Annotated in this window: 98 protein-coding genes (2 of these 98 cut by a window edge); 37 read left to right on the forward strand and 61 right to left on the reverse strand. The window is 43.6% G+C overall.

The window, feature by feature from the left end; genetic code table 11:
* The 11 genes from ABD036_RS12770 to ABD036_RS12820 all read right to left on the reverse strand — a co-directional run.
* Positions 1 to 316 carry the 5' portion of a PEP-CTERM sorting domain-containing protein gene (locus tag ABD036_RS12770; protein WP_343860500.1) on the reverse strand. 218 nt of this gene lie to the left of the window's left edge, so the window shows 316 of its 534 coding nt (coding positions 1–316); its start codon is at positions 314 to 316; the stop codon falls past the left edge of the window.
* 364 nt (positions 317 to 680) lie between these two features.
* Entirely contained in the window at positions 681 to 2,777 is a 2,097-nt protein-coding gene (locus tag ABD036_RS12775; RefSeq protein WP_343860502.1) for a TonB-dependent receptor, read from the reverse strand.
* 494 nt (positions 2,778 to 3,271) lie between these two features.
* Positions 3,272 to 3,760 (reverse strand): phosphatidylglycerophosphatase A family protein, encoded by a 489-nt coding sequence (locus ABD036_RS12780; RefSeq protein ID WP_343860504.1) that lies wholly within the window; start codon positions 3,758 to 3,760, stop codon positions 3,272 to 3,274.
* Positions 3,760 to 4,722 (reverse strand): thiamine-phosphate kinase, encoded by a 963-nt coding sequence (gene thiL, locus ABD036_RS12785; RefSeq protein ID WP_343860506.1) that lies wholly within the window; start codon positions 4,720 to 4,722, stop codon positions 3,760 to 3,762. Before thiL ends, ABD036_RS12780 begins: the two co-directional genes overlap by 1 nt.
* Position 4,723: 1 nt before the next feature.
* Positions 4,724 to 5,155 carry a transcription antitermination factor NusB gene (gene nusB / locus ABD036_RS12790; protein ID WP_343860508.1) on the reverse strand — a complete coding sequence of 144 codons (432 nt, stop codon included), beginning with the start codon at positions 5,153 to 5,155 and terminating at the stop codon, positions 4,724 to 4,726.
* Positions 5,156 to 5,158: 3 nt separating this feature from the next.
* Positions 5,159 to 5,632 (reverse strand): 6,7-dimethyl-8-ribityllumazine synthase, encoded by a 474-nt coding sequence (gene ribH, locus ABD036_RS12795; protein ID WP_343860510.1) that lies wholly within the window; start codon positions 5,630 to 5,632, stop codon positions 5,159 to 5,161.
* Positions 5,633 to 5,759: 127 nt separating this feature from the next.
* Entirely contained in the window at positions 5,760 to 6,857 is a 1,098-nt protein-coding gene (gene ribBA, locus ABD036_RS12800; protein WP_343860512.1) for a bifunctional 3,4-dihydroxy-2-butanone-4-phosphate synthase/GTP cyclohydrolase II, read from the reverse strand.
* A 50-nt stretch (positions 6,858 to 6,907) separates the two neighbouring features.
* Positions 6,908 to 7,570, reverse strand: a complete 663-nt coding sequence (locus ABD036_RS12805; protein WP_343860514.1) for a riboflavin synthase — start codon at positions 7,568 to 7,570, stop codon at positions 6,908 to 6,910.
* An 86-nt stretch (positions 7,571 to 7,656) separates the two neighbouring features.
* Entirely contained in the window at positions 7,657 to 8,790 is a 1,134-nt protein-coding gene (gene ribD, locus ABD036_RS12810; protein WP_343860516.1) for a bifunctional diaminohydroxyphosphoribosylaminopyrimidine deaminase/5-amino-6-(5-phosphoribosylamino)uracil reductase RibD, read from the reverse strand.
* A gap of 8 nt (positions 8,791 to 8,798) precedes the next feature.
* Positions 8,799 to 9,248: a transcriptional regulator NrdR gene (gene nrdR, locus ABD036_RS12815; protein ID WP_343860518.1), complete on the reverse strand. Its 450-nt coding sequence runs from the start codon at positions 9,246 to 9,248 to the stop codon at positions 8,799 to 8,801.
* Between the two features lie 179 nt (positions 9,249 to 9,427).
* Positions 9,428 to 9,823, reverse strand: coding sequence for a rhodanese-like domain-containing protein (locus ABD036_RS12820; protein ID WP_343860520.1), 396 nt, complete (start codon positions 9,821 to 9,823; stop codon positions 9,428 to 9,430).
* Between the two features lie 374 nt (positions 9,824 to 10,197).
* Here ABD036_RS12820 and ABD036_RS12825 point away from each other — a divergent pair, with 374 nt between their 5' ends.
* The gene (locus tag ABD036_RS12825; protein WP_343860522.1) at positions 10,198 to 10,755 is read left to right on the forward strand and encodes a PEP-CTERM sorting domain-containing protein; all 558 of its coding nucleotides are present in this window, start codon (positions 10,198 to 10,200) and stop codon (positions 10,753 to 10,755) included.
* A gap of 129 nt (positions 10,756 to 10,884) precedes the next feature.
* On the opposite strand, the gene ABD036_RS12830 is transcribed toward ABD036_RS12825, so the two are convergent.
* The 3 genes from ABD036_RS12830 to ABD036_RS12840 form a co-directional block, all read right to left on the reverse strand.
* Positions 10,885 to 11,655 carry a CPBP family intramembrane glutamic endopeptidase gene (locus ABD036_RS12830; RefSeq protein WP_343860524.1) on the reverse strand — a complete coding sequence of 257 codons (771 nt, stop codon included), beginning with the start codon at positions 11,653 to 11,655 and terminating at the stop codon, positions 10,885 to 10,887.
* A gap of 71 nt (positions 11,656 to 11,726) precedes the next feature.
* Complete coding sequence (glyA, locus tag ABD036_RS12835) at positions 11,727 to 12,983, reverse strand: serine hydroxymethyltransferase (protein ID WP_343860526.1); 1,257 nt, start codon at positions 12,981 to 12,983, stop codon at positions 11,727 to 11,729.
* Between the two features lie 168 nt (positions 12,984 to 13,151).
* Positions 13,152 to 14,138 (reverse strand): Gfo/Idh/MocA family protein, encoded by a 987-nt coding sequence (locus tag ABD036_RS12840; protein ID WP_343860528.1) that lies wholly within the window; start codon positions 14,136 to 14,138, stop codon positions 13,152 to 13,154.
* Positions 14,139 to 14,314: 176 nt separating this feature from the next.
* Here ABD036_RS12840 and ettA point away from each other — a divergent pair, with 176 nt between their 5' ends.
* Both ettA and ABD036_RS12850 read left to right on the forward strand, forming a co-directional pair.
* The gene (gene ettA, locus ABD036_RS12845) at positions 14,315 to 15,982 is read left to right on the forward strand and encodes an energy-dependent translational throttle protein EttA (protein ID WP_343860530.1); all 1,668 of its coding nucleotides are present in this window, start codon (positions 14,315 to 14,317) and stop codon (positions 15,980 to 15,982) included.
* A gap of 74 nt (positions 15,983 to 16,056) precedes the next feature.
* On the forward strand, positions 16,057 to 16,455 hold the full coding sequence (locus ABD036_RS12850) for a PilZ domain-containing protein (protein ID WP_343860532.1): 399 nt from the start codon (positions 16,057 to 16,059) through the stop codon (positions 16,453 to 16,455).
* A 16-nt stretch (positions 16,456 to 16,471) separates the two neighbouring features.
* Here ABD036_RS12850 and ABD036_RS12855 read toward each other — a convergent pair whose 3' ends face one another.
* Entirely contained in the window at positions 16,472 to 17,383 is a 912-nt protein-coding gene (locus ABD036_RS12855; protein WP_343860534.1) for a GGDEF domain-containing response regulator, read from the reverse strand.
* Between the two features lie 125 nt (positions 17,384 to 17,508).
* Complete coding sequence (gene radA / locus ABD036_RS12860) at positions 17,509 to 18,873, reverse strand: DNA repair protein RadA (RefSeq protein WP_343860535.1); 1,365 nt, start codon at positions 18,871 to 18,873, stop codon at positions 17,509 to 17,511.
* Between the two features lie 164 nt (positions 18,874 to 19,037).
* On the opposite strand from radA, the gene ABD036_RS12865 reads away from it, so the two are divergent.
* From ABD036_RS12865 to ABD036_RS12875, 3 genes are all read left to right on the forward strand, one after another.
* Complete coding sequence (locus tag ABD036_RS12865) at positions 19,038 to 21,545, forward strand: PilZ domain-containing protein (protein ID WP_343860536.1); 2,508 nt, start codon at positions 19,038 to 19,040, stop codon at positions 21,543 to 21,545.
* A 133-nt stretch (positions 21,546 to 21,678) separates the two neighbouring features.
* Positions 21,679 to 22,452: an inositol-1-monophosphatase gene (gene suhB / locus ABD036_RS12870; protein WP_343860537.1), complete on the forward strand. Its 774-nt coding sequence runs from the start codon at positions 21,679 to 21,681 to the stop codon at positions 22,450 to 22,452.
* Positions 22,453 to 22,849: 397 nt separating this feature from the next.
* On the forward strand, positions 22,850 to 23,182 hold the full coding sequence (locus ABD036_RS12875) for a hypothetical protein (RefSeq protein ID WP_343860538.1): 333 nt from the start codon (positions 22,850 to 22,852) through the stop codon (positions 23,180 to 23,182).
* 614 nt (positions 23,183 to 23,796) lie between these two features.
* Here ABD036_RS12875 and ABD036_RS12880 read toward each other — a convergent pair.
* From ABD036_RS12880 to ABD036_RS12920, 9 genes are all read right to left on the reverse strand, one after another.
* Positions 23,797 to 25,626, reverse strand: a complete 1,830-nt coding sequence (locus ABD036_RS12880) for a M14 family metallopeptidase (protein WP_343860539.1) — start codon at positions 25,624 to 25,626, stop codon at positions 23,797 to 23,799.
* Complete coding sequence (locus tag ABD036_RS12885) at positions 25,623 to 26,579, reverse strand: hypothetical protein (RefSeq protein ID WP_343860540.1); 957 nt, start codon at positions 26,577 to 26,579, stop codon at positions 25,623 to 25,625. The genes ABD036_RS12880 and ABD036_RS12885 overlap by 4 nt, the downstream gene beginning before the upstream one ends.
* Positions 26,580 to 26,769: 190 nt before the next feature.
* The gene (locus ABD036_RS12890) at positions 26,770 to 27,924 is read right to left on the reverse strand and encodes a GGDEF domain-containing protein (protein ID WP_343860542.1); all 1,155 of its coding nucleotides are present in this window, start codon (positions 27,922 to 27,924) and stop codon (positions 26,770 to 26,772) included.
* A 182-nt stretch (positions 27,925 to 28,106) separates the two neighbouring features.
* On the reverse strand, positions 28,107 to 29,048 hold the full coding sequence (secF, locus tag ABD036_RS12895) for a protein translocase subunit SecF (protein ID WP_343860544.1): 942 nt from the start codon (positions 29,046 to 29,048) through the stop codon (positions 28,107 to 28,109).
* Between the two features lie 9 nt (positions 29,049 to 29,057).
* A complete protein-coding gene (secD, locus tag ABD036_RS12900) occupies positions 29,058 to 30,902 on the reverse strand; it encodes a protein translocase subunit SecD (RefSeq protein ID WP_343860546.1) in 1,845 nt (614 codons plus the stop codon).
* Between the two features lie 60 nt (positions 30,903 to 30,962).
* Positions 30,963 to 31,298, reverse strand: a complete 336-nt coding sequence (gene yajC / locus ABD036_RS12905) for a preprotein translocase subunit YajC (protein WP_343860548.1) — start codon at positions 31,296 to 31,298, stop codon at positions 30,963 to 30,965.
* An 18-nt stretch (positions 31,299 to 31,316) separates the two neighbouring features.
* A complete protein-coding gene (gene tgt, locus ABD036_RS12910; RefSeq protein ID WP_343860550.1) occupies positions 31,317 to 32,429 on the reverse strand; it encodes a tRNA guanosine(34) transglycosylase Tgt in 1,113 nt (370 codons plus the stop codon).
* Between the two features lie 189 nt (positions 32,430 to 32,618).
* Entirely contained in the window at positions 32,619 to 33,662 is a 1,044-nt protein-coding gene (gene queA, locus ABD036_RS12915; RefSeq protein WP_343860552.1) for a tRNA preQ1(34) S-adenosylmethionine ribosyltransferase-isomerase QueA, read from the reverse strand.
* Between the two features lie 230 nt (positions 33,663 to 33,892).
* Positions 33,893 to 34,174 (reverse strand): DUF6471 domain-containing protein, encoded by a 282-nt coding sequence (locus tag ABD036_RS12920; protein ID WP_343860553.1) that lies wholly within the window; start codon positions 34,172 to 34,174, stop codon positions 33,893 to 33,895.
* Between the two features lie 214 nt (positions 34,175 to 34,388).
* Between ABD036_RS12920 and ABD036_RS12925 the strand changes: the two genes are divergently transcribed.
* The 13 genes from ABD036_RS12925 to ABD036_RS12985 all read left to right on the forward strand — a co-directional run bounded on the left by ABD036_RS12925 (position 34,389) and on the right by ABD036_RS12985 (position 45,228).
* Positions 34,389 to 34,778, forward strand: coding sequence for a DUF2170 family protein (locus tag ABD036_RS12925; RefSeq protein ID WP_343860555.1), 390 nt, complete (start codon positions 34,389 to 34,391; stop codon positions 34,776 to 34,778).
* A gap of 24 nt (positions 34,779 to 34,802) precedes the next feature.
* Positions 34,803 to 35,483, forward strand: coding sequence for a PspA/IM30 family protein (locus ABD036_RS12930; RefSeq protein WP_343860557.1), 681 nt, complete (start codon positions 34,803 to 34,805; stop codon positions 35,481 to 35,483).
* A gap of 17 nt (positions 35,484 to 35,500) precedes the next feature.
* Positions 35,501 to 36,556, forward strand: a complete 1,056-nt coding sequence (locus ABD036_RS12935) for a potassium channel family protein (RefSeq protein WP_343860559.1) — start codon at positions 35,501 to 35,503, stop codon at positions 36,554 to 36,556.
* 17 nt (positions 36,557 to 36,573) lie between these two features.
* Positions 36,574 to 37,221 (forward strand): YjfK family protein, encoded by a 648-nt coding sequence (locus ABD036_RS12940; RefSeq protein WP_343860561.1) that lies wholly within the window; start codon positions 36,574 to 36,576, stop codon positions 37,219 to 37,221.
* A 36-nt stretch (positions 37,222 to 37,257) separates the two neighbouring features.
* Positions 37,258 to 37,674: a DUF350 domain-containing protein gene (locus ABD036_RS12945; RefSeq protein WP_343860563.1), complete on the forward strand. Its 417-nt coding sequence runs from the start codon at positions 37,258 to 37,260 to the stop codon at positions 37,672 to 37,674.
* Positions 37,675 to 37,683: 9 nt separating this feature from the next.
* Positions 37,684 to 38,292 (forward strand): DUF1190 family protein, encoded by a 609-nt coding sequence (locus tag ABD036_RS12950; protein ID WP_343860565.1) that lies wholly within the window; start codon positions 37,684 to 37,686, stop codon positions 38,290 to 38,292.
* Positions 38,293 to 38,328: 36 nt separating this feature from the next.
* Complete coding sequence (locus ABD036_RS12955) at positions 38,329 to 39,495, forward strand: glutathionylspermidine synthase family protein (RefSeq protein ID WP_343860567.1); 1,167 nt, start codon at positions 38,329 to 38,331, stop codon at positions 39,493 to 39,495.
* Between the two features lie 4 nt (positions 39,496 to 39,499).
* The gene (locus tag ABD036_RS12960) at positions 39,500 to 40,054 is read left to right on the forward strand and encodes a rhomboid family intramembrane serine protease (RefSeq protein WP_343860569.1); all 555 of its coding nucleotides are present in this window, start codon (positions 39,500 to 39,502) and stop codon (positions 40,052 to 40,054) included.
* A gap of 181 nt (positions 40,055 to 40,235) precedes the next feature.
* Entirely contained in the window at positions 40,236 to 40,970 is a 735-nt protein-coding gene (locus ABD036_RS12965) for a VC0807 family protein (RefSeq protein ID WP_425542574.1), read from the forward strand.
* A gap of 29 nt (positions 40,971 to 40,999) precedes the next feature.
* Positions 41,000 to 41,665 carry an ABC transporter ATP-binding protein gene (locus ABD036_RS12970; protein ID WP_343860571.1) on the forward strand — a complete coding sequence of 222 codons (666 nt, stop codon included), beginning with the start codon at positions 41,000 to 41,002 and terminating at the stop codon, positions 41,663 to 41,665.
* A gap of 25 nt (positions 41,666 to 41,690) precedes the next feature.
* Entirely contained in the window at positions 41,691 to 42,458 is a 768-nt protein-coding gene (locus ABD036_RS12975; RefSeq protein ID WP_343860573.1) for a hypothetical protein, read from the forward strand.
* A 5-nt stretch (positions 42,459 to 42,463) separates the two neighbouring features.
* A complete protein-coding gene (locus tag ABD036_RS12980; protein ID WP_343860575.1) occupies positions 42,464 to 44,128 on the forward strand; it encodes an FtsX-like permease family protein in 1,665 nt (554 codons plus the stop codon).
* A complete protein-coding gene (locus tag ABD036_RS12985) occupies positions 44,125 to 45,228 on the forward strand; it encodes a lipocalin-like domain-containing protein (RefSeq protein ID WP_343860577.1) in 1,104 nt (367 codons plus the stop codon). The genes ABD036_RS12980 and ABD036_RS12985 overlap by 4 nt, the downstream gene beginning before the upstream one ends.
* Before the next feature lie 82 nt (positions 45,229 to 45,310).
* Here the strand turns inward: ABD036_RS12985 and ABD036_RS12990 are convergent, their stop codons facing one another.
* Positions 45,311 to 46,606, reverse strand: coding sequence for an alkaline phosphatase (locus ABD036_RS12990; protein WP_343860578.1), 1,296 nt, complete (start codon positions 46,604 to 46,606; stop codon positions 45,311 to 45,313).
* A gap of 138 nt (positions 46,607 to 46,744) precedes the next feature.
* Positions 46,745 to 47,695: a chemotaxis protein CheV gene (locus tag ABD036_RS12995; RefSeq protein WP_343860580.1), complete on the reverse strand. Its 951-nt coding sequence runs from the start codon at positions 47,693 to 47,695 to the stop codon at positions 46,745 to 46,747.
* A 508-nt stretch (positions 47,696 to 48,203) separates the two neighbouring features.
* Between ABD036_RS12995 and ABD036_RS13000 the strand changes: the two genes are divergently transcribed.
* The 3 genes from ABD036_RS13000 (at position 48,204) to ABD036_RS13010 (ending at position 53,194) form a co-directional block, all read left to right on the forward strand.
* A complete protein-coding gene (locus tag ABD036_RS13000) occupies positions 48,204 to 49,805 on the forward strand; it encodes an isocitrate lyase (protein WP_343860582.1) in 1,602 nt (533 codons plus the stop codon).
* A 154-nt stretch (positions 49,806 to 49,959) separates the two neighbouring features.
* Positions 49,960 to 50,904, forward strand: a complete 945-nt coding sequence (locus ABD036_RS13005; RefSeq protein ID WP_343860690.1) for a LysR family transcriptional regulator — start codon at positions 49,960 to 49,962, stop codon at positions 50,902 to 50,904.
* Positions 50,905 to 51,019: 115 nt separating this feature from the next.
* The gene (locus ABD036_RS13010) at positions 51,020 to 53,194 is read left to right on the forward strand and encodes a malate synthase G (RefSeq protein WP_343860584.1); all 2,175 of its coding nucleotides are present in this window, start codon (positions 51,020 to 51,022) and stop codon (positions 53,192 to 53,194) included.
* Positions 53,195 to 53,267: 73 nt separating this feature from the next.
* On the opposite strand, the gene ABD036_RS13015 is transcribed toward ABD036_RS13010, so the two are convergent.
* From ABD036_RS13015 to ABD036_RS13040, 6 genes are all read right to left on the reverse strand, one after another.
* Positions 53,268 to 54,284: an NAD-dependent epimerase gene (locus ABD036_RS13015; protein WP_343860586.1), complete on the reverse strand. Its 1,017-nt coding sequence runs from the start codon at positions 54,282 to 54,284 to the stop codon at positions 53,268 to 53,270.
* 9 nt (positions 54,285 to 54,293) lie between these two features.
* Entirely contained in the window at positions 54,294 to 55,574 is a 1,281-nt protein-coding gene (gene tviB, locus ABD036_RS13020) for a Vi polysaccharide biosynthesis UDP-N-acetylglucosamine C-6 dehydrogenase TviB (protein WP_343860588.1), read from the reverse strand.
* A 118-nt stretch (positions 55,575 to 55,692) separates the two neighbouring features.
* Positions 55,693 to 56,811, reverse strand: a complete 1,119-nt coding sequence (locus tag ABD036_RS13025; protein WP_343860590.1) for a nucleotidyltransferase domain-containing protein — start codon at positions 56,809 to 56,811, stop codon at positions 55,693 to 55,695.
* Positions 56,808 to 57,665, reverse strand: coding sequence for an HprK-related kinase A (locus tag ABD036_RS13030; RefSeq protein WP_343860592.1), 858 nt, complete (start codon positions 57,663 to 57,665; stop codon positions 56,808 to 56,810). The genes ABD036_RS13025 and ABD036_RS13030 overlap by 4 nt, the downstream gene beginning before the upstream one ends.
* 301 nt (positions 57,666 to 57,966) lie before the next feature.
* Complete coding sequence (locus ABD036_RS13035) at positions 57,967 to 58,635, reverse strand: hypothetical protein (RefSeq protein ID WP_343860594.1); 669 nt, start codon at positions 58,633 to 58,635, stop codon at positions 57,967 to 57,969.
* A gap of 146 nt (positions 58,636 to 58,781) precedes the next feature.
* A complete protein-coding gene (locus ABD036_RS13040) occupies positions 58,782 to 59,552 on the reverse strand; it encodes a S1 family peptidase (protein ID WP_343860595.1) in 771 nt (256 codons plus the stop codon).
* A gap of 100 nt (positions 59,553 to 59,652) precedes the next feature.
* Between ABD036_RS13040 and ABD036_RS13045 the strand changes: the two genes are divergently transcribed.
* Positions 59,653 to 60,492, forward strand: a complete 840-nt coding sequence (locus ABD036_RS13045; protein WP_343860596.1) for a patatin-like phospholipase family protein — start codon at positions 59,653 to 59,655, stop codon at positions 60,490 to 60,492.
* Positions 60,493 to 60,501: 9 nt separating this feature from the next.
* Here the strand turns inward: ABD036_RS13045 and ABD036_RS13050 are convergent, their stop codons facing one another.
* A complete protein-coding gene (locus ABD036_RS13050; protein WP_343860598.1) occupies positions 60,502 to 61,407 on the reverse strand; it encodes a hypothetical protein in 906 nt (301 codons plus the stop codon).
* Between the two features lie 463 nt (positions 61,408 to 61,870).
* Here ABD036_RS13050 and ABD036_RS13055 point away from each other — a divergent pair, with 463 nt between their 5' ends.
* Positions 61,871 to 62,608, forward strand: coding sequence for a PEP-CTERM/exosortase system-associated acyltransferase (locus tag ABD036_RS13055; protein WP_343860600.1), 738 nt, complete (start codon positions 61,871 to 61,873; stop codon positions 62,606 to 62,608).
* A gap of 638 nt (positions 62,609 to 63,246) precedes the next feature.
* Here the strand turns inward: ABD036_RS13055 and ABD036_RS13060 are convergent.
* The 5 genes from ABD036_RS13060 to ABD036_RS13080 form a co-directional block, all read right to left on the reverse strand.
* Positions 63,247 to 64,062, reverse strand: a complete 816-nt coding sequence (locus ABD036_RS13060) for a PEP-CTERM sorting domain-containing protein (protein WP_343860602.1) — start codon at positions 64,060 to 64,062, stop codon at positions 63,247 to 63,249.
* Between the two features lie 186 nt (positions 64,063 to 64,248).
* Complete coding sequence (gene prsT / locus ABD036_RS13065; RefSeq protein WP_343860604.1) at positions 64,249 to 66,915, reverse strand: XrtA/PEP-CTERM system TPR-repeat protein PrsT; 2,667 nt, start codon at positions 66,913 to 66,915, stop codon at positions 64,249 to 64,251.
* A gap of 114 nt (positions 66,916 to 67,029) precedes the next feature.
* Entirely contained in the window at positions 67,030 to 68,271 is a 1,242-nt protein-coding gene (wecC, locus tag ABD036_RS13070; protein WP_343860606.1) for a UDP-N-acetyl-D-mannosamine dehydrogenase, read from the reverse strand.
* A gap of 9 nt (positions 68,272 to 68,280) precedes the next feature.
* Entirely contained in the window at positions 68,281 to 69,405 is a 1,125-nt protein-coding gene (gene wecB / locus ABD036_RS13075) for a non-hydrolyzing UDP-N-acetylglucosamine 2-epimerase (protein WP_343860608.1), read from the reverse strand.
* A 20-nt stretch (positions 69,406 to 69,425) separates the two neighbouring features.
* Entirely contained in the window at positions 69,426 to 69,668 is a 243-nt protein-coding gene (locus ABD036_RS13080) for an acyl carrier protein (RefSeq protein ID WP_343860610.1), read from the reverse strand.
* 132 nt (positions 69,669 to 69,800) lie between these two features.
* Between ABD036_RS13080 and ABD036_RS13085 the strand changes: the two genes are divergently transcribed.
* Genes ABD036_RS13085 through ABD036_RS13100 form a run of 4 tightly spaced genes read left to right on the forward strand, consistent with a single transcriptional unit; the run spans position 69,801 to position 75,367 of the window.
* Positions 69,801 to 71,378 (forward strand): acyl-CoA ligase (AMP-forming), exosortase A system-associated, encoded by a 1,578-nt coding sequence (locus ABD036_RS13085; protein ID WP_343860612.1) that lies wholly within the window; start codon positions 69,801 to 69,803, stop codon positions 71,376 to 71,378.
* Complete coding sequence (locus ABD036_RS13090) at positions 71,371 to 72,606, forward strand: pyridoxal-dependent decarboxylase, exosortase A system-associated (RefSeq protein WP_343860614.1); 1,236 nt, start codon at positions 71,371 to 71,373, stop codon at positions 72,604 to 72,606. Before ABD036_RS13085 ends, ABD036_RS13090 begins: the two co-directional genes overlap by 8 nt.
* Before the next feature lie 41 nt (positions 72,607 to 72,647).
* The gene (locus ABD036_RS13095) at positions 72,648 to 73,901 is read left to right on the forward strand and encodes a chondroitinase-B domain-containing protein (RefSeq protein WP_343860616.1); all 1,254 of its coding nucleotides are present in this window, start codon (positions 72,648 to 72,650) and stop codon (positions 73,899 to 73,901) included.
* Positions 73,901 to 75,367 carry a polysaccharide lyase gene (locus tag ABD036_RS13100; protein ID WP_343860618.1) on the forward strand — a complete coding sequence of 489 codons (1,467 nt, stop codon included), beginning with the start codon at positions 73,901 to 73,903 and terminating at the stop codon, positions 75,365 to 75,367. The genes ABD036_RS13095 and ABD036_RS13100 overlap by 1 nt, the downstream gene beginning before the upstream one ends.
* A gap of 70 nt (positions 75,368 to 75,437) precedes the next feature.
* Here the strand turns inward: ABD036_RS13100 and ABD036_RS13105 are convergent, their stop codons facing one another.
* The 3 genes from ABD036_RS13105 to ABD036_RS13115 are packed head-to-tail and all read right to left on the reverse strand — an operon-like array spanning position 75,438 to position 79,723.
* A complete protein-coding gene (locus tag ABD036_RS13105) occupies positions 75,438 to 76,658 on the reverse strand; it encodes a hypothetical protein (RefSeq protein ID WP_343860620.1) in 1,221 nt (406 codons plus the stop codon).
* Positions 76,627 to 77,427: an outer membrane lipoprotein-sorting protein gene (locus ABD036_RS13110; protein ID WP_343860621.1), complete on the reverse strand. Its 801-nt coding sequence runs from the start codon at positions 77,425 to 77,427 to the stop codon at positions 76,627 to 76,629. Before ABD036_RS13110 ends, ABD036_RS13105 begins: the two co-directional genes overlap by 32 nt.
* Entirely contained in the window at positions 77,402 to 79,723 is a 2,322-nt protein-coding gene (locus ABD036_RS13115; protein WP_343860623.1) for an efflux RND transporter permease subunit, read from the reverse strand. Before ABD036_RS13115 ends, ABD036_RS13110 begins: the two co-directional genes overlap by 26 nt.
* Before the next feature lie 417 nt (positions 79,724 to 80,140).
* Between ABD036_RS13115 and ABD036_RS13120 the strand changes: the two genes are divergently transcribed.
* From ABD036_RS13120 to ABD036_RS13130, 3 genes are all read left to right on the forward strand, one after another.
* Complete coding sequence (locus ABD036_RS13120) at positions 80,141 to 82,444, forward strand: acyl-CoA dehydrogenase (protein ID WP_343860692.1); 2,304 nt, start codon at positions 80,141 to 80,143, stop codon at positions 82,442 to 82,444.
* Between the two features lie 307 nt (positions 82,445 to 82,751).
* Positions 82,752 to 83,690 carry a hypothetical protein gene (locus ABD036_RS13125; RefSeq protein WP_343860625.1) on the forward strand — a complete coding sequence of 313 codons (939 nt, stop codon included), beginning with the start codon at positions 82,752 to 82,754 and terminating at the stop codon, positions 83,688 to 83,690.
* 291 nt (positions 83,691 to 83,981) lie between these two features.
* Positions 83,982 to 84,734, forward strand: a complete 753-nt coding sequence (locus ABD036_RS13130; RefSeq protein WP_343860627.1) for a hypothetical protein — start codon at positions 83,982 to 83,984, stop codon at positions 84,732 to 84,734.
* A gap of 159 nt (positions 84,735 to 84,893) precedes the next feature.
* On the opposite strand, the gene ABD036_RS13135 is transcribed toward ABD036_RS13130, so the two are convergent.
* From ABD036_RS13135 to ABD036_RS13190, 12 genes are all read right to left on the reverse strand, one after another.
* The gene (locus ABD036_RS13135; RefSeq protein WP_343860629.1) at positions 84,894 to 85,367 is read right to left on the reverse strand and encodes a type IV pilin protein; all 474 of its coding nucleotides are present in this window, start codon (positions 85,365 to 85,367) and stop codon (positions 84,894 to 84,896) included.
* A gap of 12 nt (positions 85,368 to 85,379) precedes the next feature.
* Complete coding sequence (locus tag ABD036_RS13140) at positions 85,380 to 89,468, reverse strand: pilus assembly protein PilY (protein ID WP_343860631.1); 4,089 nt, start codon at positions 89,466 to 89,468, stop codon at positions 85,380 to 85,382.
* Positions 89,469 to 89,481: 13 nt separating this feature from the next.
* Entirely contained in the window at positions 89,482 to 90,048 is a 567-nt protein-coding gene (locus ABD036_RS13145) for a pilus assembly PilX family protein (protein ID WP_343860633.1), read from the reverse strand.
* Positions 90,045 to 90,914: a PilW family protein gene (locus tag ABD036_RS13150; protein ID WP_343860634.1), complete on the reverse strand. Its 870-nt coding sequence runs from the start codon at positions 90,912 to 90,914 to the stop codon at positions 90,045 to 90,047. Before ABD036_RS13150 ends, ABD036_RS13145 begins: the two co-directional genes overlap by 4 nt.
* Positions 90,911 to 91,549, reverse strand: a complete 639-nt coding sequence (gene pilV, locus ABD036_RS13155; RefSeq protein WP_425542575.1) for a type IV pilus modification protein PilV — start codon at positions 91,547 to 91,549, stop codon at positions 90,911 to 90,913. Before pilV ends, ABD036_RS13150 begins: the two co-directional genes overlap by 4 nt.
* 634 nt (positions 91,550 to 92,183) lie before the next feature.
* Positions 92,184 to 93,128, reverse strand: coding sequence for a 4-hydroxy-3-methylbut-2-enyl diphosphate reductase (ispH, locus tag ABD036_RS13160; RefSeq protein ID WP_343860638.1), 945 nt, complete (start codon positions 93,126 to 93,128; stop codon positions 92,184 to 92,186).
* 12 nt (positions 93,129 to 93,140) lie between these two features.
* Entirely contained in the window at positions 93,141 to 93,575 is a 435-nt protein-coding gene (fkpB, locus tag ABD036_RS13165) for an FKBP-type peptidyl-prolyl cis-trans isomerase (RefSeq protein WP_343860640.1), read from the reverse strand.
* Positions 93,565 to 94,071, reverse strand: a complete 507-nt coding sequence (gene lspA, locus ABD036_RS13170; protein WP_343860642.1) for a signal peptidase II — start codon at positions 94,069 to 94,071, stop codon at positions 93,565 to 93,567. Before lspA ends, fkpB begins: the two co-directional genes overlap by 11 nt.
* Entirely contained in the window at positions 94,064 to 96,895 is a 2,832-nt protein-coding gene (gene ileS, locus ABD036_RS13175) for an isoleucine--tRNA ligase (RefSeq protein ID WP_343860643.1), read from the reverse strand. Before ileS ends, lspA begins: the two co-directional genes overlap by 8 nt.
* Positions 96,896 to 96,928: 33 nt before the next feature.
* A complete protein-coding gene (gene ribF / locus ABD036_RS13180; RefSeq protein WP_343860645.1) occupies positions 96,929 to 97,855 on the reverse strand; it encodes a bifunctional riboflavin kinase/FAD synthetase in 927 nt (308 codons plus the stop codon).
* Between the two features lie 227 nt (positions 97,856 to 98,082).
* Positions 98,083 to 99,660, reverse strand: a complete 1,578-nt coding sequence (murJ, locus tag ABD036_RS13185) for a murein biosynthesis integral membrane protein MurJ (protein WP_343860647.1) — start codon at positions 99,658 to 99,660, stop codon at positions 98,083 to 98,085.
* Positions 99,661 to 99,735: 75 nt separating this feature from the next.
* A complete protein-coding gene (locus ABD036_RS13190; protein ID WP_343860649.1) occupies positions 99,736 to 100,176 on the reverse strand; it encodes a CBS domain-containing protein in 441 nt (146 codons plus the stop codon).
* Between the two features lie 263 nt (positions 100,177 to 100,439).
* On the opposite strand from ABD036_RS13190, the gene rpsT reads away from it, so the two are divergent.
* Positions 100,440 to 100,700 (forward strand): 30S ribosomal protein S20, encoded by a 261-nt coding sequence (gene rpsT, locus ABD036_RS13195; protein WP_343860651.1) that lies wholly within the window; start codon positions 100,440 to 100,442, stop codon positions 100,698 to 100,700.
* A gap of 508 nt (positions 100,701 to 101,208) precedes the next feature.
* Here rpsT and ABD036_RS13200 read toward each other — a convergent pair.
* Positions 101,209 to 101,571 carry a type IV pilin protein gene (locus ABD036_RS13200; protein WP_343860653.1) on the reverse strand — a complete coding sequence of 121 codons (363 nt, stop codon included), beginning with the start codon at positions 101,569 to 101,571 and terminating at the stop codon, positions 101,209 to 101,211.
* Positions 101,572 to 101,652: 81 nt separating this feature from the next.
* Here ABD036_RS13200 and ABD036_RS13205 point away from each other — a divergent pair, with 81 nt between their 5' ends.
* The 4 genes from ABD036_RS13205 to ABD036_RS13220 are packed head-to-tail and all read left to right on the forward strand — an operon-like array spanning position 101,653 to position 105,962.
* Positions 101,653 to 102,207 carry a GspH/FimT family pseudopilin gene (locus ABD036_RS13205; protein WP_343860655.1) on the forward strand — a complete coding sequence of 185 codons (555 nt, stop codon included), beginning with the start codon at positions 101,653 to 101,655 and terminating at the stop codon, positions 102,205 to 102,207.
* A complete protein-coding gene (locus ABD036_RS13210; protein WP_343860657.1) occupies positions 102,201 to 102,824 on the forward strand; it encodes a prepilin-type N-terminal cleavage/methylation domain-containing protein in 624 nt (207 codons plus the stop codon). The genes ABD036_RS13205 and ABD036_RS13210 overlap by 7 nt, the downstream gene beginning before the upstream one ends.
* Positions 102,814 to 103,938: a hypothetical protein gene (locus ABD036_RS13215; RefSeq protein WP_343860659.1), complete on the forward strand. Its 1,125-nt coding sequence runs from the start codon at positions 102,814 to 102,816 to the stop codon at positions 103,936 to 103,938. Before ABD036_RS13210 ends, ABD036_RS13215 begins: the two co-directional genes overlap by 11 nt.
* Positions 103,938 to 105,962, forward strand: coding sequence for a prepilin-type N-terminal cleavage/methylation domain-containing protein (locus ABD036_RS13220; protein ID WP_343860661.1), 2,025 nt, complete (start codon positions 103,938 to 103,940; stop codon positions 105,960 to 105,962). The genes ABD036_RS13215 and ABD036_RS13220 overlap by 1 nt, the downstream gene beginning before the upstream one ends.
* 246 nt (positions 105,963 to 106,208) lie before the next feature.
* Here ABD036_RS13220 and ABD036_RS13225 read toward each other — a convergent pair whose 3' ends face one another.
* The 6 genes from ABD036_RS13225 to tig form a co-directional block, all read right to left on the reverse strand.
* A complete protein-coding gene (locus ABD036_RS13225; RefSeq protein ID WP_343860663.1) occupies positions 106,209 to 108,104 on the reverse strand; it encodes a SurA N-terminal domain-containing protein in 1,896 nt (631 codons plus the stop codon).
* 317 nt (positions 108,105 to 108,421) lie between these two features.
* Positions 108,422 to 108,694 carry a nucleoid-associated protein HU-beta gene (hupB, locus tag ABD036_RS13230; protein ID WP_343860665.1) on the reverse strand — a complete coding sequence of 91 codons (273 nt, stop codon included), beginning with the start codon at positions 108,692 to 108,694 and terminating at the stop codon, positions 108,422 to 108,424.
* A 237-nt stretch (positions 108,695 to 108,931) separates the two neighbouring features.
* Positions 108,932 to 111,298, reverse strand: a complete 2,367-nt coding sequence (lon, locus tag ABD036_RS13235; RefSeq protein WP_343860667.1) for an endopeptidase La — start codon at positions 111,296 to 111,298, stop codon at positions 108,932 to 108,934.
* A 135-nt stretch (positions 111,299 to 111,433) separates the two neighbouring features.
* Entirely contained in the window at positions 111,434 to 112,711 is a 1,278-nt protein-coding gene (clpX, locus tag ABD036_RS13240; RefSeq protein WP_343860668.1) for an ATP-dependent protease ATP-binding subunit ClpX, read from the reverse strand.
* Positions 112,712 to 112,796: 85 nt separating this feature from the next.
* Positions 112,797 to 113,429, reverse strand: coding sequence for an ATP-dependent Clp endopeptidase proteolytic subunit ClpP (gene clpP / locus ABD036_RS13245; RefSeq protein WP_343860670.1), 633 nt, complete (start codon positions 113,427 to 113,429; stop codon positions 112,797 to 112,799).
* A 90-nt stretch (positions 113,430 to 113,519) separates the two neighbouring features.
* The gene (tig, locus tag ABD036_RS13250) at positions 113,520 to 114,830 is read right to left on the reverse strand and encodes a trigger factor (protein ID WP_343860672.1); all 1,311 of its coding nucleotides are present in this window, start codon (positions 114,828 to 114,830) and stop codon (positions 113,520 to 113,522) included.
* A gap of 444 nt (positions 114,831 to 115,274) precedes the next feature.
* On the opposite strand from tig, the gene ABD036_RS13255 reads away from it, so the two are divergent.
* Positions 115,275 to 115,343, forward strand: the start of a protein-coding gene (locus ABD036_RS13255) for a sigma 54-interacting transcriptional regulator (RefSeq protein WP_343860674.1). It continues 2,859 nt past the right edge of the window; 69 of the gene's 2,928 nt are visible here — the first part of the coding sequence; the start codon lies at positions 115,275 to 115,277; its stop codon lies beyond the right edge, outside the window.

A 115,343-nucleotide genomic window follows, 5' to 3' on the forward strand; every position in this document is an offset into this window, starting at 1 on the left:
CATCCATGACATCGGCAAAGGAGTCGAGAACCACAGACATCGTAAATCCTGGTCCAAAGTCAGCTCCACCGAAATTTGGTATGAGGACATCGCCCAATCCGTCAAATTCGGCAAATACGGTTAAATGGACGGAATGTGGCAAGTTGTCCGTTCCAGCGAAACTAACGATTACGGATTGATAAGGTGGGGAAGGCACCATACTTGTAAAGTCAACGTTCAAAAAGAAAGCGTCATCCGCACTAATGCTCACAAGGCCAGCATGTGCTGGAAAGCATGAAAACGCAGCCCAAAATACAAAAGTTTTAAACTTGTCCATGGGTGGCTCCAACTGTTAAGTATTTGCATTTAAAAAGTCTAGTACACCCTCCTAATCTCTGCAACAGACGATATTTTTATCAAGTTTGAACTTGCTAACTGGCGCGCATTGAATCATCACTAATACTTTCCCAACCGTTCTATCTAAACAGTAACTAAGAAATCAATTGCAATTAACAGCAGCAATTCAAAAAGTCGCTTGATATTAACAAGCCATACTCAGATAACCCTATCATAACTGACAGTTTGTGATTGTCGCCTTCTGTCAAATTATATACATTGAATTGCCTATTTTGCTTTTTACCACCTACAAAAATGGCCACATAAGTGGCCACTTTTTTTATTCGACTGACACGCTCTGGTGACTATAAGGTACCTATAAGCGACAACATCGCATTGATAGGTTTGCCTACGCCAACTTGATGCGTTGAGTGTGCGTTTGGAAAATAAGTTTCATCCGTTAAATTCTCAATATTTAACTGAACACGAAGGTTGTCAGACACAACGTAGTAGGCTGAGGCATCAACCCGTGTATAACTAGGCAACTGCGTTGAGTTACTGGTGTTAACGAAACTATCATCTTGGTAGGTTACTCCTAGCCCAAGTCCAAAGGCATCATTTACCTGATAAGTACTCCATACTGAAAAGGTATTTTCAGGCAATTCAGTAGGCGTTTTGCCAGTTGGACCCGTTCTATTCACAATCTCACCGTCAAGGTTGCTGTAGTTAATTGACATTGACCAAGCGTCAGTAAGGTAGCCCACTAACTGCAATTCAAAACCGGAAATTTCAGAATCGATAACATCCAATGTAGAGGGATCGGCATCAGCAACTTGGGGGGAGCTTTGTTCGTTTTCAAACAATGCTGCTGTGAAGCTTAGCCCTTGAGCAAAGTCCCATTTCACACCAATTTCTTGGTTGGTGAATGTGTCTGGATCCAGCTGATTGTTGCTACCATTGATATTGGCATATTGCTCTCCACTGCGAGGTAAAAATGATTCGCTGTAGCTCGCATATAGTGAAATATTTTCCTGCGGCTTGTACACAAGCCCCGCCCGCGGCGATACTTCACTGTCGGTGCGAACGCGGTTTTCTAATACATCAGGGTCGGCGTTAAACACCTCAATATCAAACCGGTCAAAGCGCGCACCTAGGATCAAGTCAAGATTCTCGGATAACTCGATTTCATCTTGTACATACAAAGACGTTACTTCAAGTGCCACTCGAGTATCATCATTTAAGTCACTAAAGCCTGCAGTAAAGGCTTCACCAGATGCATTAACACCGCGCAACCCAGAAAAAGTTAGCGGCCGAGTCACGTTGAAAAACTCGCGATCATCAGCAGTTGTATCGAACACCGGATTAAAGCGGTTTTGATCCGAATGAGTATTTACAAACTCTGCTCCTAGGATCAGAGTATGGCCGATTGAAGCGGTGCTAAATTCACTGATCAGGTTTCCTGACAAAATAAAGCTGTCTCGCACCGTCGTGTCGATATAGCCGTCAAGTTCAACAATATCGTTAGCAGCGTCATAGTTTGACGCGTAAAAATTAGAATAAACTTTATCGAAATCACCGTAGTAAGCGTTAAAGTTACCTTTTACATTACTAGTGAACTGATGTTGAATATTGGCGCGCAACACGTGCGCTTCAACTTCATGATAGTTATTGTCAGGATCGCCAAACACAATGTCTTTTAGCGCAGAAACGGGGCGACCATCGTCGCCGGTAGGAATACCACGATCGATAAAACGTTCATGATTGATATACTCATATGATAAATCAACGAGGGTATCAGCGCCAAGTTCAATGCGAGCTGTGGGATTAAAGCCGTAACGGTTACCGTCGTAAAAGTCACGATGATTGTCTAAATCTTCAACCATAGCATTGATACGAATTGCAGAGGTTTTACTGGTGGCAAAATTACTATCAAGCTCTAGGTTATACCCGCCAAAGGTATTGATACCTGCTTTATAGCCCGTTGATTGCTTGTCTAAAACCGCCTTTTTAGAGACGCGATTCAAGATACCGCCTGTGCCACCACGACCAAATAACAGTGCGTTAGGGCCTCGTAGAATTTCGACCTGCTCTACATTGTAAAGCGAACGATAGTACTGCACATCATCGCGATTACCATCAATAAAGAAATCAGCCGTGGAGCGAACACCACGAAAAACAACGGAGTCGCGATGACCTTCGCCTAAAGAGGTATTCACCCCTGGCGTATAATCGATAAGCTGGCCAATGGCGGTAATACCGCGCTCGGTAATTTGATCTGAAGTAAAAATGGATAAACTTTGCGGTACATCAAGAATAGGTGTGGGTGTTTTTATTGAATTCGACTCATTGACCGATAGGAACTGCCCCTCTACAACGACTCGTTCAATATCATTCATGTCATATGCCAGTGCGGAATGACTCAATATTAATGCAGAAGCAATGCTGGTGAACTTAAATTTCAATTCCTCAATCTCCATGTGTCTTTTCTAGTAATAGGTGTTTAAATTTATAAGTTTGCTGATCTTGATTGAGCTCAAAAATAGGCGCTAGGACAAGATCATTTAATTTCCTTAAGGTTAATGAGAATCATTATCAATTGCAAGTAGTTTCTCATTCAACTATGCGGAAAATGACATTATCAGACTAGTTTTTAACCAAAGCGCGTTTGAATTGTCACGAGTTTTAGAAGAGGGACGCTTTGAAGATGGATGGCTTTCGATTAGGTCGAAACAGGTAGGCGTGAATTAATAAAATGAGCGAGTACGGATTGCGACCTTTATTAGTGTGGCAAAGCTACCTTAGGCTATCCAATAGCGTCGGCACATTAGGATTTTTGAAAAGATTAGTGAAACCAATACAAAAGGTTTGACCTTTGAGACGCTCTTTAACAGAAATGGGGATATCGATAAGATAATACCAGCAGTGGCATCAGCTTAATTGAGCAATGAGTGAATTGCTAAATCCACTCTACATAAAATAACAAGTGCATCACACCCATGGTCGCAGCGCCTGCTGCAATATCATCGAGCATAATGCCCAATCCGCCATGCAGATTTTTGTCGAGTACACTGATAGGCCAAGGTTTTAAGATATCAAAAAATCGAAATAGCGCGAATGCGATAATCACATTGGTAAAGGTGAATGGCACTGCCAGCATGGCAATTAACATCCCTGCAACCTCGTCCCAAACAATCGATGAATCGTCATGCACTCCCATGTCTTCTGCCGTTTTACCGCACACCCAAATTCCGACAACACTCGCGATTAAGGTAAACGCCAAATAAGCTGAGAAACTCAAATAGTGTGCGCATAAAAATATCAGTGGCAACGCGGCTAAAGAGCCAAAGGTGCCTGGCATTTTGGGAGCCAATCCTGAGCCAAAGCCTAATGCTAAAAAATGTGCGGGGTTACGAAGTGAGACTCTTTCTCGCAATGAAGAGTGCATCAGCTGAAATGCTCGAAACCTGAACGCAACGACTGATAAGGCTGATCTTCAAAACGAAGTTCTAATTTTTGTTTTATTCCGGTGATGTGGCCAATGCAGGTTGCACTGATATTGGCATTGGCTAGCGCGATATCCAAGGTGCCTTTATTTTCCTCACTCACGGTAAACAGCAGCTCGTAGTCATCACCTGCGCCTAACGCATAGGAATAGGCATCTTCTACATCAACGCTTTCTTTAAGAGCAACTGACAACGGTAGCTTATCGACTTGTATGCGTGCGCCACATTCGGATGCTTTTAGCACGTGTTGAATGTCTCTGATTAAACCATCGGACAAATCAATACAAGAGGAGGCGATGCGGCGCAGTGCAGTGCCTGCCAATAGCCTTGGTGAGGGATAATACAAACGATTAATTAGGTACTGAACACAATGCTCGCTGGCGATGAGTTTGCCTTTTTGGATGTCCAGTCCAACACCTGCATCACCCAAAGTTCCAGAAACATAGATCATGTCACCGGGTTTAGCGCCGCTGCGTGTCAGTGGGCTTTCATTTGGCACGAAACCATGCGCAGTAATAGTCACGCTTAGGGGGCCTTGCACTGTATCGCCACCGATCAGTTGGATAGAATAATAACGGGATAATTCAAACAAGGACGTTGAAAATGCTTCTAACCAGTTTTCATCAACTTCAGGCAGACTCAATGAAAGACTGTACCATGCTGGCTCAGCCCCCATCGCAGCCAAATCACTTAAATTAACGGCTAAGGCTTTGTGCGCAATCGCTTCTGGCGGCGTATCAATGGGAAAGTGGACGCCACTGATCAGCGTATCCGTGGTAATCGCTAAATTTAAACCTTCAGGTACACGCGTAATAGCACAATCATCACCAATACCATGGATCACATCCTTGCGCTGATGGCACTTTTGATTAAAAAAGCGCTCAATAATATCGAATTCTTTCACATTACTCTTTAAAAGATAGTTCGTGTTTGCGGAGAGTTTTTACAGCTTTATCGAGCACGCCGTTGATAAACTTGTGACTTTCTTCAGCGCCGAATGACTTTGCCAATTCTATCGATTCATTGATCACGACTTTATAAGGGACATCAACTCGCGCAGTAAGTTCATAGGTAGCGATACGTAAAATCGCCTTTTCTACTACATCGAGCTCTTCAGGTAGACGGCCTAAATACGGTTTAATCGCTTTATCCAGCGTTTCTGTGTCATTGACAACTGCACGCAACACTTCTTGGAAATAGCCCATATCGACTTTTTCCATGTTGTTACTGGTGGCAATACTTAACTCTATTTGTTCAACTGGGTTATTGCTCATCTGCCATGAATAAACAGCTTGAACAGCAAGTTCTCTGGCTTTTCTGCGTGCAGCGGGTTTCACTAATTATGCCTCTTCGATTTGCGCAATGACATTGACCATTTCTAGCGCGCCCATGGCCGCTTCTGCGCCCTTGTTACCCGCTTTAGTGCCCGAACGTTCAATCGCTTGTTCGATGCTATCGGTGGTGATCACGCCAAAAGATACTGGAATGCCGTATTCTAAAGAGACTTGCGCAAGTCCTTTATTACACTCGCCAGCAACAAATTCGAAATGTGGAGTGCCGCCGCGGATCACTGCACCTAAAGCAATGATGGCGTCGAATTTTTTAAGCTCCGCGATTTTCTTTGCAACAATAGGTAACTCATAGGCACCGGGAACGCGCACTAAGGTAATATCTTGTTCGTTAACTTCACCCACACGCTCTAACGTGTCTAGGGCGCCGTCTACCAGACTTTCTACAACAAAGCTGTTAAAACGAGAAACAACAAGCGCAAACTTTTTACCTGTTGCGCGAACATTACCTTCGATGATATTCATGGCTTACTAGTCCTATAGGAAAAACGGCGCGCATTGTAGCACACCATGGGTGAAACCCAAACGTTTAAAACAGTGGGTTTGCTTGTATAAAACGTTGCAGTGATGGCCCACGCGGCTGTTTACCAAATTAGTAAATGTAGTCAACCACTTCCAGGCCATAACCAGATAACGCATGATACTTTTTCGGTTTACTAAGCAGACGCATTTTGCGAACACCCAAGGTTGCCAATATTTGGCTGCCCACGCCAACTGTGCGTGAGGTACCTTGGTATTTTGCATTGATTGGTTTTTCGCCTTTATCTTCCGCTTCGAATTGTTGAACCTGCATGATCAAATCTTCTTGCTTACCCAGCAGCACCAACACACCGCCATCTTCAGAAATCTTTTGCATCGCTTCGGGTAATCCCATGCTGCGCTCAATGTTGCGTTCAGATCCAAGCAAATCACTAAAGGTATTATGCAGATGAACCCGAACCAAGGTCGGGGTTTCTCCGTCAATCTGGCCTTTACACAAAGCAAAGTGAATTTGATCATCGATGACATCTTTAAAGGTCACCAAATCAAACTCGCCATAGCGAGTAGGCAACTTGCAGCTAGCAACTTTTTCGATGGTGGTTTCATATAGATTACGATATTCGATGAGATCGGCAATGGTGCCAATTTTCAAATCGTGTTTTGCGGCAAATTTTTCCAACTCAGGACGTCTTGCCATACTGCCGTCTTCGTTGAGTATCTCAACAATGACCGACGCCGGCTCAGCTCCTGCTAGTCTGGCTAGGTCGACACCCGCTTCAGTATGCCCTGCGCGGTTGAGCACTCCACCCTCTTTAGCAATTAGCGGAAAGATATGCCCTGGCTGCACAATATCACTGGGCTTAGCATCAGCGTTGACAGCAGCCAGAATGGTTTTAGCACGATCGGCAGCAGAAATACCGGTAGTAACTCCTTCTGCAGCTTCAATGGATACCGTGAAATTAGTCGAAAACTGCGCACCGTTGTTATCTACCATTAAGGGTAAATTCAACCGCTTGCAGCGCTCTTCGGTCATCGGTAAACAGACCAAGCCACGGGCATGAGTAACCATGAAATTAATCGCTTCTGGCGTGACATATTCAGCGGCCATGATCAGATCGCCTTCATTTTCGCGATCTTCATCATCCATTAAGATAACCATTTTGCCTTGTTTTATATCTTCAATTATTTCTGCAATGCTGTGTAAGGCCATGTGTAGGTACTCTCAACGTTATTTTTGTAGGGTTGTTTTGTCTTGTTAGACTATTTTAAGAAGCCATTTTCGGCTAGGAACTGCATATCAATGCCTTTGTTATGCTGACTTTTAGCCGCATTGTCACCTTGCATCAAACGCTCTAAATATCGCGCAATAAGATCGACTTCCAAATTCACTTTGCCACCCACTTTGTATGAGCCAATGATGGTTTCTTCAAGTGTATGGGGGATCAGGGTCAACATGAATTTAGCACCATCAACATCGTTGACCGTTAAACTCACACCATCAACTGTTATTGAACCCTTTTCAGAGATATATTTCGCTAAAGAGTCTGGTGCTTGGATCCAGATTTCTACCCAGCGATCGATTTGATTAATCGTGATGATGGTGCCTACGCCATCGACGTGGCCACTGACGATGTGCCCACCAAATCGAGAAGTCGGTTGCATGGCTTTTTCTAAATTCACCTTGCTGCCAGCCTGATAGTCAGCGAAACCCGAACGTTTAATGGTCTCAGGGGAAACATCAACACTGTAGTGTGAGTCTGAAAAATCGACTACCGTAAGACACACGCCATTGGTAGCAATACTATCGCCCAAGCGCACATCAGACATATCTAATTTGTTGACCGCCACGGTAAGACGAATGTCGTCTCCTTGAGGCTGTAATTTGGCGATTTTGCCAACATCTTCAATTATTCCAGTAAACATACACTCTCAATAATTTAGTTCGTATCTTCGCGCAGAAAATCAACAAGTGGAGGTTGAAAAACCGTTCTCGTTACTCATTGGCTATATCATACAGGGACTGACGAAAATTCGGCAGTCAATTTTAGCGAATCACCCACTTGTTTGATTGAAGACCAACGTAATCGTTTTGCCTCGCTCATCGTGGTCATCTCAGACATAACGAATAGGTTTTGTCCTTTATCCCCTAATAATTTGGGCGCTTGATATAAAATCAATTCGTCCACCAAATTTTGTTCTACCAAGGCCCCGGCAAGCAAACCACCAGCCTCTACCCAAAGCTGGTTAATTTGTTGTTCTGCCAGTACCGACAATACCTGTTTCAGATCCAATTTGTTGCCAATAGCGCCTACCTGTTGTTGCTGCACGTGAGCAGGTAATTGACGATTTGGAGTACGGTTGATCACCATATTTAGACCATCTAAGCCAAACATTTTTAACTTGTCAGTCAGCTGATTTTTGCCGTCTAATACCACTCGCAACGGCTGCCGCAACTGCTTGGGATCAATTGCTTCTTGCAACTGACCGAGTTCATCATAACGTACGTTGAGACTGGGATTATCCGCCAATGCCGTACCCGAGCCAGTTAAAATGGCACAACTCATGGCGCGATGGCGTTGTACATCTTGTCGGGCATATTCATCAGTGATCCACTGGCTAGCACCGTTCGCTAAAGCTGTTTTACCATCGAGGCTGGCGGCTAATTTGAGCGTGACCCACGGGCGAGATAGGGTCATACGTTTAATAAACCCACGGTTTAGATTGCGCGCCTGTTGTTCCATCAGCCCGTGAGACACTGCTATTCCCTGCTCGGCCAATTTGGCTAAGCCCCGCCCAGATACTTGAGGATTAGGATCGACCATGGCCGCGACCACGCGCTTGACCCCAGCTTTGATGAGCGCATCTGCGCAAGGACCTGTGCGGCCGGTGTGGCTGCATGGCTCAAGGGTCACATAAGCGGTGGCATTGTTTGCCTGTTTCCCTGCCATGTTCAAGGCATGAATTTCAGCATGAGGAGTACCGGCTTGGTAATGCCATCCCTGCCCCACTACATGCTGGTGTTGATTTACTATCACGCAACCGACATTTGGATTTGGGGTAGTGGTATACCGGCCTTTTTCAGCCAATTGCAGGGCTAATGCCATGAATTGATGATCGCTAGCGGAAAAGGTAGGTAAACTCATAATGGTAATTAGTCGCCTAACTTGGCAATTTCTTCACCAAACTCGCGGATATCCTCAAACGAACGGTAAACCGATGCGAATCGGACGTAAGCGACTTTGTCGAGCGTTTTCAGTGCATCCATGATCAATTCACCTAAAAACTCACTGCTTATTTCGCGCTCGCCTGTCGCCCGTAACGAAGACTTAAGTTGGCTAATACAATGTTCGACTTTTTCAGTACTCACCGGGCGCTTTTCCAACGCACGTAATAACCCGGCACGCAGTTTGTCTTCGTTAAACGGCTCTCTGGAACCATCGCGCTTTATCACCCTTGGCATGACTAACTCTGCAATTTCAAAGGTAGTAAATCGTTCATGGCAAGCGGTGCACTCGCGACGACGGCGTACTTGATGGCCTTCCGCTACCAGTCGCGAGTCAATGACTTTGGTTTCCTGCTCAGCGCAAAACGGACAAAACATAGAATAAATTGCTCTAGGATAAAAATGTGCCGCTAAATTAGCAAAAAAACCAGCAAATTTACAGGTGTTTGCCTTGCAAAAACACGCTCGAGGTGAATAAAACGAATTAAATACCGGCTTTGTAAGAAATTAAATAACACTAAGGCAAGCAGCAGCTCCTTATCCCGACAGTCGCCTTGTTAGTCTTTGACTAAATCAAAGCCTTCATCTAACCACCCCGTCACCCCACCAATCAGCTTTTTTACCGGTCGATTTAGCGCTGCGAGCTTCAATGCTGCTTTGTCAGCCCCGTTGCAATGGGGACCGGCACAATACACCACAAATAGCGTATCCGCTGGATAATCGGCAAGTCTATCGTTATCAATAGATTTGTGCGGCAAGCTCAGCGCATTTGGCAGATGCCCTTGCGCGAATAACAGAGCACTGCGCACATCGAGCAACACGAAGTCCATTCGATTATTGGTCATTGCAAAGTGAGTGTCCCAACAGTCAGTTTCAAAACGTAATAATTGTGCGAAATGATGTTTCGCTTGCTCGGCCGGTGCGGCGGGAACGTGTGATACGGATGAAGACATGGCGGATTCCTTTTTCATTGGAATCCTATTATGGGTCTTTTATGACATTGAGACAGTAACGACAAAGCCAATATTCGATAAGAATAAGACAATCGATTAGTTATTCGGATCCGATTATGTGAAATTAGAATTTTACTTTGACACGAACCACACCAAACCGTGGTTGATTTATCACACAATCACTGTGTGCTTTTTTATGGCCTCTACTGTTAACCTATAAAAACGTCAGCATTTTTTACAGTTATTATTGACAAGAATTTAATTAGAGGAAATTCCTATAAATATCAAAAATTTAAACCGTGGCGTGAATTTTGCTAACATGTCTCTGTTCGGTAACATTAAGAAAATAATATTTTAATTAGGGAAGTAGTATCATGAAATCAATGACTAAAATTTTTGCTGCACTTGTAGCACTGTCGCCATTTATGGCGCAAGCTGGACTTTTTGAGTTTAGCTACACCTTCAACAATAATGGCGATAGCGTTCAAGGAAGTTTCAGCGGTGACCAAAACGGCAATTTAATTGAAAATTTGTCGGATATCATCGTCTCAGTTAACGATGTGGAGTTAACTGCGCCCTTGTTTGATTATCGAATTGAATGCGAAGATACTGGCTGCTTTTGGGTTTCCGGTGGTGTCGTTTCTTTCGACGGCACGCTTAATAATTTTGTGTTTATGGATGATGCCACTTTTCCCGCCACATTCGACTACACAAACTATTTCCTCCAAGTTCCTGAGTTCGTTGATGAAGGTATTCAGGCTCAGACAGGCATGTGCTTCGATAATTTATCAATATGTAATAGTGAAATAAACGATGGTAATACCGGCAACTCTTGGCAGTTGACGCGTGTCGAAGTTCCAGAGCCAATGACGCTTGCCTTGCTGGGCTTTGGGCTTGCTGGTTTTGGCATGGCTAAACGCAAGAAATTCTAACGATTTTCAGGCATGAATAAAAAACCTCGCCAATGCGAGGTTTTTTTATATATGGTGAAAACGATAGATTGACCATCACTTCACGCCATTGTGATAGTGCTGGTATCAACTTCATTGTTAATACCTAGTTCAACTCATCCCTTTATGAAGAATCCGACTTAATAGATACACACCCGCAACGGATACACTGAAGGTAAACAGATTAGTTGTTAGCGTATTCCACTGAAATTGCGTTTCGCCGTCATACATCAAATAAGCGGCCGTGTTGTAGCAGCTGTGGCCAAAGATACAGGGCCACAATGAGCGGGTTTTGTAATAAAGCCAACCAAAAAATATCCCTAATACAAATGCGGCAAGAAACTGGTAAAGATTAAAATGAAATACCGCAAACAAGGTTGCCGATAACACGATAGCGAGATGCGCCGGGTAGTGGTGTAAAAATCCACGCAAAATGATGCCTCGAAATATCACTTCTTCGACAACAGGTGCAAATATACTTAAGGCTACCAGCGTTATTAAACCACCCGACATCAATTCAACCAGATATGCCATTCCCGCCTCATCTTCAGGTAAATAGAAAGCTAACCAATTTTGTAGATCGGCAAACCACCATAGCGACCCAAGTACGGTCAATCCAACTAAAGGGAAAAGCACAGTCGCGGTACTAATGAATTGATTGGGGCTGGCATCAAACAACGAGCTAAGTGAGTATTGGGTATGTTTGAGCACGGCTTGAACAATAACAACAGTGGCAATGCCATTGATAAGCAAATTAAGCCACAAGTTGCTTTGTAACTGCGGAAATGCGCCGTAGAGCAGCATGCCCATGATAAATTGCATGGCAAACCAACAAAAAAGGATGCCAACTGCCATCAAAAAACCCGGTGGGTTACGCGTCATTTTAGCCCCTTAAATAAAAAAGCCGCAAAAACACCTAACGATGTTTGCGGCTTTGATTGTTAGCGACCTGACTAACCGTAAACGGGGAATCGCTTACACAATGTCACCACTTCGCTTTTCACTCGAGCGATGGTGGCTTCATCTTCAATGTTGTCTAATACATCACACATCCAATTTGCCACTTGCTCAGCTTCCGCTTGCTCAAAGCCACGGCGCGTTATTGCTGGAGAGCCAATGCGCAATCCACTGGTCACAAAAGGTGAACGGGGATCATTAGGCACCGAGTTTTTATTAACGGTAATATTGGCACGACCCAAAGCGGCATCAGCGTCTTTACCTGTGATATCTTTGTCAATTAAATCGAGTAAAAACAAATGGTTATCAGTACCGCCAGAGACGATTTTGTAACCACGGTCTTGCAACACTTTGACCATGGCCTTGGCATTTGCGATCACGTTTTGCTGATACACTTTGAACTCAGGTTGTAGTGCTTCTTTAAATGCCACCGCTTTAGCGGCAATCACATGACACAATGGACCACCTTGGTTACCTGGGAAGACTGAACTATTCAATTTTTTATAAATAGTTTCATCACCACATGAAGACACAATAAGGCCGCCGCGAGGGCCAGCTAAGGTCTTGTGAGTTGTGGTGGTGACAACGTGCGCATGTGGCAATGGATTAGGATAAACCCCAGCGGCCACAAGGCCTGCAACGTGGGCCATGTCGACCAACAAATAAGCACCGACTTTATCGGCAATTTCACGAAACTTCTGCCAATCCACTATGCCCGAATAAGCAGAAAAACCACCGATGATCATTTTAGGTTTGTGCTCTAAGGCTAATGCTTCAACTTGCTGCATGTCGATTTCACCGGTTTTTTCACATAAACCGTATTGCACTGCATTATAGGTTTTACCCGAGAAGTTAACATGAGAGCCATGCGTTAAGTGACCACCGTGGGCTAGACTCATACCTAATACGGTGTCTCCGGCATTCAATAAAGCCATAAACACTGCCGAGTTAGCTTGAGAGCCAGAGTGCGGTTGTACGTTGGCGTAATCGGCGCCAAATAATTGTTTAGCACGTTCAATTGCTAAGTCTTCAGCAATGTCCACGTATTCACAACCACCGTAATAACGCTTGTGCGGGTAGCCTTCCGCATATTTATTAGTTAACTGAGAGCCTTGGGCTTCCAGTACTCGCGGGCTACAATAGTTTTCTGATGCGATCAGTTCAATATGGTGCTCTTGACGCTGAGTTTCTTGTTCAATAGCAGCATGTAATTCAGGGTCAAAGTCAGCAATATTCATGTTGCGCTTTAGCATGGGTGTCTCCTCAACATCTTGGCACGGCAGTGGCTGCAGTCTTAACTTAAGGGGAAACTTAAGTTTCTGCAGCGAAGCAAAATTCGATAGATAAAAAATGAGCCGTTATTCTAGTCATTTTAAGCGCGATGTACACAGTTAAAACACAATGAATTATCGCCTTTGGCGTTAATTCAGTGATTCAATCTCAATGGGAAATTGTAATCCTATCTGTCGGCGTACTTCATCGAGTGTTTTCATCACATTGATACTGTCTTGATGATTCATTCTAGGATCGCACAATCGCCCTTGTTCAACTGAATCCATGACCGATTCAATTTGATACTCAAATCCATTGGTTGGATGAGGAAAGTCAATTGTTTCAACCAACTTGTCGTCTTGGAACAATTGCGCTTGTTCACCGTTCCAAAAATAGCGAGGTATCTGAATGTAGCCTTGTTTGCCGTGAATTGTCATCACGTTCGAACTTTGAGCGCCTATGGTACATACAAACTGACTTGTCACGCCAGATGGGTAGCTTAAATTGACCAAGGTGTTTTGATCAACCTGATCATTATTGAGCAGCCCAAGCGCCTGTATCTGCGATGGATACTCCGCCAGCAAATATTGGCTAATACTGATACTGTAAACACCGAGATCCAACAAAGCGCCGCCCGCTAAGGCTGGACTAGTAATTCGATGGTTACGCAAATGCGAAAACGCAAAGCCAATTTGTGAACTGATATACTGCACTTGTCCAATGTCATTTGCCATCCACTGTTTAACCTGTGCGAAACACGGCATGAAGCGACTCCACAAGGCTTCTTGCAATACGCACTGATGCTGCTCTGCAAGGGCAACCAGATACTCGGTTTGCGCCGCATTAACGGTAAGAGGCTTTTCCAATAACAGATGCTTGTTAGCCTGCAAACATAATGCTGCGTAGTGAAAATGATGTGAGTGCGGTGTCGCAATGTAAATGGCATCTACTTGGTCGTCGCCAATCAAAGACTCATAATCACCGTAGGAAATTGTAGCCCCAAATCGACAAGCGAACTCTCCAGCCCGTTGCAAATTACGACTGGCTACCGCATAAAGCTCGCCACGTTCTGAGAACTTAAGCGCGGCAGCAAATTGTTGAGCAATGGCACCTGGACCAATAATTCCCCACTTCATATTAACTCCACTTTTTCAACAGCTTGTTTAACTCCCCCCAGTATAGGCGTTTTGGCGCTCGATAGGGGGAACCCAACCCTGCATACACGCGTAAATAAAAAAATGTTGCTGACTTTCGTTGGCCTTATTGACGGTCTGGATTACACTATGGCCACGTTTAATTACACAGAATTATCATGGCACAATACGTATATAGCATGCACCGAGTGGGGAAGATTGTTCCCCCTAATAGATACATCCTTAAAGATATCTCGCTGAGTTTTTTTCCAGGCGCCAAAATTGGTGTGTTGGGTTTAAACGGAGCGGGTAAATCTACCTTACTGCGCATTATGGCAGGCATTGATAAGGAAATTGAAGGCGAAGCTCGCCCACAACCAGGTCTAAAAATAGGTTACCTTCCACAAGAGCCGCAACTTGACGAGAGCAAAGACGTTCGCGGCAACATTGAAGAAGCGGTGGCTGATGTTGCCCATGCCATTAAGCGACTGGATGAGGTTTATGCCGCCTATGCCGAAGAAGATGCAGATTTTGATGCACTAGCAAAAGAGCAAGGCGAGTTGGAAGCGATTATTCAAGCTAAAGACGGGCATAACTTAGATAATGCCTTAGAGCGAGCCGCAGACGCACTGCGATTGCCGCCTTGGGATGCTGATGTAAGCACGTTATCTGGTGGTGAACGACGTCGCGTGGCGCTGTGCCGTTTACTATTAGAAAAGCCTGACATGTTGTTGCTTGACGAACCCACTAACCACTTAGATGCGGAATCGGTAGCCTGGTTGGAACGGTTCCTTCACGATTATGAAGGAACCGTAGTGGCCATTACCCATGACCGTTACTTTCTAGACAACGTGGCAGGTTGGATATTGGAACTTGACCGTGGCCAAGGGATCCCATGGGAAGGTAACTACTCCTCATGGCTAGAGCAAAAAGATCAACGTCTCGCTCAAGAAGAAAGAACCGAAAACGCGCGACAACGTTCGATTAAACAGGAACTAGAGTGGGTACGTACTAACCCCAAAGGCCGCCATGCTAAGAGCAAAGCGCGGATGGCGCGATTTGATGAGTTAACCACTGGCGATTATCAAAAGCGCAACGAAACCAACGAATTGTTCATCCCACCTGGTGAGCGTTTGGGTGACAAGGTTATTGAGGTGACCAACCTTTCTAAATCTTACGGTGACCGTCTGCTTATTGACGACTTAACGTTCAAGGTGCCCAAAGGCGCTATTGTCGGCATTATTGGTCCTAACGGTGCAGGTAAATCCACCTTGTTTCGGATGTTAACAGGCCAAGAAAAACCTGATTCAGGAGACATCGTTTTAGGTGAAACCGTGCAGCTCGCCAGTGTTGAGCAATTTCGTGATCATATGAACGAGAAAAACACGGTGTATAAAGAAATATCCGACGATTCCGAAATTATTAGAATTGGTAATTTTGAGCTCAACAGTCGTGCTTATTGCAGCCGTTTTAACTTTAAAGGCACCGATCAGCAGAAATTCATTAAGGATTTATCGGGTGGTGAGCGAAACCGTGTCCACCTCGCTAAGTTGTTAAAAGCGGGTGGAAACGTACTGTTACTCGATGAGCCGACCAACGATCTCGATGTTGAAACCTTACGAGCGCTGGAAAATGCGCTGCTTGAATTCCCTGGCTGTGTCATGGTTATCTCGCACGACAGGTGGTTTCTAGATAGAGTCGCGACTCACGTGATGGACTATAGGGACGAAGGTAAAATTAATTTCTACGAAGGTAACTATTCAGATTATGAAGCTTGGCTGAAAGAGACCCTAGGAGAAGATCTCATTGAGCCCCATAGACTCAAGTACAAGAAAATCAGCAAATAAAGCTAGGCTGTGGCGAATTTTCACCACAGTTCTGGTTAGCTAATTCAACTCTAAGGCGCAATTGCGCCTTTTTTGTGCTTAACTATATTCAAAGCTCACAGCTAGTTGATGAAGTGATGGAGAAACGCCAGTTCAACAGGGTCATTTTTACTGCCCCTGCAATACTTAAACAAGATAATATGCAATGGCAAACCAACATCATTGATGTCTCTTTGAAAGGCGCGCTGGTAGCCTACCCTGATGACTTTCAAGCTGACTTGGAACGGGATTTTGAATTGACTATTGAGATGCAAGGGGCAAATCATCATATCGTCATGAGCGGTAATATCGCCCATAGCGCTAATCATTGTGTTGGTTTTAAAGTACATCATATGGCATTAGACAGCATGACTGAGTTACGTCGCATTGTAGAGCTGAACTTGGGTGACGAAGCGTTATTGCAACGAGATCTTAAAGCCTTAACGGACAGTTAGCTGACCTGAACTCTGGCTAATCGACCAAGACTTGGTTTCGACCTGCATTTTTCGCAAAGTAGAGATTAGCGTCAGCGCGTTTCATTAAATCGGTTTCGTGCATATTGGGTGCTTGGGCCAAGGCACCGCCAATACTCACCGTAACTTCGCCAAATGGCGAAGATGAATGTGGAAGGGCTAACTTTTTTATGGCCAAGCGCAAAATTTCTGCTAATTCAGTCGCTTGCTCAAGTGTTGAATTAGGCATAATCAACGCAAATACGTCACCGCTATAACGTGTTAAACAATATTCCGAGCGTTTCAATTTCATTCTGATAGTCGATACAACTAACCGCAAACAGTCATCGCCAACAAGATGATCATTGACGTCGTTGTATTGTTTGAAGTGATCGATATCAATCAGCAGTACACATAATGGTTGGTTAGTTTTGTTACACACTGACAAAGTTTCAGTCAAATGGCCGTCGAAGAATCGTCGGTTTTGGATATTCGTTAAGCCATCTAGGGTCGCCATTCGTTTAAACTTGTCAGTCATCAACTTCGAGCTTACATGGGCGTTCACCCTTTTACGTAAGGTATTAGTCGAAAATGGCTTAGTGATAAAATCGGCACAGCCCGCTTCCCAGCTTTCATCTTCTGATTTGATATCGGTATGCCCAGTCACAAAAATGATTGGAATATCTTTACTAGACAAGGAGGCCTTTAATTCACGGCATGCAGCGTAGCCATCCATGCCGGGCATACTGATGTCCATTAAAATTAAATCGGGTAACACATGCTGACAGTAATCTAATGCCTCTTGACCGGACGAAACATGATGTGTCTTATAAATATCGGTTAATGCCGACGATGTAAGTAGCGCACTGATAGGATCATCCTCGACAATGAGGATAAGTGGCTTGTTTAGGCTTTTCAGGTCATAGATCATAGTAAACACCTTATAACCAACAAATGTTGACTCAGTGTAACCTGATGTAGGTTTTTAGTGCAATGCTGCGCAGCAATACACGCTCACGCAGCATTGTTGTTGAATATTGGACTAATTGAACCCCATTACAATGCTTCAAGCGCTTCAGATAAGCGCGATACTGCGATCACTTCAATACCTGCAATGGCTTGTTTTGGTTTGTTCCCTTTTGGCACTATGGCTTTCTTAAAGCCGTGTTTCGCGGCTTCCATAATGCGCTCAGTACCATTGGGCACCGGTCGGATTTCACCGGCTAATCCGACTTCACCAAAAGCAATCAATTCTTTGGGTAGAATATGGTTGCGAAAACTGGAAATCATCGCCAATAGCAGTGCCAAATCGGCACTGGTTTCAGTGACGCGCACCCCACCCACGACGTTAACAAATACGTCTTGATCGTTCATTTGCACATTGCCATGACGGTGCAAAACGGCCAACAGCATCGAAAGTCGATTCACTTCAAGGCCAACCGCAATGCGACGCGGGTTAGCCATTTGTGAATAATCAACCAATGCTTGAATTTCTACCAGCAGCGGGCGGGTCCCTTCCCACACCACCATGACTATACTACCAGGTGATTGCTGCTCATCACGGCTTAAAAATATTGCTGAGGGATTACTGACCTCTTTTAACCCTTTGTCAGTCATCGCAAACACACCTAACTCATTGACCGCACCAAAGCGGTTTTTATTGCCACGCAAGGTGCGAAATCGGCTATCGCTCTCACCTTCGAGCATCATCGAACAATCGATGCAATGCTCAAGCACCTTAGGACCAGCGAGGCTGCCCTCTTTAGTTACATGCCCGACTAAGAACATCGCGATGTGATGTTGTTTGGCAAACCGAGTTAAAAAGGCGGCACTTTCTCGCACTTGTGACACGCTGCCCGGTGCCGATTGAATATCGGCAATGTGCATCACTTGTATAGAGTCGATAACCATAATATTAGGTTTATGCATCAACGCCAATTCACAAATGGTTTCCACATTGGTCTCCGCCAGCACCTTGAGCTGAGAGGTCGGTAAATTTAAGCGCTGAGCACGCATGGCTACCTGCTGTAGTGATTCCTCACCGGTGACATATAGCGCACTGCTGCTGGCGGCCAAATGACACATTACTTGCAACAATAAGGTACTTTTACCTGCGCCCGGCGAGCCGCCAATTAGCATCGCGGCGCCGGGCACCACACCACCACCGAGCACGCGGTCGAGCTCTTTAAATCCAGCAGTAAATCGAGGTAATGCTTGTAAGTCGATTTTATCTAGGGTTTCAACTTGCGCATGCGTCTGCCCTGTGTAGCCTTTAAAATTGCGCTCAGGGGTGTGTTTGTCATTGCCAATGACGACTTCTGATAAGGTATTCCATGCCTGACAATCATTACATTGTCCTTGCCAGCGAGGAAACTCTGCTCCACAATCGGTGCATACAAAAGCGGTTTTACGTTTAGCCATATTTCAGGGACCGTTAATACAAATGGTTTTGGAGATTTCACCCCCACAAGGCGTTATGCCATTGGGTTTGTTGCTCCTAAGAAGTTGATGTCAAAGGTTATTCATTCATTGCCGATAACAGAATACCACAATGATGCCTTAACCATAACGAACAATTGAGTGGCATGAGTCAAGATTTAGAACAATACCAAGATATTATTGAGCAGCTCAAACCCATGATCAACGAACCTGAATTTAATCAGGTGTTATCGCAAGTGGCTGCCAATGTCCCTAAGCAAAAGCGCTTCCTCATCAAGATGGAATTGAAGCGTTTGGCGAAACCTTGTCTGCGATTAATTGACCTGCGCGGTCAAGTCGTAGGTGATTGCCGCGAATATACTTACCAAGGCAAATCCCACTTTCTTGACGATACCGCAATCGATGTATTTGAACGTCAGGTGCGTTTATTCGGTGAGTACACCATGGGTGTCTATGAAGCGGTCAGAAATACTGAAAATAGCTATCGCGTCATCTATCAAAAGCAGCGGGAACAGGCTGAAAAAGAAGGCAAAGAAGTTAAAGTTGCCAAGCCGCACCACGCTCCTGTTTTGCAATTTGGAGCTTATGCAAAACGGTCGGAAGAGCGCATGAACTTCGCCGTTAATGTGGAAATGTTCACCGAGTTGAATAAAAGCATTCAGGCAACCACTATCGATGTGTCGGTCAGTGGTTTGAAAGTTAAAATCGCTAATGACCACTTATTTAAAGTGGGCGAACGACTGACTGTTCAGTTTAGAGGATTGGAAGGCGAATATACTATCGACCGAAAAGCCGGTGTCGGTTACACCATTGTCGATGTAGAAAGCAGTCAAAAAGAGCAGCGCATTGCGTTGCAGAAAAACGATGAGCATGCTTCACATTCGTTTGAAGAATTTTTCGTAAAGTTTATCCATGGCAATAAACGACGCTACAAAGTCAACATGGACAATACCTTAAACGCAATTAAGCTGAAAACCTACGAACAATACTTTATTCCCAATTTCACCTCGGTGCCGATTTACATTGAGAAATTGAACAATGTGCATCGTCCCAAATATGCGTTAATTAATGACAGTAATAAAGACCCTTTGTATTACTGGAGTGATGAGCAATTTGAATTGCGCATCGGATATCTAGTTAATCATCAGAGGGTCACTCAATTATTAACCATGCCTGAGCCTTATCAGGAAACGATTGTCTACGCCTTCAACCATGTAAAAGATGACAAGGTGTATTTTTACTCAGCTAGTCAGGAAGAATTATTTGAACGTCCTGATTTGATGAAAGTGTTTCTAGGCTATGGGGCTCGAAAAGCAAGTTGGCGAGTGTACAAACTGCAAATTACCCCCATGGAATTAGAGCAAGCACATATTCCGCTTTCTCTGCCAGATGTGGTAAGCAGTGCAGTAAAACGGCAAAATCAGCCCCCTGCCCCGAGGTTATTATCACGGATAAAAAACGTCCGTCACATCGCCTTGTTAACCGACATTACTGATGAAGTGGGCACTCAGATTTACGAGCGCATTCCAATCCGCCGAGGCGAAATAGCACAACTTAAAGTATTCGGTCACCCGCGTAATAAAGTGCCTCCACCGGTGAGTATGTTTCGTTTTAAGTATCATAATCAGCGTAAAGAAACTCGGTATCAATTGCGTACCAAGGTTTTACTTAACTTTGGCGACATTACAATGGAAGGCAGTAGCGAGGATGTTTCCACACGAGGTTTACGTGTGGAGCTGGGCGATTTTTTCCATGGCAGCGAAAAAGATCTGGTCAGATTAAGTTTCCCCACCTTACAAAATGTCACACGTAAATATGAACTTATCGATCTGCCGTATCGCGTAAAAGGGATCTCATACGATCGCAATGTTTTACACTTACAAGCGGTAACTGATTCATCGAACAAAACTGCGCAACATTTTTTCGATGAATTAATTCGTAATAATCGCGCTAAATTAAAAGCCTTCAAAGAAGAAGAGGAAATCCCAGGCATTGGCAATGCACTGCGAAATCTGTATGCCAAAAACGTCATCAACACGGCCTTTTTCATTCGTAAAGAAGGGATAGAGTTCCTCCCCGATGCGTTAGTCACCAGCAACATGAATAGTCGAATTAATAACCTGTTAAGTTTTGATGCAGAACCGGGGCAATTTAACCTGCATTTTTTATATTCGACTTACGGTGTCGAATTAGACTTTATTCAATACACATTAAAGAAAATAAAAACCAACAATAAACCGGTGATGCGCGAAATTTTTGTCGCTTTTGACCCCAGCAAGTCTTTTATAGATGAAGCCATAAAGAGTCGATTCGCTGATCAATTCCATGGCGATAAAGAGCGCAAAAACTTTATTCAACAGGCAATGGAAGCGGGACAATTTATTGCTATCAAAGTGTTTCTAGCCAGAGCTGGACGTCCTGATCTGGATAGACTGCAATCTGAAATAAGTTATGTGGCTGTTTACGCAATTCATCGAGCTAAAGTGCTTGAAGAACAGCTTTGGAGCATCATCGGCGTTGGCGACTTACTCGACGTGACGGATGAGGTCATGATCCGACACAATTTCAGCCACAGTCAAATCCGAGATAACCAGCAAATGCCGGCTTACCACAAAGTGAAAACCGCGAAAATCGAGAACCTACTCAAAACCTAATTTTAGTCCGCCAGATTAAAAATGGATTGCATCAAATTGAAAAACTGATAGACTTCGCGGCGAAATTTTGTGCAGTGTGATTTCACAATCGAAACACCTTGCAGTCTGTTCTTTAAAAAAATTGGTGGATTTTATGCATCCTATGCTGAATATCGCGGTGCGCGCTGCGCGCGCTGCTGGAAACGTCATTACTCGTGGTTTTGAAAATCGCGGCGATCTGTTACTAGAGAAAAAAGGTGAAAACGATTTTGTCACAAAAATCGATAAAGAAGCTGAAAAAACGATCATCGACAAAATCCGAGTGTCTTTCCCTGACCACAGTTTTGTGGGCGAAGAAGGCGGTATAATCGACGGAGACGAAGATTTCAAATGGATCATAGACCCACTCGATGGCACCACCAATTTTATCAAAGGCATTCCTCATTTTGCCGTCTCAATTGCACTCATGCACAAAGGTCGTATCGACCAAGCGGTTGTATTTGACCCAATTCGTGGAGAGCTTTTCACTGCCAGTAAAGGTGCCGGTGCACAGTTAAATGGATTTCGCATCCGCACATCTAACGCCAAAGATTTAAACAATTCGGTATTAGCAACTGCTTTTCCGTTCAAAGCCAAAGACACCTCTGATCAGGCAATTGCTAAATTCACTTCCATTTTTAAGCAATGCGGCGACGTGCGCCGATGTGGCTCAGCGGCGCTAGATTTGGCCTATGTAGCGGCTGGACGATACGATGGTTATTGGGAGCGTGGTGTTCAACCTTGGGATATCGCAGCCGGAGAATTGCTGGTACGTGAATCTGGTGGATTGGTAACTGATTACACAGGCGGTAATGACCCACTGTACAAAGGCGAAATTGTTGCTGGCAGCCCTAGAGTTGTCCAAGCGCTGGTTAAACACCTTAAATAATCTCGTCCCGGTGGTGCTCGTTCATACCATGTCATCCCGGTGGTGATCGTTCATATCATTGTCATCCCGGTGGTGCTCGTTCATATCAATGTCATCCCGGTGGTGCTCGTTCATATCATTGTCATCCCGGTGGTGTTCTTGGGCCGGGATCTTCCAGACTCCTGTTTATAGCTAACTACGACGGACTGTTGAGGAGTTCCCCGACCAAGAGCACCTCGGGGATGACAGCGTGTTATGTCATCCCGGTGGTGTTCGTTCATACCATTGTCATCCCGGTAGTGTTCTTTCATACCATGTCATCCCGGTAGTCTTTTTTGAGCCGGGATCTTCCAGACTCCTGTTTGTAGCTAACTACGAAGGACTGTTGAGGAGATCCCCGACCAAGAGCACCTCGGGGATGACAGCGTGTTATGTCATCCCGGTGGTGCTCGTTCATATCAATGTCATCCCGGTGGTGTTCGTTCATATCATTGTCATCCCGGTAGTCTTTTTTGGGCCGGGATCTTCCAGACTCCTGTTTGTAGCTAACTACGACGGACTGTTGAGGAGATCCCCGACCAAGAGCACCTCGGGGATGACAGCGTGTTATGTCATCCCGGTGGTGCTCGTTCATATCAATGTCATCCCGGTGGTGCTCGTTCATATCAATGTCATCCCGGTGGTGTTCTTTCATACCATTGTCATCCCGGTAGTGCTTTTGGGCCGGGATCTTCCAGACTCCTGTTTATAGCTAACTACGACGGACTGTTGAGGAGTTCCCCGACCAAGAGCACCTCGAGGATGACAGCGTGTTATGTCATCCCGGTGGTGTTCTTTCATACCATGTCATCCCGGTAGTCTTTTTTGAGCCGGGATCTTCCAGACTCCTGTTTGTAGCTAACTACGACGGACTGTTGAGGAGTTCCCCGACCAAGAGCACCTCGGGGATGACAGCGTGTTATGTCATCCCGGTGGTGTTCGTTCATATAATGTCATCCCGGTGGTGTTCTTTCATATCATTGTCATCCCGGTAGTGCTTTTGAGCCGGGATCTTCCAGACTCCTGTTTGTAGCTAACTACGAAGGACTGTTGAGGAGTTCCCCGACCAAGAGCACCTCGGGGATGACAGCGTGTTATGTCATCCCGGTGGTGCTCGTTCATATCAATGTCATCCCGGTAGTCCTTTTTGAGCCGGGATCTTCCAGACTCCTGTTTGTAGCTAACTACGACGGACTGTTGAGGAGTTCCCCGACCAAGAGCACCTCGGGGATGACAGTGGTGGTGAGACCTCGGGGATGACAGTGGTGGTCAGACCTCGGGGATGACGGTATGAGAGACCTCGGAGTTGACGATCTTTTAAGCCCCCTACCGAGACCACGAATTTCGAAAGCCAAAACTCAGCAACATTATCATTAGTAGATAACCGATAGCACCACCACTGCCAGACTCTGACGGCGGTACAGGTAATGGCACCGGATCGGGTTGGGTAAATAAACTACTGCCATCATCAATCAGTCGAGTCGACTTGTTGGTTCCACCGAAATCAGAATTCCCGTTGCCCGTGCTGTCTTCATAATGTATCCAAGCACCGTTTTGCCAATCCGCCACAGTGGCACTATCACTGTCTAAGTTTTGCCCTGTGTAATCCTTGGTGCTAACTGACAACGCCAACAAGCTGTGATCGTCCCATTGAAATCCCGAAGGCAATTGCAAAGGCTGCTCAAAGGTGTCCGTCTTGTAGCGTACAATTCCTTGCTCAATATTCCACTGCCCCTGCGACGTGTTGAGATCGTAAACCACTGGTTGGCCATTGACTATCCCTGTTAGTTGCATGGCAATACCAAGCGGGTTAGTAATGTTTGAAAACCCGACAACCTGATTATTTTCAAGCAAGCGCATCGGTTTATTAAAATGAACTTGTAATCGATATTCAGTGTCGGCACTGAGCGGTGAATTCTGCCCCAAAATCAGCGCTCGTTGTTGATTTTGTAATTGCCATTGACCACTAAACACCTCTTGTTGATCGCTGACTCTAATCACCGAAAATCCGCTCACGGTCGGCGGATGCGTTATGGCATATAAGCCTGCCATAGTTGCTTTGCGAGTTTCCTCACGCATCCTTGGCACTTCAGCATTGGGTAATATAAAACCACTGTGAGAAATTCCTGTTCCGCCGTATTGGGTATTGGAGTTAACCGGCTCTATTTCAAGTGTGTAAGACAGGGCTTGATATGTGTTGGCAAAATATTCGTCTGTTGAACCTATACCAACCCCTGCAGTTGCTGGACTATATTGATATTTAAAGTCATTAGCCGCTTGCATGATATTGGCAAGTTTATCGTTCAGTCGATTGCGTCGACTATTTTGTGTATAGTCCGCAAAATACAATTGTGAAAAAGAATGAGTGTCGATATAAAAACGTAGTCGATCTTCACCTGTTACTACTGCCGCCTGCTGTAAGGCTAGAATTTCAGGCTCTGAAGCCGCTCCGCTACCATGATATACAATGCTCGTTGTGGTTGAAGAGCTGCGGGTACTGGTGGCCCAATAAGGCGCATTATTGCGATTTAAATCAACACCATTAAAATTGTCCGTCGTGGTCTCTAATGATGTATCGACCTGACGCATATTTTTACGCCGCATACGACCATCTCTGGGAGTCTCGGGAGAATCCGTTACTAAGTTTGGAAATCGTTGGGTTTGCAAAAAACCATCGATATTCAGCACTGGGATAACGACAAAATTAAGATTTTCCAACAGATACTGGCCGATATATTGATCATCTTTATTATCAAATAAATATTCCATATAACCAGTCACAGCTTCAGGTGTTTGCCACTCTCTTGCGTGAATTCCACCATTAATTAATACCGCACCTTCCAATGCGCCTTCCACTGTCAGGTTGTCGTCGTCGCTTATGCGATAGGCGTAAATGGGTAGATCATTTAGCGTACGTCCAATTTCTATTTGGCTTACCACGTCGGACGCTTGGCTTAATTGCACATGCCGCAAATTGAGGCTGTCATAGGTTCGAAAGCCATCGACAGGTGTGAGCGAGTTAACTGGGATTGGCACCTCATAACCTAGCGGAATTGAGTTGTTATTGGTTTCTGAATTGGTATAAGTAAAAGTTGTCGCCAAGGCTGATTTGCCTGCCATAATGAAAAAAATAGCAAAAAAGATCAGGCATTTCATTGCGCATCTCCCTTTGCTAATACTTGCATCGCCGTTTTAGCAAACGCCGTTTGTTGCGTCTCAAATCGTTGATGTAGTTTTGCTCTAAAATGTCGGTCGTTAATTTTGTCGATGACTGCCAAGGCATGCCACTTTTGTACTGGTGAGTCGAATGCCTTTTCTATCATCGCTTGGGCTTTGGGGTTGTTGGTGTAATGCGCAGCTAAAACAAACAGTGATTGAGAGTTCAACTCGGATTTTTGCAAGGCGACTTCAAGGGCACTAAGTCCGTCAAATTCATCCATAAATGCAGGCATATGATGCAAAAACTGATAGGTAAACTCATCCGTTGACTGACTCAGTAATTGCACGGCCAACTGAGCTGACGGATTAGATTGTAGTAAGATAAAATACACCTGATTATCGGGTAACAATGACCAAGCATGGTCACCTTCTAGTTGCTGGATAACCTGTTCATTAGTCTGGCTCGATTGTGTTTTCAACCATTGAATGAAAGCGGCATAATGAAGTGATTTGTTATTCAGCCAATCGGCCCACACCACTTGCCCTTGTTGCCATAACGTTGAAAAGTCACCTTGTAGTTGAGAAATAGTCAGTAACTTTAGAGTGGCTTTAGCTTGGTCTTGAATATTGATCAATGGCAGCGCGTGTTCCGGGTGATCTAATAGGGTGGCCATGACTCTTTGTTGATTGGCCGTTTGCGTTTCAATCCACTGACGCAGGGCTTCATTCAGCTGCGGCTGCCGACTAAGGGTATCCAACCATAAATGTATAATTATGGCCTGGTCGCGATCATCATAAGCTTGCAGTCTATCATTGAAATCACTGACATCACGAAAGCTAAGGATGTCATTTTTTAGCACTTGAAACTGTGCAATTTTGTGACGTAGTTGTTGTTCACTCAAAGATTGGGCAACGCTTTGAGATGAAAAAACAATTACGCTTATCAGCATAAACAATAAGCTGTAACGTGAAACGAATGAATATGATTGTTGGATTAGATTACACATCCCCAAAACGCTTGCTCCCTTTCATACAAAGTACCACCACTACAAATGAAGTTTATCGTTTTAGTATAGAGTGAAATGACTATCAAAGTGAATCCAAAAGCACACAAGTTGCGGCAACGCCACCACTGTCTCGTTAATCTGAACTCTGGATAATTTGATTGCTTGCCGATTGTTTAGCTTTTCTTAACGCTGCAATAGCAGCCTCTAGCCGGGTGTTAATGTCGGTGTGATGTTCGATATTGGATACACTAAAGCTAGCGGTCACAGAAAACTGATGTTGTTCGAAACTCAGTGTCAACGCTTCTATTTCTGCACGCATCCTTTCGGCTATTAACGAAGCCCCTTGCACACGAGTCAGAGGTAAGAGAATAACAAACTCATGGGGGCCATAGTGTGCGATAAGATCTTTTTCTCTGGTCGCTTGTTTGATCACGTCCGCGGTAGCCAAAACCGCACTTTCACAAGCAACGTCACCCAAGGTTTCTTGAATTTGAGCAAATTTATCGATATCACATAACACTAGGCTCATTGGAAATTCATGGCGCTGGGCGGCAAGCAAAAATCGAGTGGCTTGCTCAATGAAATACGCACGATTGTAGAGTCCAGTCACGGCATCAATTCTGACGTTGCGTTTGTAATCACACATATTGTCGTATAATGCACTAAACGTAATCGCACTAAAAAGCACAAACACCACTAAGTTTTGGCTGAGCAATTGGACATTCATAAACATCACATGAGTGTTGGTGCCAAAATAGAAAACCGGTATGCTAAGCACGTTGACTACCACAAACAAAGTCGCAAATTTAAGCATTTTATCGGAGGTCGGATTATCCGATTTAAACCGGCCAAATAAAGACAGTGCGAACAAAAACACACCAGGTATATTGATATAAATAAGCATCAATCGGTACAGTACTTCTTCTGGAAAATAGATACTTAGCAGCAACTGTGCGAATGAATAAAGTGCGATATGCAGTAAAATCGACCACGAAAAAATATGTCGATGGAACTTATAGCGCCAAGAAATCCCCAAAACCACACTATAGGCTGCGGATATTAAGAAAAGGTGCGTAATAAAAACCGATAATTCAAACGGTAACCAAGGACGACCAACATCGAATAAATAGCCAATACTGGCAAACATGAAATAGCTCTGGAAATAACGGATCGAATTAATTTTACAACGATTGTTGTTGGTGGGCACATAAGATAAGAATACAAAAGCAATGACACTATGTAGCACAAACAGTGTGCTTAGAAATATCATTGCTGTAAAATTATCCACACGTTTCTCTTTGCGCTTATTCCAGCCTATAGAGTACGGTGAAACAATCTATAATTAAACCTATTTTTAATAGCTAAACCTATGATTTTAGGGTAGTTTTTTTCACTTCATTATGCATGCGTTTGAATTCAATACAAAAAAGCCGAGCAAAGCTCGGCCTTTTATCAAACCTAAAAAGGTGACTAGACTAACGAATCCATGTCAGCGCCTTCTTTCTCTACTTCTGTGGGCATCAAGTCTTCTTTACTGATACCTAACATTAGGGCGACCAAACTGGCCACATAAATAGACGAATAAGTACCGATAACCACACCAAACAGCAATGCCGTGGCAAAACCGTGGATCAAAGCACCACCTTTAAAAAACAGTGCCAGCAATACTAATATTGTCGTCAATGAAGTGATAATAGTTCGATTCAGTGTCTGCGTTAGGGAGGTGTTAATAATTTCAATCGGCTCACCCTTACGAATTTTTCGGAAGTTTTCACGGATACGGTCAGACACCACTATAGTATCGTTCAACGAGTACCCTATTACGGCCAAAACCGCAGCCAATACCGTGAGATCAAATTCCAATTGTAGTATCGAAAACAAGCCTAAGGTAAGAATAACATCATGAGCCAATGCAACCACAGATCCCAATGCAAATCGCCATTCAAAGCGCATCGCGACATAGATAAGGATACAGATAAGGGCCGCAAGCATGGCTAACCCGCCCTGCTCAGTTAACTCTTCACCGACATTAGGGCCAACAAATTCGATACGACGCATATCTAGCTCATCACCATTTTCACGCAAGGTGGCCAGCACTTGGTCACCCAATTGCTCCGCTTTGACGTTATCCCGTGGTGCTAAACGGATCAGTACATCTTCACTGCTTCCGAAGTTTTGTACAATGGCATCACCAAAGCCAGCCGAATCTAATTGCGTGCGTATAACATCTAATTGCGCGGGCTCTTTATATCCCACCTCAATTAACGTACCGCCGGTAAAGTCCAAACCCCAATTCAACTGATTCACAGCCAAAGAGGTCAATGACCCTATTATCAATAACCCAGACAGAATCAATGCCGGGATGCGCATTGACATAAAGTCGATACTTTCTTTCATTTTAAAAAAACGCATGTCCCGCTCCTAAATCCAAAGTTTCTGTAAACGCTTGCCGCCCCACACACCATTTACGATGGCGCGCGTAAGAACAATCGCGGTGAACATTGATGTTACTATTCCGATCATCAAGGTGATCGAGAAACCTTTGATAGGACCTGTACCGACCGCAAACAAAATTAGCGCGGCGATGAAAGTAGTGATATTGGCATCCAAAATAGTAGAAAAGGCACTGTCGTAACCATGGTGGATGGCTTGTTGTGGACTGCGACTATCTCTAAGCTCTTCACGTATCCGCTCAAAAATGAGCACATTGGCGTCCACCGCCATACCAACGGTTAAAACAATACCCGCCATTCCGGGCAAGGTTAATGTCGCGCCAGGGATCATCGACATAACCCCGACGATCATGACAAGGTTTGCGGTTAAAGCAACATTAGCAACAACGCCAAAGGCTTTGTAATAAATCAGCATAAAAATAAGTACTAACGCGAAGCCCCAAATAATGGCCTGCATACCTAAATCGATATTCTCTTTACCAAGGCTAGGTCCAACCGTTCGTTCTTCCACTATGGCAATAGGGGCAATCAAGGCACCGGCTCGAAGCAACAAGGCGAGATCGCGTGCTTCTTTAGGTGAGTCTAAACCGGTAATTTCAAAACGATTACCCAATTGCGCACGAATAGTGGCTTGATTAACCAATTCACGATTTTCTTTGAAAACTAACTTACCGTTGGCATCACGCTCGCCGGTCGCTTCATTTTCAATAAAGACCGTTGCCATTGGCTTACCGATATTATTTTTAGTGGCCAATGACATTTTACTACCACCAGCAGAATCCAAGGAGATAGACACTTTAGGCATGCCATATTCATCCACACCACTATTGGCATCGATGATATGAGAACCTTCCAACATGACCTTATCAACTAATAATTGCGGTACACCTTGGCGATCATAAATAAGTTCGGAACCTGGAGGTACGCGCCCCGTTAACGCATCGCGCACATCATGCTCTAAATCGACCATTTTAAATTCAAGGGTAGCGGTAGTATTAAGGATTTCCTTGGCTCTCGCGGTATCTTGAATACCGGGCAATTGCACAACGATACGATCAGCACCTTGGCGCTGTATCAGTGGTTCAGCAACACCTAGTTGGTTTACTCGATTACGCATAATAGTGATGTTTTGCTTAACCGCATAATCGCGAATCTCGGCTAATTTCTGCTGTGACATACTTGCCACAAGCATCAATTCGCCCTGTTCGACCAAGGTGATATCTTGATTACGGTTTTTCAAAAAGAATTCAGCGCTATCCAGCGTATCTTGATCGCGAAAAGTAATCTGAACTGTTTCATCGACTATAGTCACTCGGCGATAGCGAATTTTTTCTTCACGCAGTGAGGTTTTAAAATCCCCTTCCATGTCCTTTAGTGACTTGGTGATAACAGAATTCATGTCCACTTCCATCAAAAAGTGAACACCACCACGTAAGTCCAAACCTAGCTTCATCGGTGTTCCACCAATGCTGTCGAGCCACTCTGGCGTATCCGGTGCCAAGTTCATGGCAACCACATAATCTTTACCTAAAGCGACATCTAGCTTTTCGCGAGCCAGTCGTTGAGAGCTGTCGTCTTTCAGACGGATTAGTACTTGGCCGTTTTCAAGAGAAATCGACTTTTTGTCAATCCCTGCTTGAGCTAACTGTTCTGATACTCTGTCGACAAGATTAGTATCAACAGCAGCGTCACGACTCGCGGATATTTGAACTGCGTAGTCCTCACCATAGAGGTTGGGAGAGGCATATAAGGTACAGACTGCAACCACAATCAGTACCATCATATACTTCCACAGAGGGGTTTTATTTAACACTTGCTTTTCCTTCACTGCATCAACGAAAAAGGCAAACCTGGGTTTGCCTATTCGCTTTTTTTAGATTGATTTCATGGTGCCTTTTGGCAAGACTGCTGAAACCGCTCCTTTTTGGATAACAATATTGGTATTGTCATTCAAGGCGATTTCGATGAAGTCTTTGTCTTCATTTACTTTAGACACTTTCCCAACCATGCCACCTTGGGTCAAGACTTCATCACCTTTACTGATTGAGGCGATCAAATTTTTGTGCTCTTTAACACGTTTGGCTTGTGGGCGATAAAGCATGAAATAAAAGATAAGACCGAATACGCCAAGCATAATAAGCATGCCGAAACCACTGTCTGCTGGTCCACCTGCAGCTTGTGCATGGGCGTTGGAGATAAATAAACTCATAAGTTCCTCTTGTTATAGTTATAACGCCGGTACCGGCATATTTTTTTGGGTGTAAAATTCTTCTACAAATGCGTCCAGATTTTGTTCAGCAATGGCGTCTCTTAGCCCCTGCATAACACGCTGATAATAACGCAAGTTGTGAATAGTGTTCAGTCTGGCACCGAGTATCTCGTTGCACTTGTCTAAGTGATGTAGATATGACCTGGAATAGTTTTTACAAGTGTAACAGTCACATTTTTCATCTAAAGGGCCAGTATCTGTCTTATGTTTTGCATTACGTATTTTGATAACGCCTTCAGTAACAAACAAATGTCCGTTACGTGCATTTCGGGTTGGCATTACACAATCAAACATATCAATGCCGCGACGCACCGCTTCAACGATATCTTCTGGCCGACCAACGCCCATTAGATAACGAGGCTTTTCAGCTGGAATTTTATCCGCGGTATGATCTAACACTCTGATCATGTCTTCTTTGGGCTCACCGACAGAAAGACCGCCAATCGCGTAACCATCAAATCCGATATCTTCAAGACCTTTTAACGATTGATCTCGTAAGCCTTCGTACATGCCACCTTGAATAATGCCAAACAACGCAGACGGGTTACCTTCATGAGCTTGCTTGCTGCGTTTTGCCCAGCGCAAGGAAAGCTCCATAGAGGTTCGCGCTTGTGCTTCAGTGGCAGGATATGGCGTACATTCATCAAATATCATAACGATGTCTGAGCCTAGGTCGCGCTGCACTTCCATAGATTTTTCAGGGGTGAGTAATATTTTCTCGCCGTTAATCGGAGAACGAAAAGTAACGCCCTCTTCGGTGATCTTACGTAAATCACCTAAGCTGAAAACCTGAAATCCACCGCTATCGGTGAGTATGGGTTTATGCCAATGCATAAAATCATGCAAATCACCGTGCAATTTCATAATGTCAGTGCCGGGGCGTAACATGAGATGAAAGGTGTTGCCCAAGCAAATGTGCGCACCGGTCTCTTCGAGCTCTTCCGGTGTCATTCCTTTCACTGTGCCGTATGTCCCTACTGGCATGAATGCGGGAGTTTCTACTGTCCCACGTTCAAATACCAATCTTCCGCGACGCGCTTTGCCGTCAGTACAATCTAGTTCAAATTTCATAGTAACCTTCTTTACTTTCTGCCAACCGGAAAACAGTCCAGTGCCGAAAAACAGCGGGGATTATAAAGGAATAATGGTGTGGCTGAAATCGACAAATGCGGAATAATCTAACAAACTGCTAATAACCTTTAAAAGCCGAGGTTTTTAGGTGTTATTAGCAGTCTCGAAATTATCTTGTAAGCGCTTCAATTAACTGGCTTTTTCGATGAACATCGCATCGCCATAACTGAAGAATCGATATTTTTGGCTGATTGCCTGTTGATAGGCTGACATCACATTATCTCGCCCTGCAAATGCACTGATCAACATGATCAGTGTCGATTCTGGCAAATGAAAATTGGTTAACATGGCATCGACTACTTCAAATTGATAACCTGGGTAAATAAAGATATCAGTATCATCAAAAAACGCAGCAAGTGGTTGTCCCTGTTTGATACTTGCCGCTGCGGCAGACTCAAGCGAACGGACTGACGTTGTACCCACCGCGATAACGCGCTTACCGTTTTGCTTAGTTCGAATAATTGCATCCACTACCTGTTGGGGTACTTCAGCATATTCCGAATGCATGTGATGCTCTTGAATGTTTTCTACCCGAACAGGTTGAAAAGTACCAGCGCCAACGTGCAGAGTCACAAATTCGGTGTTGACCCCTTTTTCTTTTAGCGCAGCCAAAGTAGCTTCATCAAAATGCAAACCAGCGGTGGGTGCAGCCACTGCACCCGGCTTTTCTGAATACACGGTTTGATAACGCTCTTTATCCGATTGTTCATCAGGTCTGTCGATGTAGGGTGGTAACGGCATGTGACCGTACTGTTCTAATAAAGGTAAAATAGCTTCATCGTTGAGTACTTTTAATTCAAACAATTGGTCTTGACGAGCAACCATCTCTAAATGGATGTGCTTTTCTAAAATTAGCTTAGCGCCAGGTTTGGGGGATTTGCTGGACCGGACGTGCGCCAAAATGCGTTTGTCGTCAAGAATTCGTTCTACCAACACTTCAATTTTACCGCCCGTTGATTTTTCCCCCAACAGCCGCGCAGGAATAACTCGGGTATTATTAAAAATAAGTAAGTCACCGCTTTCGATGCGATCGACAAACTGATTGAACATAGCGTGTTCAACCTTGCCTGTGCGCCCATCTAAACATAGCAACCGGCTTGCTGTGCGCTGCTGGGTTGGGTATCTGGCTATTAACTCTTGCGGTAAATCAAAGTGAAAATCTGATAATTTCATGTTGCGCTCTAGCAGTTCCAAAATATATTGCCAATCATTTTACGTATTAAAAATTATACCTGCAATGCTTTCTCCATACCTGCTTTTGCTTGTAGAAAAATGTCAGTAGGCTAAATTATATACACATTAACTTTTTCGACGTTTCTCCCAAACGATTTTTAGCCTGACATCCCCTGTTGGGCTTTTTTTTGCCTGTTGATAAAGGCAACAATTCAAGTCTACCAAATCCCTTAATGCTCCTCTAAGGAAACCCCCATGTCAGCAAAAATTTCAACGATTTCATCCCGTTCAATCTTACGCATATTCAGTACAAACATAATTTGCAATAACAAATCGGCGCCCAATATTCCTTTATTCACTTTATTACGCAAATTATCGGCAGATTGCACTACTTGAATACCAGCCAAACGATCGCTGAGTTCTTGGTACTTAACACCACGCTTTGACATTTCAGATTTAATAATACGCTGAACAGCTTGTCTCCAATCTCTATTAGTATGATTCTCTGTCATCAAGCAGCCCCTAAAGTATGTTTATTTGTGACTTATAATTTACAAAAATACCCTATATAACACAAAAAGACAAAATAATAATTGACAAATTAAACTTATTATTACTATTATTCATGTCGTTGCGAAAAAACTTACAAATGAATTGAACATTGACCATGTTTTTTCGTCAACAAAGGTAACATACTATAGTCATTACACTGACAGGAGAGTAGGCATGACTTGGGACCTTAATAAACTTAAGACCCTTATTTCAGAAGATAACGACTTGGTTGTTACGCTGGAAGAAAATTGTTTGAAGATTGGAAATAAAGATGGACTGGATGCTTGGCTGGCGATAAGCGGTGAGCAAATTATTCTTGAATCCCTTTTGTTTTCAACATCTGAAGTAAAAGATAAAAGTGCGCTGAATGAAGTGATTTTGAAAACTCATATGCTTTTTCCGCTCACCACCATAGGTATATCCGTTATCGGGGAGCAAGAGTATTACACCGCATTTGGTGCGCTGAGCTCTCAGTCAAAAGCGGAAAGTATCATGATCGAACTCGCTGCATTGTTTCAAAATGTCGAAGCGTTCTTAGACGCTTACCAAGAACATTTGCAGTAACCCGTTGGTAATTAGGAGATTTTTATGTCTGTTTGGAGAAAGTTAGTTACAGCAGTAAAAGGTGGAGCCACAGAAGCGGCACAATCTGTTGTAGATAGTCAGGCAATCCGCATCCTTGAACAAGAAATTCGCGAAGCCAAAGAGGAATTGCGTAAGTCAGATCATGCTCGGACACAGATTTTAGCTAAATGTAAATTAGCAAAACAGAAGGTCGACAGTTTGAAAACCTCGATCAGTCAGTATGAAGAGCACGCTCGCAAGGCCATAGATACCGATAGACAATTAGCCTTGGATTGTGCGCAAAAAGTAGCAGATTTGACGGCAGAAATGGAAACTGAACAAACATTTCTTGATCAGTTCACCCAATCAGAAAAGCAATTAGCTGGCAATATCAGTCAGGCAAAAGCCAATTTAAAGCGACTTGAACAGCAAGTCGACATGGTCAAAGCAACTGAGTCTGTACAAAAAGCGCAAGTGGCCGTGTCTTCTCGTCACATGGGTGCGAATAGTAAAATGAAAACGGCCACGGAGTCCTTATCTCGGATCCAGGATAAGCAAAAGCTCAGAAGTGCAGAACTTGAAGCCGCTGAAGAGCTCGCCTCATCAGAGTCCAGTGACGATCTAGAAAAACGCCTTGCAGAAGCTGGGATCAAAGGCGGTAAGACGTCGGCTGATGATGAACTTAAACGAATACTAGGACAATAACGCGGAATATTTCACGGATGTTAGTACTCCACAAAGTGCGTAAAGTGTTAGTCAGAGTATTCTCAGAAATGCGCTGGTACAGTATTGTACTGGCGCTTTTGTTTTATGGGCTGAGCAGTTGGCTACTACTTTATTCTGCAAATGAAACCGATTTACTGGGCAGTAGTGACTTTATCTATTGGCTGGTCGTTACAGGTTCAACGGTAGGTTACGGTGATATGTCTCCGGTTACTGATGCCGGTAAACTGATTGTCTCGTTTTATGTGATCCCATTAGGTTTGAGTATATTCGCTTTAGTGCTGGGGCGGGTCGCTTCATGGGTATCCATGCAATGGCAAAAAGGAGTAAAAGGGTTGAAACCACTTAATCTAGAAAATCACGTGTTGGTTATTGGTTGGAATGGCCAGCGCACGTTGCAACTGCTTAACCTACTACTAAAAGAACGCGATGAAGTAGCGGGTCGTCCTGACATTGTATTGTGTGTCAAAGCCGATATTGAAAACCCCATGCCTGACCTTATTGAATTTGTTAAGGTCAATTCGTTTAATCATGACGACAGTATGGACAGAGCTTGTATTCAAAGTGCATCGGTGATCATCATGGATAACCCCGAAGATGATGTCACTATGACTACCGCGTTATATTGCAGTAAACGCAATCAAAACGCCCATATGCTAGCTTATTTTAAAGACGAGAGCTTGGTTGAGCTGTTACAGAATCATTGTCCAAACGTGGAATGTACGCCCAGTGTTGCCGTTGAGATGCTTGCCAAATCGGCGTTTGATCCAGGTTCCGGGCTTATTCAACATGATTTGCTAACCGTGCAGGATGGACAAGCCCAATATTCCATCGAAGTGCCCGCTGATGCGCCGACGTTTTCAGTAGATAGTCTATTTACCGTATTGAAACGAGATTATCACGCCACTTTTATCGGCTATGTAGAGCCCACGATTCCAGCAAAAGTGACATTAAATCCCGATCTAACTGAGCATATTCAGGCCCACTATAAATTGTTTTACATTGCTAAACAGCGCATTAATCAGCTCGATTGGCAATCTTTAGCGCACGTTTAGACGCAGTCGGAGGCGGTATGTTTTCAAAATGGTTTACCAAAAAAGACACCAAGCAAGCGCCTAAAGCACCTGAGGTAATGGGACTGTATTTAGGCGGTTCTTTTGAGCTTGATGACTTAAAACTGAAATTAATAGAGCCAGAATTAACCATCGAAGGCGCTGCTAGACAGCATTTGATCCAAGCAGTTGGAGAAGCACACTTAGATACAGGTGGAAAAATCCTGCGGTTTTACACTGATGATGATGCTTTTTTGCAAGTCGTGCTAGACGGCGGTGATTCTGAGAGTCATGTCACGGACGTTAAGTTATGGTATTTCTATGAGACGCAGACAGTGGGGTCATCTGCACAATGGAAAACCCTAATTGAGCAGCAAGTGTCACAACCGCAATATGCAGTAAACGGGGTGACCTTTTCTCGCGTATGGAACGCCATTGGGGACACGTCCCCGCCCGTTGCCATGACCGAAAAGACTTATGAACTAGACGGTGATATCAGTGAAACCGATCAATTTGTGATGCTCTATGAAAGAGATATCAGTAACACTGAGATAGAGACACTGTTAGTCTGTGCTGAAGAAAAAATTATTAATAGCAATCATGATCGTTGTTTGGTGTTAAGCACCGGTTTTGATATCTCACCTGCGGATATCAGAATCAACGGCTAAGTAACAAGTAACATAAATACCTAAAAGGAGAAAACTATGGATGCCGTTTTAGCATCATTGTCTGGATTGAGTAATTTCGTTATCTATTTCGCGGTATCGATTGTCCTATTATTTATATTTAAAATAGCCTACGCATTAGTCACACCTCACGATGAGTGGAAGTTAGTTAAAGAAGATCGTAACACCGCTGCAGCCATTGGTTTTGGTGGAGCAATCGTCGGTTTTTGTATTGCATTGGCAGGGGCAGTATCTAATTCAGCTTCACTAATCGACTTTTCAGTCTGGGGATTAGTCGCGCTAATCGCTCAGGTGCTGGCATTTTTAATATTGCGCTTTTCCTTTATGCCAAAAATTGCCGAACGAATCGACAATCAGGAAGTATCTGCGGGTGTTATGTTGGCGTCGATTTCAATTGGAGTCGGTTTGCTCAATGCAGCCTGTATGACTTATTAGGAGTAGTTTATGACACGCAAACGCAGTGCACACATTAATCTCTCCAGAATGCGCAAACAATTTGCGCCAAAACCATTAGCGCTGGGCGTGGCCAGTGTGTTTCTAGCCGCATGCTCTGGCGATCGACAAGATGCGGTTATCTATAAAAACGCGGAAGAATGCGCTAGAGATAACCCAGAACAAGCACAGGTCTGTGAAACCGCTTACCAACAAGCATTAGCCGAAGCGGAGCGCACCGGTCCCAAATATAGCAGCCAATCTGACTGTGAAAACGAATTTGGTCCCAATCAGTGTCGTAATGTGGAACGCAGTTCAGGTTCGTTTTTCATGCCATTTATGGCCGGTTACATGCTGAGTAATTTATTAACGCCGAATCGCTATCAATACCAACCGTTATTTACCTCTTATTCTCCTTACTCATCTTATCGTTATCGATGGATAGGTGCAGATGGATACAACTACGGTGATTTGCGACAACGCCGACACAAAGTGCGACCGGATGCATTTAAACCCAAGCCCGCCGTAACTCGCACTATTAAGCGTGGCGGCTTCGGTAGCACAGTGCGTGCTAAATCAAACTGGGGTAGTAAAAGCAGTAGAAGTGGTTGGGGCGGTTGATAACATTCGAATTTGAACTGGTAGACTGGAGTAGGCATGTTTAGAATGCCCAGTACGCCCAGAAAAGCTTGGCAGCAAAAAGCCAAGGAATTTGGCTTCACCTTTCACAGCATGTACGGCGAGCCCTATTGGGATGAGTCGGCTTACTACCAGTTTACTTTAAAACAAATAGAAGATGATCTTGAGGCCCCCACCCAAGCGCTGCATGACATGTGTCTCGCCGTGGTCGATGAGGTATGCAAAAGTGAAGCCTTATTGGAACAATTCCGTATCCCGGAAACTTTCTGGCAACCGATAGCCGACTCTTGGCGTCGTCAAGATCCGTCATTATATTCTCGTTTAGATTTTGCTTATGATGGAAAAAATCCCGCTAAGCTGTATGAAAACAATGCCGATACGCCAACGAGCTTGTACGAATCTGGTTTTTGGCAGTGGCTGTGGCTGCAAGATCTAGTCGATGCGAATCAACTTTCGCGACAATCAGATCAATTCAACTCCCTGCAAGAAAAACTAATCCACCGTATGCGAGAAATATCTCGACATTATGGAATTGACCATCTGCATTTTGCCTGTTGCCAAGACACCATCGAGGATCGTGGTACCGTGCAATACCTGCAGGATTGTGCCGCAGAAGCGGGGCTCAAAACGCCTTTTGTGTTTATCGAAGACATTGGTATCGGTGAGTCTGGTCGTTACACCGATATGCAAAACAATGAAATTGAAACTTTGTTTAAACTTTACCCGTGGGAGTTTATGCAAAGAGAAGAGTTCGCTGAACATCTCATAGATTCGGCTACCAATTGGATTGAACCCTTGTGGAAATCGATTTTATCAAACAAAGCATTGATGCCCATGCTGTGGAAAAAATTTACCGGCCACCCCAATTTATTGCCGGCTTATTTCGATCACGAATTACATTTAAGTAATGAAACCAAACTTGTTAAAAAGCCGATATTTTCTCGTGAAGGGGCAAATATCTCGATATTAGAAGCAGGTAAAACTGTGCTGGCGGCCGACGGCCCCTATGGTGAAGAAGGATTTATTTATCAGGCGTACTCGCCCCTTCCTCGATTCGATCAAAATTATACGTTAATAGGTTCATGGCTTGTGGACAATCAAGCGGCGGGTATTTCGGTCCGCGAAGATACCTCTTTGATTACCCAAGATATGTCCCGTTACTTACCGCACATTATTCTAGGATAGACACATGGCCCATGCAGCCCAATTGCGCGCCCAATTCAAGTTTGTTTTCGCACTGGTGGTACTTTTCACTGCGATAGAAGTGGTGAATATGTTCACCGGTCGAGCGCTTAACTTATTGGGCAATTATCCGCGCGAAGTATTTGGCTTGAAAGGTATATTGTTTAGTCATTTCTTACACGGCGATGTAAAACATTTTGCGTCTAACATTGTCACCTTAGCAATCTTCAGTTTTTTGCTTCTGCAATATGGCATGAAGCGTTATATTAAGGTGACTCTATTTCTAATGCTCAGCATAGGTGTGTCTGTTTGGTTATTGGCCCGCCCTGCAATGCACATTGGCGCCAGCGGACTTATTTATGGCTATCTAGGTTTCTTAATCTTAGGCGGCTTAATCTCTGGGCGTATTAAACTGATCATTATCGCCCTAGTCGTGGCCTTCTTTTATGGTGGTTTAATATTTGGGGTACTGCCTACCCGCCCCTTTGTGTCTTGGGAATCTCATTTGTTTGGTTTTATCGCTGGCTTAGTAGCGGCAAAGTTGTGGGCCAAACCTAATTAACCTGAACTATAGGATAATAAGTCCCCCTCACTAACACTATGAAATAGTTATATAATATTTAATTGTCCGACACATCCTATCCTACAGATTAGGTTAAATAAATTCGATACCAGAGTAATCGTAGTGTCGGCTTCTTTTCTTATATATAATCGTCAATCAGCAGCATTAAAGTACATCTATTATGAGCAACAATATGAACAATGACGTGTCGACAAAACCATCAAAAAAACAATCGCAAAACGGTGGTTTTCTCGGAAACCTAGCATTCAATATCGTAATTCCGGTATTGATCCTGACTAACTTAAGCGGTGAAGATTACTTAGGGCCAGCTTGGAGTGTGGTGTGTGCGCTTATCTTTCCAATTGGCTTTGGGCTTTGGGACTTGAAAAAGTCAGGTAAAGTTAACGGCTATTCAGTTTTGGGAATTGTAAGTGTTTTTCTAACGGGTGGGATTACGCTGCTTAAATTACCCGCGGAATACATCGCGATTAAAGAAGCTGCCATTCCAGCTATCCTCGGGATTGCGGTTTTAGTGTCGCAATACACCCATAAATCCCTAGTGAAATTACTAATCCTAAATGACAATGTTATTGATTGGCCAGCATTGAGCCAAGCATTAGAAAACAACGACAACACCAAACTTTTTGAACGAAAAATTACGATTAGCTCTTACATTGTTGCCGCTTCTTTCTTCTTATCGTCAGTTCTCAATTATGTTCTGGCTAAAGTCATATTAGTTAGCGAGCCAGGCACCACAGCTTATGCAGAAGAGTTAGGTAGAATGACCGCTTTGAGTTACCCAATCATCATGATCCCCAGCTTGATAATGTTGTTTGCAGCGCTGGCTTATTTATTTACTCAAATGAAACGCCTGACTGGAGAAGATTTCTTTTCTTTTCTACGTGAAGAAAGTTAAGTCTTCCAATCGGTTAATAGGAGTGTTGTTTGATACAAATTCACAAGGTCAACAAATCCTATCAAGATGGAAAACAACGTAAATCCATTTTAATTGATCTTGAACTGAGCGTTCAAGACGAAAAGCATGTGGCTATCACTGGCGAATCTGGCTCTGGCAAATCCACCTTGCTGCACTTATTGGCGGCAGTAGATAAACCGGATTCAGGAACGATTAAAGTGGATGATTTGCTGATTAGTCAGTTTAGCACTTCTCAAGCTGACGATTATCGCAGACAACACTTAGGGTTGGTTTTCCAACGCTTCAATTTAATTGAATGTTTAAATGTGTGGGATAATATTTGCTTTCCAGCCCGTATCAACTCACAAGTTGAACAAGATTATATACAATCTTTGCTTGATGAATTAGGCCTCAGTGCTCTCAAAAATAAAATGCCTCAAGCGTTATCTGGGGGAGAGCAGCAACGAGTTGCAATTGCTCGAGCTTTAGCACACAAACCCAAGTTGCTACTAGCTGACGAACCTACCGGCAACCTTGATGATAAAAACAGTGATAAAGTGGCTAATTTACTCTTTAGATTATGCACTTTAAATAATACTTTTCTAGTTTTAGTGACACATAGCCTTCAATTAGCCAAACGCGCTGATTGTCACTATCTATTGCGCAACGGTCGATTGTCCCTACAACATGAATAGCGAGCGGTTTTTTCAAGTATTCAAGTTGCTAATCAAAAGCCACAAACAAACGCCGCTGACAATAGGATTGGTTTTTACTGCACTGTTTATCGGGTGCGCGGGCTTAACATCAGTTTTAGTGATCAATGAAGCGGCGAAACAAAGTTATGCCAAAATCGAGCAACCTTTGATCACCAATGTGGGCCATGTCATTGTAGCCAATCCAGGCCAGCAACTTAATCAATCTGACTACAGCACCCTGCGCACACAAGGATTTACAAATATTATTGCCGTTGCAGAGCAGCGATTGTCGTTGGATAACGGCACTGATTTGGTTTTCCTTGGAATAGATTACTTCGCCATACTCAATTTAGTATCGCGCCTAGGCAGCGACATTGCCTTAGGTTTATCTGACGCCCTAAGCAAACATCAGGCTCGATATCTTATTCACCCTCAGTACGCTAAGCAATTAACAACTCAAATTTATCAACGCGATAGCTTATCGATACAGGTAGGTGAAACACAGTATGGCCCGGTCCAAGAATTCGATGGAGCTGGCATAGGCAATCAGCTTATAGCCGATATTGCGCAATTATATGAAGACTTCCCTACGGTTAGCCTGTCTTATTTGATGGTTGTAGATACACAAAATACATTGATACCCCTTAAAAACTCATTGCCGTCGCACCTTTCTTTAAAACCGATAATGACAGCCACAGACGCCAAGGAACTCACCGCTAGCTTCCATCTAAATTTGCTGGCGATGGGATTACTGATGTTTGTAGTTTGTCTATTTGTGATCATGAATGCATAACGACTTTGCACCTATTAATTAGCAAACGTATCCGTACTTTTAAAGTGTTGCGCCAGCTTGGGATCAGTAATGCCACGTTGATCCTAGCCAGCATTGCTGAAATGCTGATCTTAAGCGTGCTGGCAACAGTCGTCGGTGTGTTACTGGGTATTCACATAGCAAATTGGCTCTCACCGGCCGTAAATCAAACCTTAGCAAGCTTGTATAGCGTCAACATTGGCCAGGGGGATTTATCGCTTGCAACTGTATTTTTACAAAGTTTAGGTGCTTGTTTACTAGGCTCGTTAATCGCCAGCGCCTTGCCGTTATATCGTATCAATCAAAACCTATCGATAGCGAGTCACGCTAACTTAACCTCTCTATCTGTCCATTTTTGGCTTACATTGGCTGGCTTTTTCTTGTGCATGGCGGGTGTATTGCTGTTAGTGACCAGTCACTTACTTTGGTCTTTTGTCAGTATTGCACTATTCATTTTTGCTGGCTGCTTTGCGATTTTAGCATTGTTACCTAAAAGTCTCGCTGCGTTGCAGTCGCGCGTATCACGTCGTCTTCCGGTTTTACATTGGAGTCTTGCAGACGCCTCAAGAATTTCCCATAGAAGCAGCGTTGCGTTATGCGCTTTCTTTATAGCGGTCGCTGCTAATATCGGCATGAATTTGATGGTTGACAGTTTTAGGCAAGCAACGAATGAATGGCTTACCCAACGACTTGATGCCGATGCTTACGTTTACGCGCAAGATACGGCAAAGGTGAAGGCGTGGTTAAACCTGCAACATCCCCATCTCGAAGCCCTGATGAGGAGAACAGACTTAGGTTCCTACAATGGAGAAAAAGTGCAGATCCGGTCATTTCCAATGGCCGCAGAGCGACAAAAAACCATGGTTTTTGATGACGCTTTACCTGACGTCTGGCGTACTTTCAGTGCCAAACAAAGTGTGCTTATCAATCAACAATTCGCATTCTCTAAAAAGATACAACTTGGCGATGAACTGGTCATCAATCGTACCTCAGGTGATGATATTGCGTTGACTGTGGCGGGTATTTACCTCGATTATGGTAACCCACAATTGCAAATATTGGTGCCACCAGATCGCATTTTGTCGAACTCCAATGAGCGACAAATTCTGGCCATATATACCAACCAAAGCACGTTAGAACAGTTAGTTGATATTAAAAACCAAGTGAATCAAGCATTTCCTCAAGCGAATGTAGCACTTAGCCACGAGTTAATCGCATTATCCATGCTCACTTTTGATCGCACCTTTGTCATCACCGCCGCATTGAATCTTATTACTTTGTTGGTGGCGGCGTTTTCTTTAGCTACCTCAGTCGTCATAATTGATCAGGACAACTCGCCACAAAGGGCGCTGATGAAGAGTTTGGGAGTCACTTCAAGTTCGCTGTTGGTGATGAGTGTATTGCAATATGGTCTGCTGTGTTTGTTTATATGCTTGCTTGCTATCCCCTTTGGTATTGGCTTAAGTTGGCTTTTAATTAATGTGGTTAATGTACAAGCGTTTTTCTGGTCTTACCCACTTTCATTTCAAACGTCTGCCTTAATAGAAGTGGTACTTTTCAGCTTAGGTATTATTGTGGCAGTAATTGCATTACCAGCTGTTAAATCCTCAAAAACCTCGCTATCGCAAGATATAAAATGGCTAGAAGTATGAACACTATAGATCGAGCAAATATACTAGCTACACTTGCGTATTGTAGTTGCCTATTACTGATTGCATGCAGCCCAGCACCAATACAAAGCGAGCAGACTTTGTTTAATGGGGCATTAAACGCTGGCGAACAAAGCTTGCAAGTTTCTCCCGGACAAGCGATTAACTTACCCTTAGATCACCAAGCTCACCCTCAATACGCCGTAGAGTGGTGGTATTTAACTGCCAACTTATTTGACCAAGATGGCAATCAGTATCCTATTCAATGGACCTTATTCCGATTCCGCAGCAACGACAATAAAAACGCATGGCACGATGGCAACCAATATATGGCACACGCGAAATTAATGTCTAGCCAAGAAACGTGGTTTGCAGAAAGGTTTGCTCGTGGTGGTGTTGGAAATGTCGCTGCGGAATTTGATGATTCAGGCAATAATTTCAGTGCTTATATCGATGACTGGCGTTGGCAAGCAAAAGGGGAGGACCTGTTGCCAGCAATGCTTTGGTTCAACTTAACAGACAATGTTAGCGTGGATTTATCATTACACTCAAAGCAACCCTATGTGCTTCACGGTACGCATGGATATAGCATCAAACAGGCAAGTTCCGAGCATGCTTCAATGTATTACAGTCAACCTTTTATTCAATTAAATGGCACACTCACCCTGCCCAACAACGTGGTTGAAGTTAGTGGGCAAGGTTGGTTTGACCATGAGTGGAGTGCACGATTAAGTGACCCATCAACCAATGGATGGGATTGGTTTTCACTACATTTAGATGATGGCAACAAGCTAATGATATTCAGAGTACGGCATCCATCGTCTAGTGAAGATTGGTTTGGCAGCTATATGACCGCTACAGGCGACATTACGGCGTTAAAAGCACAGGACATCACTGCAAAGGTGAAAAAAACCACGTTAATAGCTGACAAAGATTTGCCATTGCATTGGACAATTTCTGTGCCTAGGTTTGGTATCGCATTAGAGGTGACGCCGTTCAAACCGGATCAATATACCGACGCTAGCTTTAGCTATTATGAAGGAGCTGTAGCGGTTCACGGCAGCCATGCTGGCGTTGGCTTTATAGAACTCACGGGCTATTAACCGCGAAGATATTTAACCACCCAAGAATAAGCAAGAGACTCAGACTGATGTTAAAACCGACCCAGTCTCTTGGACATAAATATTAGGGCTTAGCCATCATCTGAAACAACTTTTTGGGAATATCAGTGTTGTCCATATGCCCTTTAAATTGCTCTGCGCCTTTGCCCATGGCAAACACTTGAACATCTACACCGGTATGTCCGCTAGTGGTCCATCCCGTATTTGTGCGAACGTCCATGAGCTTTTTGAGCTGAGTATATATAGCTTCTTGATCGGCAATATTCAGCGCAGACAAAAGCGACTTTTCATCTTTGCTGAGCGAAAATCCTAACCACGACTCTGCGGTTTCGATTGGTGAGTCACTGTGGCTTATCTTTTCAGCAAGGGCCTCAAGCGATCCTTTTAGGTTTTTTAATGGTTCTGGATCCCAGCGATAGTCTTTATTAGCTGCAATAGTGAACCCGCCGGTACTATGGTCGGCAGTGACTACCACCAAGGTATCAGGATTAGCTTTAACATAAGACTCTAACCACTCCAACGTCATTGCTAGATCATGGGTTTCAGCCATCGCGGAAGCTACGTCGTTGGTATGTCCGGCCCAATCAATTTGACTACCTTCTACCAATAAAAAATAACCTTTATCATTGGTCAATTGCTTGATAGCGGCCTCAACTAAAGCGGGCAAGCGGGTTTGCTTCGGCGTATCCAATGCCCAAGGCATGCCTGTATCGCCAAATAATCCAAGTAACGGTTGCTGTGGTTCAATAGCACTCAATTGCGCCATATCATCAACATATTGATAACCAGCTCGCTTAAATTCTTCAACGAGATTACGATCCTCTCTTATAAAGTATCTCCAGCCGCCGCCTAACATTACGTCAAGGGCAAACTTCCCCTGTACTTTGTCATCAAAATAACTATCAGCTATCGCATTATAATTTCTACGATTTTCATTATGGGCAGCATAAGACGCTGGCGTAGCATGATTAATTTGCGAGGTTACAGCGACCCCAGTTTTCATTCCGCGAGATTTCGCCCACTCTAATACAGTTTGCTGAGGATCTTTATTTGTGTCTAATCCAATGGCGCCATTATAAGACTTGTGTCCTGTGGATAAGGCTGTAGCACTAGCCGCTGAGTCAGTGATGTAACCACTCACTCTTGCCGGATACGTGCTTGCCATGCCTACCAAGTGTCTATCAAACACCGTTTGTTCAATTTTATCGGATGATTTATCGTCAGCGAAATAGCGATAAGCTGTGGTATAGGCAGGTCCCATTCCATCGCCCACAACCATGATGATATTGGTCGGCTTTTCAGCCTGAGCGCACGCAGAAACCGCAAAACCAATGAGTGCTATTAAGGAAAGTCGTGTCATTGTTACTCCGGGGGCTAATGAATTATGTGTATGATACGTGATTTATTGATATATGACTGTGAATTTATCACAAAATGATATGGCCCGCCTGCGTCTGTTGCAACTAAAAGCACGCTCGTTTTCAGTATTGAGGGTTGGCTAGTTACCGGCTAATTTTTCACGCATTCGCTGCTGTACAACATCGACCAGCATATCAGGTTGAAATTTAGAAATGAGACGATTACATCCGACTTTTTGTACCATCGCTTCGTTAAAGCTACCACTTAATGAGGTATTTAATGCGATGAATAAATCACTCATTCTATCATCCGATCGCACTTCTGCTGTTAATCGATAGCCATCCATTTCGGGCATTTCAGCATCAGTGAACATCATTAAAATTTCATCAGAGACATTTTTACCTTCATCGGCCCACGCCTTTAAGTGTTTAAGCGCCATTAAGCCATCACGCATTTCAATGGTTTTAATACCCAATTGTTTCAGCGTGTCACGCACCTGCCAGCGCGCGGTGGCTGAATCATCGACAACTAATACGGTCTGTCCATGCAAATGTTTAACCACGGCTTCATCAAGTATTTCCTCTGATATTTCAATGTCATAATCAACAATCTCGGCCAATACCTTCTCTACATCAATGATTTCTACAATTTCATTTTTACCTGCAATTTCAATCTGGGTAATGGCAGTGAGATAATTGTTTTTGCCGATAGTAGTAGGTGGGGGCTGAATATTGCTCCAGGACGTATTGACAATATTCATCACATCACCAATTAAAAAGCCCTGAACGCTGCGGTTGTATTCGGTGATAATTACATTTTGACGTTCACTGTCGCCGACCTTTGAGGTCATTTTTATAGCTTGCCGAAGATCAATTACTGGAATTGACGTGCCTCGATAATTAGTCACACCTCGCAAGTTTGCATGCAAACCGGGCATTTTATTCAATTGAGGTACCGTGATCACTTCTTTCACTTTGAACACATTGATGGCAAACGTATGCCGAGAGCCTAATTTGAACATTAACAGTTCAAGCCGGTTTTCTCCAACCAGCTGTGTTCTTTGATCCACTGACGCCAAAATTCCGGACATAATCACCAACAAAAGGTTATTTGACTAAAATAATAGTCGTAAAGCCTCGGTTTTGAGAACAATTTAGCGCAATTGTCCATGCTTTTAATCAAGACTTCACCACTAACTTTCTAAATTTACGCACCGATATGCGCACGAATGAGCCCACTCAATATAGAAATATGGCTAATGCAAAGTGCCAATACAGCGATCCAACAGGCCGCCATGCAAGCAGATATCATAATACGTTTTACACCTCACCTTAGCTTTTATCTGCTCATTTGAAAAAATCGTAAATCTTTTCCGCAAATTACATCCCCCTTATCAGTGCTGTTGCTAGGTACAGCACAAACATTCACAAAAACTATACCCAGAATTAATAATATTAGTTTTATTTATTAAGCTTGGCGCATTAGCATGTCTTCATCGAAACAAAACTACCAATAAACGAATCGATACGTTGAGTCAGGGGAAATAACGACATATACCTTGACCTCCGCTCCCTACAAGAAATGAGAAGGATACAAACATGTCTCAATATCAAAACGACTTAGCAGCATTTTCAACTTTATGTCAGCAAAACGGCAGTGGCTGGAATGCAATTAATCCTGAATATGCGGCGCGTATGAAAGCACAGAATCGCTTCAAAACGGGATTGGAAATTGCAAAATACACGGCTGCGATTATGCGTAAAGACATGGCAGATTATGATGCCGATAGCAGCCAATATACTCAATCATTGGGCTGCTGGCATGGTTTCATTGGTCAACAAAAAATGCTCGCGGTGAAAAAGCATCAAGGCACAACGGCTAAAAAATACTTGTATCTTTCTGGTTGGATGGTCGCGGCACTTCGCTCTGAGTTCGGCCCATTACCGGATCAGTCTATGCACGAAAAAACTTCTGTACCGGCTTTGATTGAAGAGTTATATACCTTTTTACGTCAAGCGGATGCCAGAGAGCTGGGTGATTTGTTTAAGCAGCTTGATAGCGCCAGAGCAGCAGGGAAAGATACTGCAGACATCCAAGCTCAGATCGATAATTATGAGACCCACGTTGTGCCAATTATTGCGGATATTGATGCTGGATTTGGTAATGAAGAAGCGACTTATTTACTTGCGAAACAAATGATTGAAGCGGGTGCATGCTGTATCCAAATTGAAAACCAAGTATCTGACGCTAAACAATGTGGTCACCAAGACGGCAAAGTGACTGTGCCACATGAAGATTTTCTGGCTAAGATTAATGCTGTTCGTTATGCATTCTTAGAGCTAGGGGTAGATGACGGTGTCATTGTCGCCAGAACCGATTCATTAGGCGCAGGCTTAACCCAAAAAATCCCAGTATCAAGAGAGCCTGGTGATTTAGCGTCACAATATAACGCCTACCTTGATACCCAAGAAGTGAATTCAGTTGAAGATTTAAATGAAGGTGATTTGGCACTGAAACAAGGTGGCAAATTAGTCAAGCCGGTTCGTTTACCTAATGGCTTGTTCAAGTTTAAAGACAATACCGGTTTTGACCGAGTTGTTCTTGATTGCATTACTTCACTGCAAAATGGCGCAGATTTACTCTGGATAGAAACCGAAAAGCCCCATGTTGGTCAGATAGGTGCAATGGTTAACGAAATTCGTAAAACCGTACCTAATGCCAAGTTAGTGTATAACAATTCTCCCTCATTTAACTGGACCTTAAACTTCAGACAGCAAGTATTTGATACTTGGAGCGAACAAGGCAAAGATTTGTCGAGTTATGTACGCGATGATCTGATGCAATCAAAATACGATGATTCTGAGCTCGCTCTTGAGGCTGATGAGAAAGTCCGTACTTTCCAGGCTGATGCAGCACGAGAAGCTGGTATTTTCCATCATTTGATCACCTTGCCAACCTATCACACAGCGGCCCTTTCAACGGATAATCTAGCCAAAGGATACTTTGGCGATGAAGGTATGCTGGCTTATGTGAAAGGAGTGCAACGTCAAGAACTGCGTCAAGGTCTTGCTTGTGTGAAACACCAAGCGATGGCGGGTTCTAATTTAGGCGATGATCACAAAGAATATTTCAGCGGAGAACAAGCCCTCAAAGCCGCTGGAGAAGACAACACCATGAACCAATTTGACGTGGTAGTTTAATTCGTTAAGCCCGCTATCAGATTGCAAATAATCATGTAATCGGTTTAGTCATAAAAGCAAGGCTTCGGTCTTGCTTTTTTTTTGCAGGTGAACTCAATGATGACACTGCGTATACTGTTAACCGCTTAGAATTTTGATGAAAAGTAGAATCACATTGAATATTGCCAAAGTCGACCTTAATTTACTGGTATACCTAGATGTGCTGCTGCGAGAAGGCAGTGTCACTAAAGCTGCTAATCAACTCAGTATCACCCAACCCGCGATGAGTAATGGATTGAAGCGGCTTAGAGATCTTTTCAAAGATCCGCTAATGGTGCGGACCAGCGACGGCATGACTCCAACCAAACGCGCGCTTGAATTACAACCCGTAGTAAGAGATGTGTTAGCTAAATTAGAAACTACTATTCAGCCAGAAACAGAATTTGTTGCCAGCAGCAGCCAGCGCACCTTTCGAATCATGGCCAGTGACTATGCAGAGTCGACTTTACTGATTGAAGTTATTCGCCAATTGGGTCGGATAGCGCCAAATATTACCCTGGATGTGATCACGCCGAGTGATGTGACCTTCCATGACGTTGAACACGGCAAAGTCGATATGGCGATAAACCGGTTTGAGGAATTACCTTTGTCATTTCATCAAAAAGTGATCTGGTATGACAGCTTCTCTTGCGTAATCAAAAGCAGCAACCCGATTGTCTCTCAATTCGATTTAACTAGTTATCTTTCTGCTCAGCATATTTGGGTCAGTAAAACCGGCTTTGGTGTAGGTGTGGGGGTCGACCCCAATGAAGTTCAAAAGCTGGGGTGGGTAGATGCTGAACTGACTAAATTAGGTAAGAAACGAGATATTCGGGTATTTACTCGTCATTATCATGTTGCCTTGCAACTGGCCAAAGCACAAAATCTGGTGGCCACCCTGCCGACCAAGGCCGCCAAGCTCTATTCTGCTGATCCGGATGTGGTGATCTTAGCGCCGCCTTTTGATATTCCCCCCATAGGACTTAAAATGGCCTGGAGTGCGTTATTACATCATGATGCGGGACACATTTGGTTTCGTCGATTGATCAGTGATGTAGCAACGCAACTAAATGAACCTTAATTTAAGTCCGACACCCTACAATTCATAAAGATTATAACCAAGATACAAACCATAAATTAATAATATATGCATCATGACCGTATGATGGGAGAAACACGCCTCAGGAGTAGTGAATATGCAAAACTATAAAACCATAGGAAACTTAAAGGTCGCCGAACAATTGGCTGATTTTATAGACAAAGAGGTGATACCGGGTATCGATATCAGTGCAGACGAATTTTGGCGCGGGTTCGAATCCATCCTCGAAGACTGCAGTCCTGCTAACAAAGCGTTGCTCGAGAAGCGACAAGCCTTGCAGAGTTTGATTGATGATCACAATAAAGAGTTTCCCAATCAGTCTATTGAACAATACAAAAGCTTTCTGACTGAAATAGGCTACTTACTGCCTGATCCTGCCCCTTTTAACGTGACCACCGAGGGGGTAGATCCTGAAGTAGCAACCGTAGCCGGCCCGCAATTGGTTGTGCCCATCAATAACGCTCGATATGCAATCAATGCCGCGAATGCCAGATGGGGCAGTTTATACGACGCCGCTTACGGCACTGATGTGATAAGTGAAGACGATGGCGCGCACCGAAAAGGACCATACAATCCAGTGCGTGGCAACAAAGTGATAAGCTTTGCTCGCCAATGGTTAGATACAATCGCTCCGCTTGCCAATGGCTCCCATCAGCAAGCTGCTGCGTATCAGCTTAGTGACGATACATTAACGGTGAAATTATTAGATGGAAAATTCACTGAGTTGCAAAACCAACAGCAGTTAATAGGGTATTCAGGCGACAAAGATAAACCCGACTCGATTTTGATCGGCCATCACGGTCTGCATGTAGAACTGCAATTTGATCCTGAGCATCCAATAGGAAGAACAGACCCAACGGGAATGAAAGATATCTTGGTTGAATCGGCACTATCTACCATCATGGACTGCGAAGATTCCGTTGCGGCTGTGGATGCCGAAGATAAAACCTTAGTCTATCGCAACTGGCTTGGCTTAATGAAAGGCACGTTAGATACGCAAGTACAAAAAGGCCAACGTACCATTACACGCCGCCTTAATCCAGATAGACGTTTTAAAAACCTGCAGGGTGTCGAATTTAGTATCAAAGGCCGCAGCTTGATGTTTATCCGTAATGTCGGCCTGTTGATGGATACAGATGCCATTTTATATCAACAAAAACCCATCCCTGAGGGGATTATGGATGCCGTGATCACCTCGTTAATTGCTAAGCATGATTTGAATGGCAATAGCCCGTTTAAAAATAGTGAGTACGGCAGCATCTATATTGTGAAACCCAAAATGCACGGTCCCGAAGAAGTGGCGTTTTCTAATACTCTATTTACCAAAGTAGAGGCCCTGCTTAAGTTAAATGAAAATACGATTAAGATGGGTATCATGGATGAGGAAAGACGCACTAGCGTCAATCTGAGTGCCTGTATTGCAGCGGCAAAACACCGCGTTGCCTTTATCAACACCGGCTTTCTAGATCGTACCGGTGATGAAATTCATACCTCAATGCATCTTGGCCCCTTTGCGTTAAAAAGTGATCTGAAAGCCATGCCCTGGATCGGTGCCTACGAAAAAGATAATGTGACTCGTGGACTCATGGCTGGCTTGTCTGGCAAGGCACAAATTGGCAAAGGCATGTGGCCAGTGCCAGATAATATGGCAGATATGATGCAAACTAAAATCCAGCATCCGCAAGCAGGCGCTAATACGGCTTGGGTTCCCTCCCCGACTGCCGCAACCTTGCATGCTCTGCATTATCATCAGGTAGATGTATTTGAATGCCAACGTAATTTGTCTGATGAACAGACAACCCATGTAAATGAAATTTTAACTGTACCGCTAATGACCAATCGAGATGCGCTAGATGCACAGTCAATTCAACAAGAGATTGACAATAATGTACAAGGTATTTTGGGCTATGTGGTGCGCTGGGTTAATCAAGGGATTGGTTGCTCCAAAGTACCCGATATTCACAATGTTGGGCTAATGGAAGATAGAGCAACGTTGCGGATTTCCAGCCAACATATTGCCAACTGGTTATTACACGGTATTGTGACTGAGCAACAGGTGATGAGCTCACTAGAGCGAATGGCGCAATTAGTTGATGAGCAGAATCAAGGTGATGCTGATTATATACCAATGTGCCCCGAATTGAGTAAGTCCATCGCGTTTGATGCCGCTAAAGCATTGATCTTTCAAGGTACCACACAACCTAGCGGTTACACCGAACCGCTGCTGCACGCGATGCGAAGAAAAATGAAAGCGCAGCCGAATCAACAGTAAAAGCAACACCTGCAAAAGTAAAAGGCCATACTACAGTATGGCCTTTTTGGGTACTTCAGGAATTTGTTAAGCATTACACTTTAAAGTAGTCCTTATACCACTTTACAAAATTTCCGATCCCTTCATTGATGCTAGTTTGTGGACGATAGCCAACATCGTCCACCAAGGCTTCAACATCTGCATAAGTGTCAGGAACATCGCCCATTTGCAAGGGAAGTAATTCTTTCTCAGCAGTCTTACCTAGATGCCCTTCTAACGTCTCAATGTAGTCCATTAATTGTACCGGCGTTTGTGCGCCAATATTATAGACACGCCAAGGGGCTTTGCTGGTACCTGAGTCAGGCGCAGCCCCTGACCATTCAGGATTAGGCTGAGCAGTGTGATCTAGGGTGCGGATAATACCTTCAACAATATCATCAATATAAGTAAAGTCGCGCCTGTGGTTACCGTAATTAAACACTTTTATTGGCTTGTCTTCTAATATCGCTTTGGTAAACAAGAATAAAGCCATGTCGGGACGTCCCCAAGGACCGTAAACCGTAAAGAATCGCAATCCAGTGGTGGGTAAGTCATACAAATGACTGTAAGTATGCGCCATTAGCTCATTGGCCTTTTTACTGGCAGCGTAAAGTGACACAGGATGATCGACGTTGTCGTGAACAGAAAACGGCATTGACTCATTAGCGCCATACACTGAGCTGGATGATGCGTAGACCAAATGCTGTACTTTATTGTGTCGGCACCCTTCTAAGACATTCATGAAGCCAACGATGTTAGCATCGATATAGGCATGCGGATTTTCCAAGGAATAACGCACTCCAGCTTGGGCGGCTAGGTGCACCACTTTATCGAATTTATGTTCGGCAAAAAGCGCTTCCATACCCTCACGATCTTCAACCGACATTTTTACAAAACTAAAGTTGAATGCTTGTTTATGTTTTTCAACGCGTTTGAGTCTATCTAGCTTCAGGTTGACATCGTAGTAGTCGTTAAGATTATCCAAACCTACTACTTCATCACCGCGCTCAAGCAAATATAAGCTTACATGTGAACCGATAAAACCAGCAGCGCCGGTTACTAAAATTTTCATCGCTTTTCCCTACAGTCTTAAATCGACCAGCTGTTTATCTAAAATATATTTTAAATCAAAAATAACGCAATTTTCTTTACCTAAGGCTTGGATATCTTGCATGCTCATTTGTTTGAATTGAGAATGCGCCACGGCAGCAATGATCGCATCATATTTACCTAGCTCAGGCTTGTCGATCAACGACATTCCATATTCATGTTCAACTTCAGCAGATTCTGCCCAAGGATCATAAATGTCGACGTTTACGTGGTAGTTATCCAATTCACTCGCAATATCAACTATTTTGGTATTTCGAATATCCGGACAATTTTCCTTAAAGGTGATCCCCATCAGTAATACATTGGCTCCGTTTACCATGATCTTTTTAGTTAGCATTTTCTTGACCAAGCGGCTAACCACATATTCACCCATTTGGTCATTGATTCGGCGCCCCGCTAATATTACCTCAGGGTGATAGCCAATCTCTTCAGCCTTATGGGTTAAATAGTAAGGGTCAACCCCGATACAATGGCCGCCAACTAAACCGGGTCTGAATGGCAAAAAGTTCCATTTGCTGCCTGCGGCTTCTAATACTTCTTCGGTATCGATGCCTAAGCGCTCAAATATCATGGCCAATTCATTGATCAATGCGATATTCAGATCTCGTTGGGTGTTCTCAATGACTTTAGCTGCTTCAGCAACCTTAATAGAGGATGCTTTATGGGTACCCGCGGTAATAATGCTCAAATACAACTGGTCGACAAGTTCACTAATTTCTGGGTTTGAGCCGCTGGTAACTTTGACAATATTTTCAAGGCGATGGGTTTTATCGCCGGGATTGATCCGCTCGGGACTGTAACCTGCAAAAAAATCTTGATTGAAGGTCAACCCAGAAAAGGATTCAATCAATGGCAGACACACTTCTTCAGTGGCTCCGGGATAAACAGTTGATTCGTAGATTACGGTAGTGCCACGTTGGATTACTCGACCAATCATTTCACTGGCTTTGCGCAAGGGTGTGAGGTCTGGTTGACGATTCTTATCAATAGGTGTTGGCACAGTGACGATAATAAAATCACAATTAGCAAGATCTTGAGGGTCACTGCTAAATGATAACGAAGTCACACTTTGTAACTCTTCAGGTGAGACCTCAAGTGTATGATCTTCACCACGCTTCAATTCATCGATACGCTGTTGATTGATATCAAAGCCCAAGGTGCTATATTTTTTACCAAACGCGACCGCAAGGGGCAAGCCCACATAGCCTAAACCAATTATGCCTATGCGTTTTTCTAATAATTGTTGTGCCAAACCCAGTTCCTCTTAAAGGCATTAAAGTGCTAAATACATGCACTACTAACCCGTTAGTTTGCCTGTATTTAATTTAAATTAGTAGTATCAGATTGGGAAATTTGTGCTGACGTACCCATTACCAGTTTGGATTCTTCGGTAATTTGGGATCAAAGTGGTGTTTTCCAAATAATTTATCACGTAGCGACAGAAAGGTTTTCACTGCGAAATGCTTACATAAAATCGCGGCTGGCATTTTTATCCAATGACCTCGCAGATACACCATCATTTTTGCAAATGCGATGCGTTTAGTCACCACGTGATCATGCTCAGGGGCAATTGCAGGAATGATGACGTTTTCGACCAACCAGCGATCAGAGCCGGTTAAATTTCTCTGTTTCATGTAGTTAGCTACTTCGATGGGAAACTCGATAGCAGAATAATGGGCAAGCGCGTGCAAACAACTTATAAATTCAAATTCGAACTTGGTTTGTTTAGCCAGGTGTATGAGTTGCTGCCAAAAACCGCTATCTTGAAATTCATCTACCAGCAACGTGATATCGAGTAAGTCACGGGTCCAACTGCTGCTGTCTTCATTGGCAAACATATGAATGATGCTGTGCATAACTGTAGAGGCAGGATCTAACACAAAACAGCCACTTTGGGTTTTTTCACGGGACGAGATAAAACAAGCAATATCGACCGCACGACCACTTATCGGCGGATAGAGATTATGGTGCATATCAACCACAGTAGAACGATTAATGTGGATCAAAGGCGGGATTTCATGAGCCCATTGTCGATAGTACTGTTCGTCATAATCAGTAAGGTGTTGAGACTTCCAACGTTTCAACTTTAAATGCGCTTCGGCACGCGCAATATCCTGTTTGTTAACTAACAGATCGAGATCTGAACATATTCGACCGCGACTGTTGATGCTGTCTCGTAATGTGTAGCCTGCACCTTTCAAAAAAATGGCAGTAACATCAATTTCTTCAAGCAACTTACAAAGCTCTACAGCCTCAAACCGGATCTGCAGGGCTTGGCGCTGTGCGTAAACACAAGCAGAATTCAGATGTTGTTGAATGAAGTCTGGATACGCTTGGTAACAATTGTGTCGCATAGCACTATTATAAAGGGACGCGACCAACTTTGCTTCACGTAACACAAAGAGCATTTCTTGCCATTGCTTAAGTGTGTAATTAAGACCAACTTGAGGCTTGAGGAGTAGCTCGAATATCGATTCAGTGGTGATCATTTTACTGCCTCAATAATATCTTCGGTCAAAAAATCACTGACGTCCTTTACATCGTTATAGGCGATTTCAAAATGTTGAGTAGCCCGGATGATCGTATCGACAGTTTCAAATCCAGTGCGGCCAAGTACATTGTAATTAAAAGCATTTTTACTAAGCACATTGAATGCGTACAAGTCATCAAGCTGATAAATAGTCAGTGGCGTGTCAGCTTGATATTTAGGGAACACGATAGCCACGATTGGCACTGGCTGTAGCTGTTGATAATCTTGCCAATCTAACACTTTAACGTGCGCTACATCGCCCTTTTGCGTATCTTTGTTCGTTGCTGTGAATACCGCTTGTGGATACCACTTCTTAATTAAATCAATTGAATTGTTTTTTAAGCAAACCGGTCGATATAGCGCCGAAACATGTCCAGTATGAATATCAATAATGGCCATTTCGTCTGAATAAGTGTGCCAACCGGCTAACCCTAAAGAGGCGGTTAACGTACTTTTACCTGAACCTGGCATCGCAGGTAACACAATCGCCTTACCATTTTTAACCAGCACTGCTGCATGGATAATTAGGTTGGTAAAATCGTGCGCGGCAATACACCAGTTCATCCCCCATTCAAGCAAGGCTGCGGCCTGTGAACTCGGCAAGGGTTTAAATGGCGAATGTTGGTCAGCGTAGAAACTGATTTGTGGTTTGATAACACGTCGAAGCAAGGAGTCGTACTTAAGTGCAATTCGAAAATCGACAGGCTTATCGGTTTGTGGAACGTCCCCATAAATCAATTCAACGGCGGTATTGACCTTTTCTACTTGAGAGACGAATTCGAATCGATAGAGGCCGGTATCGATTGTTTGCATTTACCGTTTTTCCCTTACAACGTGTTGCACTTTTAGCTGTTCAATTGTGTGCTGAGCTTGAACTCTATTCAGATTTAACCAGTGCATGAGGTCATCAATTGTGAAAGGGCTATGTACTTGATGAGACAGGGTTTCGCCATCTTCCGATACCATGGCACTCAAAAGCTGCGTGTCGCCATTATAGCCATTGTATATTGCGATGCCACTGTTGTCCCCGAGCCAAGATAGTCTTGATCCGGGGAACAACTCATAACAAGAAGGGTTGTCTTTATTCAAAGCGGGAATTCAACTACCAGCTTTTCTAGCTGCAATGAGTAACAGACCAATAAGTTGAACCATCATGATAACCTAATTCGTCTTCAGTAATTGAAAAGCCCGTAGGCGAATTAGACATGACTTTGTAATACAAATACAGTTTTTCTATTTGCTCTAATGCTGAGTCTCGGCCATCAGGAATACCATTGTAAAATCCAAAGTAGCTATTCAGATAAACCGCGGCCATGTGGAAGAAGATGTTATTTTCGAAATTGGGACCTAGATATTTATCTAACCCTTGTTGAACCGTTATTTGTGGAGCGCCTAACTCAGAGTCCAACGTCATAGTGTGGTTTAACGCTGCACTGATAGCGGACTCATAACAGGCTTTTCGATTAGAATAAGCTTGGGTTCTATGTCCCATCGCCTGTCTGTCATCACCCAAGGATCTGAAGGTAGAATGCAGGTTATTATCCCAGGTTTTCCAATTACCAGGAGAGCGCCCACCGTTAAAATTAGGTATTTCACAATGATGATCACTGTCGCCATGTTGTGACAAATTACCTGACATAGTGCCCGATACAGTACAAGTTCCCCAAACTGATTTGGCGGGAAGGCTTACAATCACTGCTCCAGTAGCCGTTTTCTTTAGAAAATTACGGCGCTTACTCACTGCAGAAACATCCTTTTTAGACAACTTTTCGAATTCATTCATTGATTTAAACCTATATTTTGCGACGTTTGAGCGCTGGTTAACTCTATTGCCACTGGAACTGCAAAAACCGCACCAGAACGGCAAATCATTGATTTTATTGAATTTTAAAAACCCACCTAATCAACACTGTAAAATATTTCGACATGTTATTTTAGCTTAACACCCGCTTTATCAAGCAGTTCACGAACGTATTTTACAGGTATTGCGTAAGTAATGCCACTTGGGTCTGATAATACCGCTTCTTTAGTCGTTTTAACAAACACTTTATTGATCACTGCAACGACTTCCCCACTTACTGAATGATATACCGCGCTGCCGCTATTGCCTGGATAGGCTGTGGCGTCCATTTGATACACAAAATAAGGATCGCGCAGGCGTTTAACGGTGGAGATATCGAGTTGACTAGAGTGGCTTGAGGGAATAATCACGGGGGTTGCAGCAGCAATGATACCGCGATGGGTTACGGGGTAAAAACCTAAAATCTGGCCAATAGGAAACCCGGTAAAAATCACTTCTGATCCATCAGGGATCAATTCTGGTTTCGCCAATTTAAATGGTTTCATTGTGGTATTGATGCGCAATAGAGCTAAGTCATGTAACTCATCTATTTCAACCACCGTTGCTTCATACACACGAGGTCGGCTGCCCTCACCTGCAAACACGACTCTTCGCTGTTTCGACTTAGGGTCGAGCTTGTTATCAATAACATGATGATTAGTAATAATATGGCGTCCATCGGCGACTACAAATCCGGTACCGTGCAAAACTGATCGAGGCGATCTTAATGGATCATGAACTCCTATCCCCACCACTGACGATTTTGATTTTTTGACAATTTCAACAATGTCGTGGGCTTTGACGCTGTGAGCTATTGTTAAAAACCACAGCAATAATAAGCAATTAATCCGTTTAATCATGACACCTCTTTTACCCCTGATTTGCATTTTTTGACATTTCGTAATGCAATTTTCCAGTTTTGAACCATATTTTAAATAACCTTGAAAATCAATGTAGCTTATGCCTGAATCAAAACACAATGCCACACCACAGATTGTACCCATTTTCTCAGGAGGAGGTACCCGATTAACTGCCCATGTTGGCATACTTCACGCACTTAATGAGATGAATATTCAATTTAATCATGTTGTTGGTATATCTGGCGGCTCGATTATTTGTGCCCTGTATTGCAGCGGCAAACCTCTGGACGAAATATTAGAGCTTGCGCTTAATACGGACTTTAGACAATTCAAAGGATATTCGTTATTTCGACTGTTAAAAGAAGGCGGACTAAGCTCTGGCAATGGATTTGAGAACTGGATGGATGAGCAGCTTGATGGCAAAACATTTCGGCAGCTCACCACCGATTTAAGTATTGTTGCCACTGACGTCAATGGTGGAGGACCGGTTATTTTTGACAAACAAAGTACGCCAGATTTGAAAGTGTCACAGGCGGTCAGGTACTCGATGTCTATCCCCCTTGTTTTTAGTTTTAAGAGTTACGGTGACCACTTACTCGTGGACGGTGCGATTTTGTCGGAAGACGCGTTATTTAGAGATTGGTCAGGAAAAGGCCACGAAAACATGTGTTTCCGACTCAAAAGTCAACAGGTTAAACAGGTACAAAAACGCCAAGTTTTTTTTCATTTACCCGAATATCTTTTTATGTTGATACGCACCTTTATGACCGCATTGTCTCGTGAATATGTGCACGAAGAGCATTGGCATAACACCATAATTGTTAATACCGGCGAATATTCTTCGGTTGATTTTGCCATGTCCAAAGAACAAAAAATGCAACTGTTTGATATGGGCAGAAAAACGGCATTGGATTTTGTACCACGCAAGTTGCACAATTAAATATATAAGCTATTTCTGCCCCTTTTCGAGCAATGCTGACAGCGGAAGCAGTACAATTTGCGCAATGAAAAGCGGAGTATTTTCTTTGCTATAACCGGCACAAATATGGCTTACTTTGTGATCTGAGGTCGATTCTTGGATTTCAGGACTCACCACGATATTCAACACATCATTACTACTCAAGTTACTCAGTTGCCGCTTATCGATGCAAAGCTTATGGTTTGCATAAATCATAGGATCGTCAATTAAATCGTGCTCAATCGCTTGTGCACGCTCCAGTAGTGCGGAAGAAAGCAAACTCATAGGATACATTTGCGGGAACCGTACTTTATCAGCAAACTCATCAATGTAATCTGACTGCTCAGCAAAGGCACTGGTTAAAAAGTTCTTTGCATTACCGACAATCATGTATTTTCGTTTGAGAAAATATTCTGAGGCAGCATCGAATGTGCGATCAGCACGTCTCCCCCAATCTATATTTTTCGGAAAGTGCTCAGGCAAATCGATAGCGCAAAATTCAGACTCACGTTTAAAGCCTAGGATCACCGCCTTGCCATTCGCTTTAAGTAACAATCGATTAGAATAGACTCGCCCATGGTCTGTTTGACTTAACTTTCCAGGCTTAACTTCTAAGCTGAGTTCATCGCCAGGATTAACAACGCCGGCAAAGGTAAACTCAAACACGCTGAATGGGTAATCATCTCTCTTCTCAACTGCGTCAAAGGTAACAGACAATTCAACCCGTTCTATTTGCGTTTCAATGAAGCAGCCCAATTGGAAACCTAATGCGATAGGACCTTTAAATGGGTTAGACCGAATCCAATTCCATCGATTCTTATCATGAAACAAATTGAAATCATCAGTAGAATTTCTTGCCGCTTCAATATGAAATTGAGATAAACGAAATGGTCCCAAAACTCACTCCTTATAATGAATACCAATTAGACTGGTTAATCCGTATTTCTGCACTGACAGTGGGAATCTAATCAGCATAGCTTAAGTATTTAACGAAACACAGGTTAAATAACCTGCCCCTAGATAATAAGTGCCCCTCAATACCGCTCTTTTTGCGCTTATCTGCGTTGAGTGTTCTAGTAATAGACCAGCTATTACGTACGAAAACTCGCCTTGAGAATCGCAACAATTGCATCATTGATGACGACTTTTGAAGTTTCGTTTTTATTTATTCTCAGTAATATTATGAAATAGTTATGTCATAATGAATTTCTCGACACATCTTATCTTACAGTTCAGGTTAATTACCTTTATTCGTTTGACAAATATGGTGTTAAACCCGAAACTTTATGATGCACAAAAATTCATGTGGATCAGTGATCTTTGTTTATAATGATGAATAACTCCTCAAAGGGAAGTCTTAATGACTGAAATTTCAGCTGACAGTATTTCGGGTCATTTTTCGGATTACTTAAAACCGGTATTTTCCGAATCACAGGAACACAAAAATCATTCATACGGAATTCGTCATCAGGTTTATTGTGAAGAATTAAATTTTGAACCTGTGCGCGAAGATAAACTAGAAACCGACAATTTCGATGATCACTCGTATCATTGCCTGATACAGCATCGATCCAGCGAGCGATACGCGGGGACGGTAAGACTGATAGTATCCAATTCTGAAACCCAGCAATTGCCAATTGAGATGTACTGTAAAGAAGCGATTCAAAGACCAGATTTATTTCCCGATAAATTCGACCGAAATGATATCTGTGAAATATCTCGCTTAGCCGTTCCATTAGAGTTTAGACGACGTAAAATGGATGACTATGAGGGTGCCGCTATCGGTATGATCAACAAAGAAAGTTATTCCGAAACCGAACTACGGTGTTTTCCCTTTATCGCGGTGGGCCTTTATCTATCAGCGACTGCTATTTTACTCAATAAAAACATAAACCATTGTTTTGTCATGGTTGAACCTCGGTTAGCTCGCAGCATGCGTTTTGTGGGGCTACCGTTTGAACAGATAGGCCCAGTGATTGATTATCACGGAAAAAGAGCGCCTTTTTATATCCAACCCAAACAAGTTGAAAACAACTTAAAAGATGATTTCAAAGCACTGCTTCGCAACATCAATAACGAAATAACACAGCAATTCTAGCCTATCTATAGTTAACCAAAAATCGGGGGCTCGCAGTTTGTCCTTGCTTGTTACACCTTCAGCAATTCAACAATATAAACCCACTACACTTCTGATCCTTGCCCATGGGTCAATAACCTGAACTCGAGCTAATAAGTAGAAATGCCACTACAACACAGCTTAAAGCCTTCGCAAAGATTGAGTTGTATAACTTTGCCAGGAACAGGGCTAAATTGATTGTGTAAAATTTTTCGACAGTCGTAATACTTTTCTAATATCCCATCATTAACTTAGGAATTAAATGCAAGCTGCTATAGACACTTGTAGGAGTAGTATCTAGCCCCGTAGTAATCACATAAGGAAAAGCCTATTAAAACGCCGTGACTTAGTCTCAGAGGGCTGTTGGCATACATCTAAGTAACGACTTAAGGTGATTTATAACTCAAAAGAACGAAAAGCGCCTTGTAGCAACTCATTAGGAAGAGACTGTGTTCATACTAGGAGAGCGGTGTTGATTAAAAACAAACTACGGCAGGCAGCGCTGCTTTTAGGAATTTAGTGATATTGATAACAACTAGGCATATCTCGCGATAGGTTGCGAATTTCAGACATAAAAAAGCCCGGTAAAACCGGGCTTTCAAAATGCTATTTAAGCAATCTTAGTTTTTACGTCTGCGAGCTGCACCAGCAAGACCTAGTAGACCAAGACCCAATACCGCCAAGCTTGAAGGCTCAGGGATTTGGAAAGAGATTGAACCGTCGTGGTTACCAGTAAGCGTAAAGGTACCATCGTTGTTGTTAGTCGTCTCGACTTCTCTTGGGTCAGTGTTGAAATCAACAAATGCAAAGGTATCAACCATATCATCTAAAAGACTTGTCATTGAACCGTCAGCGAAGTTGAAGACTTCACCCGCATCAACGCCATTAAAGCTTCCAGCACCAACAGAAGAAACAATAGTTCTAAGAGAAGGGCCGCCTGAAGAATTAAACATGCTTACGAAATCAAGCGTGAATAGCTCTACGAAAGCAGCAACAGCATCACCTGCGTTAAACGCGTAAAACGTGATATCACCAGAACTATAAACAGGCGCAAGGGCTGAATCTAGAGTACCGCTTAGGCTAAATTGGAAGGTCAAACCCCAATCACCGTAGCCATTGTCACTCTCAGGACCGAAACTGTTCGGTAAGAAGCCTTCAACAGCGTTAAATGCTAAAGAAGCTTGGTCAGTGAAACCACCAGTAGTCGAAATAGAGTCGCCACCGTCAGGACCGTTTAAATCGTGGTCAGTAACAAGTGATTCTGACTGATAGTTAAATGCAGCTTGGTCTAACCAACCTGTAGTCGTTGCGCCGGCAGCTTTGTTTCTACCATTGTCTCCGAAATCTGCACCAGCATCAATGTAGAATTGGTCAGCTAAAGCAACAGTTGAACTAGTTGCTAAAATGATCCCTGCTAATAAGGACTTAGTTTTCATATCTATTTCTCCAGCGTAATAAATTTTAAGTTTGTAAAGCTGCGTTTCAGTTGCAAGCTTTTCCATGCAAATAACAATGCACTTGCCGTGCCAACTTTTATCTTGTTGTTTTTTAAGAGTATTTTAAAACACCTCTTAAACGAGTGTTAAAATATCTGACACCTTTTTTACACACTCGGCCAAATTTTACAATTTGGCTTTTTGCGCTTCTTCATAGTGGATACGGTAAGTTTGATTACTTGGCTCTTTATCGAATGCCTTTTTGCTTACTTCGATAGCACGCTCAACATTACCATTTTTAAGTAAAGCAACGCCAAGTGTGTCTAGCAGTTTCGGGTTTTCCGGTCTCAATGCCACCGCCCTTTGTGCATAATCAACGGCTTTTGCAGTCTCTCCGGTTTTTCCATACAACCAACTCAGGTTATTCAGCACTACGATATTTTCAGGTAAGACTTGCAACACCACCTCATAATGGGAAATTGCTTTATCTGGCTGCTTTTCCATATAGCGTTCCGCAAGACGAGCTCTTATATCGAGATCTCTTGGCACCTTCAATAGGTGAGCTTCCATAAAGGCTAACCCTTCATCAACTTGCTTTAGATAGGTTTTAGCGTCCGCTATGAGTAGCGCCATTCTACCATCTGGATATACGTTATAACGTTCCTCTAAAAGTGGTAGCGCTTTGCTAAACTCTTTTTGGGCAAAATAAATATGCCCTTGTAATCCCCTAGCGGTAACGCTGTTCTTGGCCTTGTCAGGTAAACTATTAAGTAAACGCTGCGCTACTGAGACATTGCCGTTCATCAAGCTGTAGTGAACTTCCATCACCTGTAACTCGCCGTCATTTTGATGGGTATTTAGCGAGCGTTTTACGGTATCCAAAGCGCCTTTAAAATCACGAATACCATCATAGATGACAATAGCCGCAAGCCACGGCTCTCTGCGCTCGGGCTCAAGTTGTTGCCAGGTTGAATAAATATTGAGTGCATCGGAGGGTCTGTTAAGTGCTAAATAACTATCAGCTTGTCCTTTCCAATAAAACAAGGGCATACCAGTGGATGCAGGTATTTTTGTCAATACCTCAAGAGTCTCTTGAGGTTTTTGCATTAGCACTAAACCCCTAGCATAGTTTAACGACTTCAGAGTATTAGTAGGCTCTTGCTCATAGATCTCACGCATCAACGCTAGCGCGTCTAACGCTTTTTGCTCACTTTGCGAACGTGCTTCTATCAAATAGTCTAGGCTAGCATTAATGTGATCTGGGTTATTTTTTGCCGCTTGTTCTAGCATTGATAGCGCTTGCGCTTCATTTCCCTGTTGTTTGGCTACATCGGCCATAAATTTAAGTGAAGCGGGATTATTTGGTTTTAATGCCAACGCGTCTTCATGGGTGGCTTTAGCTAACTCAGTATTACCTCTCATTTCATAGAGTTCAGCTAATAAGTTGTAAGCGGTAATCTCTTCAGGGGAAGCGTCTACCCATTGTTTTGCAACCTCGATAGCTTGATCAACTTGCTCATCCCTCACGTAAGCCTGAGCTAGCATTAATCGAGCTTGAATCGATTTTGGATCGATTTTCAACGCATCTTCTAGATCTTGAATACCCGATTTGTCGTTCAAAGAAAGTTTTAAAACGCCGAGTCGGACTTTTTCAGTTGCAGAAGTAGGATCCATCTGTTTGGCTAAATCCAGCATTTTTTGTGCAGACGAGTTATCTCCTTGTCTGACTAAATTAAAGCCTGCTTGAGTAAATAAACGGACATCTGACAGGTCGTAAGCGCCTAGGTTTTTCAATGTCTCAGCAGCACCGGAGCTATAACCTAGTCGAAGTTGTATTTCTGCAAACAGTCTTTTGGCAGGATGAGACGGTGGTAAAACATCTTGTACGCTGGCCAAGTGTTTATGCGCCTGTTCAAGATTCTCCTGCTGAAAAGAAGAAACGCCCGCGATTAATTTAACCGTAGCTGAGTTAGAACCTGCCGCTAAAGCCTGCTCCATCGCTAGTTTAGCGCCAGCATAATCTTGTTTGTTATATTTTAGAATGCCTAAGAATTCATTAAGTTTCGCATTTTCTGGCAGTTTAGCTAACAAATCATTGAGCATCGATTCCGCTTGGTCGTATTGCTCGCTTCTAATCAGAGTATCCACTAGCAGGAAATTCCCCTGAGCATCACCGGGCTTTTGTTGGATGTATTTTTCGAAATCTGCGGTTGCTGCCGCATAGTCTTGTTGCACAAGATTCAATTGGCCGCGCAGGAGCACCGCTTCCATAAAGTCTGGTTGGTCCGCGAGCAACTCATCAAGAATAATAATTGCATCGACTGTTTCGCCATCGTATTTAGCATGATAGGCACGACCTAAGCGAGAATAAGTGGATTGTGGAGCAAGCTCGGTAGCGCGCTTAATGGCTAACTTAGCGCGAGAAGCTTGGTTTTTACGAAAAAGCGCTATTCCTTTATATGCCTGCGCAGCAGCCTCGGTTTCACTTGATAAACCGGTAAGCCTTTCCACCAACATAATAATGTCGTCATTGCGACGTAAAAAATCCAATGAACTTAAGTATACCGGTAAGACTTCATTCTTAAAGTAGCCGCCTTCATAGGCGATATTGAGTTCTTTTTCAGCAGATTTTGCGTTTCCCCGTTGGAGATAAACTGAACCAAGTAAAAATCTAGCGCGGAGGTTTTGAGGGTCGGATAACAGTGCATTTTTAAGCACAATAATGGCACTTTCGGTGTCATTTTTTAATATTGCCTGTTCGGCTTCCTGATTATATTCAGATGGTGTTTTTTGTGAGCACCCTGCCAACGCTAGTACACACAGTAATACTCCATATTTTCTAAATGAACGCATAAGTTCCCTTATTATAATAGCTATAAATTAAAGTAAAACGCTGCTTGAGCCTAACTCGAACAGCGTTTCGTACTTGTAAATTTTTCCTAGCTTAACATCCTGATATCTGCTCGGCTAGGCGATCAGACCACTCGAATCAATTAACACTTTTGTATTGAAATGCGATTTATCTAGGCCTTTGAATTGTTTATGGTTAACTAACACAACCACAATATTGGCTTGCGCCAAAGCGGCCTCTAATGAAACCAATTCAATGCCGCTATTGGCGAGTTTTTCCGGCAATGCACGGATATTTGGTTCAACGGCGAGTATTTTCCCCACCCCAGCACTTGCCAAGCGCAAGGTAATATCTAAAGCCGGGCTTTCACGCAGATCATCAATATCCGGTTTGAATGCCAAGCCAAGACAAGCGATGACGGGACGTTTAAACTCATCAGCCGCTTTTTCCACTTTATTGATAACAAAACCGGGTTTGCCGTCATTAACTTCCCGAGCGGTACGGATCATTCGGGCAGATTCAGGTGCTGAATCAACGATGAACCATGGATCCACTGCAATACAATGGCCGCCGACACCAGGTCCCGGCGTGAGGATATTCACCCGTGGGTGACGATTTGCTAAGGCAATTAACTCCCACACATTAATTTTTAGTTCGTCACAAATAATCGATAACTCATTGGCAAACGCAATGTTCACGTCGCGAAAACTATTTTCTGTTAGCTTGGCCATCTCGGCCGTACGCGCTGTGGTAGAAATGCAATTGCCACGCACAAACACTTTGTATAATTCGATGGCTTGTTCGCTACATTGAGGACGCATGCCACCAATGATGCGGTCGTTAGAGACCAGCTCTTCCAAAACTCTGCCCGGCAATACGCGCTCAGGACAGTGGGCAACGAACATATTTGGCTCGCTACTTGGGTGGCCAGGAAACACTAAATCAGGACGCAGCTCTTGTAACCAGCCAGTGAGTTTCTCAGTCGCACCGACCGGTGAGGTCGATTCCAAAATCACCAAATTACCTTGTTCGAGTACCGGCGCAATGGCCTTAGCCGCGTTTTCAATATAACTGAGGTCGGGCTGTTTACCTTCTTTAAAAGGCGTTGGCACCGCAATCATGAAAGCATCAGCTGGCTCAGGAACCATGGACGCGCGTAACTTGCCCATAGTCACCGCAGCTTGCACAACCATATCAAGATCAGGTTCAACAATGTGTACCTTTCCCTGATTAATGGTGTTCACTGCCAGCTCAGATACATCTATACCGACAACCTCAACACCACGAGATGCAATCACTGCGGCGGTAGGCAAACCGATATAGCCTAAACCAATAACGGATACTTTATTAAACTTCATGATAATCCTTTAGCTCTTTAAAATAATTTCAGCGATCCGCTGGCAGGCTTTACCATCACCATACGGGTTGTGGGCAAATGACATGGCCTTGTAGGCATCATCATCGTTGAGTAAGCGTTGCGCTTCATTAACAATGGTTTGATAGTCAGTGCCCACCAGTTTAACCGTTCCCGCTTCAATCGCTTCTGGACGTTCGGTCGTATCGCGCATCACCAACACCGGCTTGCCCAATGAAGGCGCCTCTTCTTGCACACCGCCTGAGTCAGTCAAAATGATATGTGCACGACTCATTAGGTAAACGAATGGCAAGTAGTCTTGCGGTTCAATAAGGAAAATGTTGTCAGTATCGGCTAGCAGACGGTTAACCGGCTCTTGTACATTAGGATTTAGATGCACCGGATACAGTACTTGCACACCGTCATTCTCAGACAGCGTTTTCAATGCTCGGCACATGCTTTCAAATCCACCACCGAAGCTCTCGCGGCGATGTCCCGTAACTAGGATCAATCTTTTGCTATCATCCAAAAAGGCAAATTTCTGCGCCATTTGTTTTTTTAAGGTTTCGTCTTCATTGACCTTTTTGGCAACTTGGATGAGCGCGTCAATAACGGTATTGCCCGTTACAAACACCTGACGGCTATCAACATTTTCAGTTAAAAGGTTATTTTGAGATTTTTGCGTTGGTGCAAAATGCAACTGGGTCAATGACCCGGTTAATTTACGGTTAATCTCTTCTGGCCACGGACTGTAAATATCTCCTGTGCGCAATCCCGCTTCTACATGCCCTACCTCGATACGCTGATAAAATGCCGACAAAGACGCAGCAAACGTAGTAGTGGTATCGCCATGAACTAATACTAAGTCAGGTTTAGCTTGACTAAACACATCACGCAAGCCAAGTAGCGCGCGCGTGGTGATGTCGTAAAGATCTTGTCCTGGTTGCATTAAATCCAAATCGAAATCTGGTGTGATCGAAAACAGTTCTAATACTTGATCAAGCATTTGTCGATGTTGGGCTGTAACACACACACTGACGTCCAACTCTGGATGCTTTTTTAGCTCAATGACAAGGGGAGCCATTTTAATTGCTTCGGGACGAGTCCCGAACACCAACATGATCTTTTTATATCTCATTATTGTGCCTTTAGCAGAGGTTAAACTTTTTCTTCCACGAAACTACAGAGTGAGCCAAAGGTTTCAAAAATATCGGCACTAATTTCATCGTCGTCAATTTCAATACCAAAGGTATCTTCAATTGAGGTTAAAACGGTCACAACCGCCATGGAATCAAACTCGGGGATGGCGCCTAAAAGCGCAGTGTCTTCGTCAAACTCTGTGTCACTAGACAATTGCAACACATCAATTAATATTTCTTTCACAGTCGCGGCTGTATTCATACTATCACTACCTGTATTATTATGTTTAGGTGCTGTGAATGGAAAAACCCCTATCTTCAGCGCACGTATTGTTCCATTATTTGTATTAATAAGAAATAGTTGCAACCCATAAACAAGGGATAAGTATTAAAAATGGTAACATTTTTTGATGAGTTGGTATCACAAACGGCAAAAACTCACAGCGACAAATGTGCGCTAATTTACAAAAACGATGAATTGAGCTATTCACGACTAGATGAGAAAGTGTCACGTCTGGCGGCAGGATTATGTTCCTTAGGATTACAACGGCATGACCGAGTCGCGGTATTTCTGCCTAAATTGCCGCAAACCATTGTAAGTTTATTCGCTACTAGCCGTGCCCAAGGTGTCTTTGTGCCGGTGAATTCAGTGTTGAAAGCGCCGCAGGTGCAACACATTTTGAATGACTGTGACGTACGAGTCTTAATCACCAGTAGCGACAGATTAAAGGTGTTGCAACCGATATTAGCGCAATGTCCATCGGTTCAACATATTGTGCTAATTGATAAGCTCCCAGAAATAGAGCCCATCGAAGTAGCTTTGCACTCGTATCAGGATTTACCGAGCGGAAACTTGCCATCGGCACATCGCGCTGATAACGACATGGCAGCTATATTGTATACATCCGGTAGCACAGGCAAACCCAAAGGGGTGGTGTTATCGCACCGCAATTTGGTTGCCGGCGCCTTGAGTGTTTCACAATACCTAGAAAATACTGAAGATGATGTGATTCTGGCACTACTCCCACTGAGTTTCGATTATGGCTTAAGTCAAATCACCACCGCATTTTTATGTGGTGCTAGTGTTGTACTATTAGACTACTTCTTAGCAGGCGATGTCGTAAAAACAATCGAAAGACATCAAGTAACAGGCCTAGCTGCAGTGCCGCCTTTGTGGCAACAATTAATGAAAGCAAAATGGCCGGAATCAGCCACACAGCAATTACGCTATTTCACTAATTCTGGCGGTGCTATGCCGCAAGTGACTTTGACTCAGATCCGCGCGGTGTTCAACCAAGCCAAACCTTATTTAATGTATGGCTTAACCGAAGCATTTCGCAGTACCTATTTGCCGCCGCATTTGGTCGATGAAAGAATCGGCTCTATGGGTAAGGCGATCCCGAATGCTGAAGTAATGGTGGTTCGAGAAGATGGCAGCGAGTGCGATCCTGATGAACCCGGTGAATTAGTGCATCGCGGACCGCACGTCAGCCTTGGTTATTGGAATGATGAGGCCAAAACTGCTGAAAGATTCAAGCCGGTTCCGGCTAAGTTAGCTGGATTAGTCTTGCCTGAAATGGCAGTTTGGTCAGGCGATACAGTAAAACGAGATAAAGACGGCTTCTTATATTTCGTTGGTCGTAAAGATGAAATGATAAAAACATCAGGATATAGAGTCAGTCCGATGGAAGTAGAAGAAGCCTGTTACCAAGGCTCAAATGACATAGCGGAAGCTATTGCCTGTGGCATTAATGATGCTGAACTTGGTCAAGCCATTGTGCTTTTGTTAGTAAAGAAAGACAATGTTGCAACCTCAGAAAAAGATATTCTCAACCAGTGCAAAAAAGCGTTGCCTAATTTTATGCATCCAAAGCACGTAGAATTCAGAGATGCCCTGCCGCGCAATCCAAACGGAAAAGTCGACCGCAGCGCATTGAGCAAAGAAGTTAAGGATAAGTACCAAAATGTCTAAACCAACCCCTGTTCACGCAACCATGAACCAATTCGAGGTTCGTGACAATCAGATACTTATTGGTGGTAAGGATCTCGATACGCTCTGTGCCATGTTAGATAAGTCGGTGTTTTACGCGTATGACAAAAACGTGGTCAAAGCACAAATAGACCTTTTCCACCAAGCTATCCCCAAACACATAAAATTACATTACGCGATTAAAGCGAACCCCTACCCGCCTTTGGTTAATGCCATGAAAGACTGGGTAGAAGGCTTTGATGTCGCTTCGCAAAAAGAAATGTTGTTGGCAGTACAATCTGGTATGCCGGTTAAAGACATTAGTTTTGCAGGTCCTAGCAAACAAGAAAGTGAAATAAAAGCGGCTATCTGTGCGGGAGTCACTTTACATGTGGAATCAGAGTTAGAGTTATCTCGCGCTATCGAATTTGGTGACGAACTGGGTATTTTGCCTATTATCGCATTTCGGGTTAATCCCGCCTTTGAATTAAAAGCGTCCGGTATGAAAATGGGTGGCGGCCCCAAACAGTTTGGTATAGACGAAGAACGTCTAATGGAAATATTACCGGTACTAGATTATGAAAAAATCCAATTCAGGGGCTTCCACATCTATTGGGGTTCACAAAACCTCAAGCAAGAAGCCATCATGGATGCACATAATAAAACCTTTGCGCTGGCGCAACGTTTAATCGACTTGACGCCAACGAGTGTCGAAACGGTTAATATCGGCGGCGGCTTTGGCATCCCCTATTTTGCTGGAGAAACCCGACTCGATCTAAAACCAATAGGTGAAAACCTACACACTTTGCTTGGTCAATATCCTGCTCTTGCTAATATAGAAGTGATCATTGAACTAGGCCGTTTTTTAGTGGCCGAAGCGGGAATCTATGCCAGTAAAATTACCGATAAAAAAGTCTCTCGTGGGCATACCTATTTGATGACCAATGGTGGACTGCATCATCATTTATCCAACTCAGGGAATTTTGGTCAGGTGATCCGTAAAAATTACCCCGTTGCGATCGGTAATAAAATGAACTCCGAGGCTAACAAAGAGTCGGTAACGGCCGTCGGTCCATTATGCACACCACTAGATACCCTTGCTGATAAAATGATGTTAACGGATCCACAAATCGGCGATTGGTTGGTGATATTTCAATCTGGCGCTTATGGTCCTACCGCCAGTCCGCAGGACTTCCTGGGGCACCCTCACGTTGTCGAAATCGTACTTTAGCACAATGGCAATGGTAAATTGGGGGGCCTAACATCATTAAATTGAAATGGTGGATAGCTGCGCTGCTAATCATTACGATTAGTTTGTGGTTGGTGTTACGTTATACGGTGTCTGGTCAATATTTGACTCTGAAAGCGAAACAGTATGTCGAACTCAACGTGCCTAAGAATACAGGATTTCGCCAGCACGGTTTAAAGTGGGTGCAGTCGGTTTTGGCGTCGTTCCCCACTTCACAGCTGTTGCACTATGACCGTAGCAAGCTAAATATTGGCTTTCAATCTCATGTGGAAGACAAACAGGCTAACAGTGCTAACTCAACTCACCAATATTTAGTCAGTAATGTAAAGCAACTGCAGACAACTCTTTACAATGCTCAACCTGGCGACCTAATTTGGTTAGCACCGGGCGACTATCAGGTAACCAAACGTCTCAGTCTTGGTGCAAGCGGCACACAACACGACCCCATTGTACTGAGTGCCAAAATATCCGGTAGTGTGCGTCTACTCATTGATACTAGCGAAGGGCTGTATTTAGATAAAAGCTACTGGCACATTCGCAATCTAATCTTCAACGGTGTATGTCAATCTGATGCTCGTTGTGAACATGCGATCCATGTGTATGGTGATGCCGATCATATTGTGATCCAGAATAATCAATTTATCGATTTTAATGCCGCTATTAAAGCCAATGGCAATTATGCCAATAAAGTGAATACCTTTGCTGATCACGTCAATATTACCAAGAATGACTTCTACAATACTAAATTGAGGCAAACTACCACGCCAAGCAGCCCAATCGATGTGGTGGGCGGTAATAATTGGGTAGTAAGTAAAAACTACATAGCTGACTTTGCTCGCGTCGCCACAGGGAAAATGTCAGTCACATACGGTGCATTTATGAAGGGCGGTGGCAATGATGGTCTGTTTGAGGAGAATGTGGTGAACTGTGCGTCAGCGCTGGCATATCAATCTCACCTTGATGTCCGTATAGGGTTGTCCTTTGGCGATGGGGGAACTGAAAAAGCGTTTTGTCAGTCGCACCAATGTGACACTGAACACAATGGTGGCAAAATCCGCAACAACGTCATTTTAAATTGTGTCAACGATGTCAGCATTTACTTGAATAAAGCTGCAGGCACAGTGATAAGTGGCAATACCTTACTCAATTCTCAAGGTATTGATGCGCGTTTTCCACAAACCTCGGTGAGCGTCGTTGATAACTATTATCAAGGTAGGATCCAAGCACGAGACGGTGCGTTTATTAGTGAGAGAAACAACCAAAGGATAGAAGAATAATGGCAATGAAACATGTTCTGCACAGTCGTTTTTGGCTAACGTTTTGGTTTTTTAGTTTTGCGCCAATGGCAACAAGCGCGGCTGTTTTTGACGATAGCGTTACTTATGCTTTTTCTAGTTCAGCAGCCAAGGTATTTTGGCCTGGCGGTCAGTTTGACGAGTTTCATCAACAATACGCTAAAAAAATCGTTGAGTTCGAGGTTAAAGATTTAGACAAAGAGCGGATTATTGAACTGGACCTTGACACTGTACTTCTAAACCAAGAGCTTACCTTAACCATAGATAGTCGTGGCGCAAAGTCGGGTATAGCTGACTTTTACAGTGCTGAGCATAACACCTATAAAGCGCCACAGATTGTTTATGAAGTCGCTGGACAAAAACGCTTACTCGTTGCCAGCATCGATACTTTCGTTGCTCGCAAAGATCGCAAATCGAAAAGTAAAGACGCAGTGGTAAAAGCGGGTAGCGGAGTCACTACCTTATTATTGTTTGAATTCCCCAGTGATATCGATCTACAGCAGGTGAAAAATAGCAAGTTAGTGCTCACAACAACCGATCGCCAATTTGGCCCATCTTTATTAGCATTGAACCAATTAATTTACTCAGCTCCTGCGCTCAAAGTGGAGACTTCCGGTATTGCGGATAAATACATACTGGACAAAGGGATCGCTAATGATAAAGCGGTTTTTTATGCGGATGATTTTGATGACCAAGATTGGTTGACCGGTTTAAAATTAACCGTAGGTATGACGAAGCCTGTGTGGCAAAACACCGGCGAATTAGAATACGTTGACCACAAAGATGTGAGACATTTTAGTGGAGAGCCAGGTAAAGCCGTGCGTATGCCGTTCACCACCAAACAAAACCTCGCTGGAAATTTAGACTATTATTTCGCCAAACATGCTGGGCGTGAGCCCGAAGAGGCTTACTTCAGATACTACACATTGTTAGCGCCAGGCTCATACGTTTCAGGTGGTGGTAAACTTCCCGGCTTTGGCGGTACTTACAATAAGGCTGGTTGGGGCGGAAGAGCGAATAATGGCGAAAACGGTTGGTCATCACGTGGCGCTTTCTACCAATCTATCAATGCAAAAAATCCACTGTGGGGCGGAAGAATGCCTATCGGCAGTTATATTTATGAAGTAGATACAAAAAATAAGTACGGCAAGTCAATCCCATGGGGGCACGAACGCTCAACGTTGCAACCCGGTAAATGGGTAGCCATTGAACAGTACCTTAAGCTAAATACGCCTGGAAAATCCGATGGCGTGCTACATGTGTGGATCGATGGCGCGAAGATATACTCACGTAATAACTTACATTTTCGTGATACCGACAAATTGAAGATAGAGAAAATTTGGCTTAATTTCTATTTCGGGGGCGTTGCAAAGCCGAGTAAAAACTTTGATATGTACATAGACAACATTGTCATCGCTTCAAGCTATATAGGCCCTGTCAGACAATAATTTAACGTAATTGATTAAGCATAAAAGACAAAAGTGACTGTGCAACGAGCACAGTCACTTGAAACTAGAACTAAAAATAATATTCCAAACTTAATTCGACAAAATCGTCACGACGGAATTGATAAATAGGCTCATTGGGTACTTCACTGCTAAATAACCAAGCGTCCAGCTTCCACTTCCAATTATCGCTAATGCGACTCGAGGCTTCAATAAATGCCATGCGACTAGAAGACTCATCCAGATCCTGAACCATGCCGAGTAAAACTTCCGTCCCGTCTATATCGTTAAACACGATACGAGAGCCCAACATCAAATCGTTCTGAGAAGGCACCAGTAATAAGTTGTCTCGACCATCATATTGATATTCCATCAACCAGCCTAAATCAAAGGCTGTGTCAAAAACGCCTACTTTGGTATATTCAAATCCACCCACAAGGGCTGAGTAGTTTTCCGCGTTAGTGCGGCGACTTATCCCTTCGAATTTAAATAGCCAAGCTCCTTTTACCGCCAAAATATCGATGCCAGCTTGCTGCATTTGCGGATAAAAGGGTCTCAACGTCGTTATGTTTTCATCGATTTGCGGCATCAAAATTGGCTCACGTGACGTGCCATCAAAGTAGGATAACCCGACATCCCAATCGCCAAGCGTATGCTGCCATCTAACGGCCCAATCAAGATTACGCTGCTCATCCTCAGATTCATAAATCGGATTGTCAGTATCAACATCAAAGGCAAATCTTGGACGACCGTCTAAGCCAGCGAAAGTTCGCTCCCGAAAATAGGGTAAGACATAAATTGAAGTTGTACCCCAATCCCTAATTAGGGACAAATTGACCATTGGCTGACCTAGTTTATCTTCACCATCAATCGCCTCAATTGAGTCGGTTTGATTGATAACGTCGACTAAATGCAAGGACTCAGTTTGCCCCCAAAATACTTTACCAATGCCCGTTCGCAATTCCCAATCATCGCCAACATGTAACCAAATCAACTCACGAATATCAGCATGCGAGCGCTCTTGGTCATTTTGATCGAGTCGATAGAAAGGTTTAAACAGAATACTATCATCGCCGTCATTGAACGCTTTGTAGATTTCAGCTTGCGCAAAAATCGAAAAGTTCGCCCTATCTTGCTCGGCATATAACGCATCTTGTAAAAAATAACGTTGCTCAAAGACGGCCGAGCCGCGCACCTCTATTTCATCCGCCTGAATGCTTTGTGACAGGCACAACGCTAATGCGAAGGTGGCTGCTGAAGCCTTACCTAGCCCGTTTAAGACTGTTCTTGTCAAAGTCGCCGTCCTCTAAACCCGTTTTAAATTCAATACTGTGTGTAATTAGCTCGGTGCTTTTACCGTTTTGTTCGTTAAACATTTCGCTACGCAATGGCCGCCAATACTTATCGAGATATTGCGTGTACTCGTCAAATTCCAAGGTCTTTAACAAACTTTTTTTCTTGTCGTAGAACTCGATTTTATAGGGTATGTAACGTTCCTGATCGATCCACACTTTTTGTCGAGAGTAACCTGAATACTCGTCTACTGGATACTGATCAACGATAAACATAGGACGATCTTTATAGGTTTCTTCTCCCAAATATTTGAAGGTAAACTTTTCTACTTCAAATGTGGTCATGTCTTCATAGGCAAATTCGCTGCCCATAAACGGACCTGACTTATTGCGCGACGCTATGCGCTTTACCCTTTTCAACGCAGGCAAGTATATCCATTGATCATCTGGAATAATGGCATGTGAGAAATTTAGGAATGCCGTACCTTGAACATCTCGTGGTTCATCAAAAATAGTCAATGCTTTATCACCATCATTTAGCACTTCAAGTGCTTTGGTGCGCATACGACGTTCAGTTTGCTGGCCCTGTGAATTACGCAAGATCATGGTCAGTTCGGCGACAGAGTCTTGCCAGCCCAAATCTCGAACTTTCCTTTCTTTGGCAATTTCCAGCCCTTTTTGCTCAGCATCTTGTGCAATGGAAAAATGACTAAAAAGTATGAATGAGCCAACAATGATAAAAGAATTAAAGTGCTGAATGTGTCTTTTCATGAATAACATCCCCTGACGGTGTATGTTTATCGAAAACTAATAGAAATGCGGGCAAAAACAGAAAATCGACTGCCAGCGCCACAACAATAATGATCCCGGTTAACAGCCCCATATCGGAATTCAACGCAAAACTTGAAAGAGTCAATACGGCAAATCCTAAGGTCAGTACTACGGTGGTGATCCATAACGCTTTGCCGACACTTCTAAACGCGTAACGAACCGCATCTTCTGCCGTGTTTCCTTGCTGCCTTGCGTATTGGTACTTGCTTAGAAAGTGTACAGTATCGTCGACTATTATACCTAATGCCATGCTTAATACGACTGACAGACCCATATTAATTTCACCAGAGTATATCCCCCAGATGCCAAAGCCAATTCCGGCAGGCAATAGATTCGGAATAAGACTTATACCGCCCATGCGCCATGAACCCAATGCGAAGACTAATATTAAACTAATTAATACCAGTGCCAACAGTGTGCCATTTAACAAGCTGTTCATATTGGCTTCGCCAATATGCGCGAACATCAGGTTTTGACTGCCCGCCGTCATTCTCAAATCAGGCGCATTCTGAGCAATCCACTGATATGCTTGTTGCTCGAATTCGGTTACTTCCTTACTACCAAGATTTTGCATCGTGACTGAAATCCGAGTTCCCGACTTATCAATGTTCAACTGATTATTAAGATCCAAATTAAATGGTAGAGACATCTCATAAAGAAGCAGGAACTGCGCCGCTAACTCTTGATTTTCAGGCAGTCGGTAATAACTCGGATCATCACCGTGCATGTTCATGTTCAAACGCAAAAAGATGTCGGTAATACTGGCAACATGATCGACTTCAGGCAAGGATTTCAACCATAGACTGAATTCGTGGATTTGCTTTAATACCTTGGGTTGATTAATGCCGGAGTCAAGGTCCGTAAAAATACCAAAATCGACTGTTGTCATGCCACTAAGCAAATCGCGCTGTGTATCTGCAGCAATTTTGAACTCGGCACTTTTATGAAAGTACTCTACAGGTACATCATTAATTTTATTTAAGGTAGAAGCACCAATAGCAGCCACTGCAATAATCAGCGAAAACGGCAAGATTCTTTTGTGGTGAGCAATGACCCACTCGCCAACTCGCACAAAGCTATCGGATTGTGTGGTAGTTTGGGGTTTCACTTTGATTGGCATTATAACCAGCAATGACGGCAACAAAGTAACTGATAATACGAATGCAATCATGACGCCTATGGCCGTAAGTGTACCCAGATCGGCTAAAGCGGGAACATCGGAGAAATTTAACGTTAAGAATCCGATGGCGGTGGTGGCACTGGTGATAAAAATCGGTTTGAGGTTTAGCTGCATACTCGCTTCAATGGCTTGCAACTTACTGCTGCCCTTTTTTAACTCGTAAAGTAAAGACGCGATAACATGCACCGAATCAGCCACAGCCAGCGTCATCACCAAGGTGGGCACATTCACCGTGGCGGTGGTTAAATCAAACCCTGTCCAACCACCAACTCCCATGCTTGCAACGATAGACAGTATCACCACCAACAAGGTTGCAAAGGTACCAACAAAGGAACGTAAAAGTATCCAAAGTACCAAGATAATCACCCCGAACATCAGCGGAACCAGCGTAGCTGCATCGGTTTTAGCTTCATGCTCGAATGCCGCATTCATGAATACAATACCGGTGTGGAAAAATTCATGGTCAGGGTAAATTTGTCGATATTTATCGGTCAGTTCGCGAATAGAATTCACTACTTTGGCAGTGGCTTCGGTTTTATCACCGTCCGGCATATTGAGGGTAATGGCGATTAAAGCGACGCGGCCTTGCTCATCGACCAAGCGGTCTTTTAAGTTTGGTTCGCTCAGTGCCACTTGTTTGACTCTTTCTACTACGCGTTGATCAATATCATCGGCGTCATAGATTAACTGCTCGACGATCATATCGTCTTGCTCTGCCCAAGTATGTTGGAAGTTGGTTACCGAATCGACGCGCGTAGAGAGTGGGGTTTGCCATGCATCTTCAGTAATGTCAGTAATCAGTTTGAGTGTCTTGGGATTAAAAATCGATTTTTGCTTTGGAACAACAAGAATATTGGCACTTTCATTCTTACTGAAAGTCGCTTGCATGGTCTCGAAAGCCACTCGTTGCGGATTATCTTCTTCAAAGAAAACTTTATAGTCGCCGTTGAATTTTAAAAACTGAGCACCGGATCCTAGCGACAAGACCACAACTAACATCAGTAAAATAACAAACCATGGCTTGTGTAAAATCGTATCCAACCAAAATTGGCGCATTTAAAACCCCTATCTAGATTTATCGTTCTCGGCATTCATCTGCCTTGAGTATATGACTAAACGCTTGTCTTTACGTAATTAAAATCACATCGTAGCGTGATAGCTTCGTCCAAGTTCATATTCATTTCAATGTAGTTGATAACGCAAAAAAAGCGCTCTTAACTCTCTGCGATTGATATTTCTTTGCTAAAGACAATAACGTTTTTCAGCGCTCATTAGGCACAATCCGTTGCTATTGAAACCAGTTATTCGACCTAAATTCATCAATCGAATCTATTAATGGCACAATTTTTCAACAAAAAACCGTGTGCTAAAGCTTCTTCATTCTATCCTAGCTGATTGTTTTTTCTATTATTAATTAACATGTTATGACATTTAATACCCACATATCATTAACAATACCTGTAGTTTCCTTTGATCTTTTTACAGAAACTAGTAGTATTAATAGCAACTGGTCAGATGAGCGGATGTGTTAAAATGAGTATTAGAACAAGTTTGAAGAAAGTGCTACCTCCTATTTCAGTAACGGAGCAAGAAGCCCTCGATGCTGGAGATGTATGGATCGAGTCTTCCATTTATCAGGGTAAACCTGACATGCAGGCATTGAGAGATATTCCGGCTGCGCAACTTACCGCTGACGAGCAAGCCTTTTTGGATGGTCCCGTTGTTGAACTGATGGCTATGATCGATGATTTTGCACTGCAAAACAGCAATCATATTCCCGATAATGTTTTAGATTTTCTGAAAGTAAATAAATTCTTCGCATTGATTATCCCTAAAAAGTTCGGCGGATTAGAGTTCAGTCCCTTCGCAAACTCAACGATAGTAGCAACGATCGCCGCAAAAAGTGGTGCAATTGCGGTAACCGTTATGGTGCCAAACTCGTTGGGTCCAGGTGAGCTACTCATGCATTATGGTACCGAAGCGCAGCAAAACTTCTGGTTACCTAAACTTAGCGTGGGCGTCGACATTCCTTGTTTCGCATTAACTAGCCCAGAAGCAGGTTCAGACGCGGGTGCCATTCCAGATGCTGCGATTGTGACTAAAGGCATGTGGGAAGGCAAAGAAGTGGTTGGATTGAGTATTACTTGGGACAAGCGTTATATCACGCTAGCGCCAATCGCCACCGTTCTTGGTTTAGCATTCAAAGTTTTCGATCCAGAGCAATTGTTAGGCGACACGTTAGAATTAGGTATTACCTGTGCGTTAATTCCAAAATCTCATCCAGGCGTGGAATTGGGCAATCGTCATGACCCCATGGGAGTGCGTTTTTATAACGGTACTACTCGGGGTGAAAACGTCTTTATTCCGATGGATTTCATCATTGGTGGCGAACAAAATATTGGTCGTGGATGGCAAATACTGGTCAGTTGCTTAGGCGCAGGCCGCGGCATTTCATTACCCGCGATGGGCGTTGCATCTGCGCAGTCTGCTTTCAAGTCAACCGCAGAATACTCCTTCGTACGTGAACAATTTGGTGTACCGATTGGGCGTTTTGAGGGTATTCAAGACAAGCTGGCAGATATTGCTGGAAAAACCTTTGTGTTAGAGGCCATGCGTGTTCTAACAACAGAAGGACTGGGGCTAGGCATCAAACCGTCAGTAGTAACCGCAATTGCCAAATATCACATGACCGAACTTGGCCGCGACGTAGTGAATTCGGCGATGGATGTTCAAGCTGGAAAAGCGATCCAACGTGGACCGCAGAACACCCTTGCGAATGGCTATTCAGCTTTACCTATTGCGATCACTGTTGAGGGTGCAAATATATTGACTCGAAGCCTGATGATCTTTGGTCAAGGCGCTATGCGTTGTCATCCATATATGAAAGAAATGGTTGATTTAATCCATAGCGATGAAAAAGGTGCTGACGCTAAATTTAACAAAGTTTTGGGTAAAACGGTTAAATTCAGTGTGGCTAACGCATTCCGCTCTTTATATAACAGTTACTTGCCGTTCGCTCGCAATGCGAACAGTGCAATGCCTGAAGTGAAGAAATATGAGAAGCGATTAAATGCGTTATCAGCAAAACTTGCCCCTCTGGCAGACTTGTCATTACTTGTATTAGGTGGTGATTTGAAAAAAGCCGAGTTGTTGTCAGCAAGATTAGGAGATGTCATCAGCTATACGTATGCAGCGATGGCGGTTATTCGTTTTTATGAACAAAAAGTACAAAATCGTACTGAAGCCTTGCCTTACTTCGAATATGCAATCCAGTGGTGCTTACAACAAGGCGAAAAAGCCATTGTCGATTTTGTTAACAACTTTCCAAATACAGCGACACGCGGTTTGATGAGAGTGTTAACTAATACCTATACGTCTTCAGTGACGGGTATTTCAGACGACCTTATTCGCCAGCTATCTGAAGCAAGTATGCAACAAACGTCGATAAAAGATGAATTAACCCATCTTGTTAAAGTGGCTAAAGGAGATGGTAACGATATTAATCAGCAGGCATTTGAAGCAAAACATGCTGTTATGCCACAGCTGAAGAAAATTCAGAAGTTACTTCGCAAGTCGCCGGTGATCCCTGCAATTTCCTTTGAACACTGTGTGAACAATCTGTTAGCGGACGGTTTGTTGAGCCAGCAAGAAGTTGACAGCGTATTGGAATACAATGAAAAACGTAAACTAGCAATTAGAGTGGATGAATTTACCTTTGATCTTGAATTGATCGATTCGACTCAACAAAGCAGTGAACAGCAGGCTAACGCAGCCTAATTTCGAGTTTCATGAGTTACTCCAAAAGCAGGTCTAATTGGCCTGCTTTTTTATTGCCCCCTAAAAAACCAAGTCTTGATTATTGAATTTTCCGCTTCACAAAGCGTAGTTTTTCACTTAGAACAGCGTTTTTTTGTCAGGTTTTTTTACAATTCGCGTTTAGAAATTCTTGCCTCAAAAATTAACTGTATACTATTTAATCACTTGTAAACGTGGCTTGGTGTATGCATCATTTTTGTTCAATGACGTTAGCGCACTTGTGAGCTGTCGCAGTTAGTGCTCCTTTAATCAACAAGGAGAGAACAACATGATAAATCGTTTATCTAAACTCAGTATCGGCTTGGCTGTGCTTGCCTGCAGTACATCCGCCTCAGCCAATTTAATCAGTCTGTTTGAAACCCAACGTGACACTGACTATGCCTATGCTGGCGTCGGTGGCTTACGTGGAACTGGATTTGGTGACATTATGCTGTCTGGTGTTACCGGCACGGTTAGCCAGGCTTATTTGTATTGGCATGGTCCCACAACATCAACTGACCCTGCATTTAATGCCAGTATTATGTTTGATGGCAATGCCATTTCAGGCACTAATATCGGTTTTTCAGATGATAATTTTTGGGGCCAAGACAATAGTCAGGCATATCGCGCGGATGTGACTGCGCTAGTAAGTGGCGACGGCACCTATGCATTAACAGGACTTTCAGCTGCCAATTCAAATGGCGCGTCATTGGTAGTCTTTTACGATGATGGAGATGCCACGAATAACCGAGACATAGTGACCTTTGATGGCAATGACGGCAATTTCTCCAATATATACGATCCTGATGGTTGGGATGTGACGTTATCAGGGATTGATTACACTAGCGGGTCAGGCTCTTTAGTGATGGGAGTCAGCGATGGCCAGTCTTTTGCCGATGGTGACTTTTTCATCAACGGTGTAAATATTGGTGCCGTATTTGACGGCACAACAGTACCTACCACACCGGGCACTACGGTTGGCAATGGTGGTTTATGGGATCTGGTTGAAATTGATATTACTACTTTCCTTTCGCCTGGTTCCAACGATATCAATTTAACTCACTCGGCTTTCAATGATGCATTAAGTGCAATTCATTTCCACGTTAACCTACCTGCTGGCGCTGCACCACCAGATCCAGATGAAGATCCAGATCCAAATAACATTCCAGAGCCAGGTATATTGCTACTATTAGCATCTGGTTTGTTATTACTAAGACGCAGTAAATAGACGGGATAAATTGAGTCAAAATAACAAGGGCGCAAGCTGAATTCAGCATGCGCCCTTTTTTATTGAAGTTTTCATTACGTTTTCTCTGAACAAGCACGGTGTTTATCCCGCTATATGTGCAATATGCCAATTAAAAACCTCCGCCCTTATGAATACTAAGTATTTACTCCTAACACGTTTACTTTTCATTTGTTGTATCCCCCAGAGATAGCATCATAAGGTAAAACCAGCTAACATCTGGGCAACGCGAGAATCACTACCAAATAATTTTATAAGGCTGGAAAGATACAGATGGCAAACGAACGATTCGACAACGACATTCCTAACATCGTTCTGGAAAAAGAAGACCGGGAAGCCTTTCAACGGGCAAGAGCCAAAGACAAGCAAAAGCCGGCACCAGAGAGCGATGAACCAACGGCAGTAAAATCAGCTGCATCAGGCATTTGGCTATTATTAGTATTACTAATTGCTCTGGGTGCTTGTGCAGCTAGTTATTGGTTATATCAACAAAAATTGGTTAACGATGCCGAACTTGCAAATGCACTAAGTCGAGTAACTGACTTAGAACGTCGCCTATCTGCAACCGGCGAAGAGATGGATCAATCAGCAGGTGCCTTACGAGTTAAAGTGTCAGAGTTGAGCGATAAAACCGATGAACTGTGGACACAGATGGATAAGCTTTGGGCATCTGCTTGGCGAAAAAACCAGGCCGAAATCAATCAACTTAGTGAGCGCCTCACTCAAACCTCAGGGCAAAGTCGCAAACAACTTGGCGTATTAGAATCCGACGTTGTGTCAGTCTCAACCAACCTAACCGTATTACAAGAGCAATTGTCGCAATTAGCCAATGAACTAGGTCAGTTAAGTACATTAATGGCTGAGATGCGCAGCAGTGATACGAATAACTCCCGTCAACTTGGTGACTTGCAAGCGAAAATAGTGTCTTTAGATCAAACTAATGGCGCGTTAAGTCGCAGAGTCGCTGAGTTAGAGAAGTGGCGACGCACCGCGCCTTCGACCATAGAGTCCAGTACACAAAACTAGTGGCTTCAATATAGGTAAGCGCAGCTTAACGTCAACGCAACAATATACAAAAAAAGCGCCTTCTGGCGCTTTTTTACAATCTGAATAAGATGTGGCAAGCAATTAAATATTACATATCTATTTGACGATTGCTCTTTATATTGCGTCACATCAGCTTCACTAACAACCCCAACAATATTCAGCTGTCGATAAAGAATTACTATCATCTTTATCCCAGGCTTTTCTGCCGTCACTGTAAAAATACAATTTGCCATCACCACTTTGATTGGTGGAGTTGACTGGTGTCGCTATGATCACAAAACTATTTCCTGAGGCAGACACACTGTCGATCGTCAGATCATATTTGCGATTCGCCGCTGGTTCAGAAGACGGTGAATGGGCATGAAATATTTCCGGCGCGCCAGTATTAGAATTAGACTCAGCGGCGCCTTTATAGGAATAGTTTGCAGCCTTGTGTCGTTCCATGGCGGCAGCGAGCGCCATTAAATCGGCTTGAGCGGCACTTCGATTACTACTTTTTAAAAACCCTTGATAACTAGGGTATGCAATACTGGTTACAATACCGATAATTGCGATCACTATCATTAGCTCGATCAAGGTAAAGCCCTTGGCTTTAAGATTTCGGTTTATCATGTTAGGCCCTTCCTATTGTCTTTCTATCTCGGTTTTCCAACTGCTTTTTTGTACCCGTTCAAAGCGTCCGTAGATATTTTCAGCTAAGCACTCGAACGCTGTGCCACAAGGCTCAGGATCGCCATTCTCATCCAAATCTATTACCGCTGAGGTACACTCTGTACCAAGGCACACTACTGGCTTAATAATATCTTCAATCAATATTTTGGTTTCAGGTGCAATCCCAGTTTGACGCAACTGCGCATAACGATCCTCATTCTGTAGGTCACCATCTAAATTCAAATCAGTGACCGCATTTGCATTAACTAAATTCACTAAGTAAGCACGACTGTTTCCTGCTGGAGGTGCACAAGCACTATCGTTGGCTGATGCAGGCAAATAGGTTGTAAAGAACAACTGATAATCAATGATTAATGGCGAAGCTAGGACTTTTTCGCCACCAGCCCCTAACTCCAAGTACCAGCCATGTTTTTCAGCAAACTCACTGGTCGCTATTTCTCGCTCAGTATCATCAGCTGAGGTTAATGTATGCGCAGTGGCGTTGAATAAATCATCGGTAGTGTAAGGTAAAACCGGTAAGGTGTAGTGATTATTCTCATCGAGTGCAAATACACCTTCGTCTTTGACCATATAAAAATGATCTTGAATTTCACTATTCAATGGATGAGCTCGGAATCCAGACCCTAAGGCTACAGCATAGAAATGTTGATCACCGAGGTTAATTTCAGACACATCAGGACCGTAGAAAAAACGTCTGTTGTCAATTGCGGCATCACCACCAAAACTCGCCATAAGACCGCCTGTTACAAGCTCGCTTACGCCATTTCCATTATGAATGTCGAGTCTAAACATTTGTCCGCCCATATCTACAACATACATATGATCTGCATAGCCATCACCTTCACGGTCAATGACCGAAATACGCGCAGGAATACTGTATTCCATTTCAGACAGCACGAGGTCAGCATTTGAATTGCTGGCACTCCACAGCAGACCGCCAGTATCAGCATCAACAATAAATACCGCGTTCCCTACAGAGTCAGCGCTGCGCAATTCCTTATCGTCTTGCTGCTCGTCATAGCCGCCGCCGAAAATTAACACGTCTTTGGTCGACGCGCCTATGCGGATCTTAGTGGCAGTGGGACGTGACCAACTCTGACCAAGTTTTTCAAAGCCTGCGCTACCACCACGGATCTCAAATTTTAACGCTGGAGAGGTTTTACTAGTGATATCGAACGCGTAATAGTTTCGTCCTCCACGACGCATGCCCACATATAGATATTTATTGCTTTGAGTGTTGCGCAGCACCATGTCGCCATCTAATCCATAAATGTGATTAAAGGTTGAGCCATCACGATACAAGTCATACTGATTCATCAGCATTTCTTTTGGCATTACCGCAAAGTTTTCGCTACCCGTAACTGGGTCGAATGAATGCAACACACCATGGTTTGTGGCGACTAATATAGCGCTTTCGGTATCAGAATAATTCACTATGATTGGCTGTGAATGAATCGGATCTCCCATCATCAAACGCACATCCGTGCTGTCGCCGTCACCATCATCATCTCGAACGTCTACGCCACGCGCCCATTTCAGTATTGTTGTTCTGAGTGCTGCAGAATCGGGTAAAGTCGAAATACCTAAATCATCCTCGGTGATACTGTTATTACTTTCGTGTAAACGGTTACTCTCAGTGGCAATAGTACCGGTTCCTTCGAATGCATAGATATTGCGGCTCAAAGTCATGCGGCTAGCCGCCCCCCCCTCTCGTACGTCATTTCCATCGGCTTGCACCGACCAGTAGCTATGCGCGTTTTCAGAGAAAAATCCGGTACCGTCATCGACCGCTGGTAAGCCGTCTTTATCTAATACCTCATCACCATCGATACGATATTTTTTCAAGTTACCAGGCCAAATGGCGCCTTCTGATGGCTTGAACAGCGCGAAATACAACTCGTCATTGTGGGTTAATCGGTTTAGCTGATTGACCGCTACCCCAGGAGAAACAAAGGTAGTATTAACATCTTTGACGGTTTTTAAGATAGACGAGAATGCCGTGACTAAATCTTCTGAATTATCAGCCTGATAAAAACCACCGCCACCGTTAAGTGCTAATCTATTCAAGAAGGTACTGGCCGTTTCATTGGTATTGAAGCCAATGGTATGGGTCACAATCCGCGAATCGATAAAAGAATCACCTATATCACCAATATTTTCGACCAAATCTAAACCGCACTTTTCGCCACCGCTGCTCGATGTACAATTCCTGTTTAATAAAGCTTCAATTTTTGACACACTGTGGTTGTTGTTGGCTTCACCATCAGATAACAACACGATGTGGTTATTGGTTTGGCATTGTTGGTCCACAATCGGTGAGATATAGGTGGCACCTGTCGGAATGTATTCATTGACACAATCTGAATCACTGAGATTATCAACCGTACAGCCATTAGGAAGGACTGAGTCGCTGCCTATATAAGACGAACGATGGCTAACACGCGTACTTCTGCGCACTGACGCACTTACCGCATTAGTTCCGCGAGCTAAACCATAGTCGACATCACGCCCTCCAAAATAATTGGCCGCCTCTAAAAGAGTATCTACGATAGGCGTATAACCATTAGCCGACAGTTCATCCACTTTACTGATCAAATGCTGACGTACAGTAGAGGTAGTGCCTGGTGTTGCATCACCTTCAAATTCAACGACTAATCGGGGCGCACCTGAGGGTTTACCTTGATAAGTATAAGCGCCGCGCACACCAACCATGTCAGACACCACAAACATAATGTCATTGCCGCTATCCCAATCGCCACGATTGACTATCTCCTGAACAATCGACGTCACTGGCGGAGAGGTGTAAGTGTTATTACGATACCAGGCGGGAATATTACTCCAAGTTACCGAAGCTGACGTTTTTGGCTTATCACGTAACAGATAACGAGGGTAATTTCTAAAATTGCGGGGGTCGGCTTCGTCAACGCCACGGATCCTAAAAGACGCACCGCCACTGGTGCGGTTCTGATAGGCGGTAAACTCTATATATGCGTTAGCAACAACGGCATTTCGGGGTAACGCCAATTTACGGAAACGGATACCAATATACTTATTATTCGACGGATTAAAGGTCAGTTCACTGCCGGTAGACTGATTACCATCGTTGCGTTCTTCAGCATTATCTCGCTGTGACGCGACTTGGTAAGTAAGATCACCTTTCACACAGCCAGTCGCAGTAGTATCGTCATAGGTTACGACCAACTGAGGCGTTGAACCTGTGCCATCTTCAAAAGCTTTAGCTCGACGATCACTAGAGCCATCTACACTGCTACCTTCAATTATTAAGCTCAACGCATTTTTTCCACACCAAGCATTTTGGTCCACTATCTCTTGAATGATATGAGTGATGTCAGGAGAGCGAATACTCTCACCAGACAGTGGCCAATTATTATCGGTTGTCCAGTTCAACACATTACTGGTGCGGGTGCGTCCGGAGATATCAAAATTAGTATTACTGAAAGATTGCGAGTCACCACTCAGTTCACCCTTGATTTGCATTGTGGTAACGGCCGTATTGAGCTGCGCTGAGGTGAAACGCAAATAGGCGCTGGTTATCGTTGCACCGCGAGGTATGTTTAAACCCTGATAACGATAGCCACTGGTGACGACATCGTTACCTTGGGATAATTTAATACGGCTAGAGTTAGTATTCACGACTCCATTTATTTCATAAGCATCATCATTGCCACTGACAATAGGAGTAATAATTTCTGGAACAACGGGGGAGTTGATATTTTGTACTGGAAAAAGAACCGGGCCACCAAAATCAGAAAAACGCATTAAACCAGCGTTTATATTGGTGACACTAGATAAGGTTTCTTTAAGTGCATTTTGAACGCGCAGCATGCGGGTTTCATCAGTGTTGTCTTTCGCTCCCATACTCCCAGACGTATCCATAATAAAGAGTACGTTGGGATAATATTCGACTGCTGCATCGGAAGTGCCAAGATAGATTTCAAGATCATCGGCAAAAGCAGAAAATCCGATCATACTGGAGAGTATAAGAGCGGCGGTGCCGTTCAGCGTTTTTTGAATAGACATAAATACAACCTCGCTATTGAGACGCTGGCGCAAAAACTGACGCACTTAACGTGTTGGCTACCGCAAACTTAGATCCTTCGAGTTGGCCACAGCCTTTAATAACAAAAACATGGCAACTTATATTACTGCCACCAATGACATTGCTTGAACCTAAACAAGCTCTTTCTTCTACAAATGCAGTACGTGACCAACTAGTAATCTCAGGATTATCGTCATATAAACCTTCCGCCGTATGTTCGGTATTAGTTTGCAACCCGTTGGCAGCAGTAACGGCTCGGTTGGTCCAATCATCATCATTGAAACAGGTCAAATCGTCATTAGCTAAATCGACAATATTGCCCTGTCGAGCTTCAGAAAGGGGATCAACTTTATCTGCATCAGACAGTAACACTTCATCTTCCGATTCAAAAACAACGCCGGCGATAGCAGCTTCTGCCGCATCAAATGCCAAAGATTGCTTTTCCATAGAAACGGCCATTTTGTTTTGCATTAAACTGCTGGATACAGACGCTACACCTAGCACTGTTAGGCTCATTAGCACCAGTAGTGCGAACACCATGACTAAACCTTGCTGTTTCATATTTTTCTACTTCGCATAAAGTTTTTCACATTACGTAATGTGATTGTGGTTTCAAACTGCTTGAATAACCGTTTTTCAGTCGGATTGACTGCCGCTTCATTCAATAACTTAAAGCTTGGCGTATTATCAATGGAGACTTCAGCGTCACCTTTCAGCAAAATGGCAATTCTTAAGGCAACGACCTGACCGTCACTGGCCAAAATAGCGGGAAGTTGATCCGCGGTAACATAACCCACAGGGCGAGCTGAATTATCACCCGTCATCAGGTTGTTGGTATAACCGTATAACACTTGAAAGTTTTCAACTTCATCGACTAAGGTAACTGCCGCATGACTGTCATGCCCTACCGCGGCTTTTTGCCCTCTTAATACACGCCCATCAAAACCTCGACACTTTAAGGTTCTGCCATCGACAAAATATTCATTGACCACAAAGAACTCTTCTTGATCGTCATAGCCTAACTTATAACCGCGACAGTCAGTCTGACCTTGTAGACTGATTGCAACTTTATCACTGGCACCTGAAGCTCCTTGAGTAGAGCCAACCTCAGGGAATGCGGCAAAATCGCCTGGCAATATAATGGGGTGATTACGCACATAAGCATTTTCCAAAATGACATCAAAATCTCGATTTAAATCTGGCGATAAAATGTCATAACGTCCCGCCATAATTAACTCGTTGCGCAGTCTGGAAATAATAAAACGCCCACTTTCTTGAGTAGAAGCAATGGAACGGTTCAATCTTTCAGTCAGGCTATTACTGACGAGGACTTGAATAATGGCACCAGAGATGAGCAACCCCAGCGCCAATGAAATCATAATCTCGACTAAGGTAAAGCCTTGTTGAGAATTTGCATGTCGTTTCATAATACAACATCCAATCGCACACAATCATGCGGTTCGGCCTCGTTGACATTACATTCTTCATTTAAGGCCCGCTCAATGTTCTGCCAACTTTCGACCGGCCATGAAAGAATGATGCTAATTCGAGAACCCGCGCTGCACGCTTCAGCATCTAGATTATTATTGTCATCACAACTAACGCCCAATTTTACACTTGGGTTAGCGGAAACCGCCGAGCACGATGCCTGATAAGCGTCATAGCTAGCAAATTCGCTTGCATCACATTGGCCACCAGTACAATCAGGGATATCGCCCGGATGAGCGAGACAAAAACAAGCGTGGTTTGTTGCGGTTGAATTACAGGTTAGGTTATTAAAATTGTACAAATTCTGGTTAAAGTAATTCTCATCAACCACCAAGCCATCACCAATTAGCGACATACGAGCACTGGCTCTTAATCGTTCACTGAGTTGCTGAGCAACCATCACCGATTGAGAACGATTTAATGCATCAGCATTAGAAAACGAACTCACGAATTGCAGCGAAGCAACGCCTAATATCCCGATAGAAAGAATGAATAAGGTGACAAGCACCTCAATCATACCGACGCCTTTTTGCTGCGCAGAATGACAGGGATAAGATAAGCTTTTATTCACCACGGCTCCTGAATTTGGTCCAGATAAATTAACTAACAATTCAGTACAACATAAACAGTATAGACTTTTGTGTGGTACTCAACGAAAACACTTTTTTGATGGTATTAAATGTAGCGTAATTCAGCTACATGTTGGTTATTAACGCTTACCCTTAGGTATATATTTGACTCATTAGAGTGCACACAATAACAACACTAAAACAAGATAGTTTTAATGAATTTGATATATTTCATAGACTTATACAAGATGTTCTTAGATAGATTTAACCTGAAATCTGGATAATTTAGTATTAATTCTTACCCTTAAGCTGCGGTAATTGTCAGCTTATGCAGATACGCTTACGCAACGTCTGGCGGAAATAGGCTGGATTCGGCAAACGGAGGATATAATATGAGGATAGAAACGAGAAAATTGTATAGAACCGATGAGAGTAATGAACACATTCAAACAGACCTTCAGACACCGCAAGATCCCAGCGAGTTTTTAATATTGTCATCCTAGCATGCAACCCCACGTCATCCCAGCTTGCACCGCGCGCCATCCTAGCATGCTCCCCGCGTCATCCCAGCATGCTCCCCGCGTCATCCCAGCATGTTGTTAGCTGGGATCTCTTATCCAACTCACAGCGGTGCTTGGACTAACTAACTTGTTTGATACGCAACTCTTTGGGCACCGCAAATTCAATATTTTCTTCGCGGCCAGGACGCTCGGTCGCTTTTTGGGCTCCCCAACCAATAAGTTTATCAATCACAGATTTTACCAGTACTTCTGGAGCTGAGGCGCCAGCAGTAACGCCTATGTGTTGGGCATTCTCGAGCCATTGCTTTTGAATACAATCTGCGCCATCTATCAAGTAGGCTTTAGCACCAATTTTTTCGGCCAGTTCGCGCAGTCGGTTTGAATTAGAGCTATTTTGAGCACCTACCACCAATAATACGTCGCAATCGGTAGCAAGTTCCCTTACGGCGTCTTGACGGTTTTGAGTGGCATAACAAATATCATCTTTGCGTGGCCCTTCAATCGCCGGGAATTTGTCTCTCAAGGCGTCTATCACATCAGCGGTATCATCCACTGACAATGTGGTTTGACTACAATAATACAATTTTTGTGGGTTCTTCACTTCTAATGTGGCGACATCTTCAACGGATTCGACTAAGTATATCCCCCCTTGAGCATTGTCGTATTGGCCCATAGTCCCCTCTACTTCGGGGTGGCCTTGATGCCCTATTAAAATACATTCAATGCCTTTCTTACTCGCCCGCATCACTTCCATATGTACTTTTGTAACGAGTGGGCAGGTCGCATCAAATACTTTCAGCCCGCGTTTAGCGGCTTCGTTACGCACTGCCTGTGACACGCCATGAGCTGAAAAAATAACAATACTGTCATCGGGCACTTCTTTGAGTTCGTCAACAAATTTAGCGCCTCGCTGTTTGAGACCATCCACCACAAATTTGTTGTGAACCACTTCATGGCGAACATAAATAGGTGGCGCAAAAATTTCCAATGCGCGCTCGACAATCGTAATAGCACGATCAACACCTGCACAGAAGCCTCTGGGATTTGCTAAATGTATTTGCATACTCATTTATTCTTAGCTTACGCCAAGGATCTCCACATCAAATATAACGGTTTGCCCAGCGAGAGGATGATTAAAATCAACCGTCACTGAGTCTCCTGCTACCTCACGCACAATGCCCGGCACTTCAGAGCCATCGGGTTGGCTAAAAGCGATAATAGTCCCAACATCCACTGGCGTGTCGGCGGTAAACCGCGACTTATCCATATGATGGATATTATCAGGGTTAGGCATACCAAAGGCTTCATCCGCATTGAGCGTGAAAGACTTTTTATCACCTTCCTTTAAACCGAGTAAACATTGTTCAAAGTTTGCTGTCAGGCTACCGTCACCCATTTGTAACTTAGCGGGTTTATTATTTACTCGTGTGCTGTCAGCAGCAGAACCATCAGACAATTTTAGGTCGAAATGCATTAGCACTTCACTAGAAGGAGTAATACTAACTGTCATGAGTTTCCTCTGAGCTCTCTTTATTTTTAAACATATCAACAATAAGCAATGCCGCACCTAAACAAATTGCACTGTCAGCGATATTGAATACAGGCCAATCATATTGTTGATAATAAACATGTAAGAAATCCACTACGTAACCATAGCTAACACGATCATAAACGTTACCAATAGCACCGCCCAATATCAGTGAGAAAGCCACCGGCAGCATAATCTGTGATTTAGGTGTCGACTTTAACCAGCGAATAATCACCACACTGACCACCAGCGCAATCACAGTAAAGAACCAGCGTTGCCAGCCACTAGCGTCACTAAATAGACTAAACGCAGCACCGTAGTTATGGGTATAGGTTAGATTAAAAAAAGGGGTTATCTGAATGGATTGGTACAAATCCATACTGCCCACGATAGCATGCTTAGTCCATTGATCTAATCCAATGGTAACTAGCGTCAACCATAAAAAGCGCAGTCCCGTGTTTGAAATCGTATTAAGCATAAAGTCTCTTTTCACCTTCGCCATCAACGTTATCCACACAACGACTGCACAATTCAGGGTGCTCGCTGTCACTTCCAACGTCTTCACGATAGTGCCAGCAGCGCACACACTTTTGTTCGTCAGACTTTTCGATGGATAACCATAATCCATCTAACTCAGTGGCAATGGCATTCGCAGGCTTTTGATCACTGTTCACTACTTTGGCAGAAGACGTAATCAATACGAAACGTAACTCATCTTCTAGTCGACTTAACACCGACTCAAGTTTCGATGATGCATACAAAGTCACTTTAGCTTCCAGCGATGCACCCAACTTGCCATCTTTACGCTGTTGTTCAAGGGCACGATTTACTTGTTCTTTAACTGCGAGCACTTGTTGCCAAAAACCATTATCAAAGGTGTTTTGTTGGTCAGCTGAGGGTAATCCTTTGTACCAGGTTTCGGTAAACACAAACTGGCTTCTTTCACCGGGCATTTCTTGCCATAGCTCTTGAGCCGTAAAACTCGTTACTGGCGCCATCCAGCGAACCAATGCCTCAACAATATGATACAAGGCAGTTTGGCATGAACGGCGAGCTAGCCCATCCGCTTTAGCCGTGTATTGACGGTCTTTGATGATGTCTAAATAAAAGCTACCTAACTCGATGGAGCAAAACTGCATCATTTTTTGGGTCACGACCAATAGGTCATATTTCTCATAGGCATTAATGATGTCGGCTTGCATTGCAGCGGCACGACTCACTGCCCACTTATCCAGTTCCACCATATCATCATAGGCAACGAGATCAGTAGCTGGATTGAAACCATTTAGGTTAGCTAACAAAAATCGTGCAGTATTGCGGATCCGTCGGTAAGAATCGGCAGAGCGTTTAAGGATCTCATCTGATACGGCAATTTCGCTACGGTAATCCGTTGAAGCAACCCAAAGACGCAGAATGTCAGCACCAAGTTTACTGATGACCTGCTGAGGTGCGACCGTATTACCAATCGATTTAGACATTTTTTTGCCTTCACCGTCGACCGTAAATCCGTGGGTTAAAACTTGCTTGTATGGTGCATGGCCTTTCTCGGCCACCGATGTCATCAATGAAGACATAAACCAGCCCCGGTGCTGATCGGAACCCTCAAGGTAAAGGTCAGCAGAAGCTGGAATATCATCACGACTATCGACTACAAAATGATGAGTCACACCAGAATCAAACCACACATCTAGCGTATCAGGTACCTTGGTGTAAATTGCCGCATCTTCTGCACCCAAAAATTCTTCGGTATCAATATCCCACCAAGCCTGTATGCCTTTTTGTTCAACCAACTTGGCCACACGCTCTAGCAACTCGTCCGTATTTGGATGCAATTCACCACTATCTTTATTGACGAACAATGCGATAGGCACACCCCAAGTACGTTGACGAGAGATACACCAGTCCGGTCTACCTTCGACCATACTCTCAATGCGGCTTTGTCCCCACTCTGGGATCCATTGGGTCTTAGCAATTTCATCAAGTGACTGTTGACGTAAGCCATTTTTGTCCATACTGATGAACCACTGGGGCGTCGCACGGAAGATGATTGGCGTTTTATGGCGCCAACAATGCGGATAACTGTGGGTATAAGCATGATGATGAACTAACGCATGTTTCTCTTTCAGCACATCGACAATGTGAGCATTGGCTTTAAAAACATGTTCCCCTTCAAACAACTCTGTGCCCGGCATATAAACACCGTTGGCCCCTACCGGGTTAGCCACTTCTAGGCCGTATTTTGCACCAACGTTAAAATCGTCGACACCGTGGCCTGGTGCTGTATGAACACAACCTGTACCTGATTCGGTTGTTACGTGATCGCCAAGAATAATTGGCACCGAGAAATCATAGAAAGGATGTTGAATAAGCTGCTTATCTAACGCATCCCCATGGCAAAAACCTAAAGCATGGTAGTGTTCAACACCAAAACGGTCCATGCAGTCTTTGACGAGATCCGACGCTATGACTAGACGCTCTTTCGCTCCCTCAGTCTCAACTTGTACTAGGGTATACTCCAATTGCGGGCTAACGCAGACTGCGCGGTTGGCAGGCAAGGTCCAAGGAGTTGTTGTCCAGATAACCACAGACACGGGCCCCTCGCCTACATGCCCTTCTGGATGTTTAAAGGAGGCAACTAAGCTGTCCTGATCCTTTGCAACAAATCTCACATCAATCGAAGGAGATTGTTTATCTTGATATTCAACCTCCGCTTCAGCTAAGGCTGAACCGCAATCTGTACACCAATGCACAGGTTTGAAGCCTTTCTCCATGTGTCCAGAACGGACGATGCCGCCCAAGGCTCGAATAATGTCGGCTTCGGAAGTGAAATCCATGGTTTTATAGGGCTTATCCCATTCTCCCAACACGCCTAAGCGAATAAAGTCGCGTTTTTGACCATCTATTTGGCGTTCCGCATAGTCGCGACATTTCTGTCTAAATTCCGCGGCGGTCACTTTTTTACCAGGCTTTCCGACTTTTTTCTCTACCTGTAGCTCGATCGGCAAACCATGACAATCCCAACCTGGGATGTAAGGCGCATCGAAATCAGATAATGTTTTCGCTTTAACGATCACATCTTTCAGAATTTTGTTTACCGCATGACCAATATGAATATCACCATTGGCATAAGGAGGACCATCATGCAAAACGAAAGGTGTCTTGCCTTTTTTAGCCGCCCGAATTACGTGATACAGACCTTTCTCTGTCCACTCTTTCAACATTTGCGGTTCCCGTTGGGCCAAATTTCCGCGCATGGGAAACTCAGTTTCGGGTAAATTCAACGTGTGTTTGTAATCGCTCATTAAGGCTCAAATCCAATGTTTAATGTTCGTGACTTATTCAGCGCACAACAAGTGCTTTGCTTGCTGGGCATCGAGTTTTATTTGTTGTTGTAATAGCTCGAATGAATCGAACTTTTTCTCATCGCGTAATTTTTGACTGAACTCTACTCGGATCAGCTTGCCGTAGATACGTTGTTCAAAGTCGAAGATGTGTACTTCCAACTGTGACCGTTCGCCATTTACTGTAGGCCGCGTACCTACATTTGCGACTCCTTTAAAGCTAGTTCCGTCAATATTAACATTGACCGCAAACACACCATTAATGGGGGCGATACAGCGTTTTAACAATACATTTGCGGTCGGAAACCCTATGGTTCTTCCCTTTTTTTCACCGTGCACAACTTTACCGGCTATGGTAAAGGGTCTTCCAAGCATTTGCTGTGCTTCGTCGAAGTCGCCCTTAGCTAACGCCGTACGGATCTCAGTAGAACTTATTCGACAATCATGATGACGGAAACTGTGTGTACTCACTACCTGATAGGCGTACTCATTTGCGTAGTGCTGAAGCATCGCAAAGTCACCTTTTCTGGCTTTCCCAAAACGAAAGTCATCACCTACCACTAGGAACTTAGTGCCTAATTTTTCGACCAATAATTCAACGATGAACTTGTGCGCATCATAATTGGCAAACTGTCGATCAAATTTGATACATAAAAGTCGATCTACACCCAACTTTTTTAACTGCTCATATTTGTCTCTAAGGCGACTCAAACGTGCAGGCGCATGTTGTGGCGTAAATACTTCCTCAGGCTGAGGTTCAAAAACCATTACCGTGGAGGGCAATCCAAGCTTCTTAGATTGCTCTATTAGGTTTGATAGAACAGCTTGATGACCTAAGTGCACACCATCAAACTTGCCTATCGTTAGCACACACCCTTTGTGTTTCTCTCGGAGATTGTGCAAACCACGGATTAATTCCACTCAGTACCTCAAAATAATCAGCTGCAAAAGGGACAGGCTGAGGAGCACATTAAAAGCGCGAATTATAACGAACTAGGCAACTAATACCAACGGTTAAACCGATTATCTGGTTGAAATAGTAGTAAATTGAAAGGCCGGCTTAAAAGAAAAGGGGCAGCGCCCCCAGAACCGGCAATTATTCAGCGGATTGATATACGCATAATTTGAACTGGTCTGGCTTGGATTTGTTACTCAAGGTCTTTAACCCTATGGGTTGCGCGAAAACTGTTAACCCGCACTCCCAATACGAGCAGCGAGATAGCAAACGCGGCAAATCCCAACAGGATTAATTTAGCCAATTCAATGGCTTTTTGCCAAACACTCAAAGACAACCACTGCGGGATGTCAGGATTAAAGTAAAGGATAACGAGTACCATGGCAGTGCAAGCAAGCACGATCTTCATTACAAACAGCAAGGTATTGCGAGTAATTTGATAGACACCGAGCTGATGGAGTTTAAAATAAAGCATGCCGGCATTGAGACTGGCCGATATTGCAGTAGCCATCGCCAGTCCGACATAGCCAAACGGAATCGCCAAAATAATATTAAACACCATATTGGCAATCATGCAGTAAATACCAATGCGCACCGGTGTTTTCAAATCTTGTCTGGAATAAAAACCCGGCGCTAATACTTTCACTAACATGAAACTTAGCAGTCCGGTTGAATATGCCATCAAGCTCACTGACGCCATGGTCGCGTCTTTAGCGGTAAATGCGCCACCGTAGAAAATGGTGAGTAGCATGGGCTCTGCGAGCACAAATAAACCGGCCGCCGCAGGAATTCCCAAAATACAAACGAGTTTAAACGCCCAATCAATACTGTTGCTAAACGACTGCCGATCCTTACTTACATGGTGTCCAGAAAGTGCAGGCAAAATAACGGTCGCAATCGCAATCCCGAATAGCCCCAACGGGAACTCTAATAATCGATCAGAATAGTAAAGCCAACTTGGCGATCCCGTCATCAATGAGGTGGCAATCATAGTGTCAAACAACAAATTGATTTGACTAACCGATACACCAAATAACGCTGGGATCATCAACATTCTGACCTTAGTCACTTTCGGATCAGACCATGCCCAACGCGGTCTGACTAACACACCTGCTTTGTACAAAAATGGCAATTGAAACAGCAGCTGTACCAAACCACCAATAAAAACGCCCCATGCCAGCGCAAATTCAGGGTGATCGAGTTGTGGGGCAAGCAACAACGCAGTGGCAATAATGGCAACATTTAACAAAACCGGAGTGAATGCCGCCACGGCGAATTTATTCAAGGTATTGAGAATGGCGCCAGATAAGCCTGTGAGCGATACGAAAAACAGGTAAGGGAACGTAATTTTTAACATCAGCGCGAAGGGTTCAAATTTTTCACCGCCGGGTGCGTCATTCAGATAGTCGATAAACCAGCCAGCTCCGAATAATGCCGCCACAACGGGAGAGCCGATCACTCCTAGCAAAGTCACAAGGGTGACTACTACGCCCAAAGTACCTGAAACTTTACCAATGAATTGTCTTAAATGTTCTTTGTCCCCTTCGCTCTTCACTTCGGCTAATACGGGAATGAAAGCTTGCGCGAAAGCACCTTCAGCAAATAATCGACGTAGAAAGTTAGGTATTTTGTTGGCCACTAAGAATACGTCTGCGGCGGCACCAGCACCGAGCATATTGGCTACAACGATATCGCGCACCAGTCCTAAAATTCGCGATATGAAGGTCATACATGCCACGACCACGCCAGACTTAAGCAGTTTTTTGGACAAAGAGTATTCCCTAAAACATTATCCCATCATAAGTAGCCGCCATTATGCGGTAACACGGCTCTCTGCGTCCAGCGCCTAGTTGGAGTTTTCAGTTTGATCAAGTAATTGCATTGACAACTTTACAAAGTCGGAAGAAGTGATAATACCAATAATACATTGATTATCGTCTACAACAGGAAGGCATCCGTGCTTGTTGTCTAAAAAATAAGGAACGATGTCGCGTAGTTCATCGTTCTTTTTTACCGATGCAAAATCACAGCGGACAATTTCCATAATACTCGTTTGTTTCTCTCGTTCTAAGAGCTCCTCAGTACCATAAAGTGCAATGGAGCGGATAACATTGGCAATTAAATCTTTTTGCGTCACTATGCCAATCAATTGATGAGTATGCTGATTCACTACAGGCAAATGACGAATGCCCTTTTCTCGCGTTATTTCATGCGCATCATGCAAACTCGCTTCAGGGGTCAGCTTGATAAGTCGAGATGTCATTATTTGAGCTGCTTGCAATGGCATGGAGTGCTCCTGAAGTAGTCATTTTTAATCTACACTGCTTTCTATAAAGCTAAACGAATGAATCAGTGCTTTAGCGTTTATTATAGAGCAATAAATGGACGTTCAGCTTGTTTCTATGAGCTTGTATATACCTCTTTATTCAAAGCCTGGCCTTTGTTAGCGAATTGATTACGATTTATCCTCGAAAATCGTTTGACAAAAGCGGTGTCAATAGGCACAATCTGCGCCCTTGAATTTTGACTAGTTTTTTCGGGAGTTTCACATTGGCTAACATTAAGTCTGCTAAGAAACGCGCAATCCAAGCTGAGAAGCGTCGCCAGCATAACGCTAGCCGTCGCTCTATGGTTCGTACTTATCTTAAAAAAGTAAATGCAGCCATCTCTGCCGGTGATAAAGAGGCTGCAACTGCAGCTTATGCAACTGCTACACCTTTGCTTGACCGTATGGCAACTAAAGGTTTGATCCACAAAAACAAAGCTGCTCGTCATAAGAGCCGTCTTGCTGCACAGATCAAAGCACTGTAATTTCGCGTTTCAGTAATGCTATAGAAAAAGCGCTTTTAGGGCGCTTTTTTTGTGCCTTTTTTTCATGCTAAACCAATGCAATGAACATCACAGAAGGCGTGTTTGGCTGCCCCCCCCGCCATAAATTTCAATAACGAACCTGAACTGAAGGATTCGATGTTTCCTCAGGTAAAATTGTAACTTTTCAACAAGAATACCACTGTGCTATAGATTTATGTCCCCTTTAGAAGGTAATCTATCCCCTTGTCCTCAACCTATGGTCAGTCTCTAAATCAACGTAACACGCAGATTTGACGAGAGTGAAATAAAACATGGAGTGAACGCTTGTTACGATTTTTGTTTTTGATCCCGATAGTGTTGTTCTTTGCGTGGATTATTTATCTTAAGACGCATGGTTACAGTCTGGAAGATGGTAAAAAGGGATTCATTCAGATCCTCGGGGCGTCTGCAGCAATAGGTGTACTTTACCTGTTATTAATGTGGTTCAACTGAGAGTTTTGCATATTGGCTACCAACAACCTATCGGCAAACGTAGCATAGATTGATCTATAGACATAACCTCACAGCCCGTGTCTTGGCTTTGCTGATTTTGCGCTGTGGCTTGCAAAATAAAGCTAGTTTTACTGCGCATTAAAACCTCAAACTTATATCGCTGTGTGGTCCGCATATTAAGCTCATCGGCTCCCATATATTCACCACGTTCTAACATAAATTCAGCTTGCGTATTGGCATAATGCAACAATAGCGATTGACCTGCCGTGCGGTACGCTTTGATTTGCTGTTGTTGGTAGGTGGGCAGCGCAAAGCTGATTAACACACCAACCATTGCAAGCGTAATAAGTAACTCGACCAAACTCATTCCCTTTTGCATAAAACTAGACTCCCTGTGACCAAATAGTATTTATACTTTGTATTAAGTTAAGCACAGGGAAACGCGCTAGGAGTACTGAAAATGCCAAGGACAGCAACTCACATATCAAGCAGCAATGACCAGCACAGCGGCGGCTTTAGCCTGCTCGAATGTATGCTGGCGCTCTCCATTGCCGGTTTGCTTGCAGTAATGAGCAGCTCGCATATTTTAGCAAGTCTTCGGCACCATCAACTCAAAGGAGTGTTACATCAGAGTTATTTCTTGATGCAAACGGCACGTTTTGAGGCAATTAATCAGAATCGTAATGTCACTGTCCAAGTTAATCAGGGGAATGATTGGTGCGTTGCACTTAACGATAACGGGCCATGCGATTGTACCGTTGTTGGCGCTTGCAGGGTGGATCAAATAGAACATCGAATATCAGCTAGCGAATTTCCCAATGTTAATTTACCCGAGATCACTATGGGTGATGACAATGCAGTGATATTCGACGGAACCCGAGGTATCGCTATGGGTAATGCGGGATCTAGCGTGTTTAGCAATGGCGATAGCGAAGCCAAGTTGATTGTTAGCAATTTAGGCCGAGTCAGGATCTGCATGCAAAGGGGCAGCATGGGGGCATATCAGCGATGCTGAACGCCAACACTCGGATTTACACCGGCTTTTCCTTAATTGAATTATTGATAGCGATGGCGATTTCAATCAGCCTGATTACTGCCCTTATAAGCTTTGTGTCGGTTAACCTTATAGGGCACAGCAAATTAATCATGCAGCAACGACTGAGTGATGAGTTGCACAGTATTGTCAGTCTGATACAAAGTGATCTAAACCGTGCTGGATTTGACGCGACAAGCGCATTGCAATATACCCTGAGCAACAATTATGCCGCAGCGTTTGCCAATAGCATTGAGCTCTCAGCTTTTCCCGGCGAACCTGTCGACAGCTGCGTAACTTTTGCGTATGACCGAGATATGGATGGCGAGATCGATGCCGCTAATCCAAACGAAAGATTTGGCTTTAGACTTCGTGAAAATAGCATTGAAGTACGCCAGCGAGGGTTATTGTGTGACGCCAATGGCTGGCAAGATATCAGTGATTCAAGTGTCATCATCATCGATCATTTTGCAATTCAAACACTAGATGAAAATGGTTCTAATAGTCGGCTTGCAGTGCGTATCGACGCCTCGTCCAAACAAATTCCGAGTATCCAACGACGTATCCAAAGACACTGGCAGATTAGCAATGAGCATTGAGCAAACAACCTCCAATGTCGCTGTACTTTCGCGCGGTGCTGCCGCATTAACCTGTGTCACTTTACTTCTTATGTTGACAACATTAGCAGGTACTTTTGGCGCCACTTTCGCGCAACTCAATTTAAAAATTGCACTCAACGCACAACACAAGCAGAGAATTGATGCGCTAGCCAACGCTAAATTAACCACTGCGATAAGTGAGTTACAATCCCGCTCAGTACGACAGCAGGTTATCGAGCAACAGCAGAGTGACCAAGTGTACGAATATCAACTAAGCAGTCGATTAATCAATGATATCGCTCAGGAGCCATTCTCATTGTTTGGCTTGAGCGCCTCGGTCACCAGCATTGATAGCAGAGCAAATGCGACACAAAGTCAAAATGTACTTTCCTATTCGATGCTAGATACCATCCCTGCCGCGCCACTCATTGTCGATGGAGCAATGTTAGATAGCGATAAGGTCACAATAGTGGCGAACCCTAATGGCGCTGGGACCAATGTGCCAATTTCGGTGTGGACGTCAGAGCCAATTTCAGAGCTTGAACATCTACCAACAACCTGTCAGCCATTTGAATTTCGTTTGACGCGCTGTGTCGATAGTGCGCTAACCAAACCGGGTTTTAAAGCGCCAGATGTGGTCGATGTCGCCCAGCCTTTCCCTGGAGAATTGCTAGATTACGTGTTTCCATTTAGCACGCTTGATTGGATAAATATCAAAGATCAAGCCACCACGATTTTAACCAGTTGTGATAGCTTGACGACCGATAGTAAAGGGCTTATTTGGATTGAAGGGAACTGCTCTTTGCCATTGGGTTTGCAATTAGGCAGCCTTGAACAGCCAATCTTGTTAGTGATTAAGGACGGTCAATTAATCCTGCCTAGCAATGCCGAAATTTATGGATTAATGATCTTGTTCCGGCAGCAAAATCAGTTGGTAGAAATCGACGTAATAGACAACGCCACTGTCTACGGCAGCGTAATGAGCAATACAGCATTGCGATTCGTAAGAGACCGCTTGCTGATCATTTATGATGGTGATCTACTGACTAGACTCCAAGGCCAACGCTTAATGCGCAGGGTAGTTCCAATTACCGGTAGTTGGCGTGACTTCTAATGCGCAAGAATAATGGCTTCTCGTTAATTGAGGTGTTAATAGCAGCCGTTATTGTATCTGTTGGAGTGACCGCGCTCACGGTGTTGCAAAGCAAGCTAGCTATTTCTTATCAAGGCTCAGAATTAACCCAAGTTGCTAATCAACTGGCAACGGACAAATTAAATGATTTACGACAGTTAAACTCAATACACGGTTTCTTTGCTGGGCCAAGCTATGTGCAAATTCAACCTAATGCCGGAGGCACAATCCCTGCAGGCCCAACCCAAATTGTGCTCAACCCTGAACAAAATATTGACCATACTTTTGATTTGAGCTGGACGGTCGCAACGCAATTTTTCGTCGATTCTGACAACGATGAGCAGGCTGATGTTTGGATTGATGAGAACGAGATAAATACCCCTGAATTAAACAGCCATCTGACGCAACGCAAGCAAGTAGTAGTAAATGTGACCTGGACAGATCCTATCGGCCGAACTAAGCAAGTGCTGCAAAAAGGCACTGTGATCCCAGTATATCGATATACCCATAAGCTTGAGCTAAATCAGCTTGAACAAACGGTCATAATGCCCATTGTCACAGCGAGCGTAGAATCGATGGTATCTCAGGTGTCACAGGAACGACACCGTGCTATTGAGCATCTCGCCTTACCGCAGATATTTTCGACCGACTTAACTTCGGTTACCACACTCACCTTGCAACGGCAGCAAATTGATAACAAGCTAATTCAAATACGTGAATTCAACACGCTTGCTTGCGCTTGCCAATTGCTCGGTGAAGGGCAAGGAAAGACACCCGCTGGATATCAGCTGCAAGGTAATCGATTAATACCGGTAAAAGGAGTTTGGACCACTAAACCAATCGCTAAAGCGATTGATGGTCAACCACCTTTGTGCGACATCTGTTGTCGCGACCATCATGATACCCTGCCGATGTTGAATAGTAGAAATGGTTATCGTCAACAGCAGAGAGCTCCCCACAGCCACTATGCACTAAATACCCACGGACGTTATATTAAAGCGCAGCAAGTTGGCGATAAGTACGATGAAGTGTGTCGATTGCGACGTGACAATGGCATTTTTGAATTAACGTATGATTGGCATGCGATACAGTCAGTGATATTGAAATCGAAGATGGATGAAGACCTACAGTCCTCATACCAAGACTTTGTTGCAGATTCGTTGAAATCATATGTGCTGGGCCTCCCCATGCCCCAATCGCCGTTTCGCAGCACCCTAGCCGTTAACGGTAGTGAGCAGCAATTACAAAACCGCACGCTTTATATCGATCCCATTGCCAACTCTGATCACGACTACATTTCACAGCAGCTCAACTCGCAGCAATTGGGCTGGCAATCTTTACTGTCCTTTTATGATATTGACACAACATTGCAAACCCAGTGGCGAACCTCTGCCCCAGATATAATCAGTATCAGTAACCAATCATTAAATGTGTCGATTGACATCGATAGTCATGAGTTTGGAAGCTTTAGTCGCGGCAAATTAACCGGCATCAATGCCGGTCAAGCTAACGTGATAGCAAATAGATTATTTGGTAATGACGGGTTGCTTGCAGTCTCGGCTATTGAACCTCTAAGTCAACGTCACCTGATACAGATAGAACATAGACGGGCGAGTTATCTACCCACTCCAGGTTTAAGCCGAATGTCAGGTCTGATACATTGTATCGACAATCGTTTTAATACGCCCAGAATATGTAATTTGCACGAACACAATAACGTTGATTATGTTGACCTTGCGCCGTTGATAATAACGATTACGGCCACACCACAGACATGCGCTCAACACTTTCCATTATCCGCTGCCACGGCTTCTTTTACTTGTCCTGATGTAACTTCTCTTTGGCAAGGGCAGATAACGGCCAATACCACTCAATTGAGTATCGCGACCGAGGTATTTTGGTTATCTCCAGATGGACAAAGAATTGATAACCACAGTGCAAATGTAAGCCAATCCTCTTTGAACACGACTGAAGGGCAGTATCAGCTGGTCATTCAATTGAATTAACCTGAACTGCAGGATAATAAGTGCCCCTCAACACCGCCCTTTTTAGACTTAACTACGTTGCCCGTAAGGTAAGCAGCAATCTTAGCTTCAATATATTGCGCAATACACTGTGTAAAGCGTTATGCGACGAGAAATCGGTATAACGCGTAAACTTTCGACTAAAGTACTACGCTAATGCTAAGCGGTACAAAAAAGGCCAGTTCAACTGAACTGGCCTTTCAATGTGTCATGCAAATATAGCGATGATTAGTTAACCGCTAGGTTATACACCGTAATGTCAGCTTTGACTCTCAAGGCTTCAATTAAACTTGCATAAACCCCTTGTGATTGCATTTGCGCTAGTCTTTGCTGCATCGCTCTAAGTTGCTCTTCAGGCAACTCTTGATTTTGATGAATATTGTTTACTTGAACAATACCAACATCACCGCTAGCAAGTTCAACAACAGCTTGATTTTGATCTTTAGCGGTTGAAAGTTGAAACGCTTTATCAACAATTGCTCGCGGCACACTACTACCAAAGCGACCAATATTAGCTTGTAATTCCCAACCCAAGTCCATCTGCGCTAGTTTTTCAGCAATATTTACTTCGGCTTGCATATCAGTCAATAAACCTTGTGCCCATTCGCGTGCTGCGTCCTGAGCTTTCTGGGCAGTAAGTTGCGTCACTATTTGTTCTTTGACTTCTTCTAACCCTTTGGTGCGCTCTGGTTCATGCTGTTTAACGCGAATCACCATAAACTGGTTGTCACCCGTTGCGATGACTTCACTGTTGACGCGATCTTGAACCAACTCGTCAGAAAACGCTTTAGCCACAACAACCGGACTTGAAAGTGCTTCAGGGGGTGCATTACGAGTGAACAAATCCGTTGATTTTACGGTTAGGTCAGTTGCAGCGGCTACGTCATTTAGACTATCAGGCATTTCGAACGCTAATGTTTCTACCTCAGTCTGGATCAAATATAGCTTTTCAGTTGCTTTTTCACGTTTGATACGTTCAGCCAATACCGCCTCAACTTCTTCAAATGGTGTAACCTTAGCGGCGTTGATGTCGGTAAGCTTAATAATATGTAAACCGTATTCAGATTCGACAATATCAGACACATCGCCAACTTGAGCCAACTCGTACGCAGCTTTTTCAAATGCAGGATCCATATCTCCTTTGCTGAAGAAATCTAAATCTCCGCCATTTTCAGCAGAAAAGGTATCGTCAGATAAATCTGCGGCCACGGCTGCAAAGTCTTCTCCTGCAGCAAGACGATCAACGGCTTGTTGTGCCTTGTCGCGCGCAGCTTGCTGATCTTCGCCTAGCTCTACCAGAATGTGTGAAACGCGACGTGTCTCTTCTGATTGAAATTCATTACTCGACTTGTCGTATAAATCTTTTAATTCTTCTTCAGTGACATCCATATCAGCCATTAGGTCTTCTGATGATAAAGAAATATACTCAAGACTGACTTTTTCTTCTGTGTCAAACTGATCTAAGTTTTGCTGATAGTAAATATCAATGTCTTCTTCAGACACTTCCACTTGTTCAGAAAACAATGAGGTAGGCACAGTGATGTATTGTAGGTCACGGGTCTGCTGTTGCATCGCTAAAACTCGCGAAGCTTCATTGCTAAGTGCGAACTCACTTCCCAACAGCGCTTGTGCTACTTGCTGACGGGTCATTTCATTGCGCATATAATCTCTGAACGTATTCGCTTGAAACCCAACAGACCGAAGCGCAGCTTGAAAACGATCGTTGTTGAACTGTCCACCGATTTGAAATTCAGGCATGGTCAGTATTTGTTCACGAATTTGCGCATTACTGACTCTAAGACCTAATTCTGCGGCAACCTGTTCAATTAGCTTATCTGCAATTAGTCTGTCTAGCACACTTTGACGAAATTGGTTTAGATACGAGGGATCGGATGATAGTGCAGTAAAGGTTTCACCATACTGCGATTGCATGCGAGCACGCTCACTGTCATACGCTCTTTGAAAGGTGGTCTGGGAAATATCGTCACCGTTAACACTAGCCGCAGCAGAGCTACTAGAAGATACATAGCCGCCAACGCCTGCGAAGACGAAACTCAAAATAACTATACCAAGGATCACTACTGCCCAAGTACCTTGTGACCCTTCTCTGATTTTTTCCAACATATGCGTCTTTTCTCTCCGACGGTATGACAACAATGATTGTGCTTAATTTATAAAACACTGTTTTAAAGCGGCAGGATTATAGCGCGAAAACGAGGCTCACTGCCAGTAATCGACCAAAATACTCTAAGGATGATAGTGAGGTGATGACCCGACGCTTACAATCGTGTCCTCGTCACGCTAACAAGTCCCTATGAACCTGCTGCAGAAGCGTATTCTAAACCTAACTGCTGATTGCTATAACTGCAGTAAAACGCCTAGCCTAAACGCAAAAAGGGCGATGAATGCTCATCGCCCCTTTTAAGACTTAAAAATGATGCTTAGTTACAAGCGTCTTTAAGTGCTTTACCTGCTTTGAAAGATGGAACTTTCGCAGCTGCAATCTGGATGGTCTCACCAGTTTGTGGGTTACGACCACTGCGAGCTGAACGCTCACGAACTGAGAATGTACCAAAGCCAACTAGCGCTACTTGATCGCCTTCTTTAAGTGCAGCAGTTACTGCATCGGTAAATGAATCAAGAGCACGACCAGCAGCTGCTTTAGAAATATCTGCGCCAGCAGCAATACTATCGATTAGTTGAGACTTGTTCACAATAAGATCCCCTTCATTTGTTATTATTTATTGTTCCGCAACTATTTTATTGCGGTGACGTTATAACAAGCTTGAATTCGAACTTCAAGCATTGATTTACAATTAATTTACATTTATGAATCGCCGCTATCCCTTTTGCGATAAGGCTTCTGACGAAACTGTGATAAAGGCTAACATATCTTTTAACTTAGTGAAGCCCTATTTCTCAAAAAAAAACGAAAAAACAGCCTAAATCGGCTATTTTTTCTTCGGTTGCGTGCTTTCTAAGGTAAAACGCTCAGGATTTTCCTGCAATGCAAGCAACAACACCTCGTCAATCCACTGTACACAATGGATATCGAGATCTTGTTTTACATTATCTGGGATCTCTTCCAAATCACGTTCATTGTCCTTTGGGATCACCACGGTTTTGATTCCACCTCGGTGAGCGGCCAGTAATTTTTCTTTCAAACCACCAATCGCCAGTACTTCACCACGCAAGGTAATCTCACCCGTCATCGCTACGTCGGCTTTCACTGCATTACCCGTTAACGAGGACACCAAAGCGGTGCACATGGCAATACCTGCACTAGGTCCATCTTTGGGCGTTGCTCCTTCAGGAACATGTACATGAATGTCACGTTTTTCGTAAAAGTCTTCATTTATACGTAATTTGTCAGCTCGGCTTCGTACAACCGTCATCGCAGTTTTGATCGACTCAAGCATCACATCACCAAGTGAACCGGTGAAAGTCGTTTTGCCTTTGCCTGGTACTGAGGTAGTTTCAATAGTCAGTAAGTCACCGCCAACAGAAGTCCATGCTAAACCGGTTACTTGACCAATTTGATTGTTGCCTTCGGCTTTACCGTAATCAAAACGTTGAACGCCTAAGAAATCTTTTAGGTTTTCTTGGTTGGCAACAACTTGCTTCACTTTCGGATCAAGCAAAATATTCTTAACTGCTTTTCGACAGATTTTCGATATTTCCCGCTCTAAACTACGTACGCCAGCTTCTCGTGTGTAGTAACGAATAATGCCGATAATAGCTGAGTCTTCAATTACTAACTCACCGTCTTTCAGACCGTTTCGTTCCATCTGTTTTTCAACTAAATGGCGGGTAGCAATGTTTAGTTTTTCGTCTTCGGTGTAGCCAGACAGTCTAATAACTTCCATTCTGTCCAACAATGGACCTGGAATGTTCATGCTATTGGAGGTCGCAACAAACATCACATCAGACAAGTCATAGTCGACTTCTAAATAGTGATCGCTAAAGGTGCCATTTTGTTCTGGGTCGAGCACTTCTAGCAAAGCGGAAGAGGGATCACCGCGCATGTCAGAGGACATTTTGTCAATTTCATCTAACAAAAATAATGGGTTTTTAACGCCCACTTTTGCCATTTTTTGGATCAACTTGCCGGGCATAGAACCAATATAGGTACGTCTGTGACCACGGATCTCAGCTTCATCACGCACGCCACCTAGCGCCATGCGTACATATTTACGTCCTGTGGCTTTAGCAATAGATTGACCTAAGGAGGTTTTACCCACGCCTGGAGGACCAACTAAGCACAAAATAGGCCCTTTGAGTTTTTTCACCCGCTGCTGAACCGCTAAATATTCAATAATGCGCTCTTTGACTTTTTCTAACCCATAATGATCAGAATCTAAAATCTCATCGGCTTTCGCTAAATCTTTTTTCACGGCACTGCGCTTGTGCCATGGCACGTTGGCAAGCCAGTCGATATAACTGCGCACCACTGTCGCTTCTGCCGACATTGGTGACATCATTTTCAATTTTCTTAGCTCGGTCGTTGCCTTTTCTTTGGCTTCCTCTGGCATCTTGGCGTCTTCGATTTTTTTTGCTAACGCCTCAAATTCATCAGGTGCTTCGTCAAGCTCTCCGAGCTCTTTTTGAATGGCTTTCATTTGCTCATTCAAATAGTACTCTCGTTGACTTTTCTCCATTTGCTTTTTCACGCGGGTACGGATCTTCTTCTCGACCTGCAGCAAATCAATCTCATTTTCCATCAAGGCCATGAGATATTCTAAACGCCCATTGACGCTATCCATCTCAAGCACTTTTTGTTTTTCAGACAACTTCAGCGGCATATGCGCAGCCATGGTGTCCGCTAAGCGAGCAGCTTCATCAATGCCACTCAACGAAGTCAGTACTTCAGGAGGAATTTTTTTATTCAGTTTCACATAACCTTCAAACTGCGAAATGGCGGAACGCACCAGCACTTCTTGCTCGTTTTCAGGTAATTCTTTGTCTTCGGTCCGTTGCACTTCGGCGATAAAATAGGCTTCTGTTTGCAAAAATGTCTGCAAACGGCCTCTGACGTTACCTTCAACCAAGACTTTAACGGTGCCATCTGGCAGCTTCAAAAGTTGTAAAATGGTTGCTATGGTACCGACTTCATAAACATCGCCAGTTTCTGGCTCATCTACTCCCGCGTCTTTTTGGGCAACCAGAAAAATCTGCTTATCTTTGTCCATAGCGGCTTCAAGACACCGAATAGACTTCTCTCGCCCTACAAATAAGGGAATAACCATATGGGGATAAACCACCACGTCCCGTAACGCCAATACGGGCATTTCAATGCGATCGACTCGCTCTTCTGTCATGCTTAATCTCGTTTTAGTTAACTACTGAAAAAGTAATGTAAGTGTATATGGGGTTAACCCAGCAAAGTTCAATTAAAAAAACAAAAAGGCTCCTCGGAGCCTTTCATAATTCAATTAATTTACATCAAACGCCGATTATTCTGCAGCGGCTTTTTTGTCAGTTCCGCTGTCGTAAATCAATATAGGCTTAGACTCACCTTTAATCACAGTCTCGTCAATAACGACTTTACTGACACCTGTCATTGAAGGCAGATCGTACATTGTTTCTAGCAACACGCTTTCCACAATTGAGCGCAATCCACGAGCACCGGTTTTGCGTTGCATTGCTTTATGCGCTATTGCGTGCAAGGCATCTTCTCTAAACTCTAGTTCAGTATCTTCCATTGAGAATAGAGCACCATATTGCTTAGTCAATGCATTTTTAGGCTCTTTGAGGATCTGAATTAGTGCATCTTCACTTAACTCTTCCAAGCTAGTGAGCACAGGTAGACGACCAATAAACTCAGGAATAAGGCCGTACTTCACTAGATCTTCAGGCTCAACTTGCTTGAACAACTCACCGGTAACTTTCTTATCGTCTTTGTTTTTAACCGTCGCACCAAAGCCGATTCCTGAGCCAACCGCAGCGCGCTGCTCAATGACTTTATCTAGGCCGGCAAACGCGCCACCACAGATAAATAAGATTTTCGAGGTATCAACTTGCAAAAATTCTTGCTGAGGATGTTTGCGTCCACCTTGTGGAGGAACAGAGGCAATCGTACCTTCAATCAATTTAAGTAATGCTTGTTGAACACCTTCACCAGACACATCTCGCGTGATCGACGGGTTATCTGACTTACGAGAGATCTTGTCGATTTCATCGATGTATACAATACCGCGTTGCGCCTTCTCAACGTCGTAATCACACTTTTGCAGCAGCTTCTGGATGATATTCTCAACGTCTTCACCGACATAACCAGCTTCAGTTAAGGTAGTAGCATCTGCCATGGTAAATGGCACATCGAGCAATCTTGCTAGGGTTTCTGCTAACAAGGTTTTACCACTTCCAGTAGGTCCGATTAGCAAAATATTACTTTTACTTAGCTCTATGCCGTCGTGGACATCACCACTGCGCAATCGTTTGTAGTGATTGTAGACCGCAACAGACAAGACTTTCTTAGCGTGCTCTTGACCAATAACATATTCATCAAGGTGTGCATGTATTTCTTTTGGTTTAGGCAGCGCATCCTGCTTTTTCTTTGGTGAAATCTCTTTGATTTCTTCTCGGATAATATCGTTACAAAGCTCGACACACTCATCGCAAATGAACACCGAAGGTCCTGCGATGAGCTTTCTTACTTCGTGCTGACTTTTACCGCAGAACGAGCAATACAACAGCTTGTTATCACCATCTGAGTTTTTCTTATCACTCATCTAAAACTTGCCCCTTTCAATTTGTTTCGCCGTTCTCTCACATCGTTACACTATAAGTGTTGTCTTAAACAGCGAACTTCTCAAATTATTTTGTATTTTTTAATGCATCTTCACGACTAGTAAGAACTTGGTCAATTAGACCATACTCCATAGACTCAGTCGCGCTCAAAAAGTTATCTCTGTCTGTATCTTGTGCTACTTTTTCGTAGTCCTGACCAGTATGTTCGGCCATTAACCGGTTCAACTTCTCTTTAATAGACAGGATTTCTCTGGCATGAATTTCAAAATCAGAGGCCTGCCCTTGGAAGCCGCCTAACGGCTGATGGATCATCACTCGTGAATTGGGCAAGCAATAACGCTTACCTTTAGCACCACCAGATAATAAAAAGGCGCCCATGCTAGCAGCTTGACCAACACATACAGTGCTGACATCAGGCTTAATGAAATTCATTGTATCATATATCGCCATTCCTGCAGTCACAGAGCCGCCTGGTGAGTTAATGTATAAAAAGATATCTTTCTCTGGATTTTCAGCTTCCAAAAACAACATCTGCGCGACGATAAGATTGGCCATATGGTCTTCGACCTGTCCAACAAGGAAAATGACATTTTCTTTGAGTAGACGAGAGTATATATCGTACGAACGTTCACCTTTTGCAGTCTGTTCAACAACCATAGGGACAAGTGCATTAAGTGGATCGATAGAGGGTTTCAACATAAATTTAATTCTTCACAAATAAAAATGCTCGGTATGTACCGAGCATTTAATCAGGTGCTGACTATTGAAGTCAAATGTCAAATAACGAAATTACGCTTGTTTGTTCATGATCTCGTCAAAGGCTTTTTTCACTTCCTTGACTTTCGCTTGACTTGCAACCCATTCAACGGCTTGTTCTTCAAGTGCAACGTTCTGAATTTGTTGGAGTAATTCATTGTTGGACTTGTAGTACTCGATAACCTCAGAAGGATCTTCATAAGCTGAAGCAGTTGTTTCAATTAATTGCTCAACTTTTGCATCATCAACTTTGATTTCGTTTTTCTTAATGATTTCGCCTAATAAAAGACCAATCGATACGCGACGCTTAGCGTTTTCTTCAAACAAGTCAGCTGGTAGTTCAGGCATGTTCGCTGTATTGCCACCAGATTGCTGTTGGAAACGCTGCTTAGCTTGCTCACGCAAAGCATCAATCTCTTGATCTAGCAACGCTTTAGGTACGTCAACTTGGTTTTTCTCAAGAATGCCGCTGATAACGTCTTCTTTCAACTTACTTTTCAGCGTTTGGTCTAATTCGCGCTGCATATTTTTGCGTACTTCGACTTTCAACGCGTCAACATCACCGTCTTCGATTCCAAATAACTTAGCAAAGTCAGCATCTACTTTAGGTAGCTCTAAACCTTCAACTTTAGTTACTGTAATTGTGAACTGTGCTTCTTTACCTTTAAGGTTTTCAGCGTGGTAATCTTCTGGGAAAGTAACATCAGAGACGACTTCGTCACCTTTTTTAGCGCCTACAAGTGGTTTTTCGAAGCCTGGGATCATACGATCTTTACCAAGCTCTAGTGGGAAATCTTCCGCTTTGCCACCGTCGAATTCTTCACCGTCAATGGTTCCAACAAAATTAATCGTGACACGATCATCTTTCTTCGCTTTACGCTTAACTTCTTTCCAATCAGCGTGTTGCTTGCGCAACGTGTCCATCATGGCGTCAAGGTCTTTGTCGCTGATCTCAACGACAGGCTTATCCAATTTAATTTTGTCTAAGTCTTTTACTTCTACTTCAGGATAAATTTCGAATGAAGCGACAAATTCTAAATCTTCACCGTCCACATCTTTTTTCATTTCGAAAGTAGGCATGCCAGCAGGATTCAGTTTTTCTTGAACTACCGCTTGATAAAAGTTTTGTTGCATGGCTTCGCCAGCAACTTCCTGACGTACCGCTTGACCAAAGCGTTTCTTGATCACGGAAACGGGAACTTTCCCAGGTCGGAAACCATTAATACGTTGGGTTTTAGCTAACTGTTGTAAACGCGATTTTACCGCTGAATCAATCGATTCTGCTGGAACTGAAATGGTAAGACGGCGTTCTAGGCCTTGAGTCGTCTCGACTGACACTTGCATTATTATACCTCAACTATGCGTCACTAAACGCGTAATTCGAACTCGCAATGAAATGAATTAGTAGCTTCGATGAGTACATCTACCCTCACCCACTATTTTGTAATCATCTTCACCGCATACTGCGGACCAGCTTGATCCACCTCGGTTAAAAAAGACGCGACAGTATACAGCCAGCGAATTATATAGTCGAGGGCAAAAATTAATAAAATCGGAGCGAATAAGTTATTTAACCATTGAAGTCTGGGTCAGAAAATGTCAATTTACTGTTTTTCCACAAAATAGTGTTTATTTCACAAAGGAATTGCGCGCATTTGAATAAACGGTAAAGTTGTGGAATATTGAAGCGCGCGTTGCCTGACGGATACTGTTGAATTGAACCCAAAAGACGTCTTACTACATCACTTACGTAATCTTCTGGCCTTTTCCGAGGCGAGGAACATTAGCATGTTTCACCCACTCATGAATGACAAGCTTGGTGATGTTTTTGTGGGTGAGTGGCCAAAAGGTGAAAGC

Source organism: Aliiglaciecola litoralis (assembly GCF_039523355.1).
GTDB classification, from domain to species: Bacteria; Pseudomonadota; Gammaproteobacteria; order Enterobacterales; family Alteromonadaceae; genus Aliiglaciecola; species Aliiglaciecola litoralis.

What these genes read in the sequence shown, in the direction of transcription:
- ABD036_RS12780 (WP_343860504.1), bottom strand. Translation starts at nt 3,760, where the DNA reads ATGCACTCTTCATTGCGAGAAAGAGTCTCACTTCGTAACCCCGCACAT.
- ribH (WP_343860510.1), bottom strand. Translation starts at nt 5,632, where the DNA reads ATGAATATCATCGAAGGTAATGTTCGCGCAACAGGTAAAAAGTTTGCG.
- ribBA (WP_343860512.1), bottom strand. Translation starts at nt 6,857, where the DNA reads ATGGCCTTACACAGCATTGCAGAAATAATTGAAGATATAAAACAAGGC.
- ABD036_RS12805 (WP_343860514.1), bottom strand. Translation starts at nt 7,570, where the DNA reads ATGTTTACTGGAATAATTGAAGATGTTGGCAAAATCGCCAAATTACAG.
- ribD (WP_343860516.1), bottom strand. Translation starts at nt 8,790, where the DNA reads ATGAGTTTACCTACCTTTTCCGCTAGCGATCATCAATTCATGGCATTA.
- nrdR (WP_343860518.1), bottom strand. Translation starts at nt 9,248, where the DNA reads ATGTTTTGTCCGTTTTGCGCTGAGCAGGAAACCAAAGTCATTGACTCG.
- ABD036_RS12820 (WP_343860520.1), bottom strand. Translation starts at nt 9,823, where the DNA reads ATGTCTTCATCCGTATCACACGTTCCCGCCGCACCGGCCGAGCAAGCG.
- ABD036_RS12825 (WP_343860522.1), top strand. Translation starts at nt 10,198, where the DNA reads ATGAAATCAATGACTAAAATTTTTGCTGCACTTGTAGCACTGTCGCCA.
- ABD036_RS12830 (WP_343860524.1), bottom strand. Translation starts at nt 11,655, where the DNA reads ATGACGCGTAACCCACCGGGTTTTTTGATGGCAGTTGGCATCCTTTTT.
- glyA (WP_343860526.1), bottom strand. Translation starts at nt 12,983, where the DNA reads ATGCTAAAGCGCAACATGAATATTGCTGACTTTGACCCTGAATTACAT.
- ABD036_RS12840 (WP_343860528.1), bottom strand. Translation starts at nt 14,138, where the DNA reads ATGAAGTGGGGAATTATTGGTCCAGGTGCCATTGCTCAACAATTTGCT.
- ettA (WP_343860530.1), top strand. Translation starts at nt 14,315, where the DNA reads ATGGCACAATACGTATATAGCATGCACCGAGTGGGGAAGATTGTTCCC.
- ABD036_RS12855 (WP_343860534.1), bottom strand. Translation starts at nt 17,383, where the DNA reads ATGATCTATGACCTGAAAAGCCTAAACAAGCCACTTATCCTCATTGTC.
- radA (WP_343860535.1), bottom strand. Translation starts at nt 18,873, where the DNA reads ATGGCTAAACGTAAAACCGCTTTTGTATGCACCGATTGTGGAGCAGAG.
- ABD036_RS12865 (WP_343860536.1), top strand. Translation starts at nt 19,038, where the DNA reads ATGAGTCAAGATTTAGAACAATACCAAGATATTATTGAGCAGCTCAAA.
- suhB (WP_343860537.1), top strand. Translation starts at nt 21,679, where the DNA reads ATGCATCCTATGCTGAATATCGCGGTGCGCGCTGCGCGCGCTGCTGGA.
- ABD036_RS12875 (WP_343860538.1), top strand. Translation starts at nt 22,850, where the DNA reads ATGACAGCGTGTTATGTCATCCCGGTGGTGCTCGTTCATATCAATGTC.
- ABD036_RS12880 (WP_343860539.1), bottom strand. Translation starts at nt 25,626, where the DNA reads ATGAAATGCCTGATCTTTTTTGCTATTTTTTTCATTATGGCAGGCAAA.
- ABD036_RS12885 (WP_343860540.1), bottom strand. Translation starts at nt 26,579, where the DNA reads ATGCTGATAAGCGTAATTGTTTTTTCATCTCAAAGCGTTGCCCAATCT.
- secF (WP_343860544.1), bottom strand. Translation starts at nt 29,048, where the DNA reads ATGCGTTTTTTTAAAATGAAAGAAAGTATCGACTTTATGTCAATGCGC.
- yajC (WP_343860548.1), bottom strand. Translation starts at nt 31,298, where the DNA reads ATGAGTTTATTTATCTCCAACGCCCATGCACAAGCTGCAGGTGGACCA.
- tgt (WP_343860550.1), bottom strand. Translation starts at nt 32,429, where the DNA reads ATGAAATTTGAACTAGATTGTACTGACGGCAAAGCGCGTCGCGGAAGA.
- queA (WP_343860552.1), bottom strand. Translation starts at nt 33,662, where the DNA reads ATGAAATTATCAGATTTTCACTTTGATTTACCGCAAGAGTTAATAGCC.
- ABD036_RS12920 (WP_343860553.1), bottom strand. Translation starts at nt 34,174, where the DNA reads ATGACAGAGAATCATACTAATAGAGATTGGAGACAAGCTGTTCAGCGT.
- ABD036_RS12925 (WP_343860555.1), top strand. Translation starts at nt 34,389, where the DNA reads ATGACTTGGGACCTTAATAAACTTAAGACCCTTATTTCAGAAGATAAC.
- ABD036_RS12930 (WP_343860557.1), top strand. Translation starts at nt 34,803, where the DNA reads ATGTCTGTTTGGAGAAAGTTAGTTACAGCAGTAAAAGGTGGAGCCACA.
- ABD036_RS12935 (WP_343860559.1), top strand. Translation starts at nt 35,501, where the DNA reads ATGTTAGTACTCCACAAAGTGCGTAAAGTGTTAGTCAGAGTATTCTCA.
- ABD036_RS12940 (WP_343860561.1), top strand. Translation starts at nt 36,574, where the DNA reads ATGTTTTCAAAATGGTTTACCAAAAAAGACACCAAGCAAGCGCCTAAA.
- ABD036_RS12945 (WP_343860563.1), top strand. Translation starts at nt 37,258, where the DNA reads ATGGATGCCGTTTTAGCATCATTGTCTGGATTGAGTAATTTCGTTATC.
- ABD036_RS12950 (WP_343860565.1), top strand. Translation starts at nt 37,684, where the DNA reads ATGACACGCAAACGCAGTGCACACATTAATCTCTCCAGAATGCGCAAA.
- ABD036_RS12955 (WP_343860567.1), top strand. Translation starts at nt 38,329, where the DNA reads ATGTTTAGAATGCCCAGTACGCCCAGAAAAGCTTGGCAGCAAAAAGCC.
- ABD036_RS12960 (WP_343860569.1), top strand. Translation starts at nt 39,500, where the DNA reads ATGGCCCATGCAGCCCAATTGCGCGCCCAATTCAAGTTTGTTTTCGCA.
- ABD036_RS12965 (WP_425542574.1), top strand. Translation starts at nt 40,236, where the DNA reads ATGAGCAACAATATGAACAATGACGTGTCGACAAAACCATCAAAAAAA.
- ABD036_RS12985 (WP_343860577.1), top strand. Translation starts at nt 44,125, where the DNA reads ATGAACACTATAGATCGAGCAAATATACTAGCTACACTTGCGTATTGT.
- ABD036_RS12990 (WP_343860578.1), bottom strand. Translation starts at nt 46,606, where the DNA reads ATGACACGACTTTCCTTAATAGCACTCATTGGTTTTGCGGTTTCTGCG.
- ABD036_RS12995 (WP_343860580.1), bottom strand. Translation starts at nt 47,695, where the DNA reads ATGTCCGGAATTTTGGCGTCAGTGGATCAAAGAACACAGCTGGTTGGA.
- ABD036_RS13000 (WP_343860582.1), top strand. Translation starts at nt 48,204, where the DNA reads ATGTCTCAATATCAAAACGACTTAGCAGCATTTTCAACTTTATGTCAG.
- ABD036_RS13010 (WP_343860584.1), top strand. Translation starts at nt 51,020, where the DNA reads ATGCAAAACTATAAAACCATAGGAAACTTAAAGGTCGCCGAACAATTG.
- ABD036_RS13015 (WP_343860586.1), bottom strand. Translation starts at nt 54,284, where the DNA reads ATGAAAATTTTAGTAACCGGCGCTGCTGGTTTTATCGGTTCACATGTA.
- ABD036_RS13025 (WP_343860590.1), bottom strand. Translation starts at nt 56,811, where the DNA reads ATGATCACCACTGAATCGATATTCGAGCTACTCCTCAAGCCTCAAGTT.
- ABD036_RS13030 (WP_343860592.1), bottom strand. Translation starts at nt 57,665, where the DNA reads ATGCAAACAATCGATACCGGCCTCTATCGATTCGAATTCGTCTCTCAA.
- ABD036_RS13035 (WP_343860594.1), bottom strand. Translation starts at nt 58,635, where the DNA reads ATGAATGAATTCGAAAAGTTGTCTAAAAAGGATGTTTCTGCAGTGAGT.
- ABD036_RS13040 (WP_343860595.1), bottom strand. Translation starts at nt 59,552, where the DNA reads ATGATTAAACGGATTAATTGCTTATTATTGCTGTGGTTTTTAACAATA.
- ABD036_RS13045 (WP_343860596.1), top strand. Translation starts at nt 59,653, where the DNA reads ATGCCTGAATCAAAACACAATGCCACACCACAGATTGTACCCATTTTC.
- ABD036_RS13055 (WP_343860600.1), top strand. Translation starts at nt 61,871, where the DNA reads ATGACTGAAATTTCAGCTGACAGTATTTCGGGTCATTTTTCGGATTAC.
- ABD036_RS13060 (WP_343860602.1), bottom strand. Translation starts at nt 64,062, where the DNA reads ATGAAAACTAAGTCCTTATTAGCAGGGATCATTTTAGCAACTAGTTCA.
- prsT (WP_343860604.1), bottom strand. Translation starts at nt 66,915, where the DNA reads ATGCGTTCATTTAGAAAATATGGAGTATTACTGTGTGTACTAGCGTTG.
- wecC (WP_343860606.1), bottom strand. Translation starts at nt 68,271, where the DNA reads ATGAAGTTTAATAAAGTATCCGTTATTGGTTTAGGCTATATCGGTTTG.
- wecB (WP_343860608.1), bottom strand. Translation starts at nt 69,405, where the DNA reads ATGAGATATAAAAAGATCATGTTGGTGTTCGGGACTCGTCCCGAAGCA.
- ABD036_RS13080 (WP_343860610.1), bottom strand. Translation starts at nt 69,668, where the DNA reads ATGAATACAGCCGCGACTGTGAAAGAAATATTAATTGATGTGTTGCAA.
- ABD036_RS13085 (WP_343860612.1), top strand. Translation starts at nt 69,801, where the DNA reads ATGGTAACATTTTTTGATGAGTTGGTATCACAAACGGCAAAAACTCAC.
- ABD036_RS13090 (WP_343860614.1), top strand. Translation starts at nt 71,371, where the DNA reads ATGTCTAAACCAACCCCTGTTCACGCAACCATGAACCAATTCGAGGTT.
- ABD036_RS13100 (WP_343860618.1), top strand. Translation starts at nt 73,901, where the DNA reads ATGGCAATGAAACATGTTCTGCACAGTCGTTTTTGGCTAACGTTTTGG.
- ABD036_RS13110 (WP_343860621.1), bottom strand. Translation starts at nt 77,427, where the DNA reads ATGAAAAGACACATTCAGCACTTTAATTCTTTTATCATTGTTGGCTCA.
- ABD036_RS13115 (WP_343860623.1), bottom strand. Translation starts at nt 79,723, where the DNA reads ATGCGCCAATTTTGGTTGGATACGATTTTACACAAGCCATGGTTTGTT.
- ABD036_RS13125 (WP_343860625.1), top strand. Translation starts at nt 82,752, where the DNA reads ATGATAAATCGTTTATCTAAACTCAGTATCGGCTTGGCTGTGCTTGCC.
- ABD036_RS13130 (WP_343860627.1), top strand. Translation starts at nt 83,982, where the DNA reads ATGGCAAACGAACGATTCGACAACGACATTCCTAACATCGTTCTGGAA.
- ABD036_RS13135 (WP_343860629.1), bottom strand. Translation starts at nt 85,367, where the DNA reads ATGATAAACCGAAATCTTAAAGCCAAGGGCTTTACCTTGATCGAGCTA.
- ABD036_RS13140 (WP_343860631.1), bottom strand. Translation starts at nt 89,468, where the DNA reads ATGTCTATTCAAAAAACGCTGAACGGCACCGCCGCTCTTATACTCTCC.
- ABD036_RS13145 (WP_343860633.1), bottom strand. Translation starts at nt 90,048, where the DNA reads ATGAAACAGCAAGGTTTAGTCATGGTGTTCGCACTACTGGTGCTAATG.
- ABD036_RS13150 (WP_343860634.1), bottom strand. Translation starts at nt 90,914, where the DNA reads ATGAAACGACATGCAAATTCTCAACAAGGCTTTACCTTAGTCGAGATT.
- ispH (WP_343860638.1), bottom strand. Translation starts at nt 93,128, where the DNA reads ATGCAAATACATTTAGCAAATCCCAGAGGCTTCTGTGCAGGTGTTGAT.
- fkpB (WP_343860640.1), bottom strand. Translation starts at nt 93,575, where the DNA reads ATGACAGTTAGTATTACTCCTTCTAGTGAAGTGCTAATGCATTTCGAC.
- lspA (WP_343860642.1), bottom strand. Translation starts at nt 94,071, where the DNA reads ATGCTTAATACGATTTCAAACACGGGACTGCGCTTTTTATGGTTGACG.
- ileS (WP_343860643.1), bottom strand. Translation starts at nt 96,895, where the DNA reads ATGAGCGATTACAAACACACGTTGAATTTACCCGAAACTGAGTTTCCC.
- ABD036_RS13190 (WP_343860649.1), bottom strand. Translation starts at nt 100,176, where the DNA reads ATGCCATTGCAAGCAGCTCAAATAATGACATCTCGACTTATCAAGCTG.
- ABD036_RS13200 (WP_343860653.1), bottom strand. Translation starts at nt 101,571, where the DNA reads ATGCAAAAGGGAATGAGTTTGGTCGAGTTACTTATTACGCTTGCAATG.
- ABD036_RS13205 (WP_343860655.1), top strand. Translation starts at nt 101,653, where the DNA reads ATGCCAAGGACAGCAACTCACATATCAAGCAGCAATGACCAGCACAGC.
- ABD036_RS13210 (WP_343860657.1), top strand. Translation starts at nt 102,201, where the DNA reads ATGCTGAACGCCAACACTCGGATTTACACCGGCTTTTCCTTAATTGAA.
- ABD036_RS13215 (WP_343860659.1), top strand. Translation starts at nt 102,814, where the DNA reads ATGAGCATTGAGCAAACAACCTCCAATGTCGCTGTACTTTCGCGCGGT.
- ABD036_RS13220 (WP_343860661.1), top strand. Translation starts at nt 103,938, where the DNA reads ATGCGCAAGAATAATGGCTTCTCGTTAATTGAGGTGTTAATAGCAGCC.
- ABD036_RS13225 (WP_343860663.1), bottom strand. Translation starts at nt 108,104, where the DNA reads ATGTTGGAAAAAATCAGAGAAGGGTCACAAGGTACTTGGGCAGTAGTG.
- lon (WP_343860667.1), bottom strand. Translation starts at nt 111,298, where the DNA reads ATGACAGAAGAGCGAGTCGATCGCATTGAAATGCCCGTATTGGCGTTA.
- clpX (WP_343860668.1), bottom strand. Translation starts at nt 112,711, where the DNA reads ATGAGTGATAAGAAAAACTCAGATGGTGATAACAAGCTGTTGTATTGC.
- clpP (WP_343860670.1), bottom strand. Translation starts at nt 113,429, where the DNA reads ATGTTGAAACCCTCTATCGATCCACTTAATGCACTTGTCCCTATGGTT.
- tig (WP_343860672.1), bottom strand. Translation starts at nt 114,830, where the DNA reads ATGCAAGTGTCAGTCGAGACGACTCAAGGCCTAGAACGCCGTCTTACC.